The 107431-nt window shown below is 41.2% G+C and carries 95 protein-coding genes (1 of these 95 only partly in view); 44 read left to right on the top strand and 51 right to left on the bottom strand.

Annotated features, from left to right (window positions below):
- Both BP74_RS09820 and BP74_RS09815 read left to right on the top strand, forming a co-directional pair.
- On the top strand, positions 1–1130 hold a 1130-nt coding region (locus BP74_RS09820; protein WP_496373564.1), incomplete at its 5' end, for a T9SS type B sorting domain-containing protein.
- Between the two features lie 8 nt (positions 1131–1138).
- Positions 1139–2155, top strand: a complete 1017-nt coding sequence (locus tag BP74_RS09815; RefSeq protein ID WP_496373562.1) for a PorP/SprF family type IX secretion system membrane protein — start codon at positions 1139–1141, stop codon at positions 2153–2155.
- A gap of 164 nt (positions 2156–2319) precedes the next feature.
- Here BP74_RS09815 and bglX read toward each other — a convergent pair whose 3' ends face one another.
- Genes bglX through BP74_RS09750 form a run of 13 tightly spaced genes read right to left on the bottom strand, consistent with a single transcriptional unit; the run spans position 2320 to position 21645 of the window.
- A complete protein-coding gene (gene bglX / locus BP74_RS09810; protein ID WP_496373560.1) occupies positions 2320–4620 on the bottom strand; it encodes a beta-glucosidase BglX in 2301 nt (766 codons plus the stop codon).
- 5 nt (positions 4621–4625) lie between these two features.
- Complete coding sequence (locus tag BP74_RS09805) at positions 4626–5279, bottom strand: GDSL-type esterase/lipase family protein (protein ID WP_496373558.1); 654 nt, start codon at positions 5277–5279, stop codon at positions 4626–4628.
- A gap of 30 nt (positions 5280–5309) precedes the next feature.
- Positions 5310–7067 (bottom strand): family 43 glycosylhydrolase, encoded by a 1758-nt coding sequence (locus tag BP74_RS09800; protein WP_496373556.1) that lies wholly within the window; start codon positions 7065–7067, stop codon positions 5310–5312.
- 5 nt (positions 7068–7072) lie between these two features.
- Complete coding sequence (locus BP74_RS09795; protein ID WP_496373554.1) at positions 7073–7861, bottom strand: carboxylesterase family protein; 789 nt, start codon at positions 7859–7861, stop codon at positions 7073–7075.
- A gap of 17 nt (positions 7862–7878) precedes the next feature.
- Entirely contained in the window at positions 7879–8295 is a 417-nt protein-coding gene (locus BP74_RS09790; RefSeq protein WP_496373552.1) for a DoxX family membrane protein, read from the bottom strand.
- Positions 8296–8305: 10 nt separating this feature from the next.
- The gene (locus tag BP74_RS09785) at positions 8306–9130 is read right to left on the bottom strand and encodes a phytanoyl-CoA dioxygenase family protein (RefSeq protein WP_496373550.1); all 825 of its coding nucleotides are present in this window, start codon (positions 9128–9130) and stop codon (positions 8306–8308) included.
- Between the two features lie 58 nt (positions 9131–9188).
- Positions 9189–10358 (bottom strand): Gfo/Idh/MocA family protein, encoded by a 1170-nt coding sequence (locus BP74_RS09780; protein WP_496373548.1) that lies wholly within the window; start codon positions 10356–10358, stop codon positions 9189–9191.
- A 36-nt stretch (positions 10359–10394) separates the two neighbouring features.
- Positions 10395–11837, bottom strand: a complete 1443-nt coding sequence (locus BP74_RS09775) for a glucoamylase family protein (RefSeq protein WP_496373546.1) — start codon at positions 11835–11837, stop codon at positions 10395–10397.
- A gap of 4 nt (positions 11838–11841) precedes the next feature.
- The gene (locus tag BP74_RS09770) at positions 11842–13137 is read right to left on the bottom strand and encodes an alkaline phosphatase family protein (protein WP_496373544.1); all 1296 of its coding nucleotides are present in this window, start codon (positions 13135–13137) and stop codon (positions 11842–11844) included.
- Between the two features lie 23 nt (positions 13138–13160).
- A complete protein-coding gene (locus BP74_RS09765) occupies positions 13161–15317 on the bottom strand; it encodes a glucoamylase family protein (RefSeq protein ID WP_496373542.1) in 2157 nt (718 codons plus the stop codon).
- 6 nt (positions 15318–15323) lie between these two features.
- Positions 15324–16661, bottom strand: coding sequence for a glucoamylase family protein (locus BP74_RS09760; protein ID WP_496373540.1), 1338 nt, complete (start codon positions 16659–16661; stop codon positions 15324–15326).
- A 15-nt stretch (positions 16662–16676) separates the two neighbouring features.
- A complete protein-coding gene (locus tag BP74_RS09755; RefSeq protein WP_496373538.1) occupies positions 16677–18338 on the bottom strand; it encodes a glucoamylase family protein in 1662 nt (553 codons plus the stop codon).
- A 10-nt stretch (positions 18339–18348) separates the two neighbouring features.
- The gene (locus BP74_RS09750) at positions 18349–21645 is read right to left on the bottom strand and encodes a VCBS repeat-containing protein (RefSeq protein WP_496373536.1); all 3297 of its coding nucleotides are present in this window, start codon (positions 21643–21645) and stop codon (positions 18349–18351) included.
- A gap of 155 nt (positions 21646–21800) precedes the next feature.
- Here BP74_RS09750 and BP74_RS09745 point away from each other — a divergent pair, with 155 nt between their 5' ends.
- Positions 21801–23030, top strand: a complete 1230-nt coding sequence (locus tag BP74_RS09745) for a multiheme c-type cytochrome (RefSeq protein WP_496373534.1) — start codon at positions 21801–21803, stop codon at positions 23028–23030.
- Positions 23031–23155: 125 nt separating this feature from the next.
- Here BP74_RS09745 and BP74_RS09740 read toward each other — a convergent pair whose 3' ends face one another.
- The 7 genes from BP74_RS09740 to BP74_RS09710 form a co-directional block, all read right to left on the bottom strand.
- Positions 23156–24055 (bottom strand): LamG domain-containing protein, encoded by a 900-nt coding sequence (locus BP74_RS09740; RefSeq protein ID WP_496373532.1) that lies wholly within the window; start codon positions 24053–24055, stop codon positions 23156–23158.
- A gap of 72 nt (positions 24056–24127) precedes the next feature.
- Entirely contained in the window at positions 24128–25711 is a 1584-nt protein-coding gene (locus BP74_RS09735) for a RagB/SusD family nutrient uptake outer membrane protein (RefSeq protein WP_496373530.1), read from the bottom strand.
- Positions 25712–25729: 18 nt separating this feature from the next.
- Positions 25730–29152, bottom strand: a complete 3423-nt coding sequence (locus BP74_RS09730; protein ID WP_496373528.1) for a SusC/RagA family TonB-linked outer membrane protein — start codon at positions 29150–29152, stop codon at positions 25730–25732.
- A gap of 93 nt (positions 29153–29245) precedes the next feature.
- Entirely contained in the window at positions 29246–30334 is a 1089-nt protein-coding gene (locus tag BP74_RS09725; protein WP_496373526.1) for a FecR family protein, read from the bottom strand.
- 63 nt (positions 30335–30397) lie between these two features.
- The gene (locus tag BP74_RS09720; protein ID WP_496373524.1) at positions 30398–30970 is read right to left on the bottom strand and encodes an RNA polymerase sigma-70 factor; all 573 of its coding nucleotides are present in this window, start codon (positions 30968–30970) and stop codon (positions 30398–30400) included.
- Positions 30971–31126: 156 nt separating this feature from the next.
- A complete protein-coding gene (locus BP74_RS09715) occupies positions 31127–32596 on the bottom strand; it encodes a glycoside hydrolase family 30 protein (RefSeq protein WP_496373522.1) in 1470 nt (489 codons plus the stop codon).
- Positions 32597–32633: 37 nt separating this feature from the next.
- Positions 32634–34115 carry a glycoside hydrolase family 30 protein gene (locus BP74_RS09710; RefSeq protein ID WP_496373520.1) on the bottom strand — a complete coding sequence of 494 codons (1482 nt, stop codon included), beginning with the start codon at positions 34113–34115 and terminating at the stop codon, positions 32634–32636.
- A gap of 372 nt (positions 34116–34487) precedes the next feature.
- On the opposite strand from BP74_RS09710, the gene BP74_RS09705 reads away from it, so the two are divergent.
- The 4 genes from BP74_RS09705 to BP74_RS09690 all read left to right on the top strand — a co-directional run bounded on the left by BP74_RS09705 (position 34488) and on the right by BP74_RS09690 (position 38303).
- Positions 34488–35258: an MlaE family ABC transporter permease gene (locus BP74_RS09705; protein ID WP_496373518.1), complete on the top strand. Its 771-nt coding sequence runs from the start codon at positions 34488–34490 to the stop codon at positions 35256–35258.
- Positions 35258–36031 carry an ABC transporter ATP-binding protein gene (locus BP74_RS09700; RefSeq protein WP_496373516.1) on the top strand — a complete coding sequence of 258 codons (774 nt, stop codon included), beginning with the start codon at positions 35258–35260 and terminating at the stop codon, positions 36029–36031. Before BP74_RS09705 ends, BP74_RS09700 begins: the two co-directional genes overlap by 1 nt.
- A gap of 3 nt (positions 36032–36034) precedes the next feature.
- Complete coding sequence (locus BP74_RS09695; protein ID WP_496373514.1) at positions 36035–37015, top strand: MlaD family protein; 981 nt, start codon at positions 36035–36037, stop codon at positions 37013–37015.
- A gap of 622 nt (positions 37016–37637) precedes the next feature.
- On the top strand, positions 37638–38303 hold the full coding sequence (locus tag BP74_RS09690) for a DUF92 domain-containing protein (protein ID WP_496373512.1): 666 nt from the start codon (positions 37638–37640) through the stop codon (positions 38301–38303).
- Here the strand turns inward: BP74_RS09690 and BP74_RS09685 are convergent.
- Both BP74_RS09685 and BP74_RS09680 read right to left on the bottom strand, forming a co-directional pair.
- A complete protein-coding gene (locus tag BP74_RS09685) occupies positions 38286–39023 on the bottom strand; it encodes an EcsC family protein (RefSeq protein WP_496373510.1) in 738 nt (245 codons plus the stop codon). The genes BP74_RS09690 and BP74_RS09685 overlap by 18 nt on opposite strands.
- A gap of 91 nt (positions 39024–39114) precedes the next feature.
- On the bottom strand, positions 39115–39426 hold the full coding sequence (locus BP74_RS09680) for an HPF/RaiA family ribosome-associated protein (protein ID WP_496373508.1): 312 nt from the start codon (positions 39424–39426) through the stop codon (positions 39115–39117).
- Between the two features lie 114 nt (positions 39427–39540).
- Here BP74_RS09680 and BP74_RS09675 point away from each other — a divergent pair, with 114 nt between their 5' ends.
- The gene (locus BP74_RS09675) at positions 39541–39762 is read left to right on the top strand and encodes a hypothetical protein (protein WP_496373506.1); all 222 of its coding nucleotides are present in this window, start codon (positions 39541–39543) and stop codon (positions 39760–39762) included.
- A gap of 4 nt (positions 39763–39766) precedes the next feature.
- Here the strand turns inward: BP74_RS09675 and BP74_RS09670 are convergent, their stop codons facing one another.
- Positions 39767–39967: a hypothetical protein gene (locus tag BP74_RS09670; RefSeq protein WP_496373504.1), complete on the bottom strand. Its 201-nt coding sequence runs from the start codon at positions 39965–39967 to the stop codon at positions 39767–39769.
- Positions 39968–40130: 163 nt separating this feature from the next.
- Here BP74_RS09670 and BP74_RS09665 point away from each other — a divergent pair, with 163 nt between their 5' ends.
- Entirely contained in the window at positions 40131–41024 is an 894-nt protein-coding gene (locus BP74_RS09665; protein WP_496373502.1) for a hypothetical protein, read from the top strand.
- 29 nt (positions 41025–41053) lie between these two features.
- On the opposite strand, the gene BP74_RS09660 is transcribed toward BP74_RS09665, so the two are convergent.
- The 3 genes from BP74_RS09660 to BP74_RS09650 all read right to left on the bottom strand — a co-directional run bounded on the left by BP74_RS09660 (position 41054) and on the right by BP74_RS09650 (position 42126).
- Positions 41054–41464: an OsmC family protein gene (locus BP74_RS09660; protein ID WP_496373500.1), complete on the bottom strand. Its 411-nt coding sequence runs from the start codon at positions 41462–41464 to the stop codon at positions 41054–41056.
- Positions 41465–41636: 172 nt separating this feature from the next.
- The gene (ytxJ, locus tag BP74_RS09655) at positions 41637–41972 is read right to left on the bottom strand and encodes a bacillithiol system redox-active protein YtxJ (protein WP_496373498.1); all 336 of its coding nucleotides are present in this window, start codon (positions 41970–41972) and stop codon (positions 41637–41639) included.
- Between the two features lie 19 nt (positions 41973–41991).
- Positions 41992–42126: a hypothetical protein gene (locus tag BP74_RS09650; RefSeq protein ID WP_496373496.1), complete on the bottom strand. Its 135-nt coding sequence runs from the start codon at positions 42124–42126 to the stop codon at positions 41992–41994.
- Positions 42127–42297: 171 nt separating this feature from the next.
- Here BP74_RS09650 and BP74_RS09645 point away from each other — a divergent pair, with 171 nt between their 5' ends.
- Genes BP74_RS09645 through BP74_RS09635 form a run of 3 tightly spaced genes read left to right on the top strand, consistent with a single transcriptional unit; the run spans position 42298 to position 45269 of the window.
- Positions 42298–43665: a UDP-N-acetylmuramate--L-alanine ligase gene (locus BP74_RS09645; protein WP_496373494.1), complete on the top strand. Its 1368-nt coding sequence runs from the start codon at positions 42298–42300 to the stop codon at positions 43663–43665.
- 56 nt (positions 43666–43721) lie between these two features.
- Positions 43722–44492: an exonuclease domain-containing protein gene (locus tag BP74_RS09640; protein WP_496373492.1), complete on the top strand. Its 771-nt coding sequence runs from the start codon at positions 43722–43724 to the stop codon at positions 44490–44492.
- Between the two features lie 6 nt (positions 44493–44498).
- Positions 44499–45269, top strand: a complete 771-nt coding sequence (locus BP74_RS09635; RefSeq protein ID WP_496373490.1) for a polyprenol monophosphomannose synthase — start codon at positions 44499–44501, stop codon at positions 45267–45269.
- On the opposite strand, the gene BP74_RS09630 is transcribed toward BP74_RS09635, so the two are convergent.
- Together BP74_RS09630 and BP74_RS09625 are read right to left on the bottom strand one after the other, a co-directional pair.
- Positions 45266–46978, bottom strand: coding sequence for a hypothetical protein (locus tag BP74_RS09630; protein WP_496373488.1), 1713 nt, complete (start codon positions 46976–46978; stop codon positions 45266–45268). The two genes, BP74_RS09635 and BP74_RS09630, sit on opposite strands and share 4 nt — an antisense overlap.
- 40 nt (positions 46979–47018) lie before the next feature.
- Positions 47019–47792 carry an ABC transporter ATP-binding protein gene (locus BP74_RS09625; protein ID WP_496373486.1) on the bottom strand — a complete coding sequence of 258 codons (774 nt, stop codon included), beginning with the start codon at positions 47790–47792 and terminating at the stop codon, positions 47019–47021.
- 105 nt (positions 47793–47897) lie between these two features.
- Between BP74_RS09625 and BP74_RS09620 the strand changes: the two genes are divergently transcribed.
- Positions 47898–48785: a DMT family transporter gene (locus BP74_RS09620; RefSeq protein WP_496373485.1), complete on the top strand. Its 888-nt coding sequence runs from the start codon at positions 47898–47900 to the stop codon at positions 48783–48785.
- A gap of 37 nt (positions 48786–48822) precedes the next feature.
- Positions 48823–51747 (top strand): alpha/beta hydrolase family protein, encoded by a 2925-nt coding sequence (locus BP74_RS09615; RefSeq protein WP_496373484.1) that lies wholly within the window; start codon positions 48823–48825, stop codon positions 51745–51747.
- Positions 51748–51782: 35 nt separating this feature from the next.
- Here the strand turns inward: BP74_RS09615 and BP74_RS09610 are convergent, their stop codons facing one another.
- The gene (locus BP74_RS09610; protein WP_496373482.1) at positions 51783–52502 is read right to left on the bottom strand and encodes a hypothetical protein; all 720 of its coding nucleotides are present in this window, start codon (positions 52500–52502) and stop codon (positions 51783–51785) included.
- Positions 52503–52589: 87 nt separating this feature from the next.
- On the opposite strand from BP74_RS09610, the gene BP74_RS09605 reads away from it, so the two are divergent.
- Positions 52590–53075, top strand: a complete 486-nt coding sequence (locus BP74_RS09605) for a SixA phosphatase family protein (protein WP_496373480.1) — start codon at positions 52590–52592, stop codon at positions 53073–53075.
- Between the two features lie 59 nt (positions 53076–53134).
- On the opposite strand, the gene BP74_RS09600 is transcribed toward BP74_RS09605, so the two are convergent.
- Together BP74_RS09600 and BP74_RS09595 are read right to left on the bottom strand one after the other, a co-directional pair.
- On the bottom strand, positions 53135–54520 hold the full coding sequence (locus BP74_RS09600; protein WP_496373478.1) for a dihydrolipoamide acetyltransferase family protein: 1386 nt from the start codon (positions 54518–54520) through the stop codon (positions 53135–53137).
- A 152-nt stretch (positions 54521–54672) separates the two neighbouring features.
- Positions 54673–56487, bottom strand: a complete 1815-nt coding sequence (locus BP74_RS09595; RefSeq protein ID WP_496373476.1) for a nicotinamide-nucleotide amidohydrolase family protein — start codon at positions 56485–56487, stop codon at positions 54673–54675.
- Positions 56488–56524: 37 nt separating this feature from the next.
- Here BP74_RS09595 and dacB point away from each other — a divergent pair, with 37 nt between their 5' ends.
- Both dacB and BP74_RS09585 read left to right on the top strand, forming a co-directional pair.
- Entirely contained in the window at positions 56525–57934 is a 1410-nt protein-coding gene (gene dacB, locus BP74_RS09590) for a D-alanyl-D-alanine carboxypeptidase/D-alanyl-D-alanine endopeptidase (protein ID WP_496373474.1), read from the top strand.
- Positions 57935–58018: 84 nt separating this feature from the next.
- Positions 58019–58447: a DUF6526 family protein gene (locus BP74_RS09585; RefSeq protein WP_496373472.1), complete on the top strand. Its 429-nt coding sequence runs from the start codon at positions 58019–58021 to the stop codon at positions 58445–58447.
- 143 nt (positions 58448–58590) lie between these two features.
- On the opposite strand, the gene BP74_RS09580 is transcribed toward BP74_RS09585, so the two are convergent.
- The gene (locus BP74_RS09580) at positions 58591–59001 is read right to left on the bottom strand and encodes a DoxX family protein (protein WP_496373470.1); all 411 of its coding nucleotides are present in this window, start codon (positions 58999–59001) and stop codon (positions 58591–58593) included.
- Positions 59002–59181: 180 nt separating this feature from the next.
- Between BP74_RS09580 and BP74_RS09575 the strand changes: the two genes are divergently transcribed.
- From BP74_RS09575 to BP74_RS09560, 4 genes are read left to right on the top strand one after another with little or no spacing between them, the layout of a single operon-like run.
- A complete protein-coding gene (locus tag BP74_RS09575; protein ID WP_496373468.1) occupies positions 59182–62217 on the top strand; it encodes a tetratricopeptide repeat protein in 3036 nt (1011 codons plus the stop codon).
- Positions 62218–62234: 17 nt separating this feature from the next.
- Positions 62235–63902: a hypothetical protein gene (locus BP74_RS09570; RefSeq protein WP_496373466.1), complete on the top strand. Its 1668-nt coding sequence runs from the start codon at positions 62235–62237 to the stop codon at positions 63900–63902.
- Positions 63850–64515 (top strand): hypothetical protein, encoded by a 666-nt coding sequence (locus BP74_RS09565; protein ID WP_496373464.1) that lies wholly within the window; start codon positions 63850–63852, stop codon positions 64513–64515. Before BP74_RS09570 ends, BP74_RS09565 begins: the two co-directional genes overlap by 53 nt.
- Positions 64516–64555: 40 nt before the next feature.
- On the top strand, positions 64556–65449 hold the full coding sequence (locus tag BP74_RS09560) for a class I SAM-dependent methyltransferase (RefSeq protein WP_496373462.1): 894 nt from the start codon (positions 64556–64558) through the stop codon (positions 65447–65449).
- On the opposite strand, the gene BP74_RS09555 is transcribed toward BP74_RS09560, so the two are convergent.
- On the bottom strand, positions 65446–66243 hold the full coding sequence (locus BP74_RS09555) for a glutaminyl-peptide cyclotransferase (protein WP_496373460.1): 798 nt from the start codon (positions 66241–66243) through the stop codon (positions 65446–65448). The two genes, BP74_RS09560 and BP74_RS09555, sit on opposite strands and share 4 nt — an antisense overlap.
- 253 nt (positions 66244–66496) lie before the next feature.
- On the opposite strand from BP74_RS09555, the gene BP74_RS09550 reads away from it, so the two are divergent.
- Positions 66497–67723: a T9SS type A sorting domain-containing protein gene (locus BP74_RS09550; protein WP_496373458.1), complete on the top strand. Its 1227-nt coding sequence runs from the start codon at positions 66497–66499 to the stop codon at positions 67721–67723.
- A 28-nt stretch (positions 67724–67751) separates the two neighbouring features.
- Here BP74_RS09550 and BP74_RS09545 read toward each other — a convergent pair whose 3' ends face one another.
- A complete protein-coding gene (locus BP74_RS09545; protein WP_496373456.1) occupies positions 67752–68891 on the bottom strand; it encodes an NAD(P)/FAD-dependent oxidoreductase in 1140 nt (379 codons plus the stop codon).
- Positions 68892–69073: 182 nt separating this feature from the next.
- Here BP74_RS09545 and BP74_RS09540 point away from each other — a divergent pair, with 182 nt between their 5' ends.
- Positions 69074–69814 (top strand): DUF4197 domain-containing protein, encoded by a 741-nt coding sequence (locus BP74_RS09540; protein WP_496373454.1) that lies wholly within the window; start codon positions 69074–69076, stop codon positions 69812–69814.
- 70 nt (positions 69815–69884) lie between these two features.
- Here the strand turns inward: BP74_RS09540 and lpdA are convergent, their stop codons facing one another.
- On the bottom strand, positions 69885–71288 hold the full coding sequence (gene lpdA / locus BP74_RS09535; RefSeq protein WP_496373452.1) for a dihydrolipoyl dehydrogenase: 1404 nt from the start codon (positions 71286–71288) through the stop codon (positions 69885–69887).
- A gap of 508 nt (positions 71289–71796) precedes the next feature.
- On the opposite strand from lpdA, the gene BP74_RS09530 reads away from it, so the two are divergent.
- The 6 genes from BP74_RS09530 (at position 71797) to rimO (ending at position 75534) form a co-directional block, all read left to right on the top strand.
- Entirely contained in the window at positions 71797–72033 is a 237-nt protein-coding gene (locus BP74_RS09530; RefSeq protein WP_496373450.1) for a hypothetical protein, read from the top strand.
- A gap of 88 nt (positions 72034–72121) precedes the next feature.
- Positions 72122–72358 (top strand): 50S ribosomal protein L28, encoded by a 237-nt coding sequence (rpmB, locus tag BP74_RS09525; protein WP_496373448.1) that lies wholly within the window; start codon positions 72122–72124, stop codon positions 72356–72358.
- Between the two features lie 41 nt (positions 72359–72399).
- Complete coding sequence (gene rpmG, locus BP74_RS09520; protein WP_072835402.1) at positions 72400–72582, top strand: 50S ribosomal protein L33; 183 nt, start codon at positions 72400–72402, stop codon at positions 72580–72582.
- A gap of 78 nt (positions 72583–72660) precedes the next feature.
- Entirely contained in the window at positions 72661–72834 is a 174-nt protein-coding gene (locus BP74_RS09515) for a DUF4295 domain-containing protein (protein WP_496373446.1), read from the top strand.
- A gap of 239 nt (positions 72835–73073) precedes the next feature.
- On the top strand, positions 73074–74027 hold the full coding sequence (ftsY, locus tag BP74_RS09510; RefSeq protein ID WP_496373444.1) for a signal recognition particle-docking protein FtsY: 954 nt from the start codon (positions 73074–73076) through the stop codon (positions 74025–74027).
- A 199-nt stretch (positions 74028–74226) separates the two neighbouring features.
- Positions 74227–75534 (top strand): 30S ribosomal protein S12 methylthiotransferase RimO, encoded by a 1308-nt coding sequence (gene rimO, locus BP74_RS09505; RefSeq protein WP_496373442.1) that lies wholly within the window; start codon positions 74227–74229, stop codon positions 75532–75534.
- 27 nt (positions 75535–75561) lie between these two features.
- Here rimO and BP74_RS09500 read toward each other — a convergent pair whose 3' ends face one another.
- The 3 genes from BP74_RS09500 to BP74_RS09490 form a co-directional block, all read right to left on the bottom strand.
- Positions 75562–76077, bottom strand: a complete 516-nt coding sequence (locus BP74_RS09500) for a DUF2231 domain-containing protein (RefSeq protein WP_496373440.1) — start codon at positions 76075–76077, stop codon at positions 75562–75564.
- 43 nt (positions 76078–76120) lie between these two features.
- Positions 76121–76495, bottom strand: coding sequence for a hypothetical protein (locus BP74_RS09495; protein WP_496373438.1), 375 nt, complete (start codon positions 76493–76495; stop codon positions 76121–76123).
- A gap of 154 nt (positions 76496–76649) precedes the next feature.
- Positions 76650–76847, bottom strand: a complete 198-nt coding sequence (locus tag BP74_RS09490; protein WP_496373436.1) for a hypothetical protein — start codon at positions 76845–76847, stop codon at positions 76650–76652.
- Positions 76848–77107: 260 nt separating this feature from the next.
- Here BP74_RS09490 and BP74_RS09485 point away from each other — a divergent pair, with 260 nt between their 5' ends.
- The 3 genes from BP74_RS09485 to bshC all read left to right on the top strand — a co-directional run bounded on the left by BP74_RS09485 (position 77108) and on the right by bshC (position 81720).
- Complete coding sequence (locus tag BP74_RS09485) at positions 77108–78064, top strand: ion channel (protein ID WP_496373434.1); 957 nt, start codon at positions 77108–77110, stop codon at positions 78062–78064.
- Between the two features lie 517 nt (positions 78065–78581).
- Positions 78582–80078, top strand: coding sequence for an aldehyde dehydrogenase (NADP(+)) (locus BP74_RS09480; protein WP_496373432.1), 1497 nt, complete (start codon positions 78582–78584; stop codon positions 80076–80078).
- 46 nt (positions 80079–80124) lie between these two features.
- Complete coding sequence (gene bshC, locus BP74_RS09475) at positions 80125–81720, top strand: bacillithiol biosynthesis cysteine-adding enzyme BshC (RefSeq protein ID WP_496373430.1); 1596 nt, start codon at positions 80125–80127, stop codon at positions 81718–81720.
- Positions 81721–81731: 11 nt separating this feature from the next.
- Here the strand turns inward: bshC and purE are convergent, their stop codons facing one another.
- From purE to BP74_RS09445, 6 genes are all read right to left on the bottom strand, one after another.
- The gene (gene purE / locus BP74_RS09470) at positions 81732–82292 is read right to left on the bottom strand and encodes a 5-(carboxyamino)imidazole ribonucleotide mutase (RefSeq protein WP_496373428.1); all 561 of its coding nucleotides are present in this window, start codon (positions 82290–82292) and stop codon (positions 81732–81734) included.
- Positions 82289–82693: a four helix bundle protein gene (locus BP74_RS09465; protein WP_496373426.1), complete on the bottom strand. Its 405-nt coding sequence runs from the start codon at positions 82691–82693 to the stop codon at positions 82289–82291. Before BP74_RS09465 ends, purE begins: the two co-directional genes overlap by 4 nt.
- A gap of 57 nt (positions 82694–82750) precedes the next feature.
- Positions 82751–84067: a TolC family protein gene (locus BP74_RS09460; protein WP_496373424.1), complete on the bottom strand. Its 1317-nt coding sequence runs from the start codon at positions 84065–84067 to the stop codon at positions 82751–82753.
- Positions 84067–87177 (bottom strand): efflux RND transporter permease subunit, encoded by a 3111-nt coding sequence (locus BP74_RS09455; protein ID WP_496373422.1) that lies wholly within the window; start codon positions 87175–87177, stop codon positions 84067–84069. Before BP74_RS09455 ends, BP74_RS09460 begins: the two co-directional genes overlap by 1 nt.
- A gap of 76 nt (positions 87178–87253) precedes the next feature.
- A complete protein-coding gene (locus tag BP74_RS09450) occupies positions 87254–88222 on the bottom strand; it encodes an efflux RND transporter periplasmic adaptor subunit (protein ID WP_496373420.1) in 969 nt (322 codons plus the stop codon).
- 246 nt (positions 88223–88468) lie between these two features.
- Positions 88469–89590: a 5-(carboxyamino)imidazole ribonucleotide synthase gene (locus BP74_RS09445; protein ID WP_496373418.1), complete on the bottom strand. Its 1122-nt coding sequence runs from the start codon at positions 89588–89590 to the stop codon at positions 88469–88471.
- A gap of 150 nt (positions 89591–89740) precedes the next feature.
- Between BP74_RS09445 and BP74_RS09440 the strand changes: the two genes are divergently transcribed.
- A complete protein-coding gene (locus BP74_RS09440) occupies positions 89741–91000 on the top strand; it encodes an erythromycin esterase family protein (protein WP_496373416.1) in 1260 nt (419 codons plus the stop codon).
- Between the two features lie 62 nt (positions 91001–91062).
- On the opposite strand, the gene BP74_RS09435 is transcribed toward BP74_RS09440, so the two are convergent.
- Positions 91063–91686, bottom strand: coding sequence for a hypothetical protein (locus BP74_RS09435; RefSeq protein ID WP_496373414.1), 624 nt, complete (start codon positions 91684–91686; stop codon positions 91063–91065).
- Between the two features lie 92 nt (positions 91687–91778).
- Between BP74_RS09435 and hppD the strand changes: the two genes are divergently transcribed.
- The 3 genes from hppD to BP74_RS09420 all read left to right on the top strand — a co-directional run bounded on the left by hppD (position 91779) and on the right by BP74_RS09420 (position 94941).
- Positions 91779–92912 (top strand): 4-hydroxyphenylpyruvate dioxygenase, encoded by a 1134-nt coding sequence (gene hppD / locus BP74_RS09430; protein WP_496373412.1) that lies wholly within the window; start codon positions 91779–91781, stop codon positions 92910–92912.
- A 251-nt stretch (positions 92913–93163) separates the two neighbouring features.
- The gene (locus BP74_RS09425) at positions 93164–94315 is read left to right on the top strand and encodes a L,D-transpeptidase family protein (RefSeq protein ID WP_496373410.1); all 1152 of its coding nucleotides are present in this window, start codon (positions 93164–93166) and stop codon (positions 94313–94315) included.
- Between the two features lie 8 nt (positions 94316–94323).
- Positions 94324–94941 carry an alpha/beta hydrolase gene (locus tag BP74_RS09420; RefSeq protein WP_496373408.1) on the top strand — a complete coding sequence of 206 codons (618 nt, stop codon included), beginning with the start codon at positions 94324–94326 and terminating at the stop codon, positions 94939–94941.
- Between the two features lie 38 nt (positions 94942–94979).
- On the opposite strand, the gene BP74_RS09415 is transcribed toward BP74_RS09420, so the two are convergent.
- On the bottom strand, positions 94980–96269 hold the full coding sequence (locus BP74_RS09415) for an aspartate kinase (RefSeq protein WP_496373406.1): 1290 nt from the start codon (positions 96267–96269) through the stop codon (positions 94980–94982).
- Between the two features lie 122 nt (positions 96270–96391).
- Here BP74_RS09415 and fbp point away from each other — a divergent pair, with 122 nt between their 5' ends.
- From fbp to BP74_RS09390, 5 genes are all read left to right on the top strand, one after another.
- Positions 96392–97423 (top strand): class 1 fructose-bisphosphatase, encoded by a 1032-nt coding sequence (gene fbp, locus BP74_RS09410; RefSeq protein WP_496373404.1) that lies wholly within the window; start codon positions 96392–96394, stop codon positions 97421–97423.
- A complete protein-coding gene (locus tag BP74_RS09405) occupies positions 97423–98184 on the top strand; it encodes an ABC transporter ATP-binding protein (protein ID WP_496373402.1) in 762 nt (253 codons plus the stop codon). Before fbp ends, BP74_RS09405 begins: the two co-directional genes overlap by 1 nt.
- A gap of 11 nt (positions 98185–98195) precedes the next feature.
- Complete coding sequence (gene bamJ / locus BP74_RS09400; RefSeq protein WP_496373400.1) at positions 98196–98630, top strand: BamJ family beta-barrel-assembly machinery protein; 435 nt, start codon at positions 98196–98198, stop codon at positions 98628–98630.
- A 74-nt stretch (positions 98631–98704) separates the two neighbouring features.
- The gene (locus tag BP74_RS09395; protein WP_496373398.1) at positions 98705–99232 is read left to right on the top strand and encodes a YfiT family bacillithiol transferase; all 528 of its coding nucleotides are present in this window, start codon (positions 98705–98707) and stop codon (positions 99230–99232) included.
- Between the two features lie 56 nt (positions 99233–99288).
- A complete protein-coding gene (locus BP74_RS09390; RefSeq protein ID WP_496373396.1) occupies positions 99289–99834 on the top strand; it encodes an NUDIX hydrolase in 546 nt (181 codons plus the stop codon).
- Here BP74_RS09390 and BP74_RS09385 read toward each other — a convergent pair.
- Both BP74_RS09385 and BP74_RS09380 read right to left on the bottom strand, forming a co-directional pair.
- Positions 99814–101121 carry a bifunctional folylpolyglutamate synthase/dihydrofolate synthase gene (locus BP74_RS09385; RefSeq protein WP_496373394.1) on the bottom strand — a complete coding sequence of 436 codons (1308 nt, stop codon included), beginning with the start codon at positions 101119–101121 and terminating at the stop codon, positions 99814–99816. The two genes, BP74_RS09390 and BP74_RS09385, sit on opposite strands and share 21 nt — an antisense overlap.
- A 25-nt stretch (positions 101122–101146) precedes the next feature.
- Positions 101147–102013: a hypothetical protein gene (locus BP74_RS09380; RefSeq protein WP_496373392.1), complete on the bottom strand. Its 867-nt coding sequence runs from the start codon at positions 102011–102013 to the stop codon at positions 101147–101149.
- Positions 102014–102291: 278 nt separating this feature from the next.
- Between BP74_RS09380 and BP74_RS09375 the strand changes: the two genes are divergently transcribed.
- Entirely contained in the window at positions 102292–102768 is a 477-nt protein-coding gene (locus BP74_RS09375) for a CHRD domain-containing protein (RefSeq protein WP_496373390.1), read from the top strand.
- 53 nt (positions 102769–102821) lie between these two features.
- Here BP74_RS09375 and BP74_RS09370 read toward each other — a convergent pair whose 3' ends face one another.
- From BP74_RS09370 to BP74_RS09360, 3 genes are read right to left on the bottom strand one after another with little or no spacing between them, the layout of a single operon-like run.
- Complete coding sequence (locus BP74_RS09370; protein WP_496373388.1) at positions 102822–104108, bottom strand: radical SAM family protein; 1287 nt, start codon at positions 104106–104108, stop codon at positions 102822–102824.
- Between the two features lie 57 nt (positions 104109–104165).
- The gene (locus BP74_RS09365; RefSeq protein ID WP_496373386.1) at positions 104166–104789 is read right to left on the bottom strand and encodes a hypothetical protein; all 624 of its coding nucleotides are present in this window, start codon (positions 104787–104789) and stop codon (positions 104166–104168) included.
- 2 nt (positions 104790–104791) lie between these two features.
- Positions 104792–105838: an agmatinase family protein gene (locus BP74_RS09360; protein ID WP_496373384.1), complete on the bottom strand. Its 1047-nt coding sequence runs from the start codon at positions 105836–105838 to the stop codon at positions 104792–104794.
- Between the two features lie 331 nt (positions 105839–106169).
- Between BP74_RS09360 and BP74_RS09355 the strand changes: the two genes are divergently transcribed.
- Positions 106170–106595, top strand: a complete 426-nt coding sequence (locus BP74_RS09355; RefSeq protein WP_496373382.1) for a cytochrome c maturation protein CcmE domain-containing protein — start codon at positions 106170–106172, stop codon at positions 106593–106595.
- A gap of 6 nt (positions 106596–106601) precedes the next feature.
- Positions 106602–107431, top strand: the start of a protein-coding gene (ccsA, locus tag BP74_RS09350; RefSeq protein WP_496373380.1) for a cytochrome c biogenesis protein CcsA. Its footprint extends 1744 nt past the window's final position; only the first 830 of its 2574 coding nucleotides appear in the window; its start codon is at positions 106602–106604; the stop codon falls past the right edge of the window.

Genomic DNA, 107431 nt, shown 5'->3' with positions numbered 1-107431 from the left:
TGCATCTGACGATCAAGCAATTGACAACTTCCATTACCACACTAACTGTATGTCCTGCCCAATTGCCATATACATGGAATGGAAAACAGTACACCCAGGCAGGTACCTATACTTATATCACTACTAATGCTGCTGGATGTGATTCCATTGCTTCACTGGTGCTTGAAATTGCACAGGTAATTACAGGTGCAACTGATAATGTTACTGTTTGTGCCAATAGCCTTCCTTATGTGTGGAATGGTCAGAATATCATGCAGGCAGGTACCTATAATACTACGCTTCATAACATTGCAGGGTGTGATTCTATAGTTACCTTGAACCTGGTAACCACTCCATTGGCAACGGCAACTGTAAGCGGTGGCAATCCAATCTGCGAGGGATCCAGTACCACCTTGGCCATTGCGCTTACTGGCGCAGCACCATGGACCGTGGTGTATTCAGATGGTGTAACCAATCATGTGATCAATAATATTGGTGCTTCACCATATGAATTAACAGTGTCACCAACTGCAACCACCACGTATACTTTATTGAGTGTTACAGATGCCAAGTGCAGTAATAATGCACCAAATAGCGCGATAACCATTACTGTTCAAACGCAGCAATCAGGAATCCGGTATCCAAATGTGACAACTACAGCTAATACAGCTACACCTTTGCAGGCCAGAAACCTGGGTAGTAATTACACTTACCGATGGAATCCTCCTGCCGGGTTGAACCGTACGGATGTGATTGACCCTGTATTTAATTATGACCATTCGGTTCAGTATACCATTACTTTAACTCCTGACAATGGTTGTAAAGTGGTAGATACAGTTCTTGTGGTAATGCGCAGTCAGGGACCACTGATCCGTTCAGATATCTTTGTTCCGAAGGCCTGGAGTCCTAATAAGGATGGTCATAATGATGTATTGCGACCATTGTGTGTAAATATCGCCGAGATCTATTACTTTAGGATATTCGATCGTTGGGGTCAGCTGATGTACGAGACCAATGAGATAGGTAAGGGATGGGATGGCATATTCAATGGAAAAGCCCAGGTGCAGGATGTATATACCTGGACACTGGAAGCAAGGGGAGAGGATGGAAAACATTATAAACGGAGTGGAAATTCCATATTAATGAGGTAAACTTGTCTATGAGAAAGATCCTGCTATTGACAGCTTTCATATGGGCCCTTGGGGCCGGAGAGAGCTATGGACAGGATCCGAGCTTCTCACAGTTTTTTTCTTCCCCACTCAATATCAATCCTGCTTTAACAGCCAATATTAATGCAGACTGGCGTATGGTCTCCAATCTCAGGGACCAGTGGATAGGGCCTGCCAGCCCTTATATGACCGGCTCTATTTCCTATGACCGAAAGGTGATGCAGGATAAGATGGCCGGTGTGGAGGAAGGCAATGTGCTGGGCGTGGGAGGGATGCTGATGTTTGACAGGGCTATGGGGGGAGTGGCTAAAAGTATTTATGGATCGCTGGACATTTCCTACCGGATCAAACTCATAGATGCAGGTAACAAGCACAAATTGGGAATTGGCTTTGGCGGCATTTATGGTCATCGCACAGTTGACTTTAGCCGCCTGGATTGGGAAGAGCAATTTACAGGGTATGGCTTTAATACAAACCTGCCAACGGGAGAAGCTGCGCTAGCCAATATGAAGGGTTATATTTCTTTAAGTGCCGGACTTACCTATAGCATCACTAATGAAACCAGTAATCTTGATTTTGGGGTTGCCGCGTTTCATGTGAATAAGCCCAAACAAACTTTCCTGGAAGATGATAAACAAGTTTTGGCCATCAGGAAGGTAGGACATGCCAATTATGAGACCTTCCTTGATGAGCGAACAGTGCTCAACATCAATGGCATTTACCAGTTCCAGGACCAGGCAAAGTATTTCTCCGTTGGTGGGGCTGTAGGTTATTACCTCGAAGATGAAAATGAATCGCTGATCACGGCAGGCGTATGGTATTGGTCAAAGAATGCCATTGTGCCCTATGTCGGACTGGCTTATAAGGACATGCAGTTTGGTGTAAGCTACGATCTTACAGTTTCAAAACTAAACCAGGCTACCCGCAAGCCCAATACTTTCGAAGTATCGGTTATTCTTCGGGGCACCAGACCCGCTAGTGGCATTATCCCTTGTCCCTGGAAATAATTTTACCTCCGGCCAAGCCAGGAATAAAATTACCAGTGAAGCTCTGCAGGCAATTATAAGTATCAAATATGTTGAAGTGCTGAAAGGATCACGATTAGATAGTGAGATTAAAATAATAATGCCCGTTCTTTGAGAACAGGCATTTTTATTCATATGGCTATAACTTATTTAGCCAACAATTTAAAAGAAGCTTCTTTTACATCTGATGAATTGGTTCCAATAAATACCTTGAAATCTCCAGGCTCTGAAACCCATTTCAGGTCACTGTTATAAAACTTAAGATCATTGACTCCAATAGTAAAACTTACTTTCCTGGACTCGCCTGGTTTCAGGCTAATCTTTTGAAATCCTTTTAATTCCTTTACCGGTCTTGACACACTTCCCACCATGTCACGAATATAAAGCTGCACTACTTCCTTGCCCTCTTTTGTCCCTGTATTGGTAACAGTTACAGAAGCAGTTATTTTATCCGTTGGGCGCATTTGATCTTTGCTTAGCGTGATATTGCTATAACTAAACGTGGTATAGCTTAAACCATAACCAAAGGGATATACAGGTTCATTGGAAACATCCAGGTAATTCGAGCGGAATTTCTGGAACCATTTACCCTGTTCCAGCGGGCGGCCAGTGTTCATATGGTTGTAATACATGGGAACCTGGCCTATATTCTGTGGAAACGTAGTTGTGAGTTTGCCTGAAGGATTTACATCACCAAATAAAACATCTCCAATAGCATTGCCGGCTTCAGATCCGCCAAACCATACATTCAGAATGGCAGGCACATGTTCTGATTCCCATTTGATGGTAAGGGGCCGGCCGGTAAATAATACCAATACTACAGGTTTGCCTGTTTGTAACAGCGCTGCTAAAAGGTCTTTTTGTGTTTGAGGGATATCAATATTGGAACGGCTGGAACTTTCCCCACTCATCTCTGCTGCCTCTCCCAAAGTTGCTACGATTACGTCGGCCTGGGCTGCAATGTCCAGAGCCTGTTGTCTTAAAGTAGCTACAGAACTGGTATCACGCTTCAACGTTTTTCCAAACATCGTAGCTCTTTCAACGAATGCACTATCCGCATCCAGGTTGGAGCCTTTTGCATACAGGATCCTGGCATTATTGCCCACTGCATTTTTAAGTCCTTCTAAAACGGTAATAGGCTTGGTAAAGTCTGTGGCCACGCTCCAGGTGCCAGGCATATTTTCCCTGGCATCTGCCAAAGGCCCGACAAGAGCAATCGTACCACTCTTTTTAATGGGTAAAATATTGTTTTGATTCTTCAGGAGTACAAAGCTTTCTGCAGCAATGCTCCTGGAATCTTTTAAATTTTGCGGTGTATAGATCTCGGTTTTGGAGCGTTGAATATCGCAGTATTTGTAAGGGTCATCGAAGAGTCCCAGTTTATACTTGGCCTCCAATACACGTCTGCAGGCAACATCAATGTCCTGTTGGTTTACCTTGCCTTCTTTCAATGATTTTTTCAATGTGGTTAAAAATCCTTCACCCACCATGTCCATATCAATACCGGCTTTCAGCGCCAGGGCTGAAACAGTTTGCAGGTCACCCATTCCGTGGTCAATCATTTCATTGATGGCCGTATAGTCTGTAACTACAAATCCTTTAAATCCCCACTGCTTGCGTAAAAGGTCGGTCATTAACCAGCGGTTGGCACTGGCAGGGATGCCATCAATTGTATTAAAAGAACTCATGACACTTCCCGCGCCTGCGTCAATAGCTGCTTTATAAGGGGGTAAGTATTCGTTATACATACGGAAATGACTCATGTCCGTAGTATTGTAATCCCGTCCTGCTTCTGCTGCACCATATAATGCAAAATGTTTGACGCAGGCCATGATGGTATTGTTCTTTGTAAGATCTGTGCCCTGGTAACCTCTTACCATTGCCCTGGCGATCTCAGAACCAAGGAAAGGATCTTCACCGCTGCCTTCGGCAATACGTCCCCAGCGTGCGTCACGCGAAATATCTACCATAGGGGAGAATGTCCAGCAAATCCCATCTGCACTTGCCTCGGTAGCTGCTATTCTTGCAGATTTTTCTATTGCTTCCATATTCCATGTACAAGCCAAACCCAATGGAATAGGGAAAGCGGTTTGATAGCCATGGATCACATCCATTCCGAAAATGAGAGGGATCTTCAGTCGGCTTTCTTCGACAGCGACTCTCTGCACTGCCCTGATCTTTTCTACTCCTTTAATATTAAAGAGTCCACCAACCTTGCCTGCCTTGATCTTGCCTGCAATATCTGAACTTCCTGCCTGGCCTGTTGTAATATCCCCGGCTCCGGGCAGGTTCAATTGACCCAACTTTTCATCGAGTGTCATTTTGCTCATCAGGTTCCTGACAAACGTATTCATTTTAGCTTCTGTAGCTGTATTAGTCACCTGGCTGTTACCCCTATAAGTTGAAAACAACAATAGGCCTGCAGCTATTATTTTTAATCCTTTCATTGCCTTTATTTTATTAGATATGGTTTAATGATTTCCTTCCATAGAGCATAGCCCTTTGCATTCATGTGTAAATTATCCTCAATAAAGATATCGCCTCTGGGTTTATGATCGGGTCCCAGCATAACATCATAAATATTAATAAAAGCACTGTTTTTTTGCTTAGCCAGGAATGCTTTGATCAGGGCATTGGCCCTTTCCATTTTTGGCATCAGGTGTTCCCTGCTGGGACTGGGTTTTATGGATACATAGGCAATGTTTGCCTTTGGTTCATTTTTACGAATGATATAAAACAGTTTTTTGAACCTGGCCAGTACCATTAAAGGTGTTACTGTATCTGAAGAGGCAAGGTCATTATCCCCGCAATATACCAGCACTTGTTTTGGATGATACTTCAATATCGTTTCAGGCGCGAAACGGATCACATCGGGTAGCGTAGAGCCTCCAAAGCCCCTGTTGATAATGGTATAACCAGGAAAATAATCCGCAACATCAGTCCATTTGGTAAATGATGAACTGCCAACAAATACAATGGCATGTCTGGGAGGTGCGGAAATGCTGTCTGCTCTTTTGAAAGCCTGGATATCATTTTGATACGGTACCTGGGCAACTACGGTTTCCTTACACCCTGCGAGGATCATTAAGCCGATCAGAAATTTCATAATTCTTGTCATACTTTCTCCTATTTAATATTAATCAACACGAATCACTTTTGTTCGTTGTGATACGCCATTTTCATTGATGGCCTCAACCTGGAAATAATAAGGCTTTGTGCGATCCATGCCCTTGTAATAATATTCATTGGCATTATAGATCATAATATTATTGTACAATTTATCTGGTGCCGTGCCCATATAAATATTATAGGCATAGGCATTATTTACAGGACTCCATTTGATCCAGGCACTTCGTTTGTCCTTTTCCGTTCTTAATACAATAAAGCTTTTTACCGTGTCAGGAATATTCCCCGAACCTTTTCCAAAAACCCTGAAGCCACTGATGGCAAATTTGCCTGTAGGCATATGAATATTTTCCAACTTAAGAAACCTTGTTTGTACAGGTTTAGATAGCTCAATATAATCATGTGGAACATCCGTCCTGTTTTTGCTCTTATCTACAAGCAGCTGCCATTTTTTTCCGTCAGTGGACTGGTAGATCTTATATTGGTGGTAAACATTCAATGACTTGCCAAGGAAGGAGGAATCTACATCCTGGTCAGCATAATTCAGCTGGATGGCATTTACTGTGGATATGGTACCCAGGTCTGTTTGTATCCATTCTCCTTTGTTAGCAGACATGGCACTCCAGTAAGTTTTGATATTTTCATCAACGGCATTATTAGGATAATAGCTGCCGAGTGTTGATGATACCTGGACCGGTTTATTATAATTCAGCAACATCCAGCCTGTGAATCCTCCATGTTCTGTTTTGTCCTGGTACGGTGCCCAATGGGGATAATCGCCAAAGGCCGTATTGCACCACATTACATCATCCTTGTCAAAACCGGCAGGCCATATGCCCAGGCGGCGTTCAAAATTATTCTTTACTGAAATGGCGATGGTAGAAATGTGCCAGTAGTTGTTTTGATTATCTGTGAATGTAGCACCGTGACCGGCTCCACGTGCAAAGCCTCCTGCCTTCCAGGAAAGTGGATCTGATTGTGGGGTGAAAAAGCCTAATGGTTCCGGGCCTACAACCACGCCATCTGCATAGCCACTGAATTCTGTACCAGGGGCTCCGTATTGTAAATAATACTTTCCATTGTGTTTAGTCATCCAGGAACCTTCAATAAATGGATCCAGGAAAGTATTGTCAAGGTATTCTCCAAATCGTTGCCATCCATACCTGTCTGGCTCCAACAGGTACATTTCCTTTCTTGTCCCGATAGGTTGCATGGTTTTTCTGTTCAATTCAATTCCATATAACGGGTACTTGTTGCTGCTTCCATTATACATATAAAACCGCCCGTCGGTGTCAGTAAAAAATGCGGGATCCCATCCTCCAATATCAAAGGAATCCACCAAAGGCTTCCATTCATTCGCCTTTGGATTCGTACTCATCCAGATAGTAAACTGCCTGGTATAGGTAGATCCAAAAACAAGCATGGTATCGCCAATGATGCCTACCGCCGGTGCGCACAATTCATCATACCCTTCGTTCCAGGGGCGCAAGAACCGTTTTGACACGTAATTCCATTTGAGCATATCATGACTCCACCAATAACCCCATTGGTTGGTAGAAAACAGGTAAAAGTCACCTTTATAGTTAACGATCACAGGATCAGCCGTAGCCCTATGTCTTCCCCATTCACTGAAATTGGGAATAGGCGTATAACCGTAATCGATATTAATAGGATTGCAATAGGTTCTTTGATTTGCCTGGGCGAATAAGGCAGTTTTGCCAGGAATGATAAGTAAGAGAAAAAAGAAATAATGGGAGAATTTCTTCATAGTGCTTATTTGTGATGAGAAAACAACCAGGGTAGCAATTCTTTTTCCGCAAAAGCAGCATCCCAGCTATTATGATTGGCATCGGGATACAAAGTTAACCTTACATCTGCACCTGCGGCTTTTAATGCTGCTGTTATGATCTTGCTGTGGATGGGGTCGACTACATTGTCTTTTAATCCATGAAATATCCACCAGGCAGTATTTTTCATTTCGTCTGCAGTAGAAGCATTGGCGCCCCCGCAAATGGCAAAAGCCGCCGCAAAAAGTTTTGGTTTTCTTCTTACCAGTTCAAAAGTTCCCATTCCGCCCATGGAAAGACCGCCAACATACAACCTGTTTTCATCCAGCCGATATTTTTTGGATAGTTGTTTGGTTAAGCCCAGTAATAAAGACATGGCTGATGTAGGGTCTCCATCTTCCTGGAAATTAAAGAATTGTGTTTTTTGTATGGTATCTGAAATGATATTTACATTACTCCAGTAACTGTTGTTGCTGCATTGAGGAAACACCACAATGGCCTTGAATCGTTTCCTGATGGAATCTCTTAAGAAAAACTCCCCTCCATGGATCAATTGTGACTCATTATCTTTCCCCCTTTCTCCTGAGCCATGCAGGAACAGGATCAAAGGATATTTTATTGATGGATCATAGTCAACTGGTAATAGTACCCGGTAGGGCAGGGAGTCTTTCTTTTCAATATAATACTGGTGTTTATACAAAGAAGTATCCTGTGCCATTAAACTAAAAGGTAAGAAAAACAGGATGAATAAAAAGAGCCCTTGTTGTATATGCATTCTTACCCGTTTTGTTTTCATGCTGCCATTTTTTTGTTCCAAAGCAAATGATCAAGGCTATACTTACCGGGCCCCATGAAAAAGAATAACAGCGCCAGCAATACAAACATAAAGGGATGTTGATCTTCGTACCAAATTTTTCCGGTACCAAGGAAGAAGCTAATATAGAACATGGTGCCAGCAATCAGCAATGCCGAGAATCTTGTGAATAATCCTGCCAATAACAAAAGACCACCGGCCAATTCAATGATCTTTCCTGTGTAAACTCTGGTGGCAGCAGAAGCATCTTTAAACTGATCCCATTGCAGGTAGCTATTCATCTTCTGTTCGTCAAATACTTCCCACCCGTGATACATCATAAATCCTCCAACAAACACCCTTATAAAGGCAAGGCCAAAATGTTGCCCGATAGGTGATATTGTAAATAAATTCATAGGTTGTAATTTATTTCAATGCTTCGTCTTTTTCCTTATCAAGGAAATTCGTGCTAAGAGTAGTTACAGAAGGAGTGTTCATCAATGCTTCATCTTCTACCACCTGCAGGGGTATGGTGCTGGATTGTGAAGGTTCGTTGTAGGGTACATTGCTGCTCCTGTTATATACGCTAATCAGAGACCACCGTGGTTTCTCTGAAAGGTTGGCTTCTGACCGGTGCAGCAGGTTGCTATGAAAGAACAAGGCATCTCCTGGTGACAGATCCACATATACATGTTCCATTGTTTTCAGCGCCAGGTCAACATAATGTTGAGAAGCGCCCACCTGTTCACCAGCAAAGCCATGTTCTATGCGACCCATTTTATGCGAGCCCCTGATCACCTGGAGGCATCCATTAGCCTGGTTGGCTTCTGTGATAGCGATCATTACGGACATCATTTGATCGGGAAATAAAAACTCATTCTTATACCAGTATCCATAATCCTGGTGCCATTCCCATGCGCCACCTACCCGCGGTTCTTTTTGCATCAATTTGGAATGAAAATGACATACTGCAGCCGTACCATCCAATAATTGATCGACAGAAGCAACCATTCTCCTGCTTTTGGTGAGTAGGCCATAGGCATCATCTCCGGGCGTGTACCATAAGGTAAGTTTTGTTTTTTTGCCTGACTGGTCATTCAGATCAAATGCATGTTGGCGCATGGTTTCATCACCAGTTGCGATCTTGAATAGTTTATTGGCCTCATCCGTGGTAAGAAAGCCTTTGATAATGATATAACCATCACGATGGTAATCACTGATCTGGCTGCCGGAGATTTGAAAACTTGACATAGCTGGTGTATTAAGGGCTTATAAAATTAAACCTTATTCCCTGTAAGAAACTAGCCAATCAGACCATAGGCCATGGAAATTTGCTTTTTAATTTGATTTTCATACCTGTATCAGACGATTTCCTGGCAGCTTCAATAATTTCCAGCACATGCAAAGCATGTTCTACATTAATGCGGGGTTCTTTTCCGGTTACAATACTTTCAGCGGTTACTCTTCCGCCTTCCTGCCATTCATACCCGCCTTTTTCTGTTTCAAGCAATTGCGCAGGTTCCGTTTCTGAATTGTCAAGAACGACGCCATTGGTTTCCCAATCATAACCTATGAGGCGCATATTTCCTTTATTCCCAAATATCTGAATGGAGTGAAGTTTCTGGTCTTTAGCCTCGTGGCCGTGTGTATCAAAAAAATTAAATCCACACATAACATGACTGATCACCCCTTTGTCATGTTCTAAAAGAAGATGTGCATTATCTTCTGCTTCCACTTTTATTTTTCCTTTGTCGTCCACCGTTCTTTCAGGAGTAATAATGCTTGTCATGGCCATTACCGCCTTTGCTGGCCCCAACAGACCAGTAAGAGTAGCCATATTATACACACCAAGGTCCGGCATACTGCCACCTCCCTTTTCGTAAAAGAAAGCCGACCATCCGGGGCCTGTATGGCCATATTGACCATGTGCACTTGCCAGGCGTCCCAGTTTTCCTGCTTGTATAGTCTTGCTCATAAAAGCAAACTGCGGGCTATTTACCACTGCTGGTGCGCCCCATATCCTCAATTTTTTGGATCTGGCCAGGTCCAGCAAAGCTTTGCCTTCAGCATAGGTGTTGGCCATGGGTTTTTCACTCCACACATGTTTTCCTGCCTGCAATGCTTTTTTATTCAGGTCTCCATGAACCTGCATGTCGGTCAGTGTAACCATCATGTCAAATGGCACACCTTTGAGCATGGCATCAATATGAGGATAGGTAGCCGCATTCACCTTGTATTGCTTATTCTGGGCAAGTGCACGATCATATTTGATATCGCAAAGGCTGACCACTTCAATCAGGGAGGAGGATTGCAATTGGGGCAGGTACCTGTTACTTACACTGCCGCAGCCTATTATTGCCACCCTGATCTTTTTGGCATTGGTTGAGACAGCCCAGCTTTCCAGGGAGGATACCAGTAGTCCAGCACCTGCTAAAGCAGTCATTTTTAAAAATCGTTCTCTTGATATTTTATCTTTCATAAGAGGTAATTTTAAGTGGTGAAATAAGTTCTGCAACTATTTTTCTTTAAACCATTTACTGGTAAATCCCAATTTTTGTAATCCATTCCGGATATCCGATATCTGCATGAAAAGCTTCCAGATCAATCCCGTCCTGTAATTCTCCAGCATCACCACAATAGGTCCCTGGTCAATGGCCAGGTGGCTTTTCGCATACCAGTTATGGTGAATGCTGAAGCCGTCAACAAAACCATACTTGCTCCATATCTTATTTCCTAATACATAATAGAAATACCGTAATGCCTGCATGCTTTCCTTTGGTGTATATGGCATGGAAGAAATGGCTGCTGTTGGTTGTATCACGCCAAAATCATTTTCCGGGCTATGTGCTACATATCCTTTATAACTATCACCGGCCGTTAGTCCCCAGCAGGTTTCACTATAACCTTTATACTTTTTAGGATTTTCAATGCAATAGGCCCTGTTGATAAGGGTGTGATTTTTCCCCTGCATAAAATAGTCATTACCAAGAGAATCCTTTAAGCCATCGGGATCAATACCCTGGAAGGTATATTGTTCAAAGAAAAGGGGTCCACCTTTATCCTTATCATAATTTCCCAGTGGAAGTTTGAATCCATAATATTCCTTTCCGTTTTTAAAGCCGGGACTTCCTACCCAGGATCCATTATACACATCTTTGGAGATGGAATGGTTAGGAGAGGAGGCTGCCATTATATAAGTGATCAGGCATTCATTCCATCCCCACACAGGAAAGTTCATATCAAAGTCGTTATTAGGACTCCAGTGCCAGTACAATTTGTTTTCTCCTTTTGTATGCCAGTTCCAGTTGGCGGCACCCCACATCTGGTTGATACGTTTACGGAGATACACCTCCCTTGGTGTATCATTGTTGAAATATTCCCGTGCACACAAGAATCCCATCAGGAGGTATGATGTTTCAACTATATCAGCTCCATCATCCAAACGATCAAATGGAATCGTTTTCCCAGTCCTTCCATTCATAAAATGCGGATAGATGCCATGGTAGCAATCCGCTTTGATGAGGAAGTCAGCAATTTTTATTAACCGCCTCACTGCTGTATCACGACCTATCCAGCCCCTGCTGACGGCAACCACAGTACTCATGATACCGAATCCTGTTCCACCAATGGCACCTGCATCGGGACCAAAAGGTGTTTTGCTGAAATTGGGTTCACCCCAGGCTTCATTGATATAGTCCCAGTAATGTTCCGCCAGTACCGTATTACTTCTTTCAAGGGCCAGACCACTTACAGGATGTGCTCCATGCCAGAAAAAACGGAAAGTTTGCTTTTGCACAACTTCAAGGAGTTGATCATCGCTCAATCCTTTTATGATACCCACGGGTGGTATCGTATCAGGATCAGCCTTAGCTGCCTGTTTTGTTTTTTGAGCATACAGAGAGCTGCTACAGCATAATATTGCGATGCTTATAAAGGTGATGTAAAACTTACTGTTCATTGCTTCATTTTTTATTGACCACTATCCAACGGTTCAACATGTTATAGGGCATTTCAAGGACTATTTTATAAAAGCCGGATGGATTTTTCATTACATCGATCATTGCCGTTTGCGCGCCAACAGGTATGGTTGCTATCATCTGGTATTTATCCCTGCCACCAGTCTTAAAGGCATTGGTAGTGGCGAGCCAAATCTTGGCTTTCCCTGTTTTATCTATCGCTTTCCAGCTTACCCTGATTTTATTTTTAATGAGGGTAGCCCTGGCATTGGTAGCTGATATTTTACCAGTCAATGGGATACCATCTACTTCCATTAATTGTTCACGGGGTATGTTAATTTGTAGGAAACGGGCCATAGAAGGCATGATATCAACAATAGCTGGTTGTTCTTTTGTAAACCTTTCATTCAATCCCTTTGCATTGGTAACGATCCAGGTGGTGCGTTCTCTTTGACTCTGCCCGCCATGATTGTAACCAGACGAATCCCTGCCATGATCAGTAGTAATATAAAGTTCCCATTCTTCTTTGAAATTTTGCTGGCGATATTGAATAGCCTGCCATATTTTATGGATCTGCTTATCGAGCATCAGGATGGCATTGTCAAGGTAGGAACTATTACCATGTCGATGTCCCATTTCATCTGTGTATTCCAAATATACCCATGTCAGGTCCGGCGCTTTTTGTCTAATGTTTGAAACGGTAGTATCTGTTACCACCTCATCGATAATGTGATAAAAATATCCTGCTGTATCATGTGGAAAGTTGACTGTATCCAGTTCCATACCATCCAGGTGAAAGTCAGGTTCCAGGTTGCCCGCTGCCCTGGCATCACTTCCTACCAATTTGGTCCGGTTGTCCTGCCAGGTTGAAAAAACTGCAGTTTTCTTACCTGGATACTGGTTTTTAAAAAACCTGAAAATATTCCAGTAAGCATAATTAGGTGCTACGATATCATTATCCCATACATTGTGTTTATTGACCCAAGTGCCTGTAAGCAAGCTATTGTAACCTACTGCTGAAATGGTAGGGGTTTCGGAGAACCCACCTTTCTCTCCGCCTACGTATGCACGTGCATACCCTCCAACCTTGCTTATTGCATCCAATGCTGGTGTCGGTAATCTTTCAATTACATCAGCAGGGATGCCATCTGCTATAATGAAGATTACCTTATGTGCCTTTTGTGCAAATAATGGAAAAGAAAAGGCCAGCAACAATGCCAGGTGAAAAATGGCCGCTATTTTTTGTGAACTGTATTTCTTAATCAAAACAAACAATTGTAAAAATGAGATATGATCAGGCATAATGCCATTAATTAGCTATCAGGTTATTTTCTTTTCGCGGTTTCTGTATTCAACTTCTGTAAACCATTTTGTACATCCTTATCACCCATGAATAACTTCCAGATCAACCCGGTCCTGTAATTTTCCATCATCACTACTATAGGTGCCTGGTTCAATCCCATATAGATATCTGAACACCAGTTTTCATTAAGGTCAAAGGCATCCCGAAAACCGTATTCTCCCCACAGGAATTTTCCATAGTTGTAATAGTAATTCTTTAAGGCATTCATGGACTCTTGTGGAGTATAAGGAAATGAAGCCAATGCACCTGTAGGTGCTATCTTGCCTGGGTCACGATTGAATACCGGTTCATCTGCAGAATAATCAAAAGGACCATCGCTGGCTGTAAGGCCCCAACTGCTATCACTATGCCCTTTATAATGATGAGGGTTAGAGATACAATATTGGAGGTTGATCTGCGCTATGTGCTGGTTATTGGTAAAGTAATTGGTGTACCTGTCGGTCAACTGGTGGGGATCGTAACCCATATAAGAGTAATGCGTAAAGAAAAGCGGGCCACCGTTAGAAACACCAACATCCAGCTTAATTCCATAATAGGTGTTACCATTCGTATACATGGATCCTTCCCTTGTTCCTCCCCAGGCACTTCGGTATTGTTGTCCGGTGCTGTCCTGGTTGGCCCAACCTGAGTAATATAAACTGGCGGGTACGGAGTGGGTAGGAGAGGCTATAGCTAAAAGATAGGTTATCATGGTCTCATTCCAGCCGATCAACCTGTGGTTGATGATCCATTCCTGGTCAGGCGACCAATGCCAGTACAGGAATTTACTGTCGGGAAATCTCCTGTACCAATCCCATTCTATTCTTTCCCAAATGGTTGTAATACCTTTTCTTATCTGTTCTTCATCATTATTATTTTCTTTGAAATATGCCCTTGCAGCTATCAACCCTTGTAATAGGAATGATGTTTCAACCAGGTCTCCACCATTATCTCTTCGACCAAAAAAAGGTTCCACTTTTCCGGTATTCCCTGCAATGAAATGAGGAAAAGCGCCATGAAATGTTTCTGCTTTTTCAAGGAAACTCACGATCTTTTTGAAGCGGTCTACCAATTGTTGCCTGTTGATAAATTTCCGTTCTGCACCTACTAAAAGTGCCATAATACCAAACCCGGATGCGCCTGCAGCGATCATGGATTGCCTGCCAGGTATGTTTTCCCTGGCCATTCCACTGTTTTGTTCTGCACCTTCCCAATAGTACCTGAAGCAGGCTTCCTGTACCATGTCCATCAGTTGGTCATCATTCATAGACCTGGTACTGCCGGTAAATGGTTTTGATTGTGTCGTTTCTTTGTAGTCTGAATGTAAAAAGGAGATCCTGTACTGGTAGGATCTTCCAGTTACTCCAACGTAATCTGAATATCTATTAATAAACCTGGTTTGTATGCCAACTGGTTTATACACTTTTCCATTCGCAGACCTATAGATCTTTACATATTTGACATTTGAGTCTGTTAAAGGCATCCAATTGATATCAATATGTTTTGCGTATCCCTTTACAGATTGAATAGCAGGTCTGTCATTTATACTTTTATTATTTATTGAGTCGGTTAGTTCCAGGTCATCCAGGAAAATGCGTTGATTAGTTTCACTATTTCCCTGTTGAGAAAAAACGATCCCAATGATCTGCCTGGGATCGCTTAAAACACCTTTGCCAAATGCTGTTAGCGGTATATTTACCTGCTCCCATTTATTTTGAGACTGCATAGAGATAGCTATCTTTTTTGTCAGGCTACTGTCTTGTAATAAAAGCTGTACATAAGGAAGCGTATGCCTGGAAATACCTGGTTGCCCAAATGCGTGAAAGGAAAGAAACCGGGAAGGATTAAAATGATCCTGGCCTCTGAACTGTGGTTTGAAGATGAAAGCCTTCCAGTTTCCCCCTGGACTGTTTTTATATTCCAATTGCAGGGAGTTGCCTGGAGTAAAAAAATGCATGTCATTGACAGGCAATCGACCGCTTTGAGTTTTTACATAGGACTTGCCTTCTGTAACAACCTTACTATAAAAATAATTACCTGCCATGGCGCTGTTGACAAAGAACTGGTAAGTATATGCTGGTTCCTGGCCTTTGCAGGCAAGCGTAAACAGCAGGCATATTATTACAGTATTAATTCTCAATGAATTCTATTTTGAAGCATTGGGTATTTTTATATGTGGGCTTTCAAATCCTAATTTTTGCAGACCATGCTGTACTTCCGGGCAGCTCATAAACAATTTCCAAAGCAATCCAGTCCTGAAATTTTCAATCATTACAATGATTGGTCCCTGGTCAATGGCCAGTTTAGATTTCGCATACCAGTTCTTTGATTCACTAAAGGCGTCAATAAAACCGTAATCACCCCATATTTTATCTCCCAAATCATTATAAAAATGTTTCAAAGCCTGCATGGAATATTGTGGTGTATAGGGAAATGCTGAAAGTGCAGCCGTTGGGGAGATCACGCCCAGGTCTTCTGTAGGTGAATGTGCAGCATAGCCAACCCAGCTATCACTTGCCGTTAGTCCCCAGCAGTTCTCGCCAAAGCCTTTCCATTTTTTTGGATTATCCATGCAATAAGCCCTGTTGATAAGGGTGTGTGCTTTATTCTGTTCCCAGTAATCTGCATACCGGTCTTTCAAGCCACGGGGATCAAGGCCGAGGAATGAATATTGGCTAAAGAATAATGGTCCGCCATAATCAAAACCAAGGGGTAATTGAATATTGTAAAATAATTTACCATTTTTAAAAAAGTTGCTTTGAGCCCAACCTCTATGGTAAACAGCACTGGATACAGGATAATGCTCGCCAGAGGCTGCCAGAACATATACGATCAGGCATTCATTGAAACCACGAATGGGGAAGTTCATCGCCCAGCCATTATTGGGACTCCAGTGCCAGTATAATACTTCTTCTCCACCTTTAGTAAACCAGTTCCATTCTATATCATTCCACAGCCAGTTAATCCTGTTACGCAAATCTCTTTCAACCTGGTTGTCTGCTGTAAAATATTGCCGTGCACACAATAGACCCTGGAACAGGTACGAGCTTTCTACAAGATCTGCCCCGTCATCTTTGCGGCTAAAGGGAATGGTTTGTCCTGTAGCACCGTTCAACCAGTGGGGAAATACACCATGGTAAGAATTGGCCTTGCTTAAAAAGCTTACAAGTTTCAATAAAAATTTAGCTGCTGTATCTTTTTTAATCCATCCTCTTTCAGCAGCTACAATTACCGACATGATGCCAAACCCACTTCCTCCCGTTGTAACCACTTCGCTGCCATATTCATAAGCAATATTGCTTCTTTCCCTGGCTAATCCACTCACAGGATGCGCAAAATCCCAAAAGTATTTGAATGTCTGCTTTTGCACTAATTCCAGTAGTGCCGTATCAGAAAGATTCTTAGGTCTTTGAAGTGGTACAACTTTCTGAGCCATTGGAATAAAAGGCAGAAAGACTAGTAAGGATACAAGTATTTTTTTCATTCAGCAGTAAAAAAATTATAAGTAAGGAGCTGTAAAACCCAATGTTTTCATTCCATTTTTAACTTCCGGGCAACTCGTGAATAAATTCCAAAGTAAACCCGTTCTGTAATTTTCTATCATCACAATGATTGGTCCCTGGTCAATAGCCAGGTAGGAATTGGCAAACCAGCCATCCTTCAGGCTGAAAGCATCATAAAATCCATAAGGTCCCCACAACTTGTCACCAAGCTTATAGTAAAAGAACCTTAAGGCCTTCATAGATTCCGTAGGTGTGTATGGAAATGAGGATAAGGCAGCTGTTGGTGCTATCACACCCACATCATTGGTTGGCGAACTGGCTGTGTACCCGTTTTGAATATCACTGGCCGTGAGTCCCCAGCATTGGTCACTATATCCGTAATAACCATTTGGGTTAGACTTACAGTATTCGTAATTGATCTTTGTATGATTTACTACCTGGGTATGGTAGTCAGCATAGACATCAGTAAGGTTGTTTGGATTAATTCCTAAAAAAGAATAATGACTAAAAAATAAAGGTCCTCCTTTTTCTGGTCCCAGGGGTAGAACATAACCATAATAGGTTTGGCCGTTTTTCATACCCCCGTTTTGTGCCCAACCATTATCGTAAACAATTTTGGGAATGGAATAGGTTGAAGAAGACGCGGCCAATACATAGGTTATCAGGCATTCATTCCATCCTTTGATCGGCATATTCATATCCCAGGTATAATTCTCACTATAATGCCAATAGAGGGTGTTTTCATTATTTCGGCGAAACCAGTTCCATTGTACGCCATTCCATAAGGTATTGATATCTGATCGTAGTGTAGTTTCATTGGCGTCATTGCCATTAAAATATTGCCTCGCACACAAAAGGCCCTGCATCAGGTAAGAAGTTTCAACCAGGTCAGCTCCATTATCTTTTTGGCTGAAAGGTACTATAGCCCCGGTAGCACCATTCATCCAGTGCGGGAACGCTCCATGAACTTTTTGCGCTGTGTTTTTTAAAAATGATACCATGGTTTGCAGCCTGGTCAGTCCCTCTGTCCTGGTAATAAATCCCCTGTGTATACCTGTTAGTATGGCCATGATGCCAAATCCGGAACCTCCTGATGTAACGATATCCCCGGAAGTATTTCTTTCCCTTGCTAATCCACTTACCGGATGGCCAAAATCCCAGAAGTATTTAAAGCTTTGTTTTTGTACCAGTTCAACCAATGTGGAATCACTGATTTGCGAAAATTTATCAGAAGAATCAATAGTGGTCATGAATGAAATCTCAGTGGCCGCATTCAGGTTGCTCCCCGCAGTGGATTTTAACCCTTTTGATACAGTTATCCTGTATTTTGTTAATGGATCCAAAGGTGTAGTAGGTTTTATAGCAAGAGTGTTATCTGCATTGCTATAAACAACATCATAAGGTACACTGATACCCGAATTCTGGTTGAAAGTTATATTACCGGAAACCGTGCTTTTATTTATCGCGGTGGAGAAATTTAGTTTTACTTCCGGCGTTCTGCTTGCAATATCACCAGTCCACCCATCAACAGTCCAGGATTTCAATGAAAACACGGACGGGGTAGGAGTTGGTGTAGGTTGAGGGTCGGTAGTTGATGATTTACTGCATTGTGTGAAAATGACCACCAACATTATTCCGGTAAAAAGTAATTGTTTCATTGTGTTCAGCTCATTTAGGTTTTGTCAAACCATAAAATAATAAGGGAGCATTATTGCCAGCTACTACTAAAACAGGACCTGCGCCAGTTTTCAGCCATTGAATATCTCTTACCTGTTCTTTCAATCCTGCAATATTTGGTTCGTTGTAATAGTGTACCTGTTCTTTGCCAAAACTAAATAAGGCTAACGCCTGTGCATCATAACGTCCTTCATAAGGAATAACATCAAAAAAGTTGCCACCAGCCAGGTAGCCATTTTTAATAATAGGCAGATTGATCTTTTGAAAGCTAAAAATGGGTGCTAACTGCAATGATGCAGGCAGGTCATTTATTGTGAAGCCCCCAGTGACATCCCCATAACAAATGGCTGATCCAAGCCTTTCTGCTTCCAAAGGCTTGACGGTTTCTGCAAAGCCATAAAAAGCATCCTTCATTGGAAGGCCGGCATAATCAGCATATAAAAGGTAGTGTTTTTTCAATACAGGCAAAGCCTTTTCCATCTCGTCTTTGGCAAGAAATGGATATTCTATACCATTTTTTGTATAAGATAATAGCTGGTCGGTTTGACCATTTTTATCGAAATCAGCTACATACAATTTTACCGGGCTGTTTTTCCCATCTTCAAACTTGTTATTCCATCCCCAATTACCAGCAAGGATGTCTGTTTTACCATCACCATTCACGTCATCTGCAAACAAAGTTTGCCACCAACCAGTAGAGTGGGGTATTACACTTTTTACAAACTTTCCATTTTTATTGGTAAATACAGTTATAGGCATCCATTCTCCCGCAACTATGAGGTCACTCCACCCATCACGATTGATATCAGTGAAGCTGGCAGTTGTGACCATCCCGATATTCAGCAAATTCATGATGCCATCATCAGCTACTTTAAAATTGCCCATTCCATCATTTAAAAGGAGTTCTGATGTTTGAGGTACACCATAAGCTTTTGGGTTTGCCAGGTTACCTACAAACAGGTCCATATCCCCATCATGATCAATGTCTGCTGCACTGACGCATGATTTATTCTGGAATAACAGGGGCAGAGCATTTGCAGACCGTGTAAAATGACCTTTACCATCGTTAATGTATAACCGGTCCAGTAATGCAGGATCATTACCTGCATATTCATTACCCCCGCTTACGACGTAGAGGTCCGGCTTTTTATCACCATTGGCATCAAAAAACAGGGCATCCACATCCTCACTTGCTGCATCCTGTTTAAATACTGCTGTATCACTTGCTATGAATGATCCACCAGGTCTTTGTAAGAGCAATGTTCCGGGTTGTCCTTTTGCGCCACAGGCAAACATATCATCAAGGCCATCGCCATTCACATCGGCCACTGCTATCTTAGGGCCCCGGGTAGATTCTGCATGGGGAATCAGGTATTGTACATTATAATCCTCAAACTCATTTTCCTTATGTTGCCAGGTTGAAACCAGTCCTGTAACAGGAAACAAATAGGAAGGGGGGGGAGGGAAAAAGTTATTGTATTCAAAATGACCAGAAGCTTCTTTTTGCTGAACCCGCAGAAGCTGATCAGGTTTTATTTTCTTAATCACCTGCCATTTCTGATCAGGCCAAACTAGCAGTATGCTATCTATTATCGTGGTCGAATCAAGACCGAAGTGCAACCTGGTGTCCGAACTGGATTGAAAGCCACGGGTAGGCATTAATTGCTGGTATTGCATTTTGCCATTGGCAAAAACATAGGCCTTGGCGCCTACACCCATCTTATTCAATCCTTCTCCTTGTAAGGACAGGGAAATGTAGTTCTTCCGTGGTGCCATATTTTTCAAAATCACGGCAGGGGCATCAATGCAATTCATTACCAGGTCCAAGTTCCCATCATTGTCAAGATCGGCATAGGAGGCACCATTATAATAACCTTTCATTTTGCCCGTTCCCCAGTCATCACTCACATCTTTGAAATAGTTCTGTCCATCTCCTTTAAACAAAAAAGGATGTGAGCTCCCGTCAGGCATTTTTTCCAGGGCCATGTCATCATACTTGTCAGAAGTATTTAGTGCTTTATGCATGTACAGGTTGGAAACAAACTTCACATAGTCCAGGTCAACCGGTCTTTTGACGATGCCGCTTGATATGAAGAGATCCTTTGATCCATCATTATCAAAATCTGCAAATAGGGGACACCAGCTCCAGTCTGTGGCTGACATGCCACTTAAGAGTGCTGTTTCGCTAAAACTTGATCCATTCCCGTTGTTTCGTTGCAAACAATTCTTTGAATACTGGTATTGGTAACCGTTACGAACGATCTTCAACTTGTAGATATCAGCATTTTCATCACTTCCATAGGTTTTTAAAACCTTTTCATCATTTGGTAACATATCTACAGTTACCAGGTCAGGTTGTCCATCGTTGTTATAGTCAGCAATATCATTGCCCATGCTGAACCTTGAATAATGGTTGAAGACCTTTGCACCACTTTCGGTAAAACTGCCATTGCCATTATTGATATAGTAATAATCGTTTTCGTGAAAATCATTGCCTATATATATATCATCCCACCCGTCATTATTCATATCCGCAACGGCTATTCCCAGGCCATATCCAAGACTGCTTTGGTAAATGCCTGCGCTGGCTGAAACTTCTGTGAACTTTCCGGCAGGGGTATTCCTGTCATTACGATACAGCCTGTCACCGGCATATTTGTCAAACTTCCTTCTATTAATAGTATCTACAATATTCTGGTTTGGCTGGTGCGATTGGTTCAAAAGATAACAATCCAAATCGCCATCGTGGTCATAGTCAAAGAAAGCTGCCTGCGTGGTAAAACCTGAAAAATCTAAACCGTAGCTGGCGGCGCTTTCCGTAAAACTTCCATTGCCATTATTAATAAATAATTCGTTTCGCCCCTTGAGACCATGGTGATTGGCAACTGCTGAAACATAAATATCCAGATAACCGTCGCCATTTACATCTGCCATGGTTACGCCGCTGCACCAGTCCGAAGTACCTGCCACCCCCGCCTTATCTGTAATATCTTCAAATTGGAAATTCCCTTTATTGAGATAGAGCTTATTATGGCCTTTACTGTTAGCAGTAAAATAAATATCAGGCAAGCCGTCATTATTGATGTCACCGGTTGCTACTCCACCTCCATTGTAATAATAGAGATAATACAAAATGCTAAACAAATCGCGTTTCTCAAGGTTGTTGGCAAAATGAACATTAGTTTTAGAAGGAGTAAGGCTTGTAAATAAAGTATTTTTTTTGCCGCAGGAAACTAGTAATAAAATACAGGCAATACATGTTGTAAAGGAGAGGCCTTTCAAAGGCATAATAAAATTTTTTATACGTCCGGAATTAGCAAACAAAAGATACACGATATTTTATCAATGGCACCGAAGGCTTTGGAGCTTACGGATTATAACATTAGCTTGTAAATTTACTTAAGAATATTATGGCAACCTATCCTTTTACTTTTAAAAGACTTATGAGATATCCCCGTACTGCTATCATAGTAGGAACTATGGTAACCAGTGTTGTCCTGATCACAAATTGCACAGGGAAAAAGGATGAATCGCCAACTGTTATTCAAAATACCTCCGGCGAAAAATTTGCCGGTTCCGCGTCCTGCGCAGGATGTCATAAAGACATTTATGATAAACATATAAAGACAGCACATTATTTAACCACCCGGCCTGCAACCGCCGAATTTATCAGGGGTAGTTTTGAGACAGGAAAGAATGCCTATTATTTCAATGCTAGTGTCGTAGTAGCCATGGAAAAAAGGAATGATGGGTTTTACCAGGTGGAATATTATAGGGACCAGCAAAAAAAAGCCAAACGTTTTGATATGGTTGTTGGCTCGGGCACCATGGGACAAAGCTTTTTATATTGGTCGGATCATAAATTGTTTCAATTACCCATTACCTACTTTACTGCGGCTGATACATGGTCCAATAGCCCCGGATTTCCGGATAAGGTCGTGTTCAACCGGGTTATTACTTCCCGTTGTTTGGAGTGTCATGCTACATTTGCCAAAACGATATCTGAACCTGGGGTGGAACCCGAACAATTTGATTCTTCAAGGATGATATTGGGCGTTGATTGCGAAAAATGCCATGGACCAGCAGCTCAACATGTGGACTTTCAATCGTCGCACCCAAATGAAAAGAAAGCCCAATTCATTATTAATCCAATTGCATTAACCAGGCAGCAAAACCTTGACCTTTGTGCTTCCTGTCATGGTGGACGGCTTCAAAAAACACAACCTTCCTTTAGTTTTAAGGTAGGAGATAGGTTGTCAGATTTTTACCAGGTTGATACCTCAGCGCCCAAACCTGAGAATATCGATGTGCATGGAAACCAGTATGGGTTGATGCGCGCAAGCAAATGTTTTAGAATGACCCAGACACTTACCTGTAATACCTGTCACAATACACACCAAAAGGAAAAAGGTCAAACAGCATTATTCTCGCAACGGTGTATGGACTGTCATAATAAGGATCATGGAACTACCTGCAAACTTACAAAGACCATTGGTCCAAATATTACCTCTAATTGTATCGATTGCCATATGCCATTGCAACCTTCCAAAGCTATTGCGGTAAGATTACAAGGCGAAGAGCAGCCGGTTGCAGCAATGATACGGTCCCATTATGTCAGTATCTATCCTGATGAAACAAAAAAATTGCTGTCTGCTTTCAAGAACAAAAAGTAAGAGCAAAATAATAAGGGAAAAAAGCTCTGTAGAATGTGGGTTAACCCGTAAGTTTTTAAAAGTATTCAATAAAAAAAGGCTGTCATTGTTGGTATCAACAATGACAGCCTTAGTGTTACAATAGATTATTTTTTAGTAGTAAACAGATCCAGGATCTCGGCATCAGAAAGTGCCCTGTTATATATCCTGAATTGATCTAATGCTCCATTGAAAGATCTTGCCCAACCTTCAGGTCCATGATTGGTCAAACTAGGATCGGTTTGAAACTGGTAAGTTCCCAGTACCATACCATTAAAATCTTTGAACTTTAATTTCCCGTAAGGCTTGCTGCCGTCAGTTAAAGCTTTATTATGGATAGAAGTGGGTTGCCCATTGGCAAATATGCTGAATTGAGATGTAGCAGCATTATAAGTAACGGCTATATGAGACCATTTATTTAAAACTCCAGGAATTTTCACTTCATTCCATTGTTCTCCGTTTCCGCTGCTAACAGAAGCATTGAACATATGAACTTTCAGGAATGCCTCAGATGGATCAGCTGCATTGTCATCGTTTTCCAGGAATAAATCCAGGTTGCCCCAGAATTCATTTTTGTTGGAAATAGAGAACAATCCCTGGGCTCCATCTTTTACTGGCCCAACACCGTTCATCCAGAATGAAAGGGTATAACTGCCTAAGTTTTTAAGCGTATCCGCAGGTAAACCTTTATAACCATTTTGGTAGACAACCGTATCCCCTGTTGCTTTAAGCAAGATGTATCCACCAGACCCAATTTTGGCAGCTTGACCGTTGATGCCTGCAACGTAGGTTACATTTTTTTGAGTTGCGGTCAATTTGTTTTCTCCTGCGTCTGTCAGGTTATTTTCGAAAGACCAAAAACTTTTAAGATCAGAATAGGGAGGAGGCGGAGGGTCTAAAATTAATTCTTTCAGTTCAGGCCTTTGCATTTTCTGGCAGGCAGAAAATGCTAAACCAACCAACACCACCCCTAAAGCCCTTTTAGCTATTTTAAGTGTCAAATTCATAATACAATCTTTTATTGAATTAAAATATCAGGGAATGCTTATACAATGAGCTGTATAAGCATTCCCAATTTTTTACGGCCATTCAGGGTTTTGTTTTAATACTCCACCAGAAAGGTCAATTGCCTTTTGAGGTATGGGGTAGAATCTTGCACGATGCGTATAACCCAATGGGCCAAGAACGGCATCTGCATCACCCCAACGCACCAGGTCATAGAAGCGGTATCCTTCCATAGCAAATTCCCAACGCCTTTCATCCTTAATAGCCTGGCGCATTTGTGCCTGGTTAACAAAGTCGATCTTTGGTACAATAGTACGAGAAGGACCCTTATTGCCACTTGCCCTGTTTCGAATCAATTCCAGGTTTTCAGCTGCAGCTGCTCCATTTCCCAGTTCATTATCTGCTTCTGCCAACATCAGGATAACATCTGCATAGCGTAAAATGCGGTGATTGATCCACCGGGCAGCACCACTGGCGTTAATATAACCAGTTGATTGCCGTATGGATGGGTCATTTCCAGTATACAGTTTTTTATTCCAGTATTTCTGTGCCAAACCTCCGGTTCCTGCAGGATTGGAAAAAGCAGGAACAGTAGCACCAAATCCACCCAGGTCTCGGCCACCATCACTTTGGCCGGAAAATAGAATGGTCTGTTGTTTTCGTGGATCATCAGTTGGCCAGTCGCTTACCAATTTATCTGTGGGTGTATTCCATCCCCAACCAAGGTTCCATTCGATTGGCCCACCATTACGGCGAACCTGTTGACTGGTTCCCCAATCAGATCCGAAATCTACTGCAGAATTGGTAGCAGCTCCGGGTCCAACATAGGCCTGCATTTCAAATATGGATTCAGGTCCGTTTTCTCCCTCAGTTCTCCAGATGTCTGAAAAATTGGGCATCAGGGAATACTGGTTGGAAGCCTTTACTTCAGTGCAAAGGGCGGCTACCCTGGCCCAGTTTTGGCGGAATAAATAGGTCTGCGCCCATAAAGTATTGGCTGCACCCTTAGTTAAACGGCCATCATATCCGGCACCATATTCAGAGGATGATAATGGTAATAAACTAACGGCTGCCTGCAAGTTGGAATCTATGAATTCATAGATCCTGGAAGCAGGTGATTTAGGGACAATACCCTGTGCCGCTGACTTTATCTTGAAGTTGATCAATGGAACATCTCCATAAGTTTTTACCAGTTCAAAGTAAGAATAGGCCCTGAAGAAACAAGCCTCTCCCACATTTCTTAAGGAGGCTGCATCGGTAACTTTTAAGGAGTCAATCGCAGTGTATAATGCTTCATTCGCCAGGTTGATCATGGCATAGTGGTCATTCCAATAGGTATTGGGGGCCCAATCATCCTTGGTGTACTGATAGGTATCAAATTCTGTGATCACTTCATTACCATCCGTATTATCACTGCCTTTTTGGGCATCATCATCACGAATACTGTGAAAATCGATCCATGGAAGCAGAGAAAAGCCTGCCAGCGTTCTGAGGTTGGAATACATGCCCAGCACCTGTCCTTCCAAAGCTCCCTGGTTAAAATCCTGCAAAGTCGCTGTCAGCGGCTTACGATCCAGGAACTTTTTACATCCGGCTACTGCTATTAACATTGGAATAGCAGCCAACAAACTCCAGAATATTATTTTATTTTTTTTCATGCAATTAGAATTAGAATTTTAAAAAGTAACATTCAGACCAATAGTTCCAACCATTGGTAAAGCACCGCCAGCATTGTCAAAGCCAAAACCTGTTGCGTCTCCACCATATTCTGCAGTGTATCCATTATTATGCTTGAAGGTCTTTAAGTTTTGAACGTTAGCATAAATTCGCAGGTTGGTCATTTTTAACCTCGAAATTGTACTTCTCCCAAAACTATAGCCCAGCTGAACATTACGGATACGGAAGTAACTACCATCTTCAATATTGTAAGTTGATCCATTATAATTGAAACGATCTGCCTGGCTAACTAATGGTACCCAGTTTGATGTACCTGGTCCGTGCCATGCATCGATCTGGAACGCTGCATAATTTACTCTCTGGAAAGGTGATTCCAATGATCCCCATGTTCTGAAGATCTCGTTTCCATAAACGCCATTTACATCAATTCCAAGACTTAAACCTTTGTAATTGAAATTAACTGAGGCGCCATAGGTGAAATCCGGTGTAGGATTACCAATTACGGTACGATCGTCAGAGGTGATCTTGCCATCGCCATTCACATCTTTAAATTTGAAATCTCCAGGTCTATGTGCACCTAATGAAGAGGCGTCAGGTGATTTCTGGATGTCTGCATTGCTTTGGTAGATACCATCAACAACATAACCAAAGAATGAACCTATGGGGAATCCAGGTAATGTTCTGGCTTCTGCACTTCCGTTATTCTGAAATCCCCTGATCAATACGCCAGTTGGGATATCTTCAGCAAGGCTGATCACTTTATTTTTCAGGAAAGTGATATTTCCACCCAAAGTAACATTGAAATCTTTAGAAACATTTTGGTTCCAGTTAGCAGTTAATTCTTCACCCCAGTTCCTGATCTTGCCACCATTTACCAATTCATCTGGCTGTCCAATAGTGGACCTGCTCACATAGGTCATCAAATTATTGGTAGTCCTGGTGAAATAATTGGCTTCAAAATGCAAACGGTTTTGGAAAGCGTTCAATTCAAATCCTATCTCTTTGGCATTTACAGTTTCCCATTTCAAATCTGGGTTTGGAATATAGGCAGGATCAGCTGCGGCATGCATCACGGTTCCAAAATTAGCAGCAGTACCTGTTCTGAGATTGGGATAAAATGGGTAGTTCAATGTACTACCATCCAATGTAGATGCTGATTGGTTTCCTAAAACACCCATAGATCCCTTTATTTTCAAAAAGTCGAAGAACCGCTGATCTGCCATAAAGCTTTCTTTGGTCAAATCCCATGCGGCGCCAATGGCCCAAAATTGCTGGTGGCGATTCTTTTCAGGAATCCTGGAAGAAGCATCATCCCTGAAAGATCCATTCAGGAAATACCTGTTCTGGTAGTTATACAGTACCCTTGCCAGGTAGGAAACAGTGGTGTATTCACTTTGGCCTGAACTTGAAGAAGTGCTTCCGGAGTTCTCAAAACCATTAGTAACATACCAGAATCTTGGATCATTAGGAATAGGGGCTGCATTTTGGTCAGGTTGGCTTGAACTTGCATAGCGGTTGAAATTTCCAAAATAATAAGTTGTAAAACCACCGGTAGCTGTAATTCCATGCGCGCCTATATTCTTTTTAAAGGTCAATAAATGATCCTGTTGGAATTTTCTCCAGTTCTGATCACTTTCACTTACACCAGTTGTTTGGCTGTATAATTCCACTTCATTTGTTCTTGGATTATAGCCATAATACCTTGGTGTATAAGTGCGCCTGTTTGCTGTACTCATGTCAGCATAGAAAGTCGATCTCCAAATGAAATTTTTCAGGAAGCTCACTTCACCGAATACACTTCCTACAGATCGGTATTCCACACCCTTTGTTTTATCCCAGGTATTTTCAACCTGCAACAGGGGATTGATTACTCCTGAATTTTGCAGGCCTACATCAAGCAATGAATATAAATTCTGGGTGATGGTGTCTCCACCATAAGGGTTTCTAACTTTAAATGATTTGGTGCCAGCTGATACCTGAGGCATCACCTTCCTGGCTGCATCTAATACCCAGGTTGCATCATAAGGATTATTCTGCCTTGTAGCATTCAGGTTTACACCAATTTTGAAGACATTACTGATCTTGAATTCATCACCTAAGGAAAGCACCAGGCGATCCAGTTTTTCATGAACGATCAAGCCTTCATCATATATATAGCCTAAACCAAAATTGAATTTATTCCTGTCTGATCCTCCGGAAATGCTCAAATTATTGTTACTGAACTTTCCTGTCCTTGTTACTGCATCAATCCAATTGGTATTGGCATTTAAAGGACCATAGTCAAATGGATCAACAACACCATTATTCAGGTTTTCCTGTGCGAACAGTGTTTTAAATTGTTCAGCATCGGCCATTTTTATCTTGTCAACAAGCTTCTTAAAGCCATAATTAGTATTAAAATTGACAACTACCTGGCCAGCTCTTGCTTTTTTCGTGGTAATAGCAATGACTCCAGTGGCGCCTCTTACTCCAAAGATCGCAAGAGAAGAAGGATCTTTCAACACTTCAATGGACTCAATGTCATTTGGATTCAGATAGTCAATATTATCCTGTAAGATACCATCTACCACATACAGTGGGTGCACCTGCCCGATACTTATTGTACCACGGATACGTATATCCGGAGCTTGTCCAGGTGTACCAGAGTTAACAACTGATAAACCTGCTACTTTACCCTGTAAAGATGAAATAGGGTTGGAATTAGGTTTGTCAGCTACATCCTTTCCTGAAATCTTAACTATTGAACCTGTAAGGTCTCTTTTGCTGGCTGTACCGTATCCAATTACCACAATTTCATCAAGGGCATTTCTTGAAGAATTGAGTGAAACATTGATCGTTGTTCTGCCGTTGATGGCTTCTTCTACAGCATCATAGCCCACAGAAGAAAATACCAGGGTAGAGCTATTGTCAGGCACACTTAATGAATAGTTACCACCTGCATCAGATACAGTTCCAACAGTAGTCCCTTTTACAGAAATGGATACACCAGCCAGGCCTTCACCATTCTGTCCCGTAACCTTTCCGGTAATTCTTATATCCTGAACTTCTATTTTTACTCCGTTTGCAGAAGGTTTTAATACAATAAGATTATTGTCCATGATCTTGTAACCAATTCCCATTCCGTCGAAAATGGTATTTAAAACGGCTGGTACCTCGGCATCCTTTACATGTACATCTACCTTTTTATTATCAATAAGTGCCTGGTTGTACAAGAATCGATAAGTCGTTTTCTTCTGGATCTCTGTCAGCACTTTTTTCAGATCTGCAGATTGCAGATTTAAAGTCACCTTGTCAGGGGTAAAGCCTCCAGCTGATACATGCAGGCTGAAAAACAGCATAAATGCACACATCATTTTCATAATCCGGCCCATGTTTGAAAGGTTGGGATGTTGTAGATAAGTCGTGTGTCTCTTTTTTTTCATACTATGTCATTATAAGTGATAAGTTAATTGTTGATCTTCCTTCCTTGTAATTCATTGTCCATTAAGATGTATTGTCCTTCATAAGCAGTCAGTTTAGCGTGTTATCAGTATTGTATTCTCATTTATAGTATAGTTAAAAGGTGCTGCTATCCGCAATGCATCCAGCGCCTGCCTGATATTTTCATTTTCAAATGTTCCTCCCAACCGAATCTGGGCTAGTTGTTCATCCTTTATATTGATCCGGATATTATACCATTTTTCCATTCTCTTGGCTACTTCTTCAAAACTTTCATCCTGGAAGACCAGTTTGTTATCCACCCATGAAGTTTCAACTATCGTGTTATCAGGAGTATGGGTCAGCGAGCTTAATATAACCTTGGGTTCTGTCTTTTGTAAAGGCTCCTGCTTTTGTTCTTCCGGTTCATTGGCAATGACCAGCTTTTCATTAGGCTTTAATATGAATATCTCGCCAGGTCTTTTATCGTGAGTTACTTCCACACGGCCCCTGATAAGGCTGGTCTCCGTTTTTTTCTCATCCGGATAAGACCTTACATTAAAAGCTGTTCCCAGCACCTTAATATGAAGGCCATTGGCCATAATGGTAAAAGGGATCGAACTCTTTTTTACATCAAAATAAGCTTCCCCGGTTAGTGTAGTGTTGCGATTGGTAATCCCAAAATGTTCATTGTAGGTCAACTTGCTGCCCGCATTTAGCCATACAACAGAACTGTCAGGAAGAACCATTCTTGTTTTAGATCCAAATCGGGTTGAAACCTCGCTAAAGGCTTTTTCCTGGGAAGAAACAGTTGAAGAGGGGGATGTATAAAACCGGGTCCAGAGCACAACAGCCATTATACATATTGCTGTCAGTGCTAATGCCCAGATTTTTTTATAAGATCTACTGTGTAAACCAGGTGAAGAGAAGGGAGTGGGGAGAGGTTCAGTATGATCAATGTAGACTCCATTCTTTTTTAAATTGTCAAGATGAAGTTCAAAAGCTATCTCTGAATCATACGAGTTGGAATCCTCTGCCTTTGATTTCCAGATATTTTCAATAAACTCAGTGGAATAATGCCATTCAGGATGAGATTTTACAAGACTTTCCAGTTCCTGTAATTCTTCCACCCCGGCATCTCCGGCCAGTTTTTTGGCAAGCAGGTTCCAATATCTGTTCTCAGTCATTAGCAGGCAGTGTAAGCAATAGACAATAAATATCCCTTTTACCCCTAAGGGCCAGGGCTTTTTTTAATTCAATGATGTTCTCGATACCTCCAGCTGGATAGATTCACCGATCTTCCGTAAGGCAATGGTCATTTGATTTTCCACAGTTTTCTGTGAAAGGTTAAGCAACTGGGCCACTTCCTTATATTTTAATCCATCTTCCTTTATTAACTTAAAGATCAACTTGCACTTAGGTGGTAATGCATTGATAGCCAGGTTCAGACGCTTATGCATTTCTGATGTGATCATTAATTGCTCTGGGTCCAGGTAGATACTTTTTAATTCCACATCGGTATCGTCAATAGAAAATGACCTGTTTCTTTTTAACCTGGTGAGACAGTTAATAGATTGGTTCTTAGTGATAATATATATGTATAAATGAAAATTTTCTACCCTTGAAAGTGTAGAACGGGTATTCCAGATCTTTAGAAATACATCGGATACTACTTCTTCTGCGGCCTCTTTTGATTTGGTGATCAGGGATGAAAAACGGATCAATTTTAAATGATAGATGGAAAATAGTTCCTTATAGGCGAGGGCATCGTCATAAAGGGCAATCCTGTTTAGCAGTTTTTCCAGCAGTGTAGTACCAATCATGTATAGCAGTCGATACCCAAATCTATGTTAAAAAAACCAAAGAAGTCTTTAAGATTTTGTTTTAAATCAAAAAAAACAGGGTTTGCCCTATTCCAGGCAAACCCTTCTATATTATTAAAAATCAATGTGTAATATTAATACAATATAACTATTCCCTTAAAAAACGAGGGTCATTATGGAGTGAGCCAGGCTTTTGGTTTCAGCTGCCTTTCCACCCATCCACAAATGAAATGGCATATCCTTGCTGGTATTGTTCATCACAACTACGGCTATTTTTCCATCAGGATTGATAAAGGCTGTAGTAAGAAGAGGGCTCCGGCTGGAAGCGCTTTCAATGCGCCTGGCACCAGGGCGGACAAACTTTGAAAAATGTCCGATATAATAATAGGAATTGGTATAGATCAGCTGTCCTGTTTTGGAATCAGCATGAATAGGCGCAAAGCAGAAGTTGCCCACATGGTTAGGCCCGCCTTTTTCATCCAGTAATACATTCCAGTCTGTCCAGCCAACAGTATTATTATTAAAATCATTGATCATGGAACGCCCATACCGCTCTCCAAGGCTCCAATCTTTTAACCTGGCAGCTGTGAATTTATCATTACATCCTTCCGTAAAAAGCAGGTTCTTGCCAGGGAAGCTTTCAGATACCTTTTTGACATTTTCAAAAACCTGGTCGCCGCCACTCCAGTCTTCGTACCAATGGAAACCTATTCCCCAGGCGTATTTTGCTGCAGCCGGATCATTTAATAAGGTACTGGCGCGCTGGTAGATCAAATCGCGGTTATGATCCCAGGCAATGATCTTTTTACTGCTTAGTCCTGCTTTGGCTAAAGTAGGACCCAGGTTATTTTTTAAGAAGTTGGTTTCTTCTTCTGCAGTGAATTTGCAGGATTCCCAGGTTTGCTTGGCCATTGGCTCATTTTGAATGGTAACACCCCATACCGGGATGCCTTCTTTCTCATAGGCGTTGATGAATTTTACAAAATAGTTAGCCCAGGGCTGGTAAAAATCTGGTTTCAGGCTGCCACCATGAAGCATGTCGTTGTTGTCTTTCATAAAAGCAGGCGGACTCCAGGGGGAGGCATATAAGGTCAATTTACCACCCGCCGCTGCTATGGCCTGTTTGATAAATGGAATCCTGAACTTTTTATCGTGATCAATATTGAATGATTTTAGGTCCCTGTCGCCTTCCGTGATATATGTATAACTGCCACTTGAAAAATCGCAGCTATGAATATTGGTCCTTGCCAAAGTATAACCTATGCCAGAAGTAGGGCTATAGTAAGCCTTTAAAAATTCCTGTTGTTTTTCTTTCGAAAGCAAGGCAAATGTTTCTGCAGATGCATCAGTAAGTGCTCCGCCAATTCCCAGGATAGTCTGAAAGGTTTTAGATGGATCAATAAAAACGCAGGGTTGAGTTTCCATGGGTTGTCCAAAATCTGAAAATTGCAGGGTATCTGTTGGAGTCAGCCGGTAATTGGCTGTATCTGCAGTGGTATAAACCACAATAGATTTTCCCACAGGGGATTTAGTGGGAATAGTTGTATTGGATGAAAGCACTTTTGCTTTCTTTTCCGAACAGGCAAATAGCGTAACAACAGATGCTGCCAATAAGATTTGTTTCATTATACTTTGTTTAGACGTAATAAGTAGGACATTAAAATTACCAAATATAGGTACCGACCGCGCCAGCAGGCAAAGAGGTGATAACCCATTTATTGCCAGCACGGATCTTAAAACCCTGTGCTGTGCTGCCATCATTTTCTACTATTAATACTTTTTTACCTGCAGGTGTTTTAAAGGCAACATTTTGCAAACTGCCTGTAATATTACTGCCAATTCTCACAGAGCCAGCAGGAACAAATTTGGAAGCATGTGCCACTATATAATATGCTACATTCCGGAAAACAGAAGTAGTAATGGTTAAAGCTCCCTTACAGGTGTTGCACCCACCCGGAGTGTGTGGTTCAAAGGAGGCGTTGTTCGCAAGATTCCACTCCAGTGCCGTCCTGCTCCAGTTGCGCATGGATCCTATGATCACATTTTTCAAATGCCATTTAAGGTCTCCTCCAAAATCGCCATTAGAGGCTGTGTATTGCTCTGTGAAATAGATATTCTTATCAGGATGGGCATTCCTTACCTGGGAAAGAGCGCTGATGTCGCCTGCATACAGGTGGAACGCGGAGCCGTCAATAAATGCCTTGGCTGCCGGATCATTGAGCATAGTTAAAGGATAGTCCGGCCTGTCGCAGTTATGATCATAGGTGATGATCTTTGTAGCAATGCCGGCAGTTTGAAATGCAGGGCCTAAATGATCTTTAATAAATACCAGCTGCTGGTCAGCCGTCATACTCAAACTTGGATTATTGCCTGGGTTAAGGGGTTCATTTTGAGGCGTTATGGCATTGATAGTGATGCCCTGTGCCTTCATTTGTTGAATGTATTTTATAAAATACTGTGCATATACATTATAGTATTCAGGTTTCAGGCTGCCACCAACGCTGCTTCCATTATCCTTCATCCACACTGGCGATGTCCATGGAGTTGCCAGGATCTTGATAGCAGGATTTATAGCCAGAATTTCCTTTAATAAAGGGATCAGCTGGTTCATATCCGGAGCTAATGAAAAATTAGCCAATGGCAGATCTGTTTGTCCTGCAGGTATGTCATCATAAGTATATACAGAAGCGCTGAGGTCAGAAGCACCAATGCTTATCCTTAAATAACTAATACCTATAGAATTTGCTTCATTACCAAAAAGTTCTTTTAATAGGGCTGCTTTGGTGGAGGCATCCAAAGCATTTATTACCATGGCGCTGCCACTGGTTAGTGTATAGCCAAAGCCATCAATAGTTTGAAAGGTTGAGGTAGTGTCCACATCAATAAAGGGATCATTATTAGCCACGGTTCCAAAACCCAGGATGGTGCTTTGCTTTTGTAACAATGCCGTTTGATCACCTTTTGTTAACCAGAAATCAACCTCATTGACACCAGGAGCAGGCGGATTAGGGGGATCAGGAGTTGGCACAGGCGTTGGAGTTGGTGTTCCACCTCCGCTTGTGCTTTTGTTACAACTCGATCCGCAAATGACCAGGAAAAGACAGGATATAAATAAAAACCGGATGGCAGGAATGATACGTTTCAAGGAAGTTTATTTAATAATTGAGGTATAAAAGCCAGGACTCCGGGTAATATAACCAGGTGCCTCTCCAAAATTAGCTGAGAAAGAATTAAGATCACCGGTTATATAGACAATTAATTGGGATACTACCCCTAAGCCTCCTCCATAAAATGCATATGGATGCACTATCATCGGCTGGGAAGGATATAGTATATTACATGGAACGGGTGGCGTAGTTCTACGATAATGCATGATTTATGATCTCATTCTAATTTAGGTACGCCGCTGATACCTTATTTTTGCGCCGCTTAAGATCAAGCCAATATTAATCCAAAGGGAATAATGATGAACCTGTAAACAGTATTGAAAATCGCTCTATAACGAACTGGTTTCCGAATGAAATATGTCATTTCAAAAAAAGTAGATAGTTTTTTCACAGATGTCAATGATGTCTTTGGGTTTGTTGTTCGGTTTTTTAAGGAAGTATTCAAGCCACCCTTTGAGTTCAACGAAATGATCAAACAATGCTATAATGTGGGCGTTCGCTCCGTAGCATTGATAACAGTCACAGGCTTTATCACCGGGTTGGTTTTTACCAAGCAATCACGGCCTTCACTGGCTGAATTCGGTGCTACATCCTGGTTGCCATCTCTGGTAGGCATAGCAGTGATAAAATCTTTGGCTCCATTGGTAACAGCATTGATCTGTGCAGGTAAGGTTGGGTCAGGAATCGGAGCTGAATTGGGATCCATGAAAGTGACCGAGCAAATAGATGCGATGGATGTATCAGGTGTAAATGCATTTAAGTTTCTTGTAGTAACACGAATAGTGGCTACTTCACTTTGCATTCCATTATTGATGATGTATGCTGCTTTTGTTTCACTTATGGGTTCATACATCGATATCCATTCACATGAAAATATTACCCTTCTTACTTTTTTCCAGAATGCATTCCAAAAGATCACCTTCCTTGATTTTGCTTCCACCCTGTTTCGTTCTGTGATCTATGGATTCACTATTTCCCTGGTAGGCTGCTTTAAGGGGTATAATACCACCCAGGGAACTGAAGGTGTGGGAAAGGCAGCTAACATGGCGGTAGTCGTTTCAATGTTCCTGATCTTTATAGAAGAAATGGCGATTATTCAAATGGTAAACTGGATACGGTAATGCAAAAAGTAAAAGGTCATATTGATTATAATACCCCGGTCATTACTATTAAAGATCTCTATAAGTCCTTTGGTGATAATGATGTTTTAAAAGGTATAGACCTTACAGTATACAAAGGCGAGAATGTTGTGGTGCTGGGAAGATCCGGAACAGGTAAGTCTGTCCTGATCAAGATGATCGCAGGCCTGTTGAAGCCCGACAGTGGAACAGTGGATGTTTTGGGCTATGATGTGCCTTCACTGAATGAAAAGAAACTAAGGGAACTGCGCATGAAACTGGGCTTCTCTTTCCAGAACAGCGCCTTGTACGATAGTATGACCGTCAGGGAAAACCTGGAGTTTCCATTGATAAAAAATTCTCACCACCTGGCAAAGAAGGATCTGAATAAAGCTATTGAAAGAGTGTTGGACGCTGTAGGACTATTGCAATCAATTAACCAGATGCCATCTGAGCTTTCAGGAGGTCAGCGCAAAAGGATCGGTATAGCCCGCACACTTATCATGCAACCGCAGATCATGTTGTATGATGAACCTACAGCTGGCCTGGATCCAATTACCAGTACAGAGATCAATAACCTTATCGTGGCTGTACAGGAAAGGTTTCATACCAGTTCCATTATTATCACGCACGACCTTACCTGCGCCAAAGCTACAGGGGACAGGATCGCCATGATGCTAGATGGCCAGTTTGTCAAGGTCGGTTCTTTTGATTCCATATTTGATTCGGGTGATGAACGGATCAATAGTTTTTACGAATACAATTTTATACAATAAGAAATGAGATCAACTAAAAATACAAGAAGCGTATTGGTAGGTATTTTTATATTCGTCGCCCTTGTCATTTTCATAGTGGGAGTGCTCACACTGGGAGGCCAGCGGAAGACCTTTGCCAGCACCATTGACCTTTCTGCGGTTTTTGATGATGTGAACGGCCTGCAAAAAGGAAGCAATGTATGGTATTCCGGGGTCAAAATAGGAACTGTGAAGAGTATTTCATTTAATAAGACGGGTACAGTTGATGTTGCTATAAGCATTGAAGAAAACACCACCCAATTCATTCATAAAGATGCCTTTGCCAAAGTGGGTTCCGATGGATTGATTGGCAATAAGATCATTGTGCTGTATGGTGGCACACCGCAGGCTGCTCCCGTACAATCCGGAGATGTGCTGCATGTGGAGAAAACCGCCAGTGTAGATGACATGATGAGCACCCTCCAGTCCAATAACAAAAACATTTTGGCTATAACTACAGATTTTAAAGAAGTAAGCCGTCGTATGGCAAATGGAGAAGGAACTATTGGCAAATTGTTGAAAGAAGAATCACTGGCCAATGATCTCAATAATACAATGGCCGTATTAAAAAGAGCTTCAGTAAATGCAGAGAGATTGACGAACCAGTTCACCTCTTATGCTGCTAATCTTCAAAAGCCCGGCACCCTAACCAATGACCTGATCACCGACACCGTATTATTCTCCAGGTTGAAAACCAGTGTAACACAGATTGAAGAAATGACAAGGAAAGCTAATGAAGTCATGCTTACCATCAATAATGTAAGCCAGGACCTGCAGTCAGGCCTTAAAAAGACCAATACACCGGCTGGAGTATTGCTCAATGACGAACAGTCAGCTGCATCTATAAAAGAAACCATCAAAAATCTGCAGTCAAGTACCCAAAAGCTTGATGAAAATATGGAAGCCTTGCAGCACAATTTTTTATTGCGCGGATTCTTCAAAAAGAAGGCACAGGGCAAGCTGTAATTGAGGGAGTATAGAGTTCGTAAGATAACAGGTTGAGAGGTTAACAAGAAGGCGAAAACTTATCCCTTAGTATCTCTAAAGGACTTTGGGCCTGTAACATTGGGCGGATGATAATGCAAATTATTTATTGGTAATGACTGGCGAAGATGGGGTGCAGGATTCCAGTAAATCTTGCTTTCTAATAAATTCCTGGAAATTTGGTTATTGAGTTTTGCCTTTTTTTGGTATTCTTCTATTTGCTAAAATTATGTCCACTACTTATACCTTAGAAATTCCCCCGCTGCATCCTGCGGAATACTTCAACATTAAAACATATTCCATTTCCTGGACTTTAGAAATTACCTTGAGTCCTGCCAGGTTCTTCTGTACTCCGAAATTATTACGCGTAGTGTCCTGATATATCATGGGTATATGCCGTCATTGTGCCGTCTCTTTAAAGGGGCGGTTCAAAGGCGGTTCAAAGGCGGCTCATACACGGCTCAAAGGCGGTGCATACTAGCCGGAAGCCGGGAGTCGATAGGCAGGTTTTCAGAGCTTTCTTTGTAGCAAACAGATATAAGTTTTAGTTTGCCGCGTGTTATTACAATATATAATCCTGCTAATACTCTTAACAAGCGGTGCTTTGATCAGTATATGGACAGGAAAATTAACCATTGCAGCAGGTTTAACAGGCATCGTACTGGGATTATTGATCTTCATTGGTACCGGTTGGCTTGGATTGTTGTTGATGGCCTTTTTCTTTTTACTGGGTACACTGGCTACCACATGGAAGCGCAATCAAAAAGAAACCTGGAAGATCGCAGAAAGAAATAAGGGGCGTAGAACTGCCAGCCAGGTACTGGCTAATGGTGGTATGGCAGGCATCCTGGCTTTGCTGGCCATCATTTACCCCGAAAAAGCAAACCTGTTGACATTGATGATTGCCGGTGTATTTTCTTCTGCTACCGCAGACACGCTCTCTTCAGAGTTGGGGAGTGTATATGGTTCCCGTTTTTATAATATTCTGAGCTTTAGGAGAGATACACGGGGATTGGATGGGGTGATCAGTGTTGAAGGTACCCTGATAGGTATTTGCGGAAGTTTATTGGTAGCCATGGTAACTTCTGTTGGCTATGGCTGGGGGGTGTATTTTATTTGGATCATTATTGCCGGTACTGTCGGCAATTTGATGGATTCCGTTTTAGGAGCCACCTTGGAGCGTCGTCACCTGATGCCTAATGATCTTGTAAATTTTATCAACACCCTGGCGGGTGCACTGGTCATGTTTCTTTTATTGAATATCCAATAAAGCCTGTTTTTGAAAGATACGCATCCGGTAAGCATTCATAGCTGTATGCCCCAGTTTTTTAACCAGCTTATAATTCACAACCACGCCTACCACGGCACCAATGCCCGGAACCAATTGCGCCATTTTGGCCAGGTCAATATAATCCCGGTATTCCAGTTGAAAATTGCGCCAGTCAAACTGGTTAATATCATCTGGCAACAATTCCTTTTGTCTTTCCCAGTCGTTCATTTCCAGGTATACATGTTTCCGATGTTCATGGCTGCTAAAGGCTAGCTGGAAAATATGAAGCAGGTAAACCCGCTCTTTATAGTCCTGTACATCAAATCCATACAGGCTGGCAATATCAAAAAGCATCTTGATCTTAATAGCCAGTAATAATGGAAAGTCTGCAAGTCCCATGAGTATACCGCCGGCGCCGGTAACACCCCCTTCTACGGAAGCAGTGTGTTTATAATTGCGAATGAGCTTTTCAACTGCTTCTTCTGTTGCCTGCAGATCTGAAATACAGGAGGACCGCCGGGTGATTTGCCCGGCACCAAATAATACACCCCTGATCATTTGTTTTATGGTGGCAGTAATTACCTGGTGGATTTTTTCAGGTATAAAACTGTTCATCTTCACCTGGATCTTTTTAGAGATCTTATTGAAGAAAGTTGGGCTGCTTACCATTTCACATTGCCATGATTTCAATTCCTTATAAACAAGGGCTTCATAACTCATGACCAGGTATTTTAAATTTAATTCTTTATGCACCAGATCTATAAAGCAAGACCTCTACTGGTAGAGGTCTTGCTTTTCTTCAGATGATTACCTATGCTTTCCCCTGCCATTGATCCTGCTGTTTTTCTTTAGCCTTTCTCATCATGGCCTGCAACTTATTGACAGCAGCGTCAATAGATTGCTCAAATTCTGTACTATTTTCCTTTATAAAAAGATCATTTCCCGGAACTTCCAATCTTATTTCGCAATAAGTATTTGGAGTGGCTTTATCAGGTCCCAAAAAGAGGGTGACATTGGCCCTGACTATATGATCATTTGGGCTTAATTTTTCCAGCTTTTCTTTAATGTAAGATTCCAGTTGTTCTCCCGCTTTAAATCCAAGCGATTGTATGATTACATCCATAATTGTTTTTTTTAGAGTTGTACCATTATCATACCATGATAATTATTAGCACATGGAAAGGTAAGACGTATTTGGGCAATAAATTTGCCGCATTAATTAAAACCGGGAGTTGTAATGCAGGAATATATAATAGACGTTTCGAAAATAGAAGAATTACAAACTATTAGCAATGTAAATGAACTGAACACCATTTTTGAACGTGCAAAAAGTACAATCGTTAATGGGGAAAAAGTTCTATTGGTAAGGAAGTCAAATGGTAGTCTTCAAAAATTCGATGAATTTTCAACTCTCGAAGAACTTGCCGAATATAAAAAATCAGTTTATAAATATTTGTAGAACATTAGTGAGCTGATGCCTTTGCATGGTCTTCAATGGCTGATCCAAGCATGTTCAAGAGGTTTGCAGGAATCTGGTCGGCGCAATGCCATTGTTTCTTTTTGTACAAAATATATTCTGCCTGTGAAGAAGAAACAAGCACTGTAGTTTCTTTTATAAAATAGAAAGAATACAATTCTCCATTTACTAAAGCATCAAAATTCATAGAGGAAGGTTTCGGATTGCAATATATAAATCTCGTATAAAATACATAAAAATTTTCTATCCTATTTAGGTAGTTTTCCTTAGTATTTACACGAAGAAGGTAAATAAACAGGTTTTAAACGGCGGATTTGGACTTATTGCAAATTTGAATGTACATTTCGATGATGAAAAAGGGTTCTATAATGATGATAGGGATGAATATTGTTGCCAGGTACCTATTAATGCTTCTCTATTTGCCCATTGTTTCGTTTACTTCCTGTAAAAAGTCTTCCTCTCCAACTATAGTTCCTCTTTTTGATTCCGTGCCTTTGGTGAAGCCTGTTCTCCCAATGATCAATGAGGTTTCGGGTATTGCTGACAGTAAGGTAAACGCCGGCTATCTGTGGGGTGAAGAGGATAGCGGAAATCCTCCGGCTATCTACCTTATAGATCATAATGGCAGTATTTTCAAAAGCATTTATTTGAAAGGAGCAGTTAACCGCGATTGGGAAGATATGACACTCTCAGGGTCAGACATTTATATTGCAGATATTGGTGACAACAACCAGGTATATAGTGATTATACCATTTATTCTTTTCCGGAGCCTGCAAAATCCATAGATACCATTAGTAATTTCAATACCATCCGCTTTACATATGAAGATGGATCACATGATGCAGAAGCATTGATCGTAGACCCGGTAACAAAAGATATTTACCTGTTCACTAAAAGGGATAATGCCTCGAAGATCTATACATTGACTTTCCCCTATTCTTTTACCGGTGTGAACACAGCCAGGCAAGTTGGCACCTTGCCTTACGGGGGTGTAGTTTCAGCTTCCATTTCAGCAGATGGAAAAGAGATCCTTGTAAAGACCTATCCTGCTATATTACATTATACCAGGGGAGTTCAGGAAAATATTGTGCAGGCCCTGGGGCATAATTATACAACAGTGCCATATAAAATGGAGCCGCTGGGAGAAGCAGTAACTTTTGCTGCTGACAATTCAGGTTATTATACTTTAAGTGAGAAAGGGTTTAGTAATACCGTAAACCTTTATTATTATAAAAGAAAATGAAGAAAGCCGCCAGGAGCGGCCTTCTTACATCAGGCCAGTGTGCCCTCAGCAGAAATTTCCGTGTTCAATAACTTTGAGATCGGGCAATTTTGTTCTGCGTTCTTTACAGCTTCATCAAACTTTTCCTTGGTGATGCCGGGAACTTTGCCCGTGACCGTTAGGTGTGATTTGGTCACTGCTCCATTTTCAAATGTGATACCGCATTTTGTTTCAAGACTTTCAGGTGTAAATCCTGCTTCACCTAAAACAAAGGTCAATTTCATAGTAAAACAACCAGCATGTGCTGCTGCTACCAATTCTTCAGGATTTGTGCCTATACCATTCTCAAAACGGGAGAGATAGGAATACTGTGTGTCTTTTAAAACAGTGCTTTGAGTGGTTAATTTTCCGTTGCCTTCTTTTCCAGAGCCGTTCCAGACGGCGGTTGCATTACGTATCATAGTTTTAATGTTAAGAGCTTTAAGAAAACAAAGCTACAGGAAAGCAGGTAAAGAAATCAGGGACACAAAAGTCTTGAAACCAGGCCGGTCTTTAGAGCTTTATAATATAGCATTATTTACATGACAAAAGGAACCTTGAGGGTTCCTTACAATTAATATTTTAACCGGCTAATTATGCTGCGTGGGCGCTTTCCAAAATATCATCCATGGATATGCTCAAATGACTCTCGTCATAAATACATTGCCCGTCTTTGATGACAAGTACCTGGGGCGATTCATGGTACACACCAAATACTTCAGAGATCCTGGAGGAAAGTCCTCTGTATGCTATCAGGTCAAGAAAATAAAAATCAATATCTGAAGGCTGATCCACTTTCTGCAACCGTTGCAGGGCTACAGAGCTGATGGAACAACGGGTGCTGTGTTTAAATATTACCTGGGGCTTGTTTTGAGAATTACTAATGATCTTTTTCAACTGCTCTTCATCGGTAAGATGAATCCAATGCATACACAACAATTTTTAATGATTAAACCTTATGCTTCTCAATTACAGGAGTTTTGGCAGATGCCGTAGCAGGGCAACCATAACGGGAACCTGCGCAGGAAGCAAAGACCAGGCTGGTCAGGATTAAGAGGGTTAGGTAAAGCAATTTGTTTTTCATAATAACTAGTTTGGATTAAAACGGCTTAATTTGCCGCTTATTATGCAAATATAGCTATGAAAATTACATTTAAAACCCCTGTTGGCCCTATCAAGCTCATTCATCGGTCAAATGCCCCTAAAAGCAGGTTGTCTGGCTATATCATGCTCATCCAAACTACTTAGATCAACCATGAAAATACATTTTACCTCTATTGGTGGCAGTGTAATGCACCAACTGGCTATAGCTTTAAAGCGAAAAGGATACCAGATTACAGGCAGTGACGATGAGATCTTTGAACCTGCCAGGGGCAACCTTGACCGTGAGGGAATATTACCGGAAGAACTGGGTTGGACGCCATCATTGATTGACAAGTCATTGGATGCGGTTATCCTGGGCATGCATGCAAGGGTTGACAATCCTGAATTATTGAAAGCAAAAGAACTTGGAATACCCATTTATTCTTTCCCTGAATATATTTACCAGGAAAGCCTTAAAAAGACAAGGGTGGTAATAGGGGGTAGCCATGGTAAAACAACCACTACCTCTATGATCATGCATGTATTGCGATCTGCCAGCATGGATTTTGACTACCTGGTAGGGGCCAGGTTGCAGGGGTTTGACCAATCTGTTAAAATAACAGAAGCACCCGTGATCATTTGCGAAGGAGATGAGTACCCGGCCAGTGCGGTAGAAAAACGCCCCAAATTTCACTTCCTTTTTCCACATATTGCGGTCATTACCGGTATCGCATGGGATCATATCAATGTATTTCCCACTTTTGAGAATTACCTGGAACAGTTCCGGATATATATAGATAAAATAGAAAAAGGGGGTCACCTGATCTATAATGATACAGATGCTATATTAAAGGAATTGGTGGAAACTCATGCCCGGACTGATATACAATATCATCCCTACCGGGTTCCGGAACATGAGATCAATAATGGAGAAACAAAGGTGACTATTGAAGGCGAAAAAGTATCATTAAAAGTCTTCGGTGATCATAATTTACTAAATATGCAGGCTGCATGGCTGGTTTGCCGGGAGTTGGGTGTAAGTGCAACTATTTTTGCGAATGCCATCAGCAGTTTCACGGGAGCTTCCAAACGCCTGGAATTGTTAGCTAAAAATGCACAGGCTATATTTTATCGTGATTTTGCCCATGCCCCTTCAAAAGTGAAAGCAACGATAGAAGCCCTGAAACAGCAATTCCCCGATAAAACATTGATAGCTGTGCTGGAACTTCATACCTACAGTAGTTTGAATGAAGCCTTCATGAAAGAATATGAAGGGGTGATGGAAAAGGCGGATTGGGCTGCTGTTTTTTACAGCCGGCATGCACTTGAATTAAAGCGGATGCCAGACCTGTCAAAACAATCTGTGGAGAATGGTTTTTATAAAAAAGGCCTTGCGGTCATCAATGAACGTAAAGATCTGGAAGACTGGTTGTATAGCAATGAATATAATAATGCCGTTGTAGTATTTATGAGCTCTGGAAATTATGATGGATTGGATACGGAAGCATTCGCTAAACAAATAACAGGTGCAAGTCATTAATTTCGTCCTGAATAACACAAAACTTTACCTTTACCCATTTTAAGAACCCGCTGCAAATGTTACAGTTAAAGAAACCCCTGGCCTTTATTGATATTGAAGCCACGGGCTCCAACGTCAGTGCTGATAGAATTGTAGAAATTGCCATAGTTAAAGTGTTGCCGGATGGTAACCGTACGGTAAAAAGAAAGATCATAAATCCACTGATCCCCATACCTTCCTCCATTAGTGAAATACATGGAATCACTGACGAAATGGTAAAAGATGCCCCGACATTCAAACAGGCTGCGCATGAGATCAGGCAGTTCCTGGACGGGTGCGACCTGTCCTGTTATAATGCTTACCGTCTTGATATTCCTATGTTGATGGAAGAATTTATCAGGGCTGATGTGGAATTTGATATGAAAAGCCGCAGGGTAATTGATGTTCAAAAGATATTTCACCAGATGGAGCAACGTACATTATCTGCAGCCTATAAATTTTATTGCAATAAATCGCTGGAAGGGGCTCACGGTGCAGAAGTGGATGCCGTAGCTACAGCAGAAATTTTAAATGCCCAGTTAGAAAAATATCCTCAATTAGGAACCAATATTGAAAGTATCATAAAAGCGATTGGGGAGGAACCAATCATTGACTTTGCACGACGTTTTACTTTCAACGATAAAGGTGTGGAAGTATTTAATTTTGGAAAACACAAAGGAAGACCGGTGGCTGATGTATTAAAGGCCGAGCCCCAGTATTATGACTGGATGATGAAGGGTGAGTTTCCAATGAATACCAAGCAGAAGTTAACTGAAATGTACACCCGTATCATGCTTAAAAAGTTCTAAAGCCTTTTGGAGAAGCTTGTAATTATACCAACTTATAATGAGAGGGAAAATATTGGCCCTATCATAGAGGCCATTCATGACCTTAACCAGGATTTTCATATACTGGTAATAGATGATGGCTCACCCGATGGAACAGCCGATATAGTACGGTCTTTAAGAACCAAATATCCCGAAAGCGTTTTTCTGGAAGAAAGACAAGGCAAGCTAGGGTTGGGAACCGCTTATATACATGGTTTTAAATGGGGAATTAAAAGGGAGTATGAGTACATTTTTGAGATGGATGCTGATTTTTCTCATAACCCTTCCGACCTGCCACGTCTTTACGATGCCTGCAAAACCGGTGGTGCAGATGTAGCTATTGGTTCCCGTTATATAAAAGGGGGAGGTGTTCAAAACTGGCCCCGCAACAGGATCCTTTTATCAAAAGGCGGATCCCTATACACAAGGTTGATCTTATGGATGCCGGTTGAAGACCAGACCGCCGGATTCATGTGTTATAAAAGAGAAGTATTGGAAACCATCAACCTGGATGAGATCCATTTTGTGGGTTATGCATTCCAGATAGAGATGAAATTTGCCGCATGGAAACTTGGATTTCGTCTTAAAGAAGTTCCTATTCAATTTGAAGACCGTAAATATGGCGAATCGAAAATGAGTAAGGGAATTGTCAAGGAAGGGATTTTGGGTGTACTGAAGCTCCGCTGGTATAGCATGTTCACCAATTACAGGCGCAGGGTGAAAAGTAAAATGGATGCTCCTGTAACAGAAGGATCTTAATCTTCCCTGTAACTACTCATTACTGCTTTCCATGGAATATTCCTGATACTATCCATGATAAGCCAGGTTGCAATTACAGACAGTATTGCACCAATAATAACTACAGGCATTATGTTATAGATAAAGAAATGCCCCAGCGCTATAACACCTGAAATGGCAAGGACAAACAAGCTCCTTAATAAAGACCCTGCTTTGACATTGGTATTTTGATGCATGGAAAACGGGAATTGCTTATTGCCCACATAAACAAGAATAGTAGCAATAAGTAATTCATTGAATAAGCCCAGGATGATATTGGGTAATACTTTTGGGCCAATAAGAATAAGCCCGGCAAGGGTAATGAAAAATACAAGAGGTATGTAGAATTTCATGATAGCAGCTTTTGCACCTCCGAGTATGATGGCCCCCGGCCTGGCAACAGGTGTGATGTAATAGATCCAGGATGCCTTGTATTTTTCTGAATATACCACCTGGGTAATGGCCATTGTCAGGATGAAACTTGTAAAATACAAAGCGGATATTACCAGTATCCTGCTTTTCATGCTTTCTTCCCTTAATTCCTGCAGGTCCATAGATTTTGTATTCATGAACATGATGACCACATACACTGCCAGGTAGCCAATGGAAGGATAAACCTTTAGTTTAAAATCGCGGCTTCGCGAGGTCATTTTCCAGCAAAATAAGAATCCCATTTTTTCTGATCCACCTGATGTAAATAATTTGCTGAGAATGGCGGGATAGTCCAAACGGTGCTTTCTTGTTGTAACCGCTTTAGCATCAGGCGTAGCTGAACTACCCGAAGACAATAAGGCAAGTTTATTATTGAAAAATGGTGCAAGGTATTTCACTACCAGGTAAATACTGATAAATGGTAAGATCAAACCCAGGACTGTTCCTATTGCTTCCTTATATGTTACCTGGAACGAGTACAAAAATTTCCAGGTGCAGGCTATCCAAAAAAGAGGATAAAAAAGAATGCCCTTTTGCAAGGTTAGATCAAGATTTCCAAGCGTAAACCGGTTGATCATACGGGGAAAGATCTGGTAGCTGGCATATATTACAATAGCAAAAATGATCTGGATATAACTGATAACGGATTGGAATTTTTGGGGAGTGGTTATTTTAAGAATGGCTATATAAACCGCATTGATAAAGAGGATGGCAAAGGTCGTAGTGAAAAGCACCATAAGGATAAAAGATACAGCAGCCGCGATGTTTACATTCATGATTACGTAAACAATTCCAGGAAGGCTCATGGGCAGCACTATTTTGGAAATGTGTATCAGGATATGCAGTAGCCGGGAAACCAGCAGTGTTCTGTCATTAACAGGTTTAGGTAAAATAATAAAAGTATCCCTCACATCGATAAGCACTGAAGTGAAGTCAGAGATCAATGTTGCAGATAACATAAAGAAGAACATGGAATAATAAATGGTAAGACTGGTTACCATATTTGAACCTATAGAAAATGCAAATAAATAAACCAGGCCTATCAATCCACTCATAAACATGGTTCCGAGTGTGGCAAGAGATACCTGCTTACCCTTGTTCCTGGTCCTCGTTTGCTGGATGGTATTAGGACGCCGGTCATCCATGGTCAGTTTTGTTGTCAGGATGGATTTTAACTGCTTTATGTTTACTCCGATACTTTTATAAACAGGAGCAGGGAGAAGGATAAGTTTCAGGAAAATTTTGTTGACAGGATTCACTGGTGCCGTTAATATTAATGGTTTTGATTAAATAGAAATTTTATCCTTCCAATGCTTTAATGAGTTCATCTGCAGTATTGGATAATGAATCTTTACTGGTAAGATTGGCAAATATCTGTTCCAGGCTTTTATTGCCTTGCTGTTGTTTTAGTTCTTCAAAGCTTCCATCGGCAATGATCCTTCCATCATCTATCAATACAATACGGTCACTGACTTTCTCCACCACGTCCATCATATGGCTACAATAAAATATGGTTTTGCCATCCCTGGCCAGCCTGCTGATCATTTCCTTGATGATGATTACGCTATTGGCATCAAGGCCGCTTAAAGGCTCGTCAAGAATGATCACATCGGGATTGTGCAACAGCCCTGAAGCGATCAATACCTTTTGCTTCATTCCTTTGCTGAAGCTATCCATACGCTGATCTATATTGCTGGAAAGGCCAAAGGCAGCTATCATTTTTTGTATTCTTTCAGCACAAATCTCTTCATCGATTCCATATAAGGCCCCCATAAATGCCAGGAACTCCCTGGGGGTTAACACATCATACAATTCAGCCATTTCAGGTACATAGCCTATTATTTTTTTTACTTCAAGTGTGTTATTTTTTACATCAAATCCTTTTACGCTGACTTCGCCCTCATAATCAGTAAGCAGCCCGCAAAGAATCTTTACGGTAGTGCTTTTTCCTGCGCCATTAGGTCCAATATACCCGATGACCTGCCCGGCAAATACTTCCAGGGTAATGTCTTTCAATACTGACTTATTGCCATAGTTCTTAAAAAGGTTCCTGATGCTGATTACCGGTTCCATATATAACGTGAATGCCTTGAGTTAAAGTAAATGATACGAATGCCTGCTAAAGATAATCAAGTAATACAGTCCTGAGCTTATAATGGAATTTATGTTTCTTTGATCATGAGAAAGGCATTACTGCAGTTACACGCCGCAGTTTTTTTGTGGGGCTTTACGGGCGTATTGGGACGTGTGATAACACTGGATCAAACCTGGTTGGTCTGGTACCGGCTATTGATCACGACTATATCTCTATGGGTATTGTATTTTTTTATGAATAAGATCAGGCGGTTGCCTGCACGATCCGTCTTTTTGATAAGCAGTATTGGATTCACCCAGGCATTACACTGGGTTTGTTTTTATGGTAGTATCAAATATGCCAACATAACTATTGCTCTCACAACATTGTCAACATCTGCCTTACTGGCTTCGGTTATTGAACCATTGTTATTAAGAAAACGATTTGATGCCATTGAGATATTTCTTGGATTGTTCGCCATTGCGGGCATAGTCATTATTTACAATACCCATGTTCAATTTTCAATCGGCATTGTAATAGGGTTGTTATCTGCTTTATTAACTGTAATAGTTTCCGTTTTAAACAAAAAAATAATTGATCATTATGCGCCAGAGCAGATCACACTTTACCAGCTCACCGGAGGTTTTGCAGGATTAAGCCTGTTGCTACCAATATACCAGTATTATTTTCCCGAGAAGCATTACCTGCCCGGAACAATGGATTGGGTGTGGTTGGTATTATTAAGTTGGGTTTGTACCATAATGACCTTCTTTTTATACATACGGGCCTTGAAAAAGATATCCGCCTTTACCTTGAACCTGACATTGACGCTTGAACCAGTGTACGGGATTCTGTTGGCATTTCTGATTTACCATGAGAATGAAAAACTCAGTAAATGGTTCTATATAGGATTTGGATTGATTGCATTGGCTGTTGCTTTCCATATGATTCACCTGTTGCGCTTGTCTCGTCAAAAATCATTTTCCCATTAACCTTCAGTGCTTATTTTTAACGCATAAGTCAAACTTTATGAAGTTCTCGTTCCTGCTTTGCTGTGTTTTTTCCTGTTTCTATTCTTTTGCCCAAAAAAAACCGCTTGATCATTCTGTATATGATGGCTGGCAAAGTATTGGAGAAAAAATGATCTCTAATGATGGCAAATGGATCGTGTATTCAATTACCCCACAGGAGGGAGATGCTGATTTGTATATATTATTTTCCTGTGACACATCTCAAAAATTAAAAGTTCCCTGCGGTTACAATGCGGTAATAACCGAGGATAGCCGCTATGTGGTATTCAGGGTAAAGCCTACCTACAGGGAGTTGCGCGAGGCTAAAATAAAAAAGAAAAAGCCTGAAGACATGCCTAAGGATTCTATTGGAATAGTGCAATTGGGAAGCAAAGAAATAGCAAAATGGCCCCGTGTAAAATCTTTTAAAATCCCCGAAAAAGCCGCTGGTTGGGTAGCTATTCATAAAGAAAAAGAGCCATCCAGGCTTAACGGGACACCTAATCAAAAAACTGTTGATAGCCTGAAAAAAACCATTGATTCATTAATGTTGCTGGTTACAGAAATAAAAAATAGTAAGGCAGGTACTGGTGATCAAACTGATGCGGAAGATGATCCCTTACTGACTGCCGCTGCCACAGAAGGTAGTGACCTCATTCTGCATGGATTTGGAAAAGGTAAGGACATACTATTTAAATATGTCAGTGATTATTATTTTAATGCCTATGGGCAGAAACTGGTAATAAGGATCACCAGGAATGCCAAAGATTCTGCTTCAGTCAATGGCGTAGTGGTTTATGATCTTCAAAAGGGAAAAGCAGACACTATCATAAAAGGAGGCAATGATTACAAAAACTTTGCTTTATCCGAGTCAGGGGATAAAATCGCATTCGTGGCAGATAGTGATACGGCTACCAATGCGCTTCAGAAATTTTATGGTTTGTACTTATATCAAACCGGTAGTGATAGTGCCAATTTATTATTGGATAAAAATACACCTGGCATGCAACTGGGAATGACCGTAAGTGAAAATGGAACTGTCAGTTTCAGTAAGAGCGGGAATAGGTTATTTTTTGGCGCTGTGCCTTTACCAAAACCAAAAGATACCAGTTTGGTAGATATCGACCTGGTAAAACTCGATATCTGGAATTATAAGGATGACTATCTTCAAACGCAACAATTATTACGTTTACCATCCGATCTCAAAAAAAATTTTCTTGCCGTTTATGATTTCCGGGCCCAAAAAATAAGACAGCTGGCTAATGAGGGATTGCCAACGATTATTCCAACGAACGAGGGGGATGGAGATATTTTTGTTGCCACTACAGATACTGGCAGAAGGGTAGAGACGCAATGGCTTGGAAATGCTAAAAGAGATATTTATGCTTTAAATGTGTATACTGGTCGTACAACTTTGATCAAAAAAAATCATGACGGAGAAATATATCCTTCTTCAACCGGTAAATTTATCCTGTTGTATGATACTCATTTCAAAAATTATTTTTCATGGGATGGAAAAGGGTTGAAGAACATAACATCAAAGATCAAGGTCCCTTTATATAATGAAGAAAACGATGTGCCTGATGATCCTGGTCCCTATGGTGTAATGGGATGGAACCAGGGTGATTCTGCAGTGTATATCTATGATCGTTATGATGTTTGGAAGGTAGATCCTTCCGGGATGAAAACACCGGTCAATCTAACAGTTTCAGGCCGCAGGCTTAAAAACAGTTATCGTTATGTGAAGCTAAATGAAGATGAAAAGTTTTTTAGCAGGCACCAGCCACTGTTCTTTAAAGTGCAAAACCAGGTAACCAAGCAAACCGGTTATGCTTTTAGCCCACTCGACACAAAACTTTCTTTTCAGTCATTGGGCTTTGGAGAATTTAATTATAATTCACTTACCAGGTCCAGGGATGCACAAACCCTTGTGTATTCAAAAGAAAATTTTATGCATTCACCTGACCTATTTCTTATAAGTGGTAAAGCAGAACAAAGTATATTTTCTTCACCATTAGATGTGAGTAATAGCAAAAGGATAACCTTTTTAAATCCACAACAGGCTAATTATAACTGGGGTACGGCTGAATTGTATAAATGGAAAGCAATCAATGGCAAGCCTGCAACCGGTATATTGTACAAGCCTGAGGATTTTGATCCATCTAAAAAATACCCTGTGATCTTTTACTTCTATGAAAAGCTAAGTGATGGATTGTACAATTATTCTGCTCCGGCGCCTACACCGAGCCGTTTAAACATTCCCTTTTTTGTGAGCAGGGGATACCTGGTTTTAGCCCCCGATATTTATTATACAAAAGGACACCCGGGAAAAGATGCTTACAATTACATTGTTAGTGGAGCAACGACTTTGGCAAATGAAAAATGGGTGGATGGGAAAAATATGGCCATACAGGGACAAAGTTGGGGCGGCTACCAGGTGGCGTACCTTATCACTGCCACCCATCTGTTTAAAGCGGCATGGGCCGGAGCACCGGTAGTTAATATGTTCAGTGCATATGGAGGCATACGATGGGAAAGTGGAAATAACCGTCAATCACAATATGAAAAGGGTCAAAGTCGTATAGGTTCAACACCATGGGAAAGGCCCGACCTTTATATGGAGAACTCTCCATTTTTTCATTTGAAGAAAGTAACAACTCCGTTGGTAATCATGTCTAATGATGCGGATGGTGCTGTACCCTGGTACCAGGGTATAGAATTCTTTACAGCTATGAGGCGCCTGGGCAAAAAGGTTTGGCTACTCAATTATAACGGGGAGGCTCATAATCTTGTGGAGCGAAAGAACCGTAAGGATATCCAAATAAGGGAGCAGCAATATTTTGACTGGTTATTGAAAGATCAGCCGGCTCCTAAATGGATAACGGAAGGTGTTCCTGCAGTAAAAAAAGGAAAAGATTGGGGCCTGGAAACTGGTATGTTCTGAATCATGCATCAATACCTTGATAACCATTCAGGAATCTATGCAACAGAAGGGGACAGGTATTTTACCAGGCACCTTTTGGCGATCGGTAACAAAGTTTCTTCTACAGGAAAACTAAGATCGGTTTCTATGCAATACACAGCCGGATTGGGCAATTCGCTCCTGTTTTTGATCAGGTCATATTTCAGGTTTTCATAAGTGTTTACCAGGCTGCGGCGCATTTCGTCAAGGTATGCTGTGCGAATGCTCCTGAATTTCTCGTCATGCTTTGCAAATATGGACAACCGGTAATGGTACACCCTTGTTGCCCTGGCATACCCTGAGCTTAAAAAGAAATAGCCTTCCTGGTTATCAAGAGGCACCAATCCAACAGGAGTGATCGTTAACTTTTCTTCCACGAATTCATATAGTTCTGTTCCACTGCTGATAGTTGTTTTCATTTCATTTGCCGAATAGTTGATGATCTCTTCCAGTTGTTGCATGAGTTCATCATCAGCTATCATTTGTTCATATAATAATTGCAGTTTCTCAATCTGAATACCTGTCAGTTTTTTTGGAAAGTGCTCCTGCAGGTATTTCTTATTTTCCCTGAAGGCGACTATATTATTATAGTGAAATATAAGATCAGCAAGTTGTGGGTACAACTTATTTTGATTGAAATATTTATTGATCTCCTGCAGGTAGGCAAGGAGTGTATATTTCTTTAACTCGAAATCTATATATCCTTCGGCAAACCAGGTTTCGGACAATTGTTTCATAGTCTAAATGATTTGATTACCTAATTTACTAAATAGACTATTCAAATCATAGACCTGTTTATCTTTAATGTGTTAATACTACCGATCATGCGTATAATCCTGCCAGTGTTCTTTTTGTTTTTTCTGTATTCCTGCAAGCCAACCAGTTATTTTGTGGTGCGGCATGCAGAGAAGGAGACAAGTACTACTATGGCAAGTGATGTTCCATTATCCGTTCAGGGTAAGGAAAGAGCAGAAGCATTAAAAGATTTGTTGCTTTCAGCGCATATTCGCTCCATATATTCCACAAATTTTTTAAGAACCAGGGCTACGGCCGAACCACTGGCAAGGGTGTTAAAAATTGAAATTCAATCATATCAACCTGCAGATACAGGTTTTATCAGATCTCTTAGAAGTAAAAATGAAAATATATTGATCGTTGGTCATTCCAACACAGTGGATAATATTGTTAACACGCTCATGGGTTCAGTGGTTATTCCCGCAGACCTTACGGATACACAATATGGGGACTTGTTTGTTATAAAAAGAAAGGGTAAGCATTACCGTCTTGATAGAAGGCGTTTCGGAAAATAAAAGTAAAAAAAACCATCTTGCTTGTTGCAAGATGGTTTCTCCTTTAATTGTATTGATTATTAATATTCCCTGTTAGAGTCAAAGTTTTGAAGTTCATTAGCTACGGCTGTCAGGAAGGTAGCCCCAAGGCTTCCGTCAACGATCCTGTGGTCATAACTCATGGATAAATACATCATATGCCGGATGGCTATGCTATCCCCATGCGGAGTTTCTATAACAACAGGGCGTTTTTTGATGGCACCTACGGCCAGTATGGCTACCTGTGGCTGATTGATAATAGGTGTTCCCATCAGGCTGCCAAAAGTTCCCACGTTGGTTAGGGTAAATGTACCATCTGCAATATCCTCTGGCTTCAATTTGTTATTACGGGCGCTGTCTGCCAGGCTGTTAACCTTTTTCGCAAGGCCCACCATATTCAGCTGATCCGCATTCCTGATCACTGGTACTATCAGGTTGCCTGTTGGAAGGGCTGTCGCCATACCAATGTTTATATCTTTTTTGACAATGATATTATTGCCATCCAGTGAACTGTTGATTAAAGGAAACTTCCGGATACAACGAACAATGGCTTCTATAAATAATGGTGTAAAAGTGATCTTTGTTCCTTCTCTTTTTTCAAATTCTTTCTTCACTTTATCTCTCCACATCACCAGGTTGGTGACATCAGCTTCTGTGAATGAAGTAACATGGGGGCTGGTATGCTTACTTCTTACCATATGGTCAGCGATCAACCGGCGCATGCGGTCCATTTCGATGATCTCCACATTGCCGCTGTATGTGGTTGGTGCAGAGGACTCAACTTTATTTACAGGGATCATCATTTGTTGCTGTGTGGAAGATGCTGGTTGCTGTGTTTGAGAAGCAGCTGCCGCTTGGGTTTGCACTTTGCCGCTTCTCCTTTCATGTACGAATTGAAGTATATCGCGCTTGGTAACCCTTCCTTCATTTCCAGTTCCACGGATGTTTTCCAGTTCCACCATGCTGACACCTTCCTGAGCTGCAATGTTCAGTACTAACGGTGAATAGAACTTATTCCCATTAGAAGCTGATGTTGTTGCATTATAGGTATTCTCCTGTAAAGAAGATGAGGAACTTACCTGTGGCCTGGAAGCATGCTCTTCCTGCTGGAAACTTTGGTTTGAATATGCAGTGTCCTGTGAGGTAGGTGCCTGTTTAGGGGAGGAGCTGGCTGGTGAGTCTGGTGTACCTGTCTTTACCCGTGCAATGACTGTCCCAATAGGTACGACATCATTTACATTGAAAAGAATTTCAGAAATAACACCTTCTGCGGTGGAAGGCACCTCGCTATCTACTTTATCTGTTGCAATTTCCAAAACGGTTTCATCCATTTTAACAGCATCACCGGGGTTCTTGTGCCATTTTAAAATGGTTGCTTCCATTATGCTTTCGCCCATCTTAGGCATTACCAGGTCTACAGTAGCCATATAATAGTTTATAGTTTCTTTTAAACTTCCAAAGCCACAATGCAACCAGCATGACTTTCAACCGGGATAACCTTAAAGGCTCCTGGATAGAAAATATAGCAATCATTAGCATTCCGCTCCTGGAATTTGCGCCAAAAATAAGCATTGCGGCTTTAATCTTTCAAGCTCTCCTGTTCTAAGATAAAACGGCGTAACATAGTTAATGCAGTTTGAGCAGTCATTTCAATGTTCCTGCCGCGGTCAAAACGGAAATTATATTGAGTGGCATTAACACTGTTTTTGTTTCCAACCGCAATCCACACTGTACCTACGGGCTTTTCGGCTGTGCCGCCATCAGGACCCATGATCCCGGAGGTAGCTATTGCATAATCACTATCAATGACACCTAAAACCCCCTGAACCATTTCTGTCACTGTTTGCTGGCTTACTGCACCAAAACTCCTGATCGTTTCCTTTTTTACTCCCAATACATTTTCTTTTACCTTATTGGAATAGGAAACAATACTGCCGTTGAAAATAGCAGAAGATCCGGCTTTCGATGTTATAATGTGGGCTATATATCCGCCGGTACAACTTTCTGCAGTTGAGACTGTTTTTCCTGATTTCTTTAGCAGATTACTCACAGCTTCCTGGAGCGAAATATCAGAATCAGCCACCATCCACTCTGCTACGAGAGTTTTCATTTGCTCAAACTGGGCTGATACTTCTTCTTCAACTGTCTTGGCGTTATTGCCTCTACCAGTCAGGCGTAATCTAACCATGCCATAAGCCGGGAGGTAAGCCAGTTTGATATGACCGGGTAATTGTTGTTCGAATTCCTCAAGCACATCTGCTATAGTCGATTCCCCAATTCCTGATGTTAGCAAGGTTCGATGAATTACAGCTGGCAAATCCAGTGTCTCTTTCAACTTAGGAATAACACTGTGTTGAATTAAGCCTTTCATTTCATTGGGTACGCCGGGAAGGGAGATGTAAATGGTGGTCTTGCCTTTTAAAGGAGCATTTGCCGTATCACTAAACTCTCTTGTGGGAGTGTTATTATTTTGGCTTTCTTCTTTTAAAACCAGGAGGATTTTAGAGAGGACCTTGTCTATATGGTTAATGACATCATCATTTGAAAATCTTAAAACTCTGAATCCATTCATTTGCAGCCATAGTGTGCGTTTTTCATCGTTTTCTTTGTTCTGAGGAAGTTGATGAATCAAGCCATCAACTTCAATGATTAATTTTTTTGGCAAGCAAACAAAGTCCGCAATGTAATTTCCAATGATATGTTGCCTTCTAAACTTATGTTTTTCTAACTGTTTACCTCTCAGTTCATGCCATAATGTTTCTTCAGCCTGGGTAGGTTTACTTCTGTGCTCTTTCACAAATTGCTTCAGCAATCCATAAGTTATTGGATCAGCCGTCATGTATTCAGGCCCCCCCGGCCCCCCAAGGGGGGAGAGGCTGGGCTGCGATGAGCTTGAAATCTTTTCAGTTCCTTGCAATGGTAAGGGCTGTGTGCCAGCCAGTCCCCCCATGGGGGGCAGGGGGGCTTCAAACCACATACCCGGAGCCGTACCTCTTAAATTTGGCAGCACCATACAATTGTCCGGCACTTCTGCCTGTTTTAGGTTCCTGTCTGTCAAAGGGCGGTTTAATTTAGAAAAGATATCCTTCACATTTTGAAGGGCAATTTCATCAACAATGAGCTTTGAGTTGAAATATTTACATAATGTGGGTTTGGTGATATCATCAGCTGTCGGTCCAAGACCACCGGTTATAATGATCACTCCATTTTCTTTGCTTTCTTCTGTAAGGGCATTAAGGATCTCTTCTTTTACATCCCCGATAGCTACTCTTTTTTTTACCCATATTCCTATCTTATTTAACTCCTGCGCAATAAACGCACTATTGGTATCAATGGTTTGTCCAATCAACAATTCATCTCCAATAGTTATTATACAAGCGTTGACTTCTTTCATTAGTGAATCACTTAATTTTAGCGCAATGTACGACGCCATGAAAAAACTATTATTTATCTGCTTTTTGCTGTCATCTCTTCTCACTTTCGCCCAGTCTGTTCCCGCAAATATTGAAAAGGCTTTCAGGGCTTTTGAAAACGACTCCCAGCTGCGGCATGCCATTGCTTCGCTATATGTTGTAGATGAAAAAACTGGTAATGTGGTCATTGAAAAGAATGCAGCTATAGGGTTGGCGCCGGCATCTACGCAAAAGATTATCACCGGCGCAGCGACCTATGAATTACTGGGGAAAGATTTTGTTTATAATACTGTAATAAGAGCTAACGGTAAAATCGAAGGCAATATATTGAAGGGTGACCTGTTTATCAGTGGGAGTGGGGATCCTACGCTTGGTAGCTGGCGTTATATTGGTACTAAAAAAGAGGTAATAGTTTCTACCATTGTTTCAAAGCTACGGTCATTGAATATAAAGCAAGTGCAGGGTGCATTGTACATGGACGAATCAGGGTTTTCGTATCAGCCAACACCGGGAGGTTGGATCTGGGATGATATCGGTAATTACTACGGTGCAGGCAGCCGGGCGATCAACTGGAATGAGAACCAATATGATTTGGTTTTACAGCCAGGTAAAGCACCGGGGGATAGTACCAGGATTGTTACAAAGGGTAATGGCTCATCGTCTTTTCAATTAAAAAATGGAATCAAAACCGGTAAACCAGGTAGCGGTGACAATGGATATATTTACCTGGCTCCTTTTAGCTCTTTTGGGATTACAACAGGCACCATTCCCCAGCAGGAGAAATTATTTACAATTTCCGGCTCTTTACCATACCCGGCATTATCATTTGGCGAAGAAATAATAGCAGCACTTAGTAAGGCAAATATTTCCATAGAAAAGGGAACCAAATTATATACCGGCACAGAAGCTTTCAATATTCAGGAACTTCGATCTGCACGGGAGATCATTAGTTTTCGATCTCCATCTCTTGATTCAATGATTTACTGGTTTTTTAAAAAGAGTATCAATCTTTATGGAGAAGCATTTGTAAAGACACTTGCCTTTAAAAAGGAAGGATTCGGCGAAACAGAGAAAGGTGTCAATATTGTCAGGAATTTTTGGAAAGAAAAAGGCATAGAGTCCACAGAACTAAATATGGTGGATGGTTCGGGGCTTTCGCCTCTCAATAGGGTTACAACACATGCACAGGTATCAGTGTTGCAATATGCAAAAAAGCAAAGCTGGTTCCCTGGATTTTACAATGCCTTACCGGAATTCAATAAAATGAAGATGAAAAGTGGTACTATAAACGGCGCAAAAGGTTTTTGTGGTTATCAGCGTTCTTCAGATGGAAAAGACTATATATTCTCTTTTTTGGTCAACAATTATAATGGTTCAGCGACTTCCCTGGTACAAAAAATGTACAAAGTACTTGACGAATTAAAATAAAAATTGCCACTGCTTTTAAATGCATATGTGTTGTCCTAATTAAGAATTACTTTGCAATCTGAACCAAACAAAGACCTACTCTTTATGAGAGAACAAAATTATAAGAACCATTCAAGGATCGTGTTCACCTATCATATTTTAACCTTATTGTCCATCCTGGCATTATTGATTGGCTCTTTAAGAAATGTGATGTATAGCAGCAGGCAGAACCTGTATTCAGCATGGCTGATCGTATTAGTGTCATTTATTCTATTGAGTCTATATATTCATAGCCGTGTATTTGCATTAAAAGCACAGGACAGGGCTATAAGAGCTGAGGAAAGCCTTCGGTATTTCATCCTGACCGGTAAGCGGATCGATCCACGACTGTCCTTAAGTCAAATTATTGCTCTTCGTTTTGCCAGCGATGAAGAGATGCCATCATTGGCAGAAAAAGCTTTGGAGCATGGATTAAGTAATGATGCCATTAAAAAAGAGATAAGGACCTGGCGGGCCGATTGGCAAAGGGTCTGAAAATCCTCATTCTCATAATTGTAATAATGCCATCACTAATCCATGTTTGTATTATAACAGAATGACGTGAAAAGCCACTTATAATTTCCGACAAGATTGATTATTCAAATAGTAGGGAACAGTTCTTAGGTTGTTTCCCGGTATTACTTTCCTATAAACCTGTCCAGGCTTACTTTACCAGGACCTGTAAATAACAAAGTGACAAAGCAACTAAGATACAAGCCCGCACTTTCTCCAACGCCGAAAAAATCGCCCTTATGTGCAAAGAATAAGGCCACTGACATGGATATGATCAGGGGTATGCACGCCAGGCGGGTGAACAATCCAAGTATAATAAATGCCGCGCAAAAGAATTCTGCAAACACTACCAGTGAAAGAGAAGTAGTGGAACCAATATGGAATGGATCTGCAAACCTGGGGGCTTTTTGTGCAAAGTGCATTAGTTTGTCCAGGCCATGATTAATCATCATGGATGAACCAACTCCAAGGCGAAGAATAAGCATGGCGAAAGAAAATGCATTGTCGGAAGTACTGGTACTGAATAATTTTCTCATTAGGTTAATTGAATTGTGGCGCAAGTTTACGTAAACAAATTCAAATATGGTAGACCTTCTGATATGTTAAATAAGATGCGCAAATGCAATTTTATGATGTTCTTTGGAATGATCTTTGGTCAGGGCCAAAATAATTCGAATTCAATCAACGTTATCTTCGCAACGGTTAAAGGACGAACTATGAAGAAAATTTGTGCTTCTCTCACATGCTGCTTTATTTGTGTATTCTCCTATTCTCAGCAAACTATCTTCTTTAAAAATCCCAAGGAAACATTCAACGAAGCAAAGGAATATTTTCAAAAAGAGCAGTATAGCCTTGCCTATCCTCTCTTTAAAGAATTGCAGCAATCTGCCAGGGAAACCAACACGATAAATGATCCTATCGAAGTGCAGGAGATCAATTATTATGCTACTGTAGGCGCTTTGAAGCAAAATGAAGGAAGAGCAGAACTGGATGCTTTGCAGTTTATTGATGTGACCAAGAACAATGCGAGAGTGCAGATGATGAATTTTCACCTTGCTGAATATTACTTCAGGCAGCAACGGTTTTCTGACGCCGTTCAGCTCTATGAAAATGCCAATATTGCCAATCTCAATAACAGGGAGATTGCAGATTATAAATTTCATGAGGGGTATTCTTATTTTACAATGCAGCAGTTTGCAAAGGCTAAACCATTACTGAATGCCATACGTCAGGTAAAATCTGATCCCAATTATATTGATGCCAACTATTACTATGGATTTATTGCTTTCCGTGACAGGGATTACAATGATGCACTTCAAAGCTTTCGCATCGTTGAAAATGAACCGGCATACGAAGCTATAGTACCTTACTATATTGCTCAAATCTATTATGTGCAGGGGAAAAAGGAGGATGCCATCAGCTATGCGGAAAATAAGATCAAGCAGGGTAAGACCCAATATTATGACCTGGAGTTAAAGCAACTGTTGGGTCATGCATACTTTGAAAAGAAGCAATATGCCAAATCGGTCCCTTACCTTGGAGATTATGTAAATCGCTCCAAAAAGGTCAGGCGTGAAGATCTGTATGAACTTTCCTATGCCTATTACCAGGCCGCTGATTACAACAAGGCCATTGAAGGATTTAAGCAATTAAGTGGTAAGGAAGATTCGCTTAGCCAGCATAGTATGTACCTGCTGGGCGACTCTTACTTAAAGACCGGTCAGAAAACCAATGCCAGGAATGCTTTCTTATTTGGATCTTCTAACAATAGTAATCCTGAACAGAGGGAAATATCCAGGTTTAACTATGCCAAGTTATCTTATGAATTAGGCTACCAGGATGAGGCATTGAAAAGCCTCCGGACATTTCTAAATGATTATCCCGACTCTAAATACAGGGATGAAGCCATCGAATTGCTCGTTGGCGCATTGGCCAATACAAATAATTACAAAGATGCCCTGACCCTGTTGGAAGGCATTCAATATCCAACAGCATCGGTAAAACGTTTGCTCCCGAGGATATTATATGGCCGTGCTACTGAAATGATCAATGACGGTCAATTGGCGGAAGCCAATGCATTATTGGATCGTGCTTTAAAAGATCCGAATAATGCATCCGTGCTCCCTTTTGTCAACTTCTGGAAGGGAGAGTTGGCTTACCGTAGTAATAATATAGACGAAGCCATTCGCTATTATTATGCATACCTTAATGCCGGTGCGCCTGCATCGGGTGAGGCTAATGAACGGTCTGTAAAATATAACCTGGGATATGCTTATTACCGAAAAGAAAATTATCCTGTAGCCAGGAGCTTTTTTGAGCCATTAGCTGGCAATGTTTCACTCAGCTCTGACCCTATTACGCAAGATGCGTATACCAGGACCGCTGATGCCTATTTTATGAGCCGTAGTTATACCCAGGCACGTACTATGTATGATAACGTGATCCGGTATTCCTGGCCTGCAGAAGATTATGCGACTTTTCAAAAAGCCATGATCGCAGGTATCAATAATGCAACAGAGAAGATCAACCTGTTAAATACTTTGATCCGAAAGTTCCCTCAATCTAACCTGGTAGATGATGCCAATATGGAGATAGCGAATACCTATCTGGCAGATGAGCGTTTCCGTGAGGCCATTCCTTACCTGACCACAATAATCAATTCTACCGGTAATAACAGTTTGAAACCGCAGGCTTATTTAAAAACAGGGATCGCCTATTATAATTTAAACAATAATGAGTCTGCCATCGCGCAGTATAAGCAATTGCTTGATCATTATCCAAATTCTCCCGAAGCTGAGAATGCGCTGGATAATTTAAAAATTATTTATGTAGAACAAGGTAAGCCGGGAGAATATGCTGACGTGGCCCGGCAGGCTGGCAAACCGATCTCTGTTTCTGCAGAAGATTCATTGACTTTTACGGCTGCCCAATTACAATATGATAATGGGAATATGGCTGCGGCACTGGAGGCTTTTAATACTTACCTGCAGCGCTTTTCGGATGGCACCTATTCCACCAATGCCCAATTTTACAGGGCAGAGATCTATAGCGCCCGTAAAGACTGGCCTAAAGCTCTTAGTAGCTATACGGTAGTGGCGGAAAGAGCACCCAATACTTTTGCGGAAAGGGCAGTATTACAGGCAGCCCGCATCAACTTTTTCGAATTGAAGAATTATGCTGAAGCGGAACGTTACTATGCACAATTAAAACAGATTACCGCCAGCCAGGAAAACCGGCTGGAGGCTATGCGTGGTTTATTGCGCAGCCAATACCAGCAACAAAAATGGAGTGATGCTGTCGCTAATGCAAAAGACCTGATCAGCCAGAAAGGAAGCAGTTCCGATGATAAATCACTTGCCAATATGGCTATTGGAAAATCTGCACAAATGGGTGGTCAGTATGATGTTGCCATTAATTCCTTCAAGCAGGTGATAGCCGTGAATAAGGCAGCACTTGCTGCTGAGGCACGCTATGAAATTGCCAATAGCTGGTTCTTGTTAGGAAGAAATAGTGATGCTGAAAAAGCTGCATTTGAGGTGATCAATAAATCGGGTTCTTACGATTGGTGGGTAACGAAAGCTTATATATTATTAGGTGATGTGTATTTAAAGGAAAAGGATTACTTCAATGCCAAAGCCACTTTCCAGAGTGTGGTTGATAATTCATTGAACGCTGAATTGAAATCCGAGGCACAGGGTAAGCTGAATAAGGTAATTGAAGAAGAGGGGAAGAATAGCAAAGTGAATAATTAATCCGGCAAGCATAGGATATGATGAAACAAAATTTTGAAACAGTATTTAGCAAGCAGTATATGAAATCTTCCATCTTTATAATATTGGCATCTCTGGCAGGATATACTGGTATGGCGCAAGACACTACCATTAAAAAAAGGGAAGTAAGTGTAACATCTACTTTTAAGCCTTCTTTAAAGGAAGCCGCCAAGATCAATATAAATGCTACACCTCCCACGCCGGATACAACCAGGCCAAGGTTGCAATATGCCATTCCCAATCAAAACCTGGCTTTTGCGTTTCAGCCCGGAAGTCTAAAACCGTTGGCCTTCCAGGTTGATACTGGTGGAAGATGGGATAACGATAGCTATATCAAGGCTGGTTTCGGCAGTCTTTCCACACCCTACATACAGGCAGGGCTTTCGGTAGGCGACGGTAAAACTTTAGGATTGAATGCCTATGCCAGGCATTATTCATCAAAGGGGAAGTTACCTTTCCAGGATGTGATGCATACCAATATTGATTTGGATGCCTTTGTTCAAACATCCAAAAACCTGGAATGGAATGCCCGTTTTGGAGGTCTGCAGGAAAAGTATAATAAATATGGTTTTCAACCAGCTACTCTTGAATTCCCTGAAGACTCACTGAATATTAAATACCAGGCATGGAAAGGCCGTCTTGCCTTTCACAATATCAACCGTACAGAACTCGGTATCACGTATGCTCCTGAAATGAAGATCGATGTTTTCAGCGACCAGTTGAGCAACTCGGAAAGCAATAGTTATGTGAACCTGCCACTCACCAAAACAATTGGCACCCAGTTCGAAGTTGACCTGGCACTTGAAGTTAACCATGCCAGTTATAAACCAGAAGGCAAGAGTACAATAACCAATAATTTTGTTACTGCTTCACCTTCCATTTTGTATAAATCCTCCAATGTCAATATCCAGGCTGGCATTAAGCCAAGCTGGGACAATGGGAATTTCAAACTGTTTCCCAATGTCATGGCAGTGTTCAGTTCTGCAGACGACAGGGTTTCTTTCCAGGCAGGCTGGTTAGGTTATATGAGGTACAGCGGGTTTCAATATATGGCCAATTATAACCCGTATATATGGGCTCCCGCTACTACCAGTAATACCTGGATTGAAGAACGATATGCGGGTGTAAAAGGATCAGTGGGCGATCATTTCAGCTATAGTGCCAAAGTGGGATATAACAAGATCAATAACCAACCATTGTATATTAACGATACGCTTAGCGGAAAATCCTTCGAGGTACTCAATGAACCTGAAATGAAGGTGGTGAATTTTGCGGGTGAGCTGGGGTATACAGTAGGAGAGCAGTTCTCAGTGATTTCTAACCTTACCTTCAACCGGTATAAGCTGCAACTAAATGAAAAAGCCTGGGGTTTGCCCCCATTAGAATGGAATACGAGGCTGACAGTGCAGGTTTTAAAGGATCTATATGTTAATGCCAATTTATATGCGTTTGATGGTCCCTGGTCATTAAATAAAGTGGGCCGCCGAGACCTTCCGGCAGCCATGGACCTTAGTGCCGGTCTTGAATTTAAAGTGGTTAACAATGTAAAATTGTGGGCGCAATTCAATAATGTATTCAATAAGGAATACCAGCGTTGGAACCAATATCCAACTTATGGATTTAATTTCCTCGGTGGTGTTGTATTTTCGTTCGCTCAAAAGAATTAAGGTGCTGTCTTTACTTACTAAATATTTATTGCAATTCCGGAAGTTATCCATACCTCATGTGGGAACATTTGAATTGGTGCAGCATCCTGCAGAATTTAACGTGGTGGACAAATTACTTGTTCCTCCTTCCTTCACCCTGAACTGGAATAACAGTGATGTGCTTTCGGACCACCAGGTGCAATTCCTGGCAAATTCCATCAATTCAGATCCGGAAAGTATAAAATCTGAACTGGATCAATTTGGTAAAAAGTTTAGTTACAGGATGAGAAAAGAACCATTTACCTGGAATGGCATAGCCGATTTAAAAGGATCCGATAGCAGCATAGCCATTGAACAACAGTTCCTGGTAATGGATGGCCTGGCAGCGGTGCCGGCGCATAAGGTAATCAGGGAAAATGTAGAACATAGCATGCTGGTTGGTGATCACCAAATGACTTCACAACAGGTCACAGACACTTTAGCCAGGCCTGCCAGGAAAAGGTCAATAGCTGTGTTGGTTGGCTGGATATTACTGATAATTACCATTCTTGCCATACTGTTTATATTATACAGGAATGGATTTAATCCTTTATCCTCAGGCCTTAAAATGAAGGCCGCTTCGGGAACAGTTTAATTGATATTGTTTCCCGATTACCTATTTTGCAGCCTCTTTTATGAGCAAAGTGCATTATACCCAGTGCCCGGTTTGTGGCAGTTCTGATATTCACCCTTTATTAACTGCTAAAGATCATTCGGTAAGCGGGGAAGAATTTGTAATATGGCAATGCCAGTCATGTACCTTACGTTTTACACAGGATGTTCCGGATGAAAGCTCTATCGGTCCTTATTATCAATCACAGGACTATATTTCCCATAGCAATACCAATAAAGGACTGCTCAATAAACTTTACCAGGCAGTCAGGAAATTTACATTAGGCCAAAAATCTGCTCTGGTCATCTCACATACCACCAATAAAGGAAGGATACTGGATATAGGTGCAGGTATTGGTGCTTTTTTGAATGAAATGAAAGGAAAGGGTTGGGATATTGAGGGAATAGAGCCAGATTACGGGGCCCGGCAACAGGCAAAAAAGCTTTTTGCTATCGATGTAAAACCTGCGCCGGAATTGAGGACTCTTCCTCATAATAACTTTGACGCTATTACTTTGTGGCATGTGCTGGAACATGTAGAGAGCCTGCAGGATTATGTAGCCTTATTAAAGCAATTGTTGAAAAAGAATGGGAAGATCTTTATTGCAGTACCCAATTACACTTCCCTGGATGCTGACCTTTATGGTAACCGCTGGGCGGCTTATGATGTGCCAAGACATTTATACCATTTTACTCCAAGGTCGGTTGATGTGCTGGTTCAAAAGCATGGGATGAAAATAATAGCCCGCAAGCCTATGTGGTTTGACGCATTTTATATCAGCTTATTAAGTAGTAAATACCGTACAGGAAGTACTTCCTGGCTGGGAGCAGCCCTTAATGGTATTCGTTCCAACTTTAAAGCGCTACTCAATAAGGAAAAGGCCAGTTCCCTGATCTACATTATTTCAAAAGATTAAAAAGCAAACTGAATCTCAAACATTTGTGGCCAGTTTTTCCCGGTAACGTATACTTTTTTTGTTTCAGGATTATAGGCGATGCCATTGAAGAATTCAGCATGAGGATCGCTGTTCTTTACTTTGTTCACCAGTTCTGTCAGGTCCATCTTGCCTACAACCTGTCCATTGGAAGGGTCGATTTTTAAAATGTAATTGTATTGCCATTGGTTTGCATATACAAAGCCATTGATATATTCCAGCTCATTGACATTTACTGCAGGCGTGCCGTTTTCCGTTACACCCTGCACCCGTAATAGGCGAAAAGTTTGTGGTTCGTAAAAATATAGATTACTGCTACCATCACTGGCTATCAGGTTTTTCCCGTCATTGGTCAGACCCCAACCCTCAGGGTTCAAGGGTAATTCTTTAATTTTCTTAAAATCCTTTGCAGAATATACCTGAACCAGGTGCTCCTGGTAGGTTAACTGGTATAACGTATCATGTAAAACGGTTATTCCCTCCCCAAACAGTTTAGGGTCAAGCTTTACCTGTTTTATAATTTTAAGATCGGGAAATGACTTTTGTACTAACCTTGATTTGCCATATAAGCCGGTACTTTCCAATAAAGTGCCTTTGTAGAATTCTATCCCTTCGGTAAAATAACTGGTGTCGTGAGGTTGCGTAGAAACTACGCTGTAACTCATTACAGGTATTGGATTTTCAGCCGGGGAGCCTGAACTTTCTTCTGTATTATTATTACAACTAATAAAAATGATGAAAAGGGTAGCGGCAAGTACGCAACTAAGTTTCTTCATCTGACAAAAATAAGGGATGGGTCAAAAGACTTTTGTTAAACAAATAGTTTTGCTTTCTTTGTTTATATGGATATTGATTTTTAAATTTGGGCATTACTTTCTACGTATCCTACCAAAGATCCCCTCAAACTTTACACTGTCCTTTACCTCCGATTCCTGGGAATGACTTTTGCAATTCCTAATACTGTAGTTCCAACCTTCCTGGAAAATTCCGTACTCCAAAAGCCTGTGCATTGCTGTAAACCCTGGAACTATGAGGACGATCGTCTTTGGTATCTGTTTATTGCTTTCCTCTTTTATATATGCACAGCGCAATTGCGGCACTCCATCCTATATGGATGTATTAAAGAGTTCTCAACCTGGATTGCTTAATAATCTTTCCAATGTGGAAGTATTTATTGAGCGTTATAAAACCAATTACCGTTTAGATGGTGATTTTGCCAGTTCGGTGATAACCATTCCGGTTGTGGTTCATATTCTGTATAATAATACTGCACAAAACATATCTGATGACCAGGTTAAAAGCCAGGTAGATGCATTGAACCGGGACTTCAGGAGAGATAACCAGGATTCAAGCCTGACCCCCCAGCGTTTTAAGGGGATGGCAGCAGATACAAAGATAGAATTCAAACTTGCTACAGCCGATCCAATGGGAAGGCCCACTATGGGTATCATTCATAAAAAGACCTCGTTACCTTTCTGGAAAGCCGATGACAAGATCAAGTACAGCAGGGAAGGAGGTGATGATGCCTGGGATAGCCGGTATTATTTAAATATATGGGTGGGTAATATTCAAACAGTGATAGGGTATTCTTCTGTGCCGGGATGTGAAACAGCCACCGATGGAGTGGTTATTGCCACTTCAGTTTTTGGCACCCTGAATATGTCCGGCACATACAATTTAGGCAGAACCGCTGTTCATGAAGTTGGGCATTGGTTAGGATTGAAGCATATCTGGGGTGATTATTATTGCGGAGACGATGGCGTGGACGATACTCCGGTCCAAGGGAATTTCACACCCGGTTGTCCCAACACATTTCGTAGTTCCTGCAGCAATGGATCATTGGGAGATATGTATATGAATTATATGGATTATACCGGTGATGCCTGTATGAATTTATTTACCAATGGCCAGAAGTTGAGGATGCGTGCTTTGTTCTATGAGGGAGGGCCAAGAGCTGGTCTATTATCAAGCAAGGGTCTGAACAAACCATGGTTGGAAGAAGCTCCACCCTTGGCGGTAAATCCATCGTCGGCCATTTTCCCCAATCCAACCGCAAGCGATATTAATATAAATCTTGATGATAGCTGGATAGGTACCACTATTAGTATGACTGATATAAATGGAGTGGTGATATTCTCTGTCAGGGTCAATTCAAGCATCCAAAAATTGTCAGTATCACAATTAAAACAAGGCATGTACCTGCTGCAAGGAGATAACGGGAAAAGAAAACTGAGAGAAAAATTTATCCGCTTATAAGTTCATTTGCTATCGACAGGAGGTGCCATTAGCTCGTCATCATTTGTGCAACTTCTTTTCCAACAACCGGAGCCAAAGCTACTCCCATGCCACTCATACGAACAGCACAAAAAACCCCTGGTTCCAATTCTTTGACTATCGGTGCTTTCTCGCTTCCCATTGCCATTATTCCTGACCATCGGTATTCCACCTGGTATTTGTTTACCTGAGATGGTAATATCACTTCAGCCAGGTATTTTTCAAGTTCCTCCTGGATAAATTCCGTGGTCACCATTTCTGTAGTTTCCTCTTCTTTAAAAGCTTTATTTCTTGCACCACCCAGCAACACCCTGTTTCCCAGGTTACGGAAGTAGTAAAAGCCCTCATCAGAATGAAACGTGCCCTCCCAATCCAGGCCTTCAATAGGAGAGGTTAACAATACCTGGCCGCGTGCCGGAACAATATCCACAGCGGGGTAAATGTTTTTGGTGAAAGCATTGGTGCAAAGCAATAATTGATTGGTTGAAAGCTTTCCTATGGCAGGAATATGAACATCAACATGGTCATTTATTTTTTCAAAAGCTGTTATCTCCATTCCGGTGAAGACCTGCACACCCATAGATTGAACCAACATCAGCAGGTTTTGTAAAAGTTTCCCGGAATGCAGGTATCCTTCAGAAATATTCTCAACCAGGTGGCGGGTATTGCCAAAACCAAAACCGGTAATTTTATCATCCGCAAGGCTGTACGTTTTTTTCCTGCCTGTTACAGGTCTAAGTAGCGAATTAATATATTGTAGATTGTTTTCCAATTCAGCAGGCGATAAAGAATCTGCATCACCATATAACTCATACCCGCCGCAAAGGGAAAACCCAATCTCTTTTTTCCCAAATACTTTTTGAATACGTTCAATGCCTTTAAAACGTTTTTCAACCAGTTCAAGCATATTGTCTGTGCCCATAATTTGCACATCATGTACCAATTCACTCAAACTGCCGAAACAGGCAAATCCTGCATTGCGGCTGCTGGCACCTGTGGGAATCAGGCCTCTCTCAATGATGGTTACCCGCAGATCAGGATTTTTCTTTTTCAGGTAGTAGGCAGACCAAAGACCTACAAAGCCACTACCCACAATAATAATATCCTGTGGTGCATAAAAGCTTTCCTTTTCCCAAATTGAAACCTGCATGATGAATTATGTAAGAACACAAATATCGGGAAGCGGGAAGGTATATGGATATAAATAATACCCTGAGGTTACAAGAGGTGAGTAGTTATATTACCAGGAAAAAATACCTGTTGACATATTCTATTCCTTATTTAACCCCTTTTTATATTCTATATGGTTATTTTCGGTATACAAACCATTCTATGAAAAAGATATTCCTGCTTTCTTCAGTTTTGATTAGCTTCTCCATTTCCCAGGCCCAGGGTTTTAAGGGTTTATTAAAAAAAGATTCTTCGGGTAAAATTGGTTTAGGCAAAATCCTGAGCTCCGGTTCAAAGACTGGCCTAAGCAATGATGATATTATAAGTGGATTAAAAGAGGCCCTGAGTGTGGGCACAAACAAAGCATCTCAAAAATTATCTGCGGCAGATGGCTTCTTCAAAGATGCCGCTATAAAGATATTAATGCCCGAAGAAGCTAAGAAAGTGGAAACCAAATTAAGGGGTATCGGCATGGGCAAGCAGGTGGATAATGCCATACTTTCCATGAACCGGGCTGCCGAAGATGCAGCAAAAGAAGTAGCACCTATATTTATTAATGCTATCAAGGGCATTACCATACAGGATGGTGTTGGTATTTTGAAAGGGGGAGATTTTGCAGCTACCAACTATTTGAAGGATAGAACCACAGCCTCACTTCCAGAGAAATTTCGTCCTGTTATAGAAACCTCACTGGCCAGGGTAGGTGCTACAAAATACTGGAACACCATTTTTTCCAACTACAACAGGTTCAGCGCTGAAAAGGTCAATCCAGACCTGGCTGCCTATGTCACTGAAAGGGCTTTAGCAGGCATTTTTCACCAGGTAGGCCTGGAAGAACAGCAGATTCGGAAAGACCCATTGGCGCGTACCAGTGATATTCTTAAAAAAGTATTTGCTAACTAGCTAACCAAATAGAATAATAGAATAAAAAAAGCCTGTGGTAACACAGGCTTTTTACTTATTTGAAAGTTTATTATAGATGAATGGCTTCACCATAAGCTACCTCAATAGCATCCTTGATGCTCTCACTGATAGTTGGGTGAGGATGTATGCTGTTCAACACTTCATGGTAAGTAGTTTCTAATTTCCTGGCAACTACAGTTTCGGCAATGATCTCTGTAACATTATACCCGATCATGTGTGTGCCTAGCCATTCGCCGTACTTGGCATCAAATATCACTTTCACAAATCCTTCTGTATGACCTGCAGCTGAGGCTTTACCTGAGGCACTTAGTGGGAATTTGCCCACTTTGACCTCGTAACCAGCTTCTTTGGCTTTTTGTTCTGTCAATCCTACTGATGCAATCTCAGGCGTGCAATAGGTACATCCCGGAACATTTCCATAATCCAGTGGTTCCGGTTGGTGGTTGTATTTCTTTTCGCCAAAAGCAATATTCTCTACACAGATAATTCCCTCTTTAGAGGCCACGTGCGCGAGTGCCTGGCCGGGAACACAATCCCCGATGGCGTAGATACCTGGAACGTTTGTCTGGTAATATTTATCAACACTGATAAGACCTTTTTCCGTTTTGATACCTGCAGCTTCCAGCCCCATATTTTCAATATTGGCAGTAACTCCTACGGCACTCAATAAAACGTCAGCCTCCAGGGTCACTTCGCCTGAAGCTGTTTTTACGGTGGCTTTTACACCATTGCCCGAGGTATCAACCTTTGTAACCTCTGAAGAGGTCATGATATCAATACCCTGTTTTTTAAAGTTCTTTTCCAGCTCTTTAGAGATCTCTTCGTCTTCCACAGGAACTGCTCTTGGCATGAATTCAACTATCGTTACCTTGGTTCCCATACTGCTGTAGAAATATCCAAATTCTACACCTATAGCACCGCTACCCACAACGATCATGGATTTAGGTTGCTGTGGCAGCACCATTGCTTCACGGTATCCAATGATCTTCTTACCGTCAATTGGCATGGAAGGTAGTTGGCGGCTACGTCCACCCGTAGCAATAATGATGTACTTTGTATCAACGGTCTGTTTGTTGTTATCGGCACCAGTAACTTCAATCTTTCCCCTGGCGACTACTTTACCAAAACCATTTATAACGTCGATCTTGTTCTTGCGCATCAGGAAAGCCACGCCCTTGCTCATTTTATCAGCCACACCCCGGCTTCTTTTGATCACGGCTTCAAAATTGTGCTGCCCGGTAGCCTCAATACCAAAATCCTTTGCATGCTTGATATATTCATAAACCTGGGCACTTTTTAAAAGTGCTTTAGTTGGGATACAACCCCAGTTAAGGCAAATACCTCCTAAACTTTCTCTTTCAATGATAGCTGTTTTAAAACCTAACTGTGAGGCACGGATAGCGGCTACATAACCACCGGGACCCGAACCAATTACGACTACATCGTATGCCATGTTATTACATTTTTAATTCCCTTTTCTTCCTCAAAGGAAGGAAGGTTAAGATTTAGAATGATCAAAAATCAACTTCCGGAGGCCCAGGATACACCTGTACATACAACCTCTTTCCCTGACTTTTCAAAAGCGGCACGAAGCTAATTTAAAATGAGTGAAGCACAAAGAAGGTGAACAACAGGACCATAATAAATGGTCCCGACCTGATTGGAATATTGATGTTGTTTCGGCATTGAAAGCCGATCTTCTATTAATGAAGGAATAATTTATAATAATAGGGATATGCATTATTGGTTTCTGCCTTCCAGGGACCATCTTACAGGCTTAAGTATAGTTGCCCTCTATCAACCCCCTATCTGAAGTATAGATACTGCGTGATCATCACGCAGTATCTATACTTCAGATAGGGCTTTCCCTGGGCTTTTCCCGGGACCAGGCAGGAGTCTGACAGGCGCCATTTTTAGATGAAATATTCCATAGATGGTATCTTTATTGCTGGAATAGGTATATGATCAATCATCCATCAATAGCTTTTAAGGAATATTTGGAAGAACAAATGGACCTCAGGAGGCCCTGTATTATTAAATTCAGGTCGGTGGATGGGGGTGTGTCTATATTAAAAACCCGTATCATTGATATGAGCACAGTATCTGAACGGGACATGATAGAAACAGACGCCGGGATCCACATTGGACTGGACCAGATCATACAGGTCAATGACAGAGTGGCTGAAAATTATTGCTAATATTTTCTAAACAGATGAAAATTTCTGTTATTCCCTTACTTCAATTGCCCATTTTCCCTTACCTTCGCCCTCCAAAATTTTCCAAGTCATGGCGCGAGTATGTCAGGTAACGGGTAAAACGCCAATCGCAGGTAATTCTGTTTCTCACTCAAACATTAAAACCAAGCGTCGTTTTCTACCCAATTTGCAAACAAAGAAGTTTTTCTTAGCAGAAGAGAATAAGTGGATCACTTTAAAGCTTACTGCTGATGGTATCCGTACTATCAATAAAAAAGGTCTATTAACCGTTGTAAAAGAGCTTAGAGCTCAGGGTCAACATATTTAATTAGCTAAAAAGCTAATTTTTAAATTTCAAATTAATCAACAATGGCAAAGAAAGGAAACCGTGTACAGGTAATTCTGGAATGCACTGAGCAAAAAACTACGAGCGTGCCTGGTACCAGCCGTTATATCACTGAAAAGAACAAAAAGAACAATCCTGAGCGTTTGGAATTGAAGAAATTCAATCCAAATCTGAAGAAAGTTACCGTTCACAAAGAAATTAAGTAAATGGGTAAGCCTGTAGGTTTATACATAAACCTAACCGGGTACTGCCTTTCAACTAATCAATATATCAACTTATAAGTCATGGCAAAAGCAGCAAAAACCGCGATTAAATCCAAAGATGCCAGGGCCGCCGCTGAAGCAAAGAACTGGTCAAAAGTTATCAAAGCTGTGCGTAGCCCTAAAACAGGTGCTTATACCTTTAAAGAGGCTATCGTGCATAAGGATAAAGTGAAGGATTTCTTAGCGCAGAAATAAATTAAGGGTTAGTAAATTTTCCGAAAGCTGTCCAACTGGACGGCTTTTGTTATTTGAAGCAAAAAGGCAATACCCTGCTTATCGCAGGTATATCTATTCCTATTGTATCTTGCAGCCCTTTTAACCCGGTAAAATAGTAATGGGGTACTGTGCTATAGAAACAGTTGGATCGTAAACTATCAGGTAGAAAATGCTGATGTTTCGACTCGGAAAAACAATAAGCAAAAGGAACTAATATTATGGGATTTTTCAATAAGATATTTGGCAAAAAAGAAAAGGAAAGCCTGGATGAAGGACTACAGAAGACCAAGGAAAATTTCTTTTCAAAGGTATCCAAGGCTATTGCAGGTAAAAGTACCGTAGATGAAGAAGTACTGGATGACCTGGAAGAAGCGCTCGTTACTGCCGATGTTGGGATTGAGACTACCGTTGCAATCATTGACAGAATTGAACAGAGAGTTGCAAGAGATAAATATTTAAATACCAGTGAGTTAAACATCATACTTCAAGAAGAAATCAAAGATATGCTGGTAGGTGGGCAATCTTATGATTTTACTTCAGACATACCTCATAAACCATATGTAATCCTGGTAGTTGGAGTGAACGGGGTGGGTAAGACTACCACAATTGGAAAGCTTGCCTATAATTTCAAAAAAGCAGGGAAAGCTGTGCTTCTTGGTGCTGCTGATACGTTTAGGGCTGCCGCAGTTGAGCAACTCACCATTTGGTCGGAACGAACAGGTGTACCTATTGTAAAACAGGCCATGGGTTCTGATCCTGCCGCTGTAGCTTTTGATTCTGTTCAAAGTGCTATTGCCAGGGGAACCGATGTTGTACTAATAGATACAGCCGGTCGACTTCATAATAAGGCTCATCTAATGGATGAGCTTAGCAAGATCAAAAGAAGTGTACAAAAAGTTATACCCGGCGCTCCGCATGAAGTTCTCCTGGTCCTGGATGGATCAACTGGTCAAAATGCCCTGGAGCAGGCAAAGCATTTTACCGCTGCAACTGACGTAACTGCCCTGGCCATTACCAAACTGGATGGCACGGCTAAAGGGGGTGTAGTATTGGCTATAGCAAACCAGTTTAAAATACCTGTTAAGTTCATTGGTGTGGGTGAAAAAATGGAAGATCTTCTGATTTTTGATAAGCATGAATTTGTCGATAGCTTATTCAGTATCAATAAATAGTACAAGTTACTTCCTTAATCGATTTAAGTGTGGTTACATAATGGATTACTATACTGTTTTTCAATTTCAACTCCGGAAATCAGAATATAAAAATTTTTAAAACATCCTCATTCTCTTTTATTTAGCTAAATAAGAGTGTTTCTATTTACCAATTTCTAAACAGGGCTACAATTGGAATGTAGTTACCTTTGCGTCTCGCATGAAATCTAAAACGCTCAAAAAGGATAAGGTCAATATAATCACCCTCGGTTGTAGTAAGAATATGGTGGATAGCGAGGTCTTAAGTGGCCAATTGCTGGCCAACGAGATCGATGTGGTGCACGAAAGTGGAAAGAAGGACCATAATATTGTAATTGTCAACACCTGTGGTTTTATTGATAAGGCCAAGGAAGAGTCCATCAATACTATTCTTGACCAGGTTAGCCTGAAACAAAAAGGCAGACTGGATAAAGTTTATGTTACGGGATGCCTGAGCCAGCGTTACCGCGAAGATCTTGAACAGAGTATCCCTGAAGTGGACGCCTGGTTTGGAACCATGGAACTTCCACTGATCTTAAAACAATTTGAGGCTGATTATAAAACTGAGCTCCTTGGTGAGCGGCTCCTGGCAACACCCTCTCACTATGCTTATTTAAAGATTGCAGAGGGCTGTAACAGAACCTGTGCTTTTTGCGCCATTCCCCTGATGCGGGGACAACATATCAGCCGTTCCATGGAAGACCTGGTAAAGGAGGCTGAGAGCCTTGCCCGCAGGGGTGTGAAAGAGATTCTGCTGATAGCCCAGGAATTGACCTATTATGGACTGGACCTGTACAAAAAAAGAATGTTGGCTGACCTTTTAAAAAGATTGAGCGACGTTCCAGGTATTGAATGGATACGCCTGCACTATGCATACCCGCATAAGTTTCCTATGGAAATACTCGATGTAATGCGGGAGCGGGACAATATCTGTAATTACCTGGATATGCCATTGCAGCATGCGGCAGATAATATGCTGAAAGCCATGCGCCGTAATATCACACGTGCAGAAATGGAAGATCTGGTACAAAATATAAGGGAAACTGTTCCCGGCATCTGCCTGCGCACTACCCTTATTACTGGTTTTCCGGGCGAAACACTGGAAGATGTGGAAGAACTGAAAGGATTTCTTGAACGACAGCGTTTTGACAGGGTAGGCATTTTTACCTACTCACATGAAGAAAATACTTCAGCCTACGGCTTGACTGATGATGTGCCGGCAGATGAAAAACAACGAAGGGCTGAAGACATCATGTCTGTTCAGCAAGAAATCAGTTATGAGAAGAACCAGGAAAAGTTGGGACAAACCCTTAAGGTCCTTGTGGACAAGAAAGAAGCAGGCAGGTACATTGGACGAACTGAATTTGACAGCGTTGAGGTTGATAACGAGGTAATCATCCAGACCGATAAAAAATTACTACCCGGAAATTTTTATAATGTGAAGATCACCCGTGCTTACGATTATGATCTTGAGGGTGAATTGATATAATGAAAAGAGGGCCAAAGCCCTCTTTTTTTAATCGTCATCTTTTGTTATTGTTCCTTGTTCCCCATTTTGATTTGCGGTTTCACCATCCTGCCCGTTATTGGCGGTAACATTCCTGATCTCGGTATGCCTTATTGACCCTCCCAAGTGGGCTGTTTGAGCCATGGCACCAGCGGAAATAAAGGATAAAACCAATACACTCATACGGGCCAGTTTTCCCACTCCTTTTCTGCCATAGAATAGTATCCCCGCAAGTGCCATGAGTGCAGTTATGGAGATAATGATCAGCGTGAAATTGGCTACATCTTCATGTTTTGAAATAATAGATTCGGAAACTCCCGGAAGATTTTCTACCATTTCCTCTGCTCCTTCACCGGTGAAATAGACTGGCAATGTAAATATGCCTGCTGCCAACATGATATAAAAGGATGTTTTGATTACTGTTTCATTTTTCCTGAGAAGGCCAATAATCAAAATGACAAGGCCAATAAAAGAAAGAATTACAGGCACATGCGTAAGTGCCAAATGTATTTGGGATGCGTTCATGATACTGTCTTTTAATGAATAAATAATAAATGAATGAGAAAGACTAAATGACAGTACGCGGAGGATGAAAAATGGAAAAAGTCCTGGGGCTTGCAATAAAATATTGTTGTGAAGCGAACTTTATATCCCGGGAGATTGGTAAAGGATCAATGATTTCTGGTCCTGTGGAAGGTAAACCTGCTACTAGAGAAGGAGTTGAAATAACCATCTTAAATGGTAGTTGCATATCCTCATTTTTATCCCCATCATCTCTGTGTGAAGAATAGTGTTCTTCTAAATAGTCAAAAAAAGAAACAGCAGACTTCTGCTGGTGCGCATAATAATGTTGAACCAGGGATGGTAATTTGATCAATTGTCCCAACTCAGTAAAAGAACCGGCAAAAATTACCAGGAAAAATATGGCTGTTATCCTTTTCATGCCCCTATAAATTTAATACTTATAAAGGCTGTTTCGGGTAAAACCCTGTTAAACATTTCAATAACAGTTCTGATCAATTAAATGTTTTTATTGGAAGTATTAGAACTTTTATTCCCGTCACAAGGTTTATTAATATATTAAATAAGATTGCTTGTTATTTTTTTGAATCTTCCAGGTGGAACCATGACTGGTAATAGAGGTAATAGGTTTTGGCCTCTGCTGCATATAAACCCATCATTGACAAAATATCAGGCATTTTATTTTCAGATAGTTGACTGCAACAATTTTCACAGCCGGAACAATGATTTACTTGCCTGTCTGTTTCAAGGCAGTAGTTTGGAGACTTGGTCATTTTAGAAGTTTTAAAATATATGGTTTTTTATTTCTCATATCGATGTAGGAAATCATGGTTACGTAAGTTCATGGAACAGGATAAAAAATTAACTCTTAGCTAAAATACCAGTGATAAATTCCAGGGACAATGCAAGCACGGATGAACTGGCGAATGGGATGAAGGAATTGTGTCAGGATTCAATCTTTTCCGTTTATAGCTTCTTTTTGTTCTTTTGAATCCATTACCATTGGGTTACATTTATAAAGCAAACGATCAATATGGCTTCTTCAATTGTAGAACATTATTCAACCTCAAACCCAGACACCGGGTTTGGAAACCAGCCCGGCCAGTTTGGGGGTCGGTTCATGAATAAGGATGGATCTTTTAATCTAAAAAAGACAGGTGCGCCTTATTTTAAAAGGACAAGTTTTTATTCGTACCTGCTTGAGATATCCTGGATAAAATTTATCACGCTTATTGTCCTGTTTTATTTAGTGGTGAATATTTTATTTGCCCTGGGTTATATACTTATTGGTGATGAACAATTGCAGGGGCTTTTGTCCCGGGGCTACTGGAGCAGGGCAAGAGAATTGTTTTATTTCAGTACACAAACCTTTACTACTGTTGGTTATGGAAGAATTAATCCGGTGGGTGACAGCGCAGACCTCCTGGCTTCTATACAGGCAATGGGTGGGTGGCTTTTTTTCGCTCTAGTTACGGGACTTTTATATGGAAGGTTTACCCGACCACAGGCGTATATTGATTTCAGTGAGAACGCATTGATTGCTCCCTATACAACCGGCAAGGGTCTGATGTTTCGGCTTGTTCCCTATAAAAGTAATCACCATTTGAGCGACGTACAGGTGGTTGTAAACCTTTCCTATGTTCTTATCAAGGAGGGTAAACCTGAATATGCATTTTATAAGCTAGGCCTGGAAAGATCAAGAGTGGATATGTTCAATATGAACTGGACTGTTGTGCATCCTATTGATGAGCAAAGTCCATTAGTAGATTTTACAAAAGAAGACCTGGAAAATGCAGATGTTGAAATACTTGTGCAGGTATCAGGATTTAATCCCATCTTTTCCAATGTGGTAATGCAACGCACATCCTATACTTATAAAGAAATAGTATGGGGCGCTAAGTTCAAACCTATGTACCATGAATCAGAAGATGGAATGACCACCATTCTGGAATTAAATAAATTGAATCATTTTGAAAAGGTGGAAATATAAGAGTCAATTCCTAATCGGGAAATATCAAATAGATTGATCATTAATGGTATTGTTACGGAGATTCAAATGCGGTTTTCCCATTCTTTTTTGAGTTGTTTTCGTTTAAAATAAAGAAGGAAACAAAATGACATGGTCAATAGTGCGTAAAATTCTATTCTCATAGTGTTGATTTGATTGCAGGTTGAAATTTATTATTTACCTGTTAAAACTCTTTTATGTGCAGGTAAAGAACAATAAGCAACAGAATGAAATGTAAATACTGTGAAATGAATTGTTGCCATCTTATATACATTACCAATCATTGAGTTTCTTTCTTTTATAAAAGACCAACAAACTGGTAAATGTCATTAATGATATAAATAATTCGATTCTCATAGAGGGGTGTTTATTATTTGACAACACAAAGGGTCAATTATGCCCTAAGGCAATGTTAAAATGAACCATGTTGTTCCAGAATTCATGAATGAATTCAAGAAGCTCTTAAAAGCCTCCAATTTCAGAACTTTGGCAAAAAAACATGGAGTTTAAGGATGCTACAATAGAACAGGTAGATGAAGCTTTAAGGAGTTCATGGTCAGCTTTTGAAATGTATAAAAATTATTCCCTGGCCCAGAGAGCATCACTTATGAGTGGCATCGCCCGGGAACTTGAAAAAGAGGCAGAGAACCTGGTGTTCGTAGCAGGAAATGAAACACATCTTGATCCTCCTCGTTTGCAATCAGAATTAAGAAGAACCATATTTCAATTGGATTCCTATGGTGCAGCTTGTGAAAATGGCGCATGGCTTGATGCCAGGATTGATACACAGGATAATACTAGAACAACCGCTAAGCCAGACCTGCGTAAAATGCTGATCCCCCTGGGGCCCGTTGTTGTTTTTGGGGCATCAAATTTCCCCTTTGCTTATTCTACCGCAGGAGGAGATACTGCCTGTGCCCTGGCTGCTGGTTGTTCTGTAATTGTAAAAGCACATCCAGCCCATGCTGCAACATCAGAATTGGTAGCAGCAGCTATTAAAAAGGCACTCAACAATTTAAATATGCCTGACAATATCTTCATCCATCTTCATGGTGCAGCCTTTGAAGTGGGTAAGGCACTGGTTGAGCACCCTTTAACGAAAGCAGTAGGGTTCACAGGATCAGTGGAAGGAGGCCGGTCCTTGTTTGACATTGCTTCCAGGAGGCCAGTGCCAATACCGGTATTTGCTGAAATGGGAAGCGTGAATCCTGTGTTTTTGTTGCCTGGAAAACTTGAACAGGACCCGGAGGCTATTGCCAGGGAGTTTGCTCTTTCTATCACGCAAAGTGGCGGACAGTTTTGTACCAACCCAGGAATCATGGTGGGTATCGACAGTGAATCATTAAGCAGGTTCATTCAAGACCTGCGAAACGAAATAGAAAAAGTGCAGCCTGTTGAAATGCTTCATCCCCATATTGCCAGTAGCTTTCATGAAAAGAGAAATAAGGCCCTGCAACAAGAGGGTGTAGAAGTTTTGGCCACATCAACTTACAGTTCAACTGGACAGCATACTATTCCAACCATTGCAACTGTACATGCTACTGCATTTATAAACAACCCCTTATTGCATAAGGAAGTATTTGGAACCTATTCATTATTGGTAAAATGCAGCGATATGGTTGAAATGATTGCTGTGGCGAAAGCATTGGAAGGACAATTAACGGCTACGATCATTGCTACTCCCGGAGAAGTCATTGGAAACCTTCCTTTGATTGAAATTTTAAAAGAGATGGCTGGGCGTTTGATCCTGAACGGAGTGCCTACAGGAGTGGAGGTCGCTTTGGGTATGCATCATGGAGGTCCTTATCCCGCCACAACAGATAGCCGGTTTACTGCTGTAGGTGCTGATGGGATCCGGCGTTTTGCAAGGCCAGTTTGTTATCAAAACTGGACTAATGAATTATTGCCAGATGCATTAAAAAACGAAAATCCTTTACATATCTGGAGAACTGTGAATAATCAATTGACAAAAGATCCGGTCAGTTTTGCTGAATAATGAAGACTTAACAATTTTAAATGCCGGGTTGTTTTAATTTTAAACCATGTTTGCTGAACAGCGCATTCCTTATAACCAGACCAACGCCTTTTCTAAAATTCCGCTTGATTATCTCCAGGGAGACGAAAAGCTACGTCCTTTTTATGCTGAAAATCCAACATTGGCCGGGATCGCACAAACCTTACTAAAGAAACAAAGTCAATCTGTTAACAGGAAGATCCTGGTTCAAACATTATTGGAACAGTATAAAAACATGAATGCCACCGAAAGGGTGATGGCTAATATCCAAAGGTTGGCCAATGAGAATTGTTTTACTGTTTGTACGGCTCACCAACCTAACCTGTTTACAGGTCCTTTGTATTTTATTTATAAAATACTTCATACAATTAAGCTGGCAGAAGAATTAAAGCAACATTTATCGGGGTATGATTTTGTGCCTGTTTATTATATGGGATCTGAGGATGCTGACTTTGCTGAATTGAACCATACTTATGTCGATGGAAAAAAAATTGAGTGGAAAAAGGAACAAAAAGGTGCAGTGGGGAGGATGATTGTTGACAAAAGCCTTGTGCAGCTAATAGATGAACTGGAAGGCCAATTGATCGGGGAGAAGCATGGTGCAGAAGTAATTGGTCTGCTAAGAAGTTGTTACAGCGCTGGTAAGGATATTCAAACAGCTACATTTGAATTGGTCAACGAGTTATATGGTAACTACGGACTGGTTGTGCTTATACCTGATCATCCCGTATATAAGGCCCAGATGATCCAATTGTTCGAAGAAGAATTGTTTCAAAATACTTCTGCAGGTATAGTGCAGCAAACATCTGTTAAACTGGAAGAACATTATAACGTACAGGCGCATCCCAGGGAGATCAATTTATTCTATTTAAAGGATGATATCCGGGAACGCATTATTCGAAAGGAAGAAACTTTTACTGTTCATAATACATCACTTTCTTTTTCAGCTGAAGAGATTAAAACAGAACTAGTAAATCATCCTGAACGATTCAGTCCTAATGTTATTTTAAGAGGATTGTTCCAGGAAACTATTTTGCCCAACCTGGTATTTATTGGAGGTGGAGGGGAAATGGCTTACTGGCTTCAACTAAAGGATCTTTTTAACCATTATAAAGTGGTTTACCCCGTGCTGGTATTAAGAAACTCCTTCCTTGTGATTGAAAGGAAATGGAAGGAGAAGATCAGCAGATTGAATCTTACAATTCCTGATATTTTCAAATCCGTCAATGAATTAATGACCCTGATAGTGGAACGGATGTCTTCAAATGCTATTTCATTAAATGGCAATTTTGAGAAAGCGGAGGCATTTTACGAACAAATCAAAACGCAGGCAGCCGCCATTGATCCCACTCTTGGGCAACATGTAGCTGCGATTAAAACCAGGTCTTTAAAATCTTTGCAGGAACTGGAGAAAAAAATGCTGAGGGCCGAAAAAAGGAAATATGCTGACGAGGAAAGAGGCATCCAAAATATGAAAGCTGCCCTTTTCCCGGCCAATGGCTTGCAGGAAAGGAAGGAAAATTTCAGCAGCTTTTATGCAAAATGGGGTGGCAGCTTTATAGATGAATTATATAGGCATTCGCTGGCCCTCGAACAGGAGTTTATGGTTTTGATAGAATTATAAAACCGCGATTCTCACTTTGAAGGATTTTTATCGAATGTATTAGGCCAGCCTGCAGATTGCAGGTGTTGCACTTTTTCCTGTACTTCTTTATCCATCTTTTCTTTATAGGCGGATATTTTTTCAGCCAGTTTTTCATCAAAAGCAGCAATGATCTGTGCCGCCAATATACCAGCATTTCGGGAGGCATTCAATGCAACGGTAGCTACTGGAACCCCATTAGGCATTTGCAAAATAGATAGAATAGAATCCCAGCCATCTATAGAGTTACTTGATTTAATAGGTACCCCTATTACCGGTAGTGTTGTAATAGATGCGATCATACCTGGTAAATGAGCCGCACCACCCGCACCTGCAATGATCAGTTTTAGTCCACGATCTTTAGCCCTTGAAGCATATTCCACCATTCTCAGCGGCGTACGGTGAGCCGATACGACCGTAAGCTCAAAGCCGATCTCAAAATACCGCAATATATCAGCCGCCGCCTGCATCACCGGCAGGTCGCTATCGCTGCCCATGACGATGCCAACAACAATAGTTTCTGGTTTTTGGTTTATAGTTTCTTGTTCCTTCATGATTTCAGTCTGTCTTTAAATTTTAACCCTTTATGCTCTGCAGAATTTAAATAAATAATAAAAGAAGCGATTTTACGTGATAAAATTTCAGCTTCTTCATAAAGGGCATTAAATTCTTCGGGATTGATATAATTATTGTCCAGGCAACGATAGAGTTGAGATTTTAATTCTCCTACTTCACCTTTTGAAATACCAAGTGAATTCAAAAACTCAAGTCTGCTGCTTCTTTCAAAACCTTCTGCAATATTATCCATTACGGAGCCGGAAGCAGATCTCATTTGCTCTGCAAAACGATACTCTTTATTGTTTTTAAGTATTATTATAACCGGAGATAAATTATTATAGAACTTTCTTGATAACTGCCATATCTCCAGCTCTTCAAACTTATTGATTGTTGCCATAAGAGTGAATAATGCGCCTGAAGCTACAACAAGAAACCATAAACCAAAAACCAGAAACTATTTTATCAGATCTCCTCTCAATCTCAATAGTTCTATCTCTGCTACCTTGGTGTTATAGCGGGCCTGGATCAGGCGATTGGTGGCATCGGCGAGGCTTTGTTCCGCAGTACGCATTTCAAGGAATGTGGTAACCCCTAAACGATAGCGTTCCTGTGCTATAAACAGGTTCTCCCTTACCAGCTTGATATTATCTTCTTCAAGGGAAAGCGTTTGCTGGTACAAGGTATAATCCCTGTAAGCAGTGGCAACACTGGTATTGATCTGCGCCAGGTTTCTTTTATAAGCCAGTTGTTGGTATTCGATATCCAGTTCAGCAGCCTTGATATTTCTTCGGGTGAGGTAACCATTAAAAATAGGAATGGTAGCGGTGAAACCATAGTTTAATCCTTTGTTCTGGCTAAATAATGGTTGAAAGGGATTAACCACGCTTTTATTATCTGTTCTATTAAAATTATATGCAGAATTAAAACTCAATGTAGGTAATCTTTCTGCTCTTCTTTCCTGCAGCGCAAGACCTGCTATGTCAATACTTTTCTGTGCCAGTAACAACTGGGGGTTAGTGGCTGTCAGGCTTCCCTGGATGGAGTCCAGTGTCAATCCTGTATGAATAGGAATAGTATCCTGCACAGTAAAATCATTGGTTAAAGGAATAGCCAGCAGATTATTCAACTGCTCTTTCAGTTTGAGAATATTGGTTTGTTGTGTCAGTTGTTGTGACTTCTGCGCATTATAATCAATTTGAGCCTGCAGCACATCCGATTTAGTACCTGTACCCACTTCAAACTTATATTGAGCAAGTTTGAGGCGTTCGCTGCTTAGCTGCATCTGTTCCTCGATTGCTTTCAGCTGTTGTTGCTGGCGACTGATATCATAATACGTGCGCATCAGGTCTGCCACACTGGCTATCACCTGGTTTTTAATTTGCAATTCTCCCAGTTCAACCATTTGTCCCAACCTGCGTCGGGTCACGAACATCTTCAGCCCGTCGAATAAGGTCCAGTTCAAATTGAGTGAGGCAGTGGCCACATTTGATTTGACGCCATTGCTTTCACGTTTTGTACCATCTGCCAGGACCTGCTTCTGGTTATTGTTATTGAAGTTGATACCGCCATTGGCATTCAGCCGTGGATAGAATGCATAGTCAGCGAATGCATAATCCAGTGCAGCCAATGCTGAATCATTTCTTGAAAGCTGGATATCATAATTATTGGCAAGAGAAGTGGCAATAGCCTCTTCTACACTTAATGGTCGCTGGGCTTTTGCAATAAATCCGATCAGACAACTACAGGCCAGTGCAATATTTTTTAGTCTCATTAATGTAATAATTGTGCATGTTCTGCTTCCTTCTGCTCTTCTTCCAAAACTTCCAGTTCATTTCTTTTCTTATTGGAAGACAGGTAAGAATACATTGCAGGAATAACAAATAAAGTCAATACAAGTGAAAACATGATACCACCTACCATTACAATTCCCAGAGGTATGCGGCTGGTTGCAGCTGCACCCAGGGAAAGAGCAATTGGTAATGCTCCCAGTGTCATGGCAAGGCTAGTCATCAAAATAGGTCTCAGGCGCTGAGAGGAGGCATAGATCACGGCATCGCCTTTTTTCATTCCGTGGATACGGTTCTGATTGGCAAATTCAACAATCAGGATACCATTCTTGGTAACAAGACCAATCAACATGATCATACCGATCTCGGAAAATATATTCAGGGTCTGGTTGAATAACCATAATGATAATACCGCACCGGCAATGGCCAGTGGTACTGTTACCATGATAATAAATGGATCTATAAAGCTTTCAAACTGTGCTGCCAGGATCAGAAATATAAGGCCTAAGGCCAGGAAGAAGGCAAAGCCAATATTACTGGAGCTCTCCTGGAAGTCACGGCTGTTTCCTGCCAGCGATGTAGTGTAGGTATCATCCAATAATTTGTCGGCTATCTGTTGCATGGCTTGAATGCCATCACCTATAGTTTTACCCGGTGCAAGGCCTGCCGAAATGGTAGCCGATTTAAATCGGTTAAAATGATAAATGGTAGATGGAGTGGTGGCTTCTTCGAAGCTTACCAGGTTATCCAGACCTATCATTTCACCTTTTTGATTGCGCACATACAAAGATTTCAGATCTGTTGGATCATCCCTGTCAGATCTGGCCACCTGTCCATATACACCATATTGTTTTCCTTCCTTTGTAAAATACCCCATCCGGCGGTTACTCAATGCCAGTTGAAGCGTTTGGGATACATCTTCCACGCTCACTCCCAGCTCGCTGGCCTTCAGGCGATCTACATTGATCCGGAGTTCAGGTTTGTTGAATTTCAGGTCTGCATCAACTCCCTGTAATACTGGGTTATTATTGGCAGCTTCCAAAAATGGAGGAAGTACTTGTGCCAGCTTATCGAAATTATTATTCTGTATTACGAATTGAACGGGTTGTCCACCACGGCGATTTACCTGTATGGTCTGCTCCTCAATAGCAAAAGCCCTTCCTTCATTGAACCTGGATAGATTCTTATTGACCATGGCCACAATTTCCTTTTGGGAACGTGTTCTTTCTTTAGGGTCAACCAATGTAACACGTACCATTCCTGAATTGGTAGCACCACTGATGAATCCCGGTGCTGTGATTGAAAGCACGGTTTCTTTTTCAGGAACAGAATCAAGCATAAAATTAGTGACCCTTTGTACATAGTCATCCATGTAATCATAGGCTGTTCCTTCGGGAGCCGTAAGAGCCAGCCTGAATTGACTTCTGTCCTCCATTGGCGCCAGTTCAGATGGTATTCCCTGGCCGATAAAATAGATAATAGCACCACAAATAGCGATGATAACAAATGCTATCCAGCGCACCTTCATGAAACGCGTAAGCGCATTTTTATAGCTGTCTTCCATCCACCGGAAGAAAGGTTCTGTTCGTGTATAAAACCAGGAATGCTGGTGAATGTCCTTCCTGGTCATTTTGACGTTCAATACAGGGGTAAGGGTAAGGGAAACAAAGGCTGATATCAATACAGCGCCAGCCACAACTATTCCGAATTCCCGGAACAAACGGCCCACAAAACCCTGGAGGAATACAATTGGAAGGAATACTACCGCAAGTGTAATGGAAGTTGCAATAACTGCAAAGTAGATCTCTTTGGATCCTTCTTTGGCTGCCTGCCACTTATTCATTCCCCGTTCCATCCTTTTATAAATATTCTCTGTAACAACGATACCATCATCCACTACAAGACCTGTGGCTAAAACTATGGCAAGGAGGGTCAATACATTTATGGTAAACCCACAGATATACATGATAAAGAATGCCCCGATCAAAGAAACAGGAATGTCGATCAGCGGCCTGATGGCTATCAGCCAGTCCCTGAAGAAAAGGTAAATAATAAGAATTACCAGTACAAGGGAGATGATCAGTGTTTCTTCTACCTCTGAAATGGATTTCTTGATAAACTTCGTTTGGTCTAATGCAATATTGAGCTTGATATCTTCTGGCATTTCCCTTTTGATCTGCTCATATCTTTTATAGAATTCATCAGAGATACTTACGTAGTTGGAACCAGGCTGCGGTACAATAGCCAGGGCGATCATAGGAATGCCACTTTCCCGTAATTGTGATTCCTCATTTTCGGGCCCCAGCACTGCTTCTCCAACATCTTTTACCTTTATGTCGCTTCCATTAACATTCTTGATAATGATGTTATTGAATTCTTCTTCTGTATTTAATTTTCCAAATGTTCTTACGGATAATTCTGTTGCATTACCTGATATCTTTCCAGATGGCAATTCTACATTTTCCCTGAGTAATGCATTCTGAACATCCAGGGGCGTTAATTTATAAGCCGTTAGCATTTCTGGCTTGAACCAGATACGCATCGCATATCTTTTCTCGCCCCAGATCTGTATTCCACTAACACCAGGGATGGTTTGCAATCTTTCCAGCAATACATTGTTTCCCCACTCCGTTAGCTCTAACTGGTTCTTGGTTGAACTTTGAACAGTCATGGAGATGATTGCATCAGAACTGGCATCAGCCTTCGATACCACCGGAGGGGCGTCAAGGTCTGATGGCAGGGACCTGGCTGCCTGGGAAACTTTATCTCTTACGTCATTGGCTGCAGCTTCCAGGTCAATCCCAAGGTCAAATTCAACATTGATATTGCTGGAGCCTGCATTACTCGAAGACGTAATGTTTTTGATACCGGCAATACCATTGATCGCTTTTTCAAGCGGCTCTGTAATCTGGGATTCAATAATATCCGGGTTAGCGCCTGGATAGGAGGTACGTACATTGATATTGGGAGGGTCAATGGCAGGATAATCGCGTATACCAAGGAACTTAAATCCAATGATCCCGAATACTACGATCAGGATGCTCATCACAATGGCTAATACTGGCCGCTTTAATGAAAGTTCACTTATGTTCATCGTTTATTAGTTAAGATCGACATGTAAAAAACACCAGGAAACAAGTTTCCTGTATTTACCTGTTGCAGTGGGCACGTCAACTTTGCTTATTGATAATCTTATTCACAACAATTGGTGCTTTTGGTTTCACGGTAAGAAGGCCTGTAACCACAACTGTATCTCCTTTTTTCAAACCGCTTGTGATCTGTACCATGGAAGAATCCCTCATGCTTGTGGTCACATCAACAAAGTCAGCTATCCCATTTCTTGCAACAACTACCCGCTTTCCCCTTGCTTGTGGAATTATGGCTTGTGAAGGTATTAATAGGGCATTGGGATCCGGTTCAAAATTCATCCTGACCTTGGCAAAATTACCGGGCTTTAATCCTGTAACGTCGCCTTTTACCTGGGCCCTCATCACTAAAGTCCTTGAGTTTAGATCAATTCCTGATTCGGTAGCAGAAATGACTGCAGAATAATTTCTATCACTTCCTTCTACACTAAAATTGACATATTGTCCTTTATGAACCTGGTTTGCATATTTTTCCGGAAGGTTAAAATCGATCTTTAGGTCTGCTGTCTTTTGAATGGAAGCAATAATGGATTGAGGAGTGACATAGGCACCCATACTGATATCCTTCAAACCGAGTTTGCCACTAAAAGGGGCTCTAATTACTGTTTTGGCAATTGCTGTATTGATAATGTCAAGATCAGCGCGGAGATTACTCACCTGGAGCGCACTTGCTGCATAATCTTCCTTGCTGATACCACCAATTTCCAGAAGCTTCTCATGACGACTGGAGGTTTGTTGTGCAATCTGCAGTTGTACCTGCAATTTTCTTTTTTGTGCCTGCAGGTCCGCATCATATAATTTAGCTAATACTGCTCCTTTGCTTACAAAATTCCCCTCCCTGACGTTCAGGTTGATAATTCTTCCTGATACTTCGGGGTGTATTTCTGTGGCATCCTCTGATACAATTGTTCCGGGTATTTCAAGGGATTCACTTACAGTCTGAGTTTGAACTATGAAACCATCGACCCGGGGTACAGGGGGTTTGTTACCCATCTTTTGTTTTGATTCGGCTTCCTCCTTGCGTTTACTGCTGCAGGAGCTGATTTGAAATGACAGGATCGTAATAAATAATAATAGATAAATCTGATAAGAAACTCTCACTTGATATTTCGATTGGTGTTATAACGTCAAAAATAGACTCTTCTACAAGAAATGGACCTTTAAAAAAAGACTTAGGATCATATGATTAACCTTAATTAACCTTAATAGGTTGATAAACGGTTGATTTCAAGGATGATCTTAGGAAATAACATTCAGGCTTTGCCTGATCTTGTTGGCTTTATGTATAAGGTCCTGTTTTTCATTACTGATAATGGTTACATGACCCATCTTCCGACCCGGTCTTGTTTCCTTCTTTCCATATAAATGAACAAAGGCATTGTCGATCTTCAGAACTTCATTTAAACCTACATATTTCGCTTCTCCTGAATGTCCTTCACTGCCAATTATATTAACCATAATGGATGGAAACAGGTATTTGGTATTTCCAAGTGGATGTCCCAGTATAATTCGCCAAAGCATATCAAACTGTGATGAATAATGCGCTTCAATGGTATGGTGCCCGCTATTATGAACCCTGGGTGCAGTTTCATTAACAAAGACCTCATTATTCTCATCAACAAACAATTCTACCGCAAATAACCCGGCAGATTTAAAATTCCGGACCACGGTTAGTGCAATGGCTTCCACTTTCCATAATACCTGTTGGGTAATGTCGGCCGGGCAAAGCTGGAAATCCAATTGGTTCAGGTCTTTATTAAACATCATTTCCACCGGTGGGTAAAGAGCTGTTTTTCCTTCCTGGTCCACCGCTACGATCTGGGCAATTTCCTTTTTGATCTTTATCTTCTTTTCTAATACGCTGTGTTCATCAAAGAACAAATGACTGTTGGATAAGTTGTCAATGATCTGAACCCCCCGGCCATCATAACCGCCTTCCGCCAATTTTTGAACTGCGGGTAACAAATGAGGTAACTGTCCGATCTCGTTTTTACTATTAATTATGGCAAATTCGGCTGTTGGAATGCTATGTTCCAGGTAATATTCTTTCTGGCGAACCTTGTTTTTGATGATCCTGAGCACAGAGGGCCTGGGAAATACTTTTACACCTTCAGCTTCCAGTCTTTCCAGAGCCTCAATATTCACATTTTCAATTTCAATTGTAATAGCATCTAAGCCTTTTCCAAAATGGTAAACCGTTTCATAATCCCGGATATTGCCCTTTATAAAATAACGGCATAAATGAGCCGCCGGGCATTCATCATCATTTTCCAATACATGTGTTTCCACCTGGTAGTTTGCAGCCGACTGTAATAACATTCTTCCCAATTGGCCACCGCCTAAAATGCCCACTTTTAACATGCGGCGAAGATAGGAACTGTTTATAGTTAAAACCTCCCGTTTTGAGATTGCCGGATCATGAATTAAACCAAGCTTTCTATCTCTGACTAAGGCCTGATTAAGTCATTCTTCTTTGGCTTGAGAGTTGTGCATATTTTAAAAAGAACTTTTATGCATGAGCTCCATACCTCAAAGGACCTGGATGCTTTGATGGAGGATATTGCGGATGCAAAAGTGGTTATGTTAGGGGAGGCATCGCATGGCACCCACGAGTATTACACCTGGCGTTCAACAATTACCAAAAGGTTGATCCAGGAAAAAGGATTCAGCTTTATTGGGGTGGAGGGAGACTGGCCGGATTGTTACAGGATCAACCGGTATATCAAAGGTTACAAAGATGGTGGTCATGATATTCAAGCAATTCTGAAAGGTTTCGACCGCTGGCCTACATGGATGTGGGCTAACTGGGAGGTGGCAGCCCTGGCTGAATGGCTTAAGGAAGGTAATGGATCGAAGTCGCTTAATAAGAAGATAGGGTTTTATGGTCTTGATGTTTACAGCCTTTGGGATTCCATGAAACAAATGCTGGAATACCTGGAAAAAGAAGATGCACAGGCAGCAGCAGCTGTTAAAAAGGCTATCCAGTGCTTTGAGCCATATGAAGAAAATGAACAACTATATGCGCGTTATTCACTTACAGAGCATTCCTGCAGGGATAAGGTTCTCGAGCTTTTAAAGGAAGTCCGGTTGCGGGCGCAATTCCTTGACGGGGACCCTGAAGCAGGTTTCAATACTGAACAAAATGCACTGGTAGCAGTTAATGCTGAAAAATATTACCGTGTAATGATGGGATTTGATAATGAAAGCTGGAATGTCCGTGACAGGCATATGATGGAAACTCTTGACCGGTTATTGACATTTCATGGAAAAACTGCGAAAGCAATTGTTTGGGAACATAATACCCACATTGGCGATGCCAGGGCTACAGATATGAGGAGGGGAGGAATGGTAAATATAGGTCAGTTGGCCAGGGAACAATATGGGATCAACCAGGTATACCTGGTAGGTTTTGGTAGTTACCAGGGCAAGGTGATAGCAGGTGAGGAATGGGGTGCACTCATGGAAGAAATGGAAGTGCCACCGGCAAGGGAAGGCAGTATAGAACACCAGTTGCATACAGAGAATCCCCGCGACCGTTACCTGCTTTTTAATGCAGAAGATATTCAAAGAAAATATGAAACTTCTATCCGCCATCGTGCCATTGGAGTGGTTTACAACCCCGAAAGAGAAAGGCATGGAAACTATGTGCCATCAGTGATGTCACAACGATACGATGCCTTTGTATTCCTTGATACTACCACTGCATTGCATCCATTGCATTTGAAGCCACATGATGAAAAGATGCCGGAAACCTACCCTTTTGGTTTTTGAACATTATGCCTGGAAATAAAAAAAGCAGCCCGGAAGCTGCTTTTTATCGTGAGTAAATTTTTTTATTTTGATGTTTTGATCTTGCTGATCTCTTTTATTTTGAAATAATTATTGGCTTTTGGCAGGTATACTTCTTTTTCAATCCATGAGATGGATATTTCTTTGCCTATCATTGAGTTGATCTTTTCGCCAAAGAAATTCTCTGATCCGTCAAAGTATTCAAGCCAGATAAAGTCATGTTCCCTGTTGGATGCATCCTTTAAGGTGATATACACAAAATCCTTTTTATCTACTTTCAGCAGTTTACCAGTGGTAACGCTTTCTTTAACCGCATCATCACCATCATTCTTTTCTTTCGCCGATATTTTGGCAAATTCAATATAACTAGAACATTTTTGTCTCAATAACTCTTTGCCTATTTCTACACCAAGATCCCGCATGGCAGATTGATTAGTAACATCCAATCCTCTTTCTTCTGCTATTTGAACAATATGCTCCATTGCGCCCGTTGTAAAGCAGTTCATTGCGGCATCTTTATATTCCTGTACTTTGGAGGCGTCATATTTGACCTTTGACAAGCAACCACATATATCATCAGCAGCTTTTTGCATTGTGGTCTTTGTTTCCTGGGCCCCGGCAATCAAGCCAATTAATAAAATAAAAGGGGTAACGAACCGTTTTTTCATAAGAAGTAGTTTTCGCAATGATACATAATTTAATTGGGCATGGAAACTGACATTGTGCCTTAATTTTACAATAAGTATTTAAAATATTTACTATGTCGATTGCTGCTATTCAAAAGGAAAATACTGGTACCCAAACTGATTTTTTACCTCTCCAGGGCACTGATTATGTTGAATTTTACGTAGGAAATGCCAAACAGGCTGCTCACTATTATATGAGTGCTTTTGGTTTCCAGGCACTGGCTTATTCAGGTCCTGAAACTGGTGTAAAGGATAAAGTAAGCTATGTTGTAAGACAGCACAAACTCACCTTTGTATTGACTACCCCGTTAAAAGCCGGAAACGAAATAGCTGATCATATATATAAACATGGTGATGGAGTGAAGTTTCTTGCATTAATGGTGGATGATGCTACTAATGCCTGGGAACAAACGACCAAAAGAGGTGGTGTATCTTACCTGGAGCCACAACATTTGAAAGATGAGGGTGGCGAAGTGGTCATAAGCGGGATCCATACTTATGGAGATACCGTTCATTTGTTTATTGAAAGGAAAAATTATAAGGGTGCATTTTTGCCAGGTTACAGGCCCTGGAGCAATCCTCATTTTGCACCGGCAGATACAGGGTTGTTATATGTTGATCATTGCGTAGGCAATGTTGGATGGAATCAAATGAATCCATGGGTGCGATTTTATGAAGATGTAATGGGATTTAAAAATATTCTGACTTTTGATGATGAGGATATTTCAACTGAGTACTCGGCACTTATGAGCAAGGTAATGAGCAACGGGAATGGGTATGTTAAATTCCCTATCAATGAACCCGCAGAGGGGAAGAAAAAATCCCAGGTAGAAGAATACCTTGAATTTTATAATGGAGAGGGTGTACAGCATGTGGCTCTGGCTACACATGATATAGTCAAAACAGTCAGGGACCTGATGGGCAGGGGAGTTGAATTTTTGAAAGTTCCCAATAGTTATTATGATGATCTGCTGGATAGGGTAGGACATATTGATGAAGACCTTGAACCATTGAAAGAGCTTGGCATTTTAGTTGACCGGGATAATGAAGGATACCTGTTACAATTATTTTCCAAACCTGTCCAGGACAGGCCAACACTTTTCTTTGAGATCATCCAACGAAAAGGCGCTAAAAGCTTTGGTAAAGGAAACTTCAAGGCTCTGTTTGAAGCAATAGAAAGAGAACAGGAGGCCAGGGGTAACCTTTGAACCAGGAACCACCCAGGTTTTTATTGAAATGTCGGACCTTCAAACCAAGATCGGGTTGGTAGTTGAAGATTTTTAACCGGGGAATAAAGCGTCTGGGATATTGTCAATTATCCAGTCATGGCAGACATTTTTTCCATGAATGAATGTAATTGTCGAAGTTAGTTACTGCCTTACCGAGTTCTGATTCAGCATATTATAGTTTTGTTTACATTTATAACCAGAACTTGCTTCATTCTTAAAGCGCTCATTCAATGAAAAACCTTTTAGTTGCCGTATTATTTCTTTTAATAGCTGCGCCTGCTTTCAGCCAGGGGCCCAGTGCTTCCTTTGTAGATTATCAAAGGGCATTACCCCGGCCGGGAGATGCACTGAAGCGGAAAGAAGATACTTTGCAAAAACAGTTTGCTGCTAAAGGACTTTCCTGGCCAGCCAGGTACGTATATATCCGCTCCTTTAAATATGATGGGGAACTGGAAGTATGGATCAAAAATGAGCGTAAGGAACCCTTTAAGCTTTTCAAGACTTACAGAATATGTGCATTGGCAGGAACTCTGGGACCTAAGCGTATGCAGGGAGATTACCAGGTACCTGAAGGGTTTTATTATATTAATGAATTTAACCCCAATAGCGCATATTACCTGTCTCTTGGATTGAACTATCCCAATGCTTCGGACAGGATATTAAGCGATTCCCTTCATCCCGGGGGCGATATATATATTCATGGCAGCTGTGTTACCGTGGGGTGCATTCCAGTGACAGATAAGCAAATTGACGAGATCTATATTTTAGCAGCCTATGCCCGGAATAACGGTCAGGATTATATTCCTGTGCATATTTACCCTGTGCGGTATAATAATAAAAGAAGTGCCGCTTACCTTGCGAACCTGGCTAAAAGTGATAGTCAGCTAAAATCCTTTGCCGATCAACTTGAAAGTGTGTATGATCATTTTGAGATCACACACCAACTTCCTGTCATTATGACCAGTAGTAATGGAGACTATGTATATGACGGCCTGTCTAAAAAAGTTGTAGTGGCCCCGGCTGAAAAAGCTAAAAGAAATCCTGTACCACACAGGACCAGGAATATAACGGAGCTGGCGGATGTTGTAGGGCAATGGCCACAATTTCCTGGTGGCGGAGATAACTTTTTGAAATACCTTGATAAAATGGGAAAGGCGCTTGTGCCATCATTGCCAGACGGAAAAAAGAAAGCCAATATGATGATCGAATTTATTGTTGATAAAGACGGGACACCAACCAATTTTAAAGTACTGAATGGTGTGAGCGAAGACTTTGATGATGAATTGATCACAGTGTTGGAGCAAATGCCTACCTGGCAACCAGCAATACTGAATGATAGTCCTGTAGCGAAAAAAATGAAGCAAAGTTTCCAGATACAGTAAACCTTAAGGTGAAAGTTTATTTTTTCAGCGGCCTTGGTGCTGACAGAAGTGTTTTCAGGCACATTCATTTACCTGCCGGGTATGAACCCATTTATATTGATTGGATTCCCCCATTAGAAAATGAATCTCTTTCTTCCTATTCACTGCGACTGACCAATCATATTGATTTTACAGAACCATTTTCATTGATAGGATTATCAATGGGCGGCATGATAGCTGTAGAAATTGCCAGTCGGCAAAAACCAGCACATCTTGTACTCATTTCCAGCATTCCCACCTCAAGCCACCTTCCACCGTATTATCGTATGCTTGCAAGGGTCAGGCTGCATAGGATACTTCCTATTTCTTTTTTTTTAAAAGGTGCAGTTTTAAAACGTTTTTTCACATCAGAATCAAATGAAGATAAGGCACTGCTTAAAAATATGATCAGTAATGCAGATGTTTCATTTATTCGTTGGGGAATGGAAGCCATTGTTAAATGGAGGATGAATACAATTCCAGAGAATATTACACAGATTCATGGGAACAGCGATGAAATACTTCCCCGGAGGTTTACGAAACCCACATTTACCATAGCCCGGCGCCGGGCATTTGATGGTATTGACAAGGTCTTCGGAGATCAATAATATTTTAAAGGCGGTATTTAATTAAAACCGCTGGCATATTATTGATGAATTACATCTTTATGTTGCAGTAGCACCTGGATGGTTTCAGGCGTTTGTTGTTTTAATATTATTTTCCCTTCCCCGCACAATTCATTCACCAGGATTTCATTGTAATGTCTAATGGTCAATAAGGTTAATCCCCTGGTAACCTGCACATCAAAAAGCTTTGAGGCTTCAAGGGCCAATTCATTGATTTTTTCTGCGTGACCGTCTACAACACACAGCAGGCTGATGGCGCCATTTTGTGTGAGGTTAGGCTTGAACTTTATTTCCTCGAACATCTTATAGAGTTCAGCGGTCAATCCTTCACCAACAAAAGAAAAATCCTTTGAATTCAGCTGTACCAACACCTGGTTTTGCTTGTAAACAATTATAGGAGGCAGGTGATTGACATTTTTATTATGGATGCAGGTACCTTGTTCTTCCGGGTGTAAAAAAGAGCGTACATATAAAGGGATGTTTTTGTTTTGCAGCGGTTTAATGGTCTTGGGGTGAATGACCTGGGCTCCGTAATAAGCCATTTCAATCACTTCACTGTAATTCAACTCCTTTATCCATTCCGCATTCTTATATTCTTTAGGGTCTGCATTCATTACCCCTTTTACATCTTTCCATATGGTCTGGCTCTCCGCATTTAAAAGATTGGCAAATACTGCAGCAGTATAATCACTTCCCTCCCTGCCAAGCGTGGTACTTTCGTTTTCGTCCGTCGCCCCGATGAAACCTTGTGTGATCACTATATTATTTCCCATCAGTAAAGGTTCAATATGTTGCTTTACCCTTTCTGAAGTAAAGGACCAGTCAATGATGGCATCCCTGAAATTATCGTCTGTACGTATAATGTCCCGTACATCTACCCATTTGTTTGCAATGCCTTCATTATTTAAATAATGGCTTACAATGGCTGTTGAAAGTAATTCTCCTATGCATACTATCTGGTCGTAGTAATAATCATAATTCCTCACAGGACGGTCATGTAATAGCCATTCTATTTCTGTAAAAAACTCATTAAGGTGAAAATCTTCATCCGGATTTTCCCCTGAATAAATTGCCAGTTGAGCGGCTATAGAAATATGTTGATCCTTTATCTCTCTAAAAAGCTGCAATGCTGTATCCTTATCTCCTGTAAAAAATGCTTCGGCCACTTTTTCCAGCGCATTGGTTGTTTTGCCCATTGCTGATATCACAACCAATAACCTTTCATTGGCATAATTCTTTAAAATTTCTCCAACAGTTCTGATTCTTTCTGCCGTGCTGACAGACGCGCCCCCAAATTTGAAAACCTTCATAGTTTGCAAAGATGTGTAAAATGAGGACTTTGAAATAAAACTTTCGTCAGTTCAATAGTAGAATCGGCTCTCCTTTATTAAATCTGTATTAGCCTTACTTTTGTCTGCATTAAAACGATTGCATGAGCCCTATAAACAGACAGATCTCGACCCTTGATGAATTTACCATACAATCCCTGAGACAGTTCCCCCATGCCACAGGAGAATTAAGTTCTTTGCTCCGGGATATTGGATTGGCCGCTAAAAGAGTGAATGTTGAAGTAAATAAAGCAGGATTGGTAGATATACTTGGCGATCATGGCAGTACCAATGTTCAGGGAGAAGAAGTAAAAAAGCTGGACATCTATGCCAACAATCAATTTATGGGTGTGTTGCAACGAGGGGTGAGTTGTGCTGGTATCGCCAGTGAAGAACTGGATGATTTTGTTGCCTTCGATGATGCAGTGAGCCGCAACTCCAAGTATATATGCATGTTCGATCCATTGGATGGAAGCGGTAATATAGATGTAAATGTATCTATCGGGACCATTTTTGGAATATACCGAAGGGTCACTGAAAGAGGCACTCCGGTAACTAAAGAAGACTTTTTGCAAAAAGGGATCAACCAGGTAGCGGCGGGGTATGTAATCTATGGATCATCAACAATGTTGGTATATGCTACGCGGAGAGGGGTGAATGGCTTTACCCTGGATCCATCGATCGGGGAGTTTTGTTTAAGCCATCCGGATATCAAATGCCCGGAAATAGGTAAAATATATTCTGTCAATCACGGGAATTTTTTTCAATACGCAGACGGTGTAAAAAAATACATAACAGAATGCCAGCATAAGAATAAGGATACCGGAGGTCCTTATACGCAACGTTATATTGGCAGCATGGTTGCCGATGTTCACCGCAACCTGATCAAGGGTGGTATCTTTATGTACCCCGGAACCATTGAAAAGCCAAAAGGAAAGCTTCGGTTATTATATGAATGCAATCCTTTTGCATTCATTGTTGAAGTGGCAGGAGGGAAATCCTCCAATGGCGAAGCATCCATTTTAGATATACAGCCAACTGAACTTCACCAGCGGGCGCCTTTTTTTGTAGGAAGTAAAAAAATGATGGAAGAACTGGAAGGATACCTGCACCCCCGGTTAGAAAAAGTTAAATAATGGAAAGAACAATTATATCTGTACAAAACCTGGTAAAAAACTATGGAAATTTTGAAGCGGTTAAGGGCATCTCTTTTGATGTGCAGGAAGGAGAGATATTTGGATTATTAGGCCCTAATGGTGCCGGTAAATCAACTACACTAGAGATCATTGAAACGCTGAGAGAAAAGACAAGCGGCAAAGTGATCGTTGATGGATTGGATATCGACAAGGATCCCAATGAGATCAAAAAGATCATAGGTGTGCAGTTACAGACCAGTGGGTTTTACCCGGTGCTGAATTTGATAGAATTAATTGACCTGTTTGCAGGGCTATACAACCGTAAGGCCAACGCTATGGAATTGCTGGACAGGGTGAACCTGCGTGATAAAGCAAAATCAAAAGTAAAAGAGCTGAGCGGCGGTCAAAAACAACGCTTTTCTATTGCTACTACCATGATCAATGATCCCAGGATCATATTCCTCGATGAGCCAACAACAGGATTGGATCCGCAGGCCAGGAGAAATCTTTGGGAATTGATACGTGAGATCAGGAAAAAAGGAACTACCGTTATTCTCACTACCCATTACCTTGACGAAGCTGAATACCTTTGCGACAGGGTGGCAATAGTAGATAGTGGTAAAATTGTTGCAATGAATACACCGGACAAACTCATTGACGAATTGGTAGCTACGGGTTTTGAACGGCCAAAAGAGGTTAAAAAAGCCAACCTTGAAGATGTATTTATTCATCTTACCGGCCGCACATTAAGAGAAGAATAAAAAATAACCATATGGGATTACAAGATAAATTACGCGGGCACCGCGAAGAAAAGCTCAAGGCTGAAAAAGATGCGGGAGCACAGTTTATGGCTGCCAACAAAAACAATGAAGGCGTTACTGAACTTCCTAATGGTATCCAATACCAGGTGTTGAAGGAAGGCAGTGGCCCAAAGCCCCAGGCAAACAGTAAAGTGAAAGCACATTACAGGGGTGCACTACTAGATGGAAAAGAGTTCGATAGTTCTTTCAAGCGCAATCAACCATTTACAGCACCTTTAACATCACTGATTAAGGGCTGGCAACAGGTAGTTCCTTTAATGCCGGTTGGCAGTATGTGGCGTTTATGGATCCCTTCAGACCTTGCATACGGTGATTATGGAACTGGGGGGATTCCCGGTGGTGCAACTTTGGTTTTTGACATAGAGTTGTTGGAGATCGTTTCCTGATACAGAACATTTTTGTTCCTTCACAGCGGCTTATTGTACAAACTAACTGCTCTTTATTTTACTAATATATATTTATGAGTACAGATCCCCGTTATCCCGTTGGAAAATATGAACCTAAACCTTACTCCGACGATCTGAAAGAACAGTGGCTTTCGGATATCCGGTTCTTTCCTGATTCCATGGAAAATGCCATTCATGATCTGGATGAGCAGCAGTTGCAAACTCCCTACAGGGAGGGTGGATGGACGGTTCACCAATTGGTGCATCATATTGCCGACAGCCATATGAATGCTTATATAAGGTTTAAGCTTGGATATACAGAAAACAATCCTACAATCAGGCCCTACGAAGAAAAGTTGTGGGCTACCACGGCGGATGTAAAAAACCTGCCGGTTAACATCTCCACAACGCTTCTTTTCGCCTTGCACAAACGGTGGTACGAGTTCTTAAAAAGTTTTACCAGGGAGGATTGGGATAAAACTGTCTATCATCCGGAACATCAAAAAGAAATAAGTCTCTGGCTGCTCCTGGGCATGTATGCCTGGCACGGAAAGCACCATGTGGCACATATTACTTCCCTACGTGATAGAATGGGTTGGTAAGAATATCGTACTCTTTTATATTACCTGTCGTCTGGTATGGCAGTCAACTGATCTATATGCATTGGAAAGTTTTGAATTCAGAATACCTTTTTAATGAGCCCTGGTTAACTATTCGTAAAGAGAAATGCGAATTGCCCAATGGAAGGATCATGCCTGCTTACTATACCCTTGAATATCCAAATTGGGTGAGTGCTTTTGCGCTTACCAAAACAGGAGAGGTGGTAATGGTAAAACAATACCGCCACGGTCTGGGTGTAATAAGCACAGAATTGCCCGGAGGCGTTGTAGATAAGGGTGAAACTTTGGAGATTGCGATAGCCAGGGAACTGATGGAGGAAACAGGTTATGTATTTGAATCTTTTGAATTCATTGGAAAGCTGTGTGCCAATCCTGCCACCACCAATAATTATATGCATATGTTTATAGCAAGGGGCGGCGAAAAGCAGGGTCAACAAAAACTGGATGATACCGAAGATATAGAAGTGGTGATCTATTCTATTGAAGAAGTAAAACAATTACTCAGGGAAAATCAAATTGTTCAGTCCCTTCACACTTCAACCATCTTTTATGCGATGCAGAAATTAGGCTTGTCGCAGTATTAATTCTTTGTTTACCTCAGACACAAGGAAAATGCTTCCGCATACAATTACAATATCATTTTCAGAAGCTTTTTTGAGGGCATCCTGTAACGCCTCGTTCACACCAGGATAAACATTTCCCTTCAATGAAAATGCGGCTGCTTTAACCTGTAATTCATTACCTGGCAACGCTCTTGGGATATGTGCCTGTGTAAAATAATAAGACGCATCTCCGGGTAGCAATTCGAGTATAGAGGCCGCATCTTTATCCTTAACCATTCCGAACACCAAATGCAGCTTTTTATATTCCAGGTTTTGTAAATGCTTCAGCATTTGTTCCATGCCATCTTTATTATGTGCTACTTCCAATATTACCAATGGGTTCTGACGTAACATTTCCCATCTTCCTGACAGACCTGTTAATTGTTTTACTATTTTCAAACCTTTATAGATATCCTTTTCCGGCAACGATATGCCCTGTTCTTTTAAAAGATTAAGAGCGGTCAATGTTGTCCTTACATTCTTTTGCTGGTACACGCCAGGTAGGTCAAGTTCCAAAGCAGATTTTCCGGATCCTTTTTTATTTAAATTAATAATGGTTTTCTCTCCTTTCCATTCCTGTGAAATAATATCGTATTGATCTTCTGCAAAAATTATCCGGCTATGTTTTTTACCAGCTTCCTGTATAAAAACCGGGTCTGTTTCTTTTTTCCTTTCCCCTATTACTACAGGAACCTTTTCTTTAATGATCCCTGCTTTTTCTCCTGCAATTTCTTCAAGAGTATTGCCTAGCATATTCATATGATCCCAACCAATATTGGTGATTACGGACAAAACGGGAGAAATTACGTTAGTACTGTCCAATCTCCCACCAAGCCCAACTTCCACAATAGCCATGTCAACTTTCTTATGAGCAAAATAGTCGAATGCCATGGCTACGGTAATTTCAAAAAAAGATGGTTGTATTTCTTCTATGAGTGACCTGATTTTTTCAACGAATGACACAACAAATTTCTCATCAGCCATCTGGCCGTTTACACGGATCCTTTCCCTGAAATCATAGAGGTGAGGGGAGGTATATAAACCTGTTGCGTAGCCGCATGTTTGAAAAACAGCAGCAAGCATATGGCTTACCGAACCCTTTCCATTGGTACCACCAACATGTATAGATTTGAATTGTTGTTCCGGGTTGCCTAAGAAGTCACACAAGATCCTGGTGTTCGTAAGATCTTTTTTAAATGCAGCACTACCAACCCTGCTAAATAATGGGAGCTTATGATATAGATAGTCTAATGTTTCAGGATAATTCACACCCGCAAAAGTATTGCTGTAGCAATTATCCTCTTACTTTAAAATTAAAGATCACTGTACCTTTTTGTCCGCCTTCTGAGGTAGGGAATTTTAATTCAAAGGCCCTGCGGCGGGCGATATCCTTCATTTTTTCTGTCGCTGTGCCGGTTGATCCTTTAGGTTGATAACTGGCAGATATCACTTTCCCATTATCATTGACCACAATGTCCATGGCTATCTTGGCATTCTGATTAAAATCATCTTCAAAGGTCTGGTTAGGAATGCTCAATACTTTTACACCAAAGCTTCTCGGTGAGCCGCTATAGTTTCTTCCATTAGGATCTCCGCCAGGCCTGCCCTGGTCACCATTGCCTCCTGCTATTCCTTCATTTCCACCAGGCTTATAACTATCTGCACCATTACCACCATTGCCATTTCCACCTACTGTTCTTCCCAGTACTGCTCTTGGTCGCGGAGGCGCGGGGTTGACTACAGGTTGTGGTGTTGTACTATTTGATTTAACGGCTTTCGTCTCGGAGTTTATTTTAGTAGCTTCTGGCTTACTAACGGCAGGTTTGATAACGGGAGGAGCATCGTGGCTGTTATCATCCGAACTAACATCTTTTACAGCTTCTTCATTAGATTGAACAGGTTGAGGAGGTGTATAACTGGTTTGCTGGGCAGGTGCAGGATCACCAGGCAATAAAGGCTGATCGGATCCGAAGCCCTGGTCACCACTTCCCAGGTTTACTTCCACATATTCTTCAACGGGAGGAACTTCTTCATGTGGTATGGCAAACTTTACCCATATAAAAATGAAAAGCAAGGCCACCGCTATAGCCGCAGTAATACCAGTTGCTTGTAAATTTTTTTGTCTCTCAAAATCTGCCGACATGGACAAGTGGTTGTTCATACAAATATAAAAGTTCAGGTTTTAAAGAGTTCCACTCAAATCAAAGGAATGAACCCCGGATTGATGGTACTAGTAAAAGCTTTTGTAATTATAGACCCATTAACGCCGCAAAAGTTAGGCAAATTGCCCTGTAAAGTATAGTTTATATGCATGTTTTAACAATTAAAAGCCACTATTCTACGGTATGGGCAACCAGGAATGATTTTCTTACGTATGTATATGCTGAAATGCCTTGAAAGGCTTATTGTTTTTTACACTTAACTATTAAAAAGAAATCTATGGTAAACAGGGCTCTTAATTTTTGCGCTGCCATTCTAATGACAGGAACCGTATTGATAGGAACAAGTTGCAGCAAGGACGATAACAACAACATGCCAGCACCTAAGGTGGATTATACGCTCAGTGGTACTGCGTCAGGTAGCCAGGAAGTACCAGCAGTAACTACTGGTGGTTCCGGAACCGTGACAGGAACTTATAATTCCAATACCAACCTGCTCAATTATACAGTGACCTGGACGGGTCTTTCCGGCCCAGCTACCCTGATGCATTTTCATGGACCTGCGCTGGCAGGAACCAATGCCGGAGTTGCTTTAGGAATTACAGGGTTTACTTCAGCCGCTTCTGGTTCGTATACTGGTTCAGCTACATTAAATGATACCCAGGAAGCAGATCTTTTAGCTGGAAAGTGGTATTATAATGTTCATACAACAGCCAATGGTGGTGGAGAGATAAGAGCACAGGTTGCCGCTCAATAAACAATGTTCATCAGAAATATACCTGCCTGTAATACCAGGCAGGTATATTTATTTTAATGCGCAAAGTCAATATCGTATTGGCCCTTTATTCTTTCCATGGGCGGATTGAAATAGCCATATTTTAACCTGGGAAATTCTTCTTTCAGCAGTTGCATCAATTGTTTCATTCCCAGGATCTCCCCTGAGTCGATCACACCAATTTTTCCTAAATACCAGTCGGGATCAATATTGAAATTTCTCCATTGTATCATGTCAAGGTCTGTATCAATGATCAATTGACGCAGGGCTTCATATTCAGCAACTGAATCAGTCATGCCAGGGAAAACAAAATAGTTAATGGATGTCCATCCGCCAAAAGACTTAACAACTTTAAGACTTTCAATTATATCCTCAAACTGGTAATTATTGGGCCGGTAATAAGGAAGGTAGATCTCTGGTCTTGCCGAATTTGTACTTACCCTTATACTATTCAAACCCACTTCACACAAGGCTTTTACCGCGTTTGGCTTAGAGCCATTGGTATTGATATTAATACTTCCTTTTGAAGTATGCTTCCTGATCTCAATGATAGACTCCTTGATGGTCTCCCACATTAGCAATGGTTCACCTTCGCATCCCTGTCCGAAACTGACTATGGGATAGGGAGCGGTTTCCAGGTGTGGAACAGTATATTCAACAATTTCTGCTGCAGTAGGTTTAAATGTTAGTCTATCCTGGGTAGAAACTATTGTTTCATCTTCTGGTTGAAATGAGATACAACCAACACAATTGGCATTACAGGCAGGGGAGGAAGGTATAGGGCATTCCCACCTGCCTATAAAATAATTTCTGGCAGCAGGACAGTGATAAGTAAGTGCACAGTTGTTGGCCAGGTGTTCTACAAGCCTGTTATGCGGATAGGCTTTTAATAATTGTTGTACGCCAGTTTCTATTTTGCTTTCATCAAATCCTCCACATTCCTGGCGGATATCATTTTCAATGCGGGTTGCAGGCACGAAGAATTTTTCATCATGCCAGCCAACAGCCGTATAACAAAAAAGTGGCAGTGTGGGTGCATCAGGAGCAGTTTCATAGGCTGCAAGGTAAAAGCCGGTATGTGCGGGTGGTATAAAGGCAGCAACTGCCCAACCTTTATCACATAAGCGCATTTCGCCTGTCTTTACATCTATACCAATCCCTCTACGCCCTGGCAATTCATAAAGTTGTCCGCCTTTGGGTAATTCTATCCATTCATCAGAAGGTATGGGCAAGGCGTCCCAGCCACTTCTTCCTACCACGTATAAACTCTGGTCCTCGAAAATGGAACCTTTGCCATCAGAATATAAAATGAATGGAGACATAATAATTTTTTTAAACGCTTTCCATAGCAGTAAGGTACAGCAAACTGTTTGCCTTGATTAACTCGTCAGTTTATTAACTGATGCTTCTGCTTTTTCAATTTGTTCCCTGCAAAAAGCATTGATCTTGGCTACTTCCAAAGTAGAGAGGTCCTGCATTACCTGGTATTGTAAATATTTTTTCTTTACATGAAATAAGGTAAGAAAATCTTCCCTGATGATCACCTCCGTTAAATCTTCCCAGCTTACAAGATGATCCCTGTAGTTTCCGGGGATCTTCACACCTTTTTCATCAAAGAATAAAGTGGTTTCCTGGAAGATCCTTTTTTCTGATAACAAGAGCAGCAGGCATAAAAAAGCAAATAAAAAAAGACCAGCATAATCAAACGTGGTACCCCGCTTCATCATGGCTATGCCCAGTACCAGGAAAGTAATACTTTGTAATACCCTGACCAGTGAATTGTATTTTGCGAACACATCAACTTTCCTGCGGAAAAAACCATAAAACAAGGAAATGCCTGCCACGGCAAAAATGGGAAGAATAGAAATAAATCCCTGGAAATTCAATATCCGGTAATAGTCATAGCCTTTGGCAATAAGAAAGAAACCGGTAATAATATGCAAAAGACCCGCACTACGCCTTTTGCTTTCTATACCATCAATCTTTACCGTGACACTATACATAATTAAGCCGGGTTGCTAGATACCAGCAGGTTGCACAATTTAAATAAAACCCGGGCACCCACATTTGCATCCCAATAGTTCTCACTGGTGCTGACCTCACTTAAATCAAAACCAATGATCTGGCGTCCGGATTGTTGTATCTTTTTGAATATATAAAAAACCTGTTCAGTTTCAAATCCTCCCTGCACTGGTGTGCCTGTGTTTGGACAAAGTTTTGGATCCAGTCCATCAATATCGAAGCTGATATATACCTTTTGTGGAAGCTGGCTCACTATTTCATCAACTACCTGTCTGAAGCTTTCTCCTTCATATTGTCTTTGCCTGATATCAGCATCAAAATACGTCTTAACCTTTTCCGGGTTTTGCTGAATGAACTCATGTTCACCCTGTGAGTAATCCCTGATCCCAACCTGTACCAGCTTTTGCAATTGCGGCACCTCTTTTAAAGCATTGTACATAATGCTGGCGTGGGAATAAACAAATCCTTCATATCCTTCTCTAAGATCGCAATGCGCATCAATTTGAATAATGCCAAACTCGCCATACTTTTCACCAATCGCTTTCATAAAGCCGAGTGGAGTACTATGGTCACCACCAAGAAGTGCTACTAGTTTACCCTTTTCCAGGAGTTCTTTGGTTTGATGATATACCCAGTTATTTAAAAAATAACCACCTTCGTTTACCTCTTTCAGTGTTTTACACATGAACTGGTTATTGGCAACAATATCTCCTTTGGATATATAATCGATATATAGCTCAGCTTCTTTACGCAGGTAATCGCTTTTCAGCAGCACCTTGCGATCGGTTTCTTTCATAAAGAAACCCTGCTTCCAACCTTCCCGCACTTCGGGGTCAAAAAGATCAACCTGCAGAGAAGCCCGCATGATCTGTTCTGCTGAGCGGGCAGTGCCTGCACCAAAGCTCACTGTTACTTCCCAGGGAATAGGGATGATCACCAGCCTGGCATCATCTTCAGAAAAGGGAAGACCAAAAATATTATTGTTGGGATTCCCTGCATCATTAGGATCAAAATTCGAAAGATCGGTCATGTTTGATTGTTAAAGCGGTGCAAGATAGCAAGCTTTCAGGTTCTTTTACTTCTCCCGGCCGTCTCGTTTGGCCAATGTGCGAAAGTTTAATGTTTCTTTTAGTTCAGGATACGTAGAATCTACTTTATATACTCTTATTTTCCACATGTTTCCATGTTTGAACATTATAGTTTTGTGAAAAACGGTGCCAATTGAGCAATTAGAAACATAAACCGGGCGGGGGAGAGCCTTTTTGCTCTAACTTTGCTAGGCCATTTAGTGCAAACAATTTGGTCACATAGCTACGGTTTCAGCACCAGAATGTTTTACTGGCTTAAACAACTGTTCGGAGATGAAAAAAATTCATATTGTACTCTTACTCCTCGTTATTGGTGGAATTGTAGGGATGTCCTTTTTTATTAAGGACCTGACAACACAGGAAACCTTCTCTTCAGCCGCTCAGAAAAAGGATTTTGTAGTTGTAAAGGTTCAGCTTGATAAGAATGCGCCTGTTGAATATGATGGATTAAAAAATCCAAATCTCACTGTTTTTTATGCCATGGACCAGGAAGGTAAACGTAGCAAGGTATTGTATAAAAATGCAAAGCCTACAGATATAGAAAAAAGCGATGGTATTGATCTTAATGGTTATATGCGTGATGGCTATTTTGAATGTACCAAGCTTCAAATGAAATGCCCTTCCAAGTACAAAGATGATATGAAGGTCGCTCAGAAAAATCTCCCATCAGGCGATAGCGCCAGCACAAATAAATATTGATCAGGAATGAATTTTATTGGTGAGCATTTATTGCCCGGCCAGTTGGGCCACTTTTTTTTACTCCTTTCTCTCGTTGCTTCTATCGGTGCCACTGTCAGTTATTTTTTGAGTGTTCAAAAAAGCTCCTTCTATAATGCTGGCGATGCACTGAAAGGTGCTGGAGGCTTTGCAGTCAATCCCGCATGGAGAAAACTGGCCAGGATCTTCTTTATCACAGAAGCTATATCTGTTTTTGCGGTATTTGTGACATTATTCTACATTATCAGTAACCACCTTTTTGAATACAAATACGCCTGGCAGCATAGCAGTTTGTCTTTGGAGATGAAATACCTGTTAAGCTGCTTTTGGGAGGGACAGGAAGGTAGTTTCCTTTTATGGAGCATATGGCATTGTGTACTTGGCCTGGTAATTATCTGGCGCGAAAAAGAATGGGAAGGCCCTGTGATGACCGTGATCAGCTTTGCCCAGTTCTGCCTGGCCACCATGTTGTTGGGAGTTAGCTTCTTTGGGCTTAAATCAGGCTCCAATCCTTTTATCCTGCTGCGGAATTCCGGAGTGCTTGACAATGCCCCCGTATTTTATGGCGCAGATGGTTTAATGCGTCAGGATTATCTCTCTCTTATTAAAGATGGTAATGATCTGAATCCCCTGTTACAGAATTACTGGATGGTTATACATCCCCCTGTTTTATTTTTAGGTTTCGCTTCTACTATAGTTCCTTTTGCATTCGCCATTGGCGGATTATGGACCAAAAGATTTACGGAATGGACCAGGCCCGCACTTCCCTGGGCGCTGTTTTCAGCAGGAATACTCGGGCTCGGAATTATGATGGGTGC

Source organism: Flavisolibacter ginsengiterrae DSM 18136, assembly GCF_059568575.1.
This window is presented reverse-complemented; position numbering and strand designations above follow the sequence as displayed.

What these genes read in the sequence shown, in the direction of transcription:
- BP74_RS09815 (WP_496373562.1), top strand. Translation starts at nt 1,139, where the DNA reads ATGAGAAAGATCCTGCTATTGACAGCTTTCATATGGGCCCTTGGGGCC.
- bglX (WP_496373560.1), bottom strand. Translation starts at nt 4,620, where the DNA reads ATGAAAGGATTAAAAATAATAGCTGCAGGCCTATTGTTGTTTTCAACT.
- BP74_RS09805 (WP_496373558.1), bottom strand. Translation starts at nt 5,279, where the DNA reads ATGAAATTTCTGATCGGCTTAATGATCCTCGCAGGGTGTAAGGAAACC.
- BP74_RS09800 (WP_496373556.1), bottom strand. Translation starts at nt 7,067, where the DNA reads ATGAAGAAATTCTCCCATTATTTCTTTTTTCTCTTACTTATCATTCCT.
- BP74_RS09795 (WP_496373554.1), bottom strand. Translation starts at nt 7,861, where the DNA reads ATGCATATACAACAAGGGCTCTTTTTATTCATCCTGTTTTTCTTACCT.
- BP74_RS09790 (WP_496373552.1), bottom strand. Translation starts at nt 8,295, where the DNA reads ATGAATTTATTTACAATATCACCTATCGGGCAACATTTTGGCCTTGCC.
- BP74_RS09785 (WP_496373550.1), bottom strand. Translation starts at nt 9,130, where the DNA reads ATGTCAAGTTTTCAAATCTCCGGCAGCCAGATCAGTGATTACCATCGT.
- BP74_RS09780 (WP_496373548.1), bottom strand. Translation starts at nt 10,358, where the DNA reads ATGAAAGATAAAATATCAAGAGAACGATTTTTAAAAATGACTGCTTTA.
- BP74_RS09775 (WP_496373546.1), bottom strand. Translation starts at nt 11,837, where the DNA reads ATGAACAGTAAGTTTTACATCACCTTTATAAGCATCGCAATATTATGC.
- BP74_RS09770 (WP_496373544.1), bottom strand. Translation starts at nt 13,137, where the DNA reads ATGCCTGATCATATCTCATTTTTACAATTGTTTGTTTTGATTAAGAAA.
- BP74_RS09760 (WP_496373540.1), bottom strand. Translation starts at nt 16,661, where the DNA reads ATGAAAAAAATACTTGTATCCTTACTAGTCTTTCTGCCTTTTATTCCA.
- BP74_RS09755 (WP_496373538.1), bottom strand. Translation starts at nt 18,338, where the DNA reads ATGAAACAATTACTTTTTACCGGAATAATGTTGGTGGTCATTTTCACA.
- BP74_RS09750 (WP_496373536.1), bottom strand. Translation starts at nt 21,645, where the DNA reads ATGCCTTTGAAAGGCCTCTCCTTTACAACATGTATTGCCTGTATTTTA.
- BP74_RS09745 (WP_496373534.1), top strand. Translation starts at nt 21,801, where the DNA reads ATGAGATATCCCCGTACTGCTATCATAGTAGGAACTATGGTAACCAGT.
- BP74_RS09740 (WP_496373532.1), bottom strand. Translation starts at nt 24,055, where the DNA reads ATGAATTTGACACTTAAAATAGCTAAAAGGGCTTTAGGGGTGGTGTTG.
- BP74_RS09735 (WP_496373530.1), bottom strand. Translation starts at nt 25,711, where the DNA reads ATGAAAAAAAATAAAATAATATTCTGGAGTTTGTTGGCTGCTATTCCA.
- BP74_RS09730 (WP_496373528.1), bottom strand. Translation starts at nt 29,152, where the DNA reads ATGAAAAAAAAGAGACACACGACTTATCTACAACATCCCAACCTTTCA.
- BP74_RS09725 (WP_496373526.1), bottom strand. Translation starts at nt 30,334, where the DNA reads ATGACTGAGAACAGATATTGGAACCTGCTTGCCAAAAAACTGGCCGGA.
- BP74_RS09720 (WP_496373524.1), bottom strand. Translation starts at nt 30,970, where the DNA reads ATGATTGGTACTACACTGCTGGAAAAACTGCTAAACAGGATTGCCCTT.
- BP74_RS09715 (WP_496373522.1), bottom strand. Translation starts at nt 32,596, where the DNA reads ATGAAACAAATCTTATTGGCAGCATCTGTTGTTACGCTATTTGCCTGT.
- BP74_RS09705 (WP_496373518.1), top strand. Translation starts at nt 34,488, where the DNA reads ATGAAATATGTCATTTCAAAAAAAGTAGATAGTTTTTTCACAGATGTC.
- BP74_RS09700 (WP_496373516.1), top strand. Translation starts at nt 35,258, where the DNA reads ATGCAAAAAGTAAAAGGTCATATTGATTATAATACCCCGGTCATTACT.
- BP74_RS09695 (WP_496373514.1), top strand. Translation starts at nt 36,035, where the DNA reads ATGAGATCAACTAAAAATACAAGAAGCGTATTGGTAGGTATTTTTATA.
- BP74_RS09685 (WP_496373510.1), bottom strand. Translation starts at nt 39,023, where the DNA reads ATGAGTTATGAAGCCCTTGTTTATAAGGAATTGAAATCATGGCAATGT.
- BP74_RS09680 (WP_496373508.1), bottom strand. Translation starts at nt 39,426, where the DNA reads ATGGATGTAATCATACAATCGCTTGGATTTAAAGCGGGAGAACAACTG.
- BP74_RS09675 (WP_496373506.1), top strand. Translation starts at nt 39,541, where the DNA reads ATGCAGGAATATATAATAGACGTTTCGAAAATAGAAGAATTACAAACT.
- BP74_RS09670 (WP_496373504.1), bottom strand. Translation starts at nt 39,967, where the DNA reads ATGAATTTTGATGCTTTAGTAAATGGAGAATTGTATTCTTTCTATTTT.
- BP74_RS09665 (WP_496373502.1), top strand. Translation starts at nt 40,131, where the DNA reads ATGAAAAAGGGTTCTATAATGATGATAGGGATGAATATTGTTGCCAGG.
- BP74_RS09660 (WP_496373500.1), bottom strand. Translation starts at nt 41,464, where the DNA reads ATGATACGTAATGCAACCGCCGTCTGGAACGGCTCTGGAAAAGAAGGC.
- ytxJ (WP_496373498.1), bottom strand. Translation starts at nt 41,972, where the DNA reads ATGCATTGGATTCATCTTACCGATGAAGAGCAGTTGAAAAAGATCATT.
- BP74_RS09650 (WP_496373496.1), bottom strand. Translation starts at nt 42,126, where the DNA reads ATGAAAAACAAATTGCTTTACCTAACCCTCTTAATCCTGACCAGCCTG.
- BP74_RS09645 (WP_496373494.1), top strand. Translation starts at nt 42,298, where the DNA reads ATGAAAATACATTTTACCTCTATTGGTGGCAGTGTAATGCACCAACTG.
- BP74_RS09640 (WP_496373492.1), top strand. Translation starts at nt 43,722, where the DNA reads ATGTTACAGTTAAAGAAACCCCTGGCCTTTATTGATATTGAAGCCACG.
- BP74_RS09625 (WP_496373486.1), bottom strand. Translation starts at nt 47,792, where the DNA reads ATGGAACCGGTAATCAGCATCAGGAACCTTTTTAAGAACTATGGCAAT.
- BP74_RS09620 (WP_496373485.1), top strand. Translation starts at nt 47,898, where the DNA reads ATGAGAAAGGCATTACTGCAGTTACACGCCGCAGTTTTTTTGTGGGGC.
- BP74_RS09615 (WP_496373484.1), top strand. Translation starts at nt 48,823, where the DNA reads ATGAAGTTCTCGTTCCTGCTTTGCTGTGTTTTTTCCTGTTTCTATTCT.
- BP74_RS09610 (WP_496373482.1), bottom strand. Translation starts at nt 52,502, where the DNA reads ATGAAACAATTGTCCGAAACCTGGTTTGCCGAAGGATATATAGATTTC.
- BP74_RS09605 (WP_496373480.1), top strand. Translation starts at nt 52,590, where the DNA reads ATGCGTATAATCCTGCCAGTGTTCTTTTTGTTTTTTCTGTATTCCTGC.
- BP74_RS09600 (WP_496373478.1), bottom strand. Translation starts at nt 54,520, where the DNA reads ATGGCTACTGTAGACCTGGTAATGCCTAAGATGGGCGAAAGCATAATG.
- BP74_RS09595 (WP_496373476.1), bottom strand. Translation starts at nt 56,487, where the DNA reads ATGAAAGAAGTCAACGCTTGTATAATAACTATTGGAGATGAATTGTTG.
- dacB (WP_496373474.1), top strand. Translation starts at nt 56,525, where the DNA reads ATGAAAAAACTATTATTTATCTGCTTTTTGCTGTCATCTCTTCTCACT.
- BP74_RS09585 (WP_496373472.1), top strand. Translation starts at nt 58,019, where the DNA reads ATGAGAGAACAAAATTATAAGAACCATTCAAGGATCGTGTTCACCTAT.
- BP74_RS09580 (WP_496373470.1), bottom strand. Translation starts at nt 59,001, where the DNA reads ATGAGAAAATTATTCAGTACCAGTACTTCCGACAATGCATTTTCTTTC.
- BP74_RS09575 (WP_496373468.1), top strand. Translation starts at nt 59,182, where the DNA reads ATGAAGAAAATTTGTGCTTCTCTCACATGCTGCTTTATTTGTGTATTC.
- BP74_RS09570 (WP_496373466.1), top strand. Translation starts at nt 62,235, where the DNA reads ATGATGAAACAAAATTTTGAAACAGTATTTAGCAAGCAGTATATGAAA.
- BP74_RS09565 (WP_496373464.1), top strand. Translation starts at nt 63,850, where the DNA reads ATGGATTTAATTTCCTCGGTGGTGTTGTATTTTCGTTCGCTCAAAAGA.
- BP74_RS09560 (WP_496373462.1), top strand. Translation starts at nt 64,556, where the DNA reads ATGAGCAAAGTGCATTATACCCAGTGCCCGGTTTGTGGCAGTTCTGAT.
- BP74_RS09555 (WP_496373460.1), bottom strand. Translation starts at nt 66,243, where the DNA reads ATGAAGAAACTTAGTTGCGTACTTGCCGCTACCCTTTTCATCATTTTT.
- BP74_RS09550 (WP_496373458.1), top strand. Translation starts at nt 66,497, where the DNA reads ATGAGGACGATCGTCTTTGGTATCTGTTTATTGCTTTCCTCTTTTATA.
- BP74_RS09545 (WP_496373456.1), bottom strand. Translation starts at nt 68,891, where the DNA reads ATGCAGGTTTCAATTTGGGAAAAGGAAAGCTTTTATGCACCACAGGAT.
- BP74_RS09540 (WP_496373454.1), top strand. Translation starts at nt 69,074, where the DNA reads ATGAAAAAGATATTCCTGCTTTCTTCAGTTTTGATTAGCTTCTCCATT.
- lpdA (WP_496373452.1), bottom strand. Translation starts at nt 71,288, where the DNA reads ATGGCATACGATGTAGTCGTAATTGGTTCGGGTCCCGGTGGTTATGTA.
- BP74_RS09530 (WP_496373450.1), top strand. Translation starts at nt 71,797, where the DNA reads ATGATCAATCATCCATCAATAGCTTTTAAGGAATATTTGGAAGAACAA.
- rpmB (WP_496373448.1), top strand. Translation starts at nt 72,122, where the DNA reads ATGGCGCGAGTATGTCAGGTAACGGGTAAAACGCCAATCGCAGGTAAT.
- rpmG (WP_072835402.1), top strand. Translation starts at nt 72,400, where the DNA reads ATGGCAAAGAAAGGAAACCGTGTACAGGTAATTCTGGAATGCACTGAG.
- BP74_RS09515 (WP_496373446.1), top strand. Translation starts at nt 72,661, where the DNA reads ATGGCAAAAGCAGCAAAAACCGCGATTAAATCCAAAGATGCCAGGGCC.
- ftsY (WP_496373444.1), top strand. Translation starts at nt 73,074, where the DNA reads ATGGGATTTTTCAATAAGATATTTGGCAAAAAAGAAAAGGAAAGCCTG.
- rimO (WP_496373442.1), top strand. Translation starts at nt 74,227, where the DNA reads ATGAAATCTAAAACGCTCAAAAAGGATAAGGTCAATATAATCACCCTC.
- BP74_RS09500 (WP_496373440.1), bottom strand. Translation starts at nt 76,077, where the DNA reads ATGAACGCATCCCAAATACATTTGGCACTTACGCATGTGCCTGTAATT.
- BP74_RS09495 (WP_496373438.1), bottom strand. Translation starts at nt 76,495, where the DNA reads ATGAAAAGGATAACAGCCATATTTTTCCTGGTAATTTTTGCCGGTTCT.
- BP74_RS09490 (WP_496373436.1), bottom strand. Translation starts at nt 76,847, where the DNA reads ATGACCAAGTCTCCAAACTACTGCCTTGAAACAGACAGGCAAGTAAAT.
- BP74_RS09485 (WP_496373434.1), top strand. Translation starts at nt 77,108, where the DNA reads ATGGCTTCTTCAATTGTAGAACATTATTCAACCTCAAACCCAGACACC.
- BP74_RS09480 (WP_496373432.1), top strand. Translation starts at nt 78,582, where the DNA reads ATGGAGTTTAAGGATGCTACAATAGAACAGGTAGATGAAGCTTTAAGG.
- bshC (WP_496373430.1), top strand. Translation starts at nt 80,125, where the DNA reads ATGTTTGCTGAACAGCGCATTCCTTATAACCAGACCAACGCCTTTTCT.
- purE (WP_496373428.1), bottom strand. Translation starts at nt 82,292, where the DNA reads ATGAAGGAACAAGAAACTATAAACCAAAAACCAGAAACTATTGTTGTT.
- BP74_RS09465 (WP_496373426.1), bottom strand. Translation starts at nt 82,693, where the DNA reads ATGGCAACAATCAATAAGTTTGAAGAGCTGGAGATATGGCAGTTATCA.
- BP74_RS09460 (WP_496373424.1), bottom strand. Translation starts at nt 84,067, where the DNA reads ATGAGACTAAAAAATATTGCACTGGCCTGTAGTTGTCTGATCGGATTT.
- BP74_RS09455 (WP_496373422.1), bottom strand. Translation starts at nt 87,177, where the DNA reads ATGAACATAAGTGAACTTTCATTAAAGCGGCCAGTATTAGCCATTGTG.
- BP74_RS09450 (WP_496373420.1), bottom strand. Translation starts at nt 88,222, where the DNA reads ATGGGTAACAAACCCCCTGTACCCCGGGTCGATGGTTTCATAGTTCAA.
- BP74_RS09445 (WP_496373418.1), bottom strand. Translation starts at nt 89,590, where the DNA reads ATGTTAAAAGTGGGCATTTTAGGCGGTGGCCAATTGGGAAGAATGTTA.
- BP74_RS09440 (WP_496373416.1), top strand. Translation starts at nt 89,741, where the DNA reads ATGCATGAGCTCCATACCTCAAAGGACCTGGATGCTTTGATGGAGGAT.
- BP74_RS09435 (WP_496373414.1), bottom strand. Translation starts at nt 91,686, where the DNA reads ATGAAAAAACGGTTCGTTACCCCTTTTATTTTATTAATTGGCTTGATT.
- hppD (WP_496373412.1), top strand. Translation starts at nt 91,779, where the DNA reads ATGTCGATTGCTGCTATTCAAAAGGAAAATACTGGTACCCAAACTGAT.
- BP74_RS09425 (WP_496373410.1), top strand. Translation starts at nt 93,164, where the DNA reads ATGAAAAACCTTTTAGTTGCCGTATTATTTCTTTTAATAGCTGCGCCT.
- BP74_RS09415 (WP_496373406.1), bottom strand. Translation starts at nt 96,269, where the DNA reads ATGAAGGTTTTCAAATTTGGGGGCGCGTCTGTCAGCACGGCAGAAAGA.
- fbp (WP_496373404.1), top strand. Translation starts at nt 96,392, where the DNA reads ATGAGCCCTATAAACAGACAGATCTCGACCCTTGATGAATTTACCATA.
- BP74_RS09405 (WP_496373402.1), top strand. Translation starts at nt 97,423, where the DNA reads ATGGAAAGAACAATTATATCTGTACAAAACCTGGTAAAAAACTATGGA.
- bamJ (WP_496373400.1), top strand. Translation starts at nt 98,196, where the DNA reads ATGGGATTACAAGATAAATTACGCGGGCACCGCGAAGAAAAGCTCAAG.
- BP74_RS09395 (WP_496373398.1), top strand. Translation starts at nt 98,705, where the DNA reads ATGAGTACAGATCCCCGTTATCCCGTTGGAAAATATGAACCTAAACCT.
- BP74_RS09390 (WP_496373396.1), top strand. Translation starts at nt 99,289, where the DNA reads ATGCATTGGAAAGTTTTGAATTCAGAATACCTTTTTAATGAGCCCTGG.
- BP74_RS09380 (WP_496373392.1), bottom strand. Translation starts at nt 102,013, where the DNA reads ATGAACAACCACTTGTCCATGTCGGCAGATTTTGAGAGACAAAAAAAT.
- BP74_RS09375 (WP_496373390.1), top strand. Translation starts at nt 102,292, where the DNA reads ATGGTAAACAGGGCTCTTAATTTTTGCGCTGCCATTCTAATGACAGGA.
- BP74_RS09370 (WP_496373388.1), bottom strand. Translation starts at nt 104,108, where the DNA reads ATGTCTCCATTCATTTTATATTCTGATGGCAAAGGTTCCATTTTCGAG.
- BP74_RS09365 (WP_496373386.1), bottom strand. Translation starts at nt 104,789, where the DNA reads ATGTATAGTGTCACGGTAAAGATTGATGGTATAGAAAGCAAAAGGCGT.
- BP74_RS09360 (WP_496373384.1), bottom strand. Translation starts at nt 105,838, where the DNA reads ATGACCGATCTTTCGAATTTTGATCCTAATGATGCAGGGAATCCCAAC.
- BP74_RS09355 (WP_496373382.1), top strand. Translation starts at nt 106,170, where the DNA reads ATGAAAAAAATTCATATTGTACTCTTACTCCTCGTTATTGGTGGAATT.